The following is a 115343-nucleotide window of genomic DNA, read 5'->3' on the forward strand; positions in this document are numbered from 1 at the left end:
GGCCGCAGCCGTGGCGCGCTGCTTCTGGTGCCCTGACGGTGACGCTACTCCGCCGGCTGCAACACGGCTTTCGGCTTCGGCGGCGCGATCCAGAACGCGATCGGGCGCTCGAACAGGAAGCGTGCGCCGAGGCGCAGCGCGAGGCGCCAGATCGCGAGCGCGCCGAGCACGCCGGCGACGGTCACGAGCAGGGAGATCGTGCCGATGTCGGCGATGGCGCCCGTCTTCAGCAACAAGGTGCGCGTCGCCGCCATCGGCAGGAAGAAGGCGAGATAGATCACGATCGAATGCTCGCCGCAGAACCGCAATGCGTTGAGGAGCTGCGCGCGCGCCAGCAGCGTGCCGGCGATGATGATGGCGACGGCGCCGGCATAGCCGAGCATGAGGGAGACAGCCGGCCATTCGCTGACACCGAGGTTCACCAGCGACTGGTTGATCACCGCCCAGGCGAGCAGGCTGACGATGGCGAGCATCGGCTGCGCCCGCGCGCGATCCGACAGCGCGAAGATGGCAGGCGCGAACAGATAGCCCGAATAGATGTAGACGAAGCGGGCGCAGAATTCGTCGATCACGGTCCAGCCGGTGACGATGTGCGCCATTTCGAGGCCGGCCGCGACGCCCCAGATCACCGGCGCCGGCAGCTTTCGTGTCAGTTTGATGACGACGAAGAAGATCGGCAGCAGATAGATGAACCACAGCGTGCCGAACGGCTCGATGAAGGATTCCAGGTACAGGTAGCCGGCGTGCGGCCAGCCGGACGCGGCGGCGAAGCCGGGCGCCTTGAAGCCGAACTGGATGGTCACCCACAGCACGTAGAAGTAGGCGAAATGCACCACCTTGCGGTCGAGATAGGTACGCCAGTCCCGGTCGATCACCAGTGGCAGAAACAGGCCGGAAATCAGGAAGAAGTCGGGCATCCGGAACGGCTTGGCGAAGGCGACGACGGCGTGCATGAAGCCGGTCTCGCCGGCGGCGAGCTCGACGCCGAGCACCGAGTGCATCATCACCACCATGATGATGCAGATACCCTTGGCGTAGTCCACCCAGTCGATGCGCGTCTCGGTTCCGGCCGTTTTCGGCGTACCATTCGCGGTCATGCTGTCCCTCTTTGGCGCGGAGCTGCCGCATTGTCGGGCAGAGCCGTTAATACTCCTCCTTGTCATCCAAACGTCATGCCGTTTTCTAAATTCCCCTTGAACCGCAAATGGTTTAAGACGCGAAAGTATTAACCTTGAAGGATGGGTTTCGATGCGAATTGCGATGATCGGCACGGGCTATGTGGGTCTGGTGTCCGGTGCCTGCTTCGCCGATTTCGGTCACCAGGTGACCTGCGTGGACAAGGACGAGAGCAAGATCGCCGCGCTGCATCGCGGAGAAATCCCGATCTTCGAGCCCGGCCTGGATGCGCTGGTCGCGGCCAACGTCAAGGCCAAGCGGCTCGATTTCACCACGGACCTCAAGCAGCCGGTCGCGGAGGCCGACGCCGTTTTCATCGCGGTTGGTACGCCGTCGCGGCGCGGCGACGGACACGCCGACCTGACCTACGTCTATGCCGCCGCGCGCGAGATCGCGGCCTCGCTCACCGGCTTCACCGTGGTCGTGACGAAGTCGACGGTGCCGGTCGGCACCGGCGACGAGGTCGAGCGCATCATCCGCGAGACCAATCCGACGGCCGATGTCGTCGTCGCCTCCAATCCGGAATTTCTGCGCGAAGGTGCTGCGATCCGCGATTTCAAATGGCCGGATCGCATCGTCGTCGGCACCGCGGACGAGCGTGGCCGCAAGGTGCTCGGCGACATCTATCGCCCGCTGTCGTTGAACCAGGCGCCGATGATGTACACCGAGCGCCGCACCGCCGAGCTGATCAAATACGCCGCCAATGCGTTCCTCGCCACCAAGATCACCTTCATCAACGAGGTCGCCGATCTCGCCGAGAAGGTCGGCGCCGACGTGCAGGAGGTGGCGCGCGGCATCGGTCTCGACAACCGCATCGGCTCCAAATTCCTGCATGCCGGTCCGGGCTTCGGCGGTTCGTGCTTCCCGAAGGACACGCGTGCGCTGATCAAGATCGCGCAGGACTACGACACGCAGCTGCGCATCGTCGAATCGGTGCTGGCGGTGAACGACAACCGCAAGCGCGCGATGGCGCGCAAGGTGGCGCATGCCGTCGGCGGCAATCTGCGCGGCAAGACAGTCGCGGTGCTCGGCCTCACCTTCAAGCCGGAGACCGACGACATGCGCGAGGCACCGTCGATCCCGCTGGTGACCGGTCTGCTCGACATGGGCGCCAAGGTCCGCGCGCATGATCCCGTCGGCATCGAGCAGGCCAAGAAGGAGCTGCCGGAGATCGCCTACTACGACGATCCCTATGAGTGCGCGACCGGCGCCGATGCGATCGTGCTGGTCACCGAATGGGTGCAGTACCGCGCCATGGATCTCGATCGCCTCAAGGAGGTGATGGCGCATCCGGTCGTCGTCGATTTGCGCAATGTCTACCGCCCCGACGAGATGGCCGCCCACGGCTTCGTCTACGAGAGCATCGGCAGGCCATCGGTGAAGGGCGGTTGACATGGCATTGTCATACCCCGCGCAGGCGGGGTATCCAGTACGCCCGATCTTCGTGATCCGCGAGATTTGCGCTTACTGGATCACCCGCCTTCGCGGGTGATGACGGGTTGCTGCTATTGCCCCTTCGCTTCGACACACCGCTGCCCATCGATGCCGTGCTGGACGAACTGTCCGGCACGCTCGAACGCAGCAACACCGCCGTGCTGGTGGCGCCGCCCGGCGCCGGCAAGACCACGCGGGTGCCGCTGGCCTTGCGTGATGCAGTCTGGGTTGGGGACAAGAAGATCATCGTGCTGGAGCCGCGCCGGATCGCGGCCCGCGCCTCGGCCGAGCGCATGGCGAAGTCGCTCGGCGAGCGCGTAGGCGACACCGTCGGCTACCGCGTGCGCTTCGGCTCGAAGATCTCGCGCGCGACCCGCATCGAGGTCGTCACCGAGGGCATCTTCACCCGGCAGATCCTCGATGATCCCGAACTGACCGGCGTCGCTGCCGTGCTGTTCGACGAATTCCACGAGCGCTCGCTCGACGCCGATCTCGGCCTCGCATTGGCGCGCGATGCGCAGCAGGGGCTGCGCGAGGATCTCCGTATCCTCGTGATGTCGGCGACGCTCGACGGCGCCCGCGTCGCCAGACTGCTCGGCAATGCGCCGGTGGTCGAGAGCGAGGGCCGCGCCTATCCGGTCGAGACCCGTTATGTCGGCCGCAAGCCGGATGCGCCGGTCGAGCGCCAGATGGCCGAGACCATCGCCAGCGCGCTGCGCGCCGATGCCGGCTCCGTGCTGGCGTTCCTGCCGGGCGCGGCCGAGATCCGGCGTACCCAGACCATGCTCGCCGAGCGCGTTCATGATGCCAGCGTTGAGATCGTGCCGCTGTTCGGCGCACTCGATTCCGCCGTCCAGGACCGCGCGATCTCGCCCGCCCCGAAAGGGCAGCGCAAGGTGGTGCTGGCGACCTCGATTGCCGAGACCTCGCTGACCATCGAAGGCGTCCGCATCGTGGTCGATTCCGGTCTCGCCCGGGTGCCGCGCTACGAGCCGGACATCGGCCTCACCAGGCTGGAGACGGTGCGGGCTTCGCGCGCCGCTGTCGATCAGCGCCGCGGCCGCGCCGGCCGCACCGAGCCTGGCGTCTGCTACCGGCTATGGGACGAGCCGCAGACGGCCTCGCTGGCGGCCTATACGCAGCCGGAAATCCTCAGCGCCGACCTGTCCTCGCTGGTGCTCGATCTGGCGCAATGGGGTGTCAATGACCCCTCCGCGCTGAGCTTCCTCGATCCGCCGCCACAACCGGCTTGGAAGGAGGCAAGGGACCTGCTGCGCGAGCTCGATGCGCTCGATGCCGATGGCAGGCTGACCGACGAGGGCCGGCGGCTGCGGGCGCTGGCGCTGCCGCCGCGGCTGGCGCGGATGATCGTCGATGCCGCCGACCACGGCGCGGCGGCGCAGGCCGCCGACATCGCCGCCATCCTGACCGAGCGCGGGCTGGGCGGCGACAGCGTCGATCTCGAGGTGCGGCTCGATCAGTTCCGCCGCGACCGCTCGCCGCGCGCGCAAAGTGCCCGCGACCTTGCGCGGCGGTGGGCGCAGCAGGTGTCGTCCGCGTCCGCCCGCGCCGGAGACGCGGACATCTCCACCGGCCTGATGCTCGCCTTCGCCTTTCCCGACCGGGTCGCGCGCAATCGCGGCAATGGCAGCTTCGTGCTCGCCAATGGCCGCGGCGCCGCCGTCGACCCCGCCTCGTCGCTGGCGCGCGTGCCCTATATCGCGGTCGGTGAGCTGACGGGAACGGCGGCCAGCGGCCGCATCCTGCTGGCGGCGCCGCTGGCGATCGAGGATATCGAGCGGCATTTTGCTGCACATATCGAAGCGAGAGACGAGGTCAGCTTCGATCAAAACGCGATGGCGTTGCGGGCGCGCCGCCGGCGCAAGCTGTATGCGATCACCATGGCCGATGCGCCAGTCGCGCTGACGCCGTCGGAGGAGACCGCGCGCATCTTCGCGGAAGGGATCTGCGCGGCCGGGCTCGACCGGCTGCCCTGGTCGAAGGCCGCCAGGCAGTGGCGTGACCGCGTCACCTTCCTGCGCAAGGCGGAAGGCGACAGTTGGCCGGACCTGTCGGAGGCGGGCCTCGCCGAGCGGCGCGAGGACTGGCTGGTGCCGCTGCTCGCCGACAAGACCTCGCTCAAGGACATATCGCCCGGCGACGTCTCCGACGCCGTGATGGCGCTGCTGCCCTGGGATCTCCGCGCCCGGCTCGATCGGGAGGCGCCGACGCATTTCGAGGCGCCGACCGGCACCATGCTGGCGATCGACTACGAGGCCGAGCAGGGGCCCACCATCGCGGTGCGGCTGCAGGAGCTGTTCGGCCTGAACGTCCATCCCTCGATCGCGCGCGGCGCGGTGCCCCTGGTGCTGGAGCTGCTGTCGCCGGCGCAGCGGCCGGTGCAGGTGACGCGCGATCTGCCCGGCTTCTGGCGCGGCTCCTATGCCGCGGTCCGCACCGACCTGCGCGGCCGCTATCCGCGCCATCCTTGGCCCGACGATCCGGCCCATGCCGAGCCGACCCGGCGGGCCAAGCCGCGGGGGACGTAGCTCATGCAAATTGTACCGCCGCCGTCGTTGTCGTTAACGCTTCACTCATCGTTTTCGCCAAAATGGCGGCGGCAGCCGGTCGCTCGCAGTCGCCCGTCAGCGGCTTTGATGGTCAAATCGGTTGCGGGGTAAAGTCGGGCGTTTGCGTCATGCGTAACATAATGATCTTCGCGGCCGTTCTCGTCGGTCTCGGCACCTTCATGGCGCAACTGGCCGATCGCCTGACCCCCGCGTCGGCATCCGCGACGCCGTCCGCGCGGGTTGCCACGGCGGAACCGTCTGCTGCGGGCCAGCGCAGCCTGAGCATTCCGACCGACCGCCGCGGTCACTTCCGCGCCGACGGCCGCATCGACGGCCAGCGCATCAGCTTCATGGTCGATACCGGCGCCTCGATGGTCGCGCTGAACGAGAGCTCGGCCGCCCGTTTCGGCCTGCGTCCGGCGCGCGGCGACTACACCGCCACCGTGACCACGGCCAACGGCACCGTGAAGGCCGCCCGGGCCAGGCTTGCGATGGTCGAGCTCGGCGAGCTCACCGTGCGTGACGTCGATGCCCTGGTGCTGCCCGATACGGCGCTGTCGGAGAATCTGCTTGGCCTGTCCTTCCTGTCCAAGCTGAAGCGTTTCGCCTACGCCAACGGCCAGATGGTGCTGGAGCAGTAGGCTGCACCGAAGCGGAATGTTGTTTCGCGCGTCACCGGCCCCCACATACCGGCAGGCAGGCCTATCCCGAGTCGCAGTCATTGAAGAGTTCGTCTGGTGGCCTGCTCGAGCGGTCCTGCCCGATTGTTGCCTGTATTCCTCTGCCTTCTGACACTGTTGTCTGACGTCGTGCTAAGCACGAATGCCTTCTTCCATTGATGTGATATTGCCGAGGCCGTCTCCTGATGTTTCCGAAACCCAAGCCCGTCCTGGTTCCCAATACCTACGCCTTCGAATCCGAGCCGATGGTGAAGCCGACGGGCTTCCGCGAATATGACGCGCGCTGGCTGTTCAACAAGGAGATCAATCTGATGGGGGTGCAGGCGCTCGGCATGGGGCTGGGCGCGCTGATCGCCGAACGCGGCGTCAAGCAGGAGATCGTGACCGGGCACGATTTCCGCGGCTACTCCGCCTCGATCAAATACGCCCTGATCTCGGGCCTGATGGCCGCCGGCTGCAAGGTGCATGACATCGGCCTTGCCGTGACGCCGATGGCCTATTTCGCCCAGTTCGATCTCGACGTGCCCTGCGTCGCCATGGTGACCGCCTCGCACAACGACAACGGCTGGACCGGCGTGAAGATGGGGGCCAACCGCCCGCTCACCTTCGGCCCCGAAGAGATGACCCGGCTCAAGGAGATCGTGCTCGAGGCCGCGTTCAAGAATGGCAGCGGCGGCTCCTATCAGTTCCATGAGAATTATCCGGCGCGCTACATCGCCGACCTCACCAGCCGTCCCAAGCTGAAGCGCAGGCTGAAGGTGGTCGCGGCCTGCGGCAACGGCACCGCGGGCGCGTTCGCGCCGCAGGTGCTGGAGGCGATCGGCTGCGAGGTTGTCCCGCTCGACACCGAGCTCGATCACACCTTCCCGAAATACAATCCCAATCCCGAAGACATGGAGATGCTGCACGCCATCCGCGATGCCGTGCTCGCGCACGAGGCCGATGTCGGCCTCGGCTTCGATGGCGACGGCGATCGCTGCGGCGTGGTCGACAATACCGGCGAGGAGATCTTCGCCGACAAGGTCGGCGTGATGCTGGCGCGCGACATGTCGGCGATCCACAAGGACGCGCAGTTCGTCGTCGACGTGAAGTCAACCGGCCTGTTCATGACCGATCCGGTGCTGCAGGCGCAGGGCGCGAAGACCGCCTACTGGAAGACCGGCCATTCCTACATGAAGCGCCGCACCAACGAGCTCGGTGCGCTCGCCGGCTTCGAGAAGTCGGGCCACTTCTTCTTCAACCGCCCGTTCGGGCGAGGCTATGACGACGGTCTGGTCTCGGCGATCGCGATCTGCGAGATGCTCGACCGGGCGCCGGGCAAGTCGATGGCCGACCTGAAGAACGCGCTGCCAAAGACCTGGTCGTCGCCGACCATGTCGCCGCATTGTGGCGACGAGGTCAAATACGGCGTCGCCGACGCTGTCGTGAAGCACTTCCAGGCGCTGCAGCAGCAGGGCGGCAAGGTGGCGGGGCAGAAGATCCGCGATCTCGTCACCGTCAACGGCGTCCGCGTCACCGTCGAGGACGGCAGCTGGGGTCTGGTGCGAGCGTCATCCAACAAGCCCGAGCTCGTGGTGGTGGTCGAAAGCCCGGTGTCCGAGCAGCGCATGCACGACATGTTCGAGGCGGTCAACGAGGTGCTGCGGACGCATCCCGAAGTCGGCGCCTACAACCAGACGATCTGAGGCCGCGTCGATGATGTCGCGCTAGGGCGCTGATCCGATCCTACTCGATGGAATCAAGCGGCCCTCAGGGAGCTCAGGAACTGATCGACCTCGGATTTGAGCCGGGTCGATTGCGAGGTGAGTCCGGTCGCGGACTCCAGCAGGCGCGAGGCGGCGCTGCCGGTCTCGTCGGAGGCACGGGTCACGCTGCCCATGCTTTGGCTGACCAGCCGCGTGCCTTCGGCCGCCTGCTGCACGTTGCCGGAAATTTCTCCGGTGGCGAGGCCCTGCTGCTCGACCGCGGTGGCGATCTCCTTGGAGATGTCGTCGATCTCGGCAATCGTTCCCCCGATCGCCTGGATGGCGGAGACGGCGTCACCCGTTGCGCTCTGGATGCTCTGCACCTGGCTGGAAATTTCCTCGGTGGCCTTCGCGGTCTGGTTGGCGAGCGCCTTGACCTCGCTTGCCACGACGGCAAAGCCCTTGCCGTGCTCGCCGGCGCGCGCCGCCTCAATGGTGGCGTTCAGCGCCAGCAGGTTGGTCTGGCTGGCGATCGTCTGGATCAGCGTCACCACCTCGCCGATCTTCTGAGTGCCGGCAGCCAGGCTCGCGACCACCGTGTTGGTGCGGCGAGCTTCGTCCGCCGCTTTCGCGGCGATCTCCGCCGACCGCGTCACCTGCTGTGAGATACTGTTGATCGACGCAGTCAGCTCTTCCGTTGCGGCAGCGACCGTCTCGACATTGGTCGACGCCTGTTGCGAGGCGCCGGCCGCGGCCGACGTCTGGCGCGAGGACTCCGCGCTGCTCCGGCTCATCGACGAGGACAGGCTCTGCATCTCGTTGGCGGCGACGGCCACCGCCTCGACGATGCCGCCGATCTTGCGCTCGAAGCCTTCTGCGAGCTCGCGACGGGCAAGATCGGCCTGCTGCTTGACGCGTTGCTCGGCCTCGAACCGCTCGGCGGTGGCGCGCGCCTCGGCAGCGATCGCCGATTCGGCTTCTGCGGTCTTGCGCGCGCTGGTTTCGAACAACTGCGTCAGCTTGAGCGCAAGGGCGATGAGAACACCGGCCTCGATCAGCAGGATGACCGCATGCAGCACAACGCGGCCGAAATCAGCGCCGCCCGGGTAGATCGCTGCAGGAAAGACGAAGTTCAGGACCAGATGGTGAAGCGCGACGGCGACGGTGCCGGCCAGGATCGGCCGGTAGTCGCAATATGCGACCAGACAGGCGAGCGCGGCGAAGAAATACATGTGCATGTCGATCTGCCAGGCATGTCCGGACATCTGGTAGACAAGCACAGATACACCGCCCATGACGGCGACCGCGACCGTGAGCTGGGTCGACAAGGTGTCGCCGGCGCTGCGCCAGGAAAGGGTCGCCACCACCGCCATGACGACCATGAGCATGGTCGGCATCAGCCAGTCGCCGCGCGACAGCCCGATGATGAGGGAGAGCGGAACGTGAACCCAGAGTACCGCCAGCAGAAGCTTGCTGGTCGTGTGCCGGAGGGTTGCCAGATCGCTGGTCTCGACGTTCATTTCCGATTCCCCCAAAGAGATCATTTTGCAAGGCAGGCGGAGACCGCCTGCGGATCGATGATGAGCCAGGCTCCGGCCTCGCGCAGCCGCGCCGAGCCGTCGTGTTCGCCGGGACGAACGACCAGCAGCGATGAAATGGTCGTTGTGCGCACGAGCGCGGCGTCAGCCGAGGCCGCAGCGAGCATCGCGTGTTGCGCGCTCCACCAAGGTGGGAAAGCGACGGCCACGATTTCGCTCCCCGCGCGCACTTGGAGTGACAGCGCTGCTACCGCGACAAAGCTCGCGATCAGAAGCGCCGTGGCATTGAGCCACGGGCGCGAAGACTGAGGTATGGTTGCACCGGACGTCATCACATCCAAGAATAGAGGGATGGGAATAACTTCCGGTAAACGTTCGTTAGGGATGACGACTGGAGTTCGGGACGCCGGCGCTGCAACGTCCAAGCGGCCGGAATGCTCGGTTCAGACCGGCGGCACCGGCAGCGCCGTCACCGACTTGATCTTCTCCATGGCGAAGCGCGAGGTGACGTTCTTCAGGGGCACCGCGCTGATCAGCTTCTTGTAGAAGACATCGTAGCTCTGCATGTCCGCAACGACGACGCGCAGCATGTAGTCAACGTCGCCGGCCATCCGGTAGAACTCCATCACCTCCGGCATCGAGCTGACCGCCTCGGCGAATTTGCGCAGCCAGGCCTCGGAATGGTCGGCACTCTCCACCGACACGAACACGGAGATGCCGAGCCCGATCTTGTTCTGATCGACCAGGGCCACCCGGCGCAGGATCACGCCATCGGCCTCCAGCCGCTGGATGCGCTTCCAGCACGGTGTCGACGACAATCCGACCCGATCGCCGATCTCGGCGACGGAGAGCGATGCGTCCTCCTGCAGGACCATCAGAATCTTGCGGTCAATGGCATCGAGCCGGCGATTGGCCTCGGAGCCTTGGGCGGCGACATCGGTCATGGAGAAACTTGTTCCATAGGAAGGCTGTAAAACCCTCATATAGAGAAAATCGTTCCAAGGCAAGGATCGGCCGTTCAGCCCTTTGCGGCCGGGTCTGGCCGTTTCCGCAGAGGGCCGGGCTGGTTTCTTGTTACCGCTCGTCGTTCTCCTTCAGCCAGCGGCCGACCAGATGATGAGCAATGGCGAACGGATGCGGTCCCGCCAAGCCGTCCGGATGCTGCCGCAGCAGCATCTGCCGGGCCTCGTCGCGGCTGAACCAGCGCACGTCCTCGAGCTCGGTGCGGTCGATGACGATGTCTTCGTTGAGCGCTCGGGCGCTGCAACCGATCATCAACGACGACGGATAGGGCCAAGGCTGGGTCATGTAATAGGTCACGTCGGTACAGCGAATGCCCGATTCTTCGAACACCTCGCGCCGGACGGCGTCCTCGATCGTCTCAGCCGCCTCGACGAAGCCGGCGAGGCAGGAATACATGCCGGCCGGAAACTGCTTCTGCCGCCCGAGCAGGCACTTGTCGCCCGAGGCGACCAGCGAGATCACGACCGGATCGGTGCGCGGGAAATGCTCCGTCTTGCAGCTCGGGCATTCGCGCTTCCAGCCGCCCTCGCGCATCGCGGTCTTGGCGCCGCAATTTGCGCAGAAGCCGTGGCGCTGATGCCATGATACCAGGGACTTCGCCATCGCGATCGTCGCCAACTGGTCGACGGGGATCGCGCCCTGCATCGCCACCCCGCGCAGCTCGGTGACCGCCACATCGTCGCGCCCGGCGAGCTTCTCGACGGCCGCCGGCGAGATGCCCATGCCGAACACCGCCGCGCCGTCCTGCAGCCCGAGGAAGATCGTTCCCGGATTGGCACCGAATTTCAGCGCCTCGTCGATCGACAGCAGCGCGCGCAGCTTGTCGCCCTCGCGCTTCAGCACCAGCGAATCGCGATGCACGACATAGGCCCGCGTCGACGGCTTGCTCTCGAAGCCGAGCAGCCTCTCGTCATGGAAGCGCAGATGGGCGGCGCGATCGATCGGATGGCCGACGAAGGCCGGCTTGCCCAACGGAAACAAGTCGAATGGCGACATCTCTCACCCTAGCCAGATCTTGCGCCTGATAGCGCTGATGAACTGCTGCACCTCCTGCGCATCGTGGGGCACAGCGGGCGCGGCGCCCCACACCGGTCGCGGCCAGGCCACGTCACTTGTGCGTCGCGCGATGATGTGGACGTGCAACTGCGGCACCATGTTGCCGAGCGCGGCGACGTTGAGCTTGTCGCATTTGGTGATCTCTTTGAGCGCGCGTGACGCCCGCGTGATCTCGGTCATCAGCTGCGCCTGCGCGACCTCGTCGAGATCGATGATCTCGACCGCGCCCTCGCGCCGCGGCACCAGCAGCAGCCAAGGATAGTTCGCGTCCTTGATCACCAGCACGCGGGACAGCGGCAGGTCGCCAATGTCGATCGTATCCTTCGCAAGTTGCGGATGCAGCGACCAGGCTGATTCGGGCATGCGGCGGTTCCTGGCGGATGGTCAGGTGGGGAGCTCGCGGGCACCTAAAGCCTTTCCGAGCTGCGGCACAAGCCCGCGGGGCGGTAGACTAGGCCGGCGAAGCTCGCGCTTGCTTTCCGGACCATTTGGCCCCAAATAGGCAGCGGGAGATTGGCGGTGGACGAGCCACTCGCCAACCGGGTCAGGTCCGGAAGGAAGCAGCCCTAACGAGGTCCGGATCGGGTCGCTCGTCAGTCTCCTACCTGTTTTCTCGAGCGAATCGCGCAAAGATGGCGGGGACCCCGCGCAGGGCGGGCGCTCGACCGCGCTCCGGCTGATTGCGTCGACGATCGCGATCGATGCCGGCCTGGAATGCTCACTTGCGGATCGCTCGATGACCGACGCTGGCGCCCCACCTGTTCCGCCTGACAGCGCCGACGCTCCCGCCAAGCCCTACCGGGTGCTGGCGCGCAAATACCGCCCCTCCAGCTTCGCAGATCTGATCGGCCAGGAGGCCGTGGTGCGCACCGTCTCGAACGCGTTCGAGACCGGCCGGATTCCGCAAGCCTGGATTCTGACCGGCGTCCGCGGCGTCGGCAAGACGACCACCGCCCGCATTCTCGCCCGCGCATTGAATTACGAGCTGCCGGACGGCTCGGTGAAGGGGCCGACCATCCATATGCCGGTGCTCGGCACCCATTGCCAGGCGATCATGGAAAGCCGGCACATGGACATCCTCGAGATGGACGCGGCGTCCCACACCGGCGTCGATGACGTCCGCCAGATCAATGACAGCGTCCGCTATGCGCCGGCCAGCGCGCGCTACAAGGTCTACATCATCGACGAAGTCCACATGCTGTCGACAGCGGCGTTCAACGCCTTCCTGAAGACCTTGGAGGAGCCGCCGGAGCACGCCAAGTTCGTGTTTGCGACCACCGAGATCCGCAAAGTGCCGGTGACGGTGCTGTCGCGCTGCCAGCGCTTCGATCTGCGCCGCGTCGAGGCCGACGTGCTGATGAAGCATCTTTCGGGCATCGCGACCAAGGAAGGCGTGACGATCGAGCCCGAGGCGCTCGGCATCATCGCGCGCGCCGCCGAAGGCTCGGTGCGCGATTCGTTGTCGCTGCTCGATCAGGCGATCGCGCACAGCGCCGGCGAGGTCCGCGCCGATGATGTCCGTCAGATGCTGGGCCTCGCCGACCGCACCCGCGTGATCGACCTGTTCCACCATCTCGCCAGCGGCGACATCGCCGCCGCCTTCAAGGAATTCCGCGAGCAATATGACGTCGGCGCCGACCCCGTGGTCGTGCTGTCGGATCTGGCCGAGTTCGTGAACTTCGTCACCCGGGTGAAGGTCGTGCCGGCCACGGCCGACAACGTCGCCTTCAGCGAGACCGAGCGGCTGCGCGCGCGCGACTTCGCCACCAAGCTGTCGATGCGGGTGCTGTCGCGGATGTGGCAGATGCTGCTCAAGGGCATCGCCGAGACCCAAGGTGCGACGCGCCCGGCCGCCGCCGCGGAAATGGTGCTGGTACGGATTGCCTACGCGGCCGATCTGCCGACGCCCGACGAAGCCATTCGGATGATCGACCAGAACGCCGGCGGATCTCCCGTTGTCACGAACGGCGGCGGAGCGCGTGCTGCGCCGGCATCCACCATGAGCGCGGGAACGCCGCCTGTGATGACGTCGGCGCCGATGCAGGCGCCGCGCGCGCAAGGCCCGACGCTCGCCGCGGTCGGCGGTTCGATGCGCCCGCAGGCGATGTCGTCACAGCCGGCGCCGACAACACAGGACCAGCCCGCGCTACGCATCGCGAGCTTTCAGGAACTCGTCGCGCTGGCCGGCAAGAATCGTGATCTGATCACCAAGAGCGCGCTGGAGATGGACGTGCGGCTGGTCCGCTTCGAAGAGGGACGGCTGGAGATCGCGCTGGAACGGACGGCGCAGCGCTCGCTTGTCTCGGACCTCGGCCGCAAGCTGGAAGACTGGACCGGGCGGCGCTGGACGGTGATCGTTTCCAACGAGCCGGGTCAGGCGACCTTGCGCGAGCAGAATCTGCGCGCCAAGAGCGAGCGAGAGGCGGCGGCGGAGGCCGATCCGCGCGTACAGGAGATCCTGGCGCGGTTCCCGGGCACCAAGGTGGTCGAAGTGCGCCGGCTCGCCCCCGAGCCGCCCGAATCGGACGCCAGTGCTGTCGAGCCGCCCGACGAGTCCGACGATGATGATTTCTAGAGCATGATCCGGAAAAGTGGAAAACGGTTTTCCTCGCGACAAACGCCAAAGGCGTTTGCGCGGAGATCATGCTCAACCAGATGGCTGATGATGAGGTGCTCCGATGGCTGACTTTCTCGGCATGATGAAACAGGCGGCGCAGCTGCAGACGAAGATGCAGGAGATGCAGGAGGAACTCGGCAACGTCGAGGTCGAGGGCATCTCGGGCGGCGGTCTGGTTGCCGTGCGCATGACCGCCAAGATGGACGTGAAGAGCATCAAGATCGATCCGTCGCTGCTCAAGCCGGAGGAGGCCGAGATCCTGGAGGACCTGCTGGTGACCGCGCATGGCGATGCGCGGCGCAAGGCGGAAGCCGCGATGCAGGAGAAGATGCAGGCCATCACCGGCAAGCTCGGCCTGCCGCCCGGCTTCGGTTTTGGTTAGTTGACCTGATGACATTCGTGAACTGATGGCCGTCGCTGGTCCTGAGATCGAACGCCTGATCCAGCTGCTCGCGCGCCTGCCCGGCCTCGGGCCGCGTTCGGCGCGGCGCGCCGCCCTGCATCTGATCAAGAAGCGCGAGGCGCTGATGGTGCCGCTTGCCTCGGCGCTGCAGGTCGCGATCGATCGCATCCAGGTCTGCAAGACCTGCGGCAACATCGATACGCAGAATCCCTGCACGGTGTGCACCGATCCGCGGCGCGATCCCGCGATGATCGTCGTCGTCGCCGATGTCGCCGACCTCTGGGCGCTGGAGCGCGCCAAGGCCTCGAACGGCCGCTATCACGTGCTCGGCGGCACCTTGTCGCCGCTCGACGGAGTCGGTCCGCAGGATCTCACCATCGACGCGCTGGTGCAGCGCGCGCATGCGCCGGAGGTGCAGGAGATCATCCTCGCTCTGAACGCGACGGTCGACGGCCAGACGACGGCGCACTACATCACCGACCTCCTGCAGGAGGCGAACGTCAAGGTCACGCGGCTGGCGCATGGCGTGCCGGTCGGCGGCGAGCTCGACTATCTCGACGAAGGCACGCTCTCGGCCGCGATGCGGCAGCGGACCTTGTTCTAAGCACAGACGGAAGTGAATTGATGACGAAACGCGGATTCGGCAAACGGCTGGCTTTGGGCGCGATTCTGGCGGCACTCTCGGCGCCGTCGGTGCTGGCGCAGCAAAGCGAGGCACCGCAGAAGGCGGGGCGCCCGCTCAATGCCGGTGACGTGCTGTCGGGCGAGCTGACGGCGCTGAAGCTGAAAGGCGCCAAATCGGGCCAGCCCTCCGCCGCCTATCAGATCACCAGCGAGCCGCGCCGCCTGCCGCCGCCGAGCGGGCTGTGCAATCTCGAGACCGGACCGGAGACGTTCCAGCTCGTCACCGCGAACACGGCGCAGGCCTCGCAGCTCAAGGGCCTGCTCGGCAAGCAGATCGCGGTCAAGGTCGACGAGATCGCCTGCGCCCAGGATGCGGGGCAGATGAGCGAGGCGGTCGTGACCAAGTGGAGCTTGGTGAAGCGGTGACACTTGGGACGCTGCGAGCGCCGCCTCCTGACTTCTGCAGTCATCGCCCGGCTCGACCGGGCGATCCAGTACGCCGCGGCCCTCGGTTGATAGCTGACGTCTCTGGAATACTGGGTCATCCGCCTTCGCGAGTGACGACAGTTGACGGTGAGGCGGCAGCTACAACTTCACCGGCCCCAAATCATCGAAATGCCCACGCCGTTGCAGCCAAGCGAGCAGCACGAGGCTCGGGATCGCGACGAGCACGCAGATGACGAAGAATGCAGGCCAGCCGGTCGCTTTCGCCACATAGCCCGCGCCCGATGACAGATAGGTTCGTCCAACCGCGGCGAGCGCGGTGAGCAGCGCATATTGGGTCGCGGTGTGCAGCGGGTTCTGGCACAGCGCAGAGAGATAGGCGACAAAGATCACGGTGCCGATCGCGCTGGTGAGGTTCTCCGCAGAGATCGCCAGCGCCAGCGCCCACTGATTGACGCCGACGATGGCGAGCCATGAGAACGACAGGTTGGCCAGCGCCTGCACGATGCCGCCGATCCACAGGCTGATGGCGAGCGAATAGCGCCGCGCGACGAAGCCGCCGGCAAAGCCGCCGGCGAGCGTGGCGGCGAGGCCGACGCCTTTCACGATCGCGGCGTAGTCGACCTTGCTGAAACCGAGATCGATCACGAACGGCGCGGTCATCGTGCCGGAGAAGGCGTCAGTGAACTTGAACAGCACGACGAAGGCGAGCGCCGTGAGCGCATCACGTCGGCCGAGGAACTCGACGAAGGCTCCGGCAGCCGCATGCATCACGCGGGTGAGCGCGGTGTCCGCACCCATCGCGGCCTCCGCCTGCTGCGACTGGGCCGGCTCGGTCGCCGCGAGGGCCGTGATCGTGCCGATCAGCACCAATCCGGCCATCGCAACATAGCCCCACATCCAGGACGACGGACGCGTCAGCCCCGAGGTCTCGAATGCACTGACCACCACCAGTGCGCCGGCGGTCGAGACCAGCATGCCGATGCGGTAGGCGGCGACATACGCCGCCATGCCCGCGGCCTGCTCACTCTCCGGCAGGCTCTCGACGCGGAAGGCATCGACCACGATGTCCTGGGTCGCCGACATCGCGGCGACCAGCAGCGCGGCCAGCGCCACCATGAACGGCGCGTGCGCCGGGTCGGTCAACGCCAGCAGCAGGATGGCGGCGATCAGCAGCAGTTGCGCGAACACCAGCCAGCCGCGCCGCCGCCCGAAGGCGCGCGTCAGCAGCGGCACGTGCAGCGCGTCGACCAGCGGCGCCCAGAGGAATTTCAGCGTGTAGGGCGTGCCGACGAGCGCGAATAGCCCGATGGTCCCGAGGTCGACGCCGAGCTCGCGCATCCAGATCTGCAAGGTCGAGCCGGACAGCGCCAGCGGCAGCCCCGACGAAAATCCGAGGAACAGCACCACGAGCACGCGCGGCTGCAGATAGACGGCCATGCTCTCGCGCCAGGTGGGGGCTTTTGGCGCAGCCTCGGGCTTTGCGCCGGTCGCGGTGATGTCGGAAGAAGCCTCAGGTACGGTCATGGATGGGTGGTAGCAGATTGGCGCAAGAAACGCTCCCCATCTCAGCTGTCATCGTCCGCGAGCCGGGCGATGACAGTCTTGGCAAAATTCAAGCTGCGACAGGGGCGAGCTGCCCAATCACTCGCCCGCCTGCACGCGTCCCGCCAGCGGAAACAAATCCGGCGCGGTGCCCGTAGCCGGCGCGATGCGTGGCGACTCCACCGGCGTGTCCTGTTTGCTGAAGTCGAGCTCCTCGATGCGGGCGGCGCGCTTCTCGATCTTGTCGGCCGAGATGAGGATCTGGCGGATGTCCTCGCCGACATCGCCGAAATGCTTCTGCAGCTTGAGCACGCGCTCGCGCAGGCGGCCGAGATCGTCCCCGAGATGGATCACCTCGTTGCGGATCTGGTCGGCGGCGTCGCGGATGCGTGCGTCCTTCATGATCTGCTGCATGACCTGGATCGCGAGCATCAGCAGCGACGGCGACACCAGCACGACGCGCGCGCGATACGCTTTCTGGATGACGTCGTCGAAGCCATCATGGATCTCGGCATAGACCGATTCCGACGGCACGAACATCAGCGCGGTGTCCTGCGTCTCGCCGACCACCAGATATTTCTCCGCGATGTCGTTGACGTGACGCAGCACGTCGGTACGCAGGCGCTGTGCGGCGGTGCGCTTCTCCTCGTCCGTCTCCGCATCATGCAGCGCGGTCACGGCTTCCAACGGAAACTTGGCGTCGATGCACAGCGGTCGCGCGTCGGGCAGGAACACGACGCAGTCCGGCCGCTTGCCGCTGGCGAGCGTGTACTGGAACGCGTAACTGCCCTTCGGCAGTCCGTCCTGCACGATCGCCTCCATCCGCGCCTGGCCGAACGCGCCGCGCGACTGCTTGTTGGCGAGGACGTCGCGCAGGGTCGTGACCTGGGTCGTCAGCTCGCTGAGATCACGGTGGGCATTGTCGATGATGCCGAGCCGCTCGTGCAGCACGCGCAGACTATCCATGGTGTGGCGCGTACTCTGCTCCATCGACTGTCCGACGCGATGAGTCACCGCATCGAGCCGCTCGTTGACGCTGCGGGCAAGATCAACCTGCCGGCCGGCGAGCAGCTGCGCCATCGCGTCGACCCGGCCGGAGGCCTCGCTCTGGACGCGGATCATCTCGCTGAACCGATGTTCGATCTCATCGCTGCGCATCGCCTGCTGGGCCGCGAGCTCGGCGCCGCGCCGGCCGGAACGCACCACGGCCGCCACGATCATCACGAGCAGCAGCACCACCAGCACGCCAAATCCGATCAGCGCATCGCTGGCGCGGACCGGAAGGTCGCCGATCATGATGACGACAGGATTGAGGGACTGGCTGGCGGCGGTCATCACGCCCGTCTATCCGATTCGCACAAGCTCGCGAACGAAGAGAGAACATTTATGGTTAAGGCCGGGTTAAGAATCATGGTTAACGAGGCGTTGAAATTCATGGTTAGCGAAGTCTTAACTGCGAGCCATCACATTGACCGCGCCGGTTCCGCGGCTTAAATCGCGCGCCATGTCCCTAAGAGAAATCATCATTCTGCCGGACCGGCAGTTGCGGCTGGTGTCCAAGCCGGTCGAGAAGGTCACGCCGGAGATCCGGCAGCTGGTCGACGACATGTTTCAGACCATGTACGACGCGCCTGGCATCGGGCTCGCAGCGATTCAGGTCGCGCAGCCGCTGCGCGTCATCACCATGGATCTGGCCAAGCCCGACGCGAACGGGGAAGGCAAGCGCGAGCCGCGCGTCTTCATCAATCCGGAGATCGTTGCCAAGTCGGACGAGCTGTCGGTCTACGAGGAAGGCTGCCTGTCGATCCCCGAATATTACGAGGAGGTCGAGCGGCCGGCGCGGGTGCGCGTGCGCTTCACCGATCTCGACGGGCTGGTTCGCGAGGAGGATGCCGAGGGGCTCTACGCCACCTGCATCCAGCACGAGATCGACCATCTCAACGGCGTGCTGTTCATCGACTATCTGTCGAAGCTCAAGCGCGACCGCGTGATGAAGAAGTTCGCCAAGGCCGCCAAGCGCGCCAGCGAGTAACGATCAACTCTCTCCTCCGTCATGCCCGGGCTTGACCCGGGCATCTACGTCGCGCCGCGCGTTACAGGCAGCTCGACGTGGATGACCGGGACAAGCCCGGCCATGACGCGGAGGATTCGGCAATGCAGGATCTTCCACCAGATGCCGCTTCGCCTGATCTTCATGGGCACGCCGGATTTCGCCGTGCCGACCCTGCTCGAACTCGCCGGCCACGGCCACGAGATCGCGGCGGTCTATACGCGCGCGCCCAAACCCGGCGGCCGCCGCGGCCTGGCGCTGGTGCCGACGCCGATCGAGACCGAGGCGCGCCGGCTCGGCATTCCCGTGCTCACGCCGAAGACGCTGAAGACCGAGGACGCGCTGGCTGCGTTCCGCGCCCATGAGGCCGATGCCGCCGTTGTCGTCGCCTATGGCATGATCCTGCCGCAGGCGATTCTCGATGCACCGAAACTCGGCTGCTACAACCTCCACGCCTCGTTGCTGCCACGCTGGCGCGGCGCCGCGCCGATCAACCGTGCCATCATGGCAGGGGACGCTGAAAGCGGCGTGATGGTCATGAAGATGGATGTCGGTCTCGACACCGGCGACGTCGCGATGGCCGAGCGTCTGCCCATCACTGACGCGATGACGGCGTCCGATCTGCACGATCGCCTCTCGCGGATCGGTGCCGACCTGATGGTGCGCGCGATGGCGGCGCTGGAGCGCGGCGGGCTGACGTTGACGAAGCAGGCCGAGGAGGGCGTCACCTACGCCGCCAAGATCGAGAAGGCGGAGGCGCGGATCGATTGGACGAAGCCGGCGCATGCGGTGCTGCGGCACATCCACGGCCTGTCGCCATTTCCCGGCGCCTGGAGCGAGGTCACGCTCGATGGCGAGGCGGTGCGTTTGAAGTTCCTGCGCTGCGCGCTCGCCAGCGGCGCGGGCGAGCCGGGCGCCGTGCTCGACGAGCAGCTCACCATCGCCTGCGCCGACGGCGCGATCCGCATCACCGAGCTGCAGCGCGCCGGCAAGGGCCCGATGAAGGCCGCGGATTTCCTGCGCGGCACCCCATTGAATCGCGGTGCTCGTTTTTCGTAACGCTGTCATACCCCGCGAAAGCGGGGTATCCAGTACGCCGAGACGTGCATTGTCGCGCCGAGACGTCGGCGAATACTGGATCGTCCGCCTGCGCGGGCGATGACGGCAGCAATAGACCGAATGCCCCGCTACAAGCTCACCATCGAATATGACGGCGCGCCGTTCTGCGGCTGGCAGCTGCAGGAGACCTTGCCGTCGGTGCAGGGCGCGCTCGAAGCGGCGGTGCAGGCGACCTGCGGCGTGCCCACGCGTGTGCACGGCTCAGGCCGCACCGACGCCGGCGTCCACGCTACCGGCCAGGTTGCGCATTGCGACATCGCCAAGGAGTTCCGCCCGGACAAGCTGCGCGACGCGCTCAACGCGCATCTGCGGCCGAACCCGGTCGCGGTGCTCGCCGCCGAGATCATGCCCGACACCTTCGAAGCGCGGTTCTCCGCGCGCAGGCGGCACTACCGTTACCGGATCGTCAATCGCCGCTCCAACCTCGCGCTGGAGGTCGGCCGCGTCTGGCGGGTGCCGCAGCGGCTCGATTCCGATGCAATGCATGCAGCCGCGCAGCGGCTGATCGGCAAGCACGACTTCACGACGTTCCGCGATACCGAATGCCAGGCGAAATCGCCGGAGAAGACGCTGGATCAGCTCGACGTCGTGAGGGACGGCGATGCGATCACCATCCTCACCTCCGCCCGCTCCTATCTGCATAGCCAGGTCCGCTCGATGGTCGGCTCACTGGTGTGGGTCGGGCAGGGTCGCTGGACCGCCGATGATCTCGCCGCCGCGCTCGCCGCGCGCAACCGCGCCGCCTGCGGCGTCGTCGCGCCGCCGGAAGGGCTTTACCTCGTGAAGGTCGACTACTAATTGCGGCCGCTCCACTCGATATCGCTGCCGCGGAGACGTCCTGGATTCCTTCGCTGCGTTCGCAATGATGCGCAGAGAGGGGGTCACGCGAAGTAGCGATCGAGAATGCCGCGATAGATCTTCGTCAGGGTGGCGATGTCGGCGACCGAGGCGCGCTCGTCGATCTGGTGCATGGTCTGGCCGACCAGGCCGAACTCGATCACCGGGCAATAGCTCGAGATGAAGCGCGCGTCCGACGTGCCGCCGGTGGTCGAGAGCTCCGGCTTGCGGCCCGTCACGCTCTCGATCGCAGCAACCGCGAGGTCGGTGAACGGTCCGGGCTTGGTCAGGAACACGTTCGAGTTCGACGGCAGCCAGTCGATGCGGGCGCGGATGCGATTGCCGCAGGCCTTCGTCAGCCGCTCCTCGACCAGCGCGCGCAGCGTCTCCTGCGTATGGCAGTCATTGTAGCGGATGTTGAACTTCGCCCGCGCCAGTCCGGGAATGACGTTGCTGGCGGTGTTGCCGACATCGACGGTGGTGAATTCGAGATTCGACGGCTGGAACTGCGCGCTGCCGTTGTCGAGCGGTTCGTCCGACAAGGCCACGATCAGGCGCGAGATGTCCGGCACCGGGTTGGAGGCGCGGTGCGGGTAGGCGACGTGGCCCTGCTTGCCCTCGACGATCAAGGTGCCGGACTGCGAGCCGCGGCGGCCGATCTTGATGCAGTCGCCCATGACCTCTTGATTGGACGGCTCGCCGAGCACGCAATGGTCGAACCGCTCGCCGCGCTCGGCCGCCCACTTCAACAGCTTGATGGTGCCGTTGATCGAGACGTCCTCCTCGTCGCCGGTGATCAGGAACGAGATCGAGCCCTTCGGCTGTCCGCTGTGATCGCGCAGATAGTCGAGCGCAGCCGCGACGCTGCAGGCGATGCCGCCCTTCATGTCGACGGCGCCACGGCCATAGATGTAGCCGTCCTTCACCTCGCCCGAGAACGCCGGCAGGCTCCACGCCGCTTCATCGCCGGGCGGCACCACATCGGTGTGGCCGGCGAACGTGATGTGCGGCCCGTCGGTGCCGATGCGGGCATAGAGGTTGTCGATGTCGGCGGTGCCTGCTTCGGAGAACGTCACGCGATGCGTGGTAAAGCCCGCGTCCTTCAGCAGGGCCTCGAGCACGCCAAGCGCGCCGGCATCGGCCGGGGTCACGGAGGGGCAGCGGATCAGGTCGCGGGTGATGGCGAGGGCATCGGTCATGCCTTTCGCTTAACATGCTATTTTGCCGGCGGGCTAGTGCTGCCGATTGCCGCTTCCCCTCGCGGCGGGCTCGCAACGTGCGGGGTGAACTCCAGCTCCTTGTGCTGGTTCCAGGCGGGCGCGGGCGGTCTTGGCTGGCCGGAGCGTTCGCTGGATCGGACCTTCGGCAACGGGTTGGGCCCGAAGCGATTGGTCCAGGGATCGCCGGCAAGGCAGTACAATTCGATGAAGGCCCACAGCGAGAGCAGCGCACCAGCGCCGCCCACGATCGCTGGAATGACCGTCCCGGGAATGCGCTCCGCGTACTGGTTGACCAGCCCGGGCACGACGAAGAACGGAACCGTCCACCAGCCGCTCCTGTCGCGGTCATGCAGCCGCTTGATGGCGCCTGCGGCAAACACCCAGACGAACACGGGGGTGAGGATGACGTGGAAGGTGGCGGGGACGATATCGGCGCGGGTCAAGCCGCGAAAGGTGTCCGGGTCGAGGACCGCGAAGATGTCGGTCAGATTGAAGCTGAAGGCCGTCGGGCCGCCCAGCAGCCTGCTCGCGCCCGCCACCAGCGTGGCGGCAAAGACCATCCAGCAGAGCACCACCAGCAACGACAGCCAGAGCTTGGCGCGGTTGATCCGGCCGTGGAAGCGAAACAGAAACCAGGTCCAGTCCATGGACGTCCTCCGGACCGATGGCTTGGCCGGCCCGGAGATTCGTTGCTACGGCCGCAGCCGCGGTTCAATCAGTCGCGCAACAGCTCGTTGATCGAGGTCTTGGAGCGGGTGCGCTCGTCGACGCGCTTGACGATGACGGCGCAGGCGGTGGAGGGGCCGATCTGGCCGTTCTTCATCGGCTTGCCCGGCAGCGCGCCCGGCACCACGACGGCATATTCCGGCACCTCGCCGACGAAAACCTCGCCCGTCTCGCGGTCGACGATCTTGGTCGACGCGCCCAGGAAAACGCCCATCGACAGCACCGCCCCCTTGCGTACGACCACGCCCTCGGCAACCTCCGAGCGCGCGCCGATGAAGCAGTCATCCTCGATGATCACGGGGCCGGCCTGCAGCGGCTCAAGCACGCCGCCGATGCCGACGCCGCCGGAGATGTGCACGCGCTTGCCGATCTGGGCGCAGGAGCCGACCGTCGACCAGGTGTCGACCATGGTCGCCTCGTCGACATAGGCGCCGAGATTGACGAAGGACGGCATCAGCACGACGTTCCTGGCGATGTAGGCCGAGCGGCGCACGATCGCGCCGGGCACGGCGCGGAAGCCGGCGTCGCGAAAGCGGTTCTCGCCCCAGCCCTCGAACTTCGACGGCACCTTGTCCCACCACGACGCCTGGCCGGGGCCGCCGGGGATCACGCTCATGTCGTTGAGGCGGAACGACAGCAGCACGGCCTTCTTGAGCCACTGGTTGACGCTCCACTTGCCGTCAGTGCCGCGCTCAGCGACCCGGGCCTCGCCCTTGTCGAGCAGCTCGAGCGCGCTCTCCACGGCGTCGCGGACCTCGCCCTTGGTCGTGGTCGAGACGCCATCACGGGCATCGAAGGCGCTGTTGATGGTGGATTCCAGGGCGGACAGTGACATCGGTCGATCCTCGCTTGGTCCCTGGGCAGAAAGCCGGGGACGGCCGTGTACGAGCATGGTGGGCAGGGCGGCTTTTTCGGGATTTGGACCCGGAGAGTCAAGGACGCATCGGTGGCGGGGGCCGTCCGCGCGGGAGGTGCGGCTTATCATGCTCCGTCATTCCGGGTTCGATGCTTCGCATCGTCCCGGAATGACAGCTCAATGCGTGGCGGGTTTCACCCCACCAGCCGCTGCAAGAACCCGGTCAGATCGTCCGTGACATGATCGACATGCGGATCGTCGCGCCCCGCCAGCTCCCAGTCCTCGCGCACCACCTCCTTGGTGCCGTCGGGCACTACCAGCACGGTCGTCATGCCGAGGTCGTGCGGGACGACGAGATTGCGGGCGAGATCCTCGAACATCGTGGCCCTGGCAGGATCGACGTCATGGAGCTTGAGGAATTTGTCATAGGTCTCGCGCGCCGGCTTCGGCGTCAACTCGGCGGCGATGATGTCGAATACGCCGTGGAAATGCGCGGCAATGCCGAGCCGCGCCAGCACCGCGTCGACGTGGTCGACCGAGCCGTTGGTCAGGATCAGCTTGCGCCCCGGCAGCTTCTCGATCGCCGCGCCCATCGCCGGGTTCGGCTCCAGCGGCGAGTGGTCGATCTTGTGCACGTAGGCAAGGAAGTCGTCGGCGTGCACGCCGTGCTCGGTCATCATGCCGCGCATCGTGGTGCCGTAGCGGCGGTAGTAGTCCTTCTGGATGCGGCGCGCCTCCTCCGCATCGACCTTGAGCCAGTTGGAGACGAACTCGCCGATCCTGGCATCGACCTGCTGCCACAGATTGACGTGATGCGGATACAGCGTGTTGTCGAGGTCGAACACCCAGGTGTCGACGTGATCGAAGGCGCGAGGGGATTTTGTCATGTGGGCGTCGGTCCATCCTGCCTTCGGTCATCATGCCCGGCTAGGGCGGCATATTCCGCTGTCGTCCCGGCGAACGCCGGGACCCATACCGCGGAAGCTATCTTGCGGCATGATGGCTGATGCCGATGGCCCAAACCTCGGCCGGTGGTTATGGATCCCGGCGTTCGCCGGGATGACAGCTGTGGGTGTGGTGGCAACGTGGGCAACGTCGCTATGCCCATCACGGCAACGCGAAGCGCAGCGTCTTGCCGCCGCGGGTGATGTCGACGGCGGTGAATCCGGTGGCGGTGAAGCCGCGGCTCGGGCAGTCGCCCTGCTCTGATGTCTCGAACTTGTTCTCGCGGGTGCAGAGTTGCACCAGCCCGCCCCAGTTCAGCGGCTTGTTCTTCAGTTTGATGGTGCGGTTCTCATCGTCGACCGCCTCGGCGAAGCTGTAGACCTTCTTCGGCTGCCCGGCGATGTCGGGATGCAGGCATTTGCCGGCATCGATGCGGTACCAGCCGCGGCTGACCACGGTGCGGCCGTCGTCGGTGCCGACCGCCGCCATGACCTTGTGCGGGGTGTCGTTGCACCAGGTCAGCCCGGTGGGGGAGGGCGTCTGCACCGCGTCCACCATGGTCGCGAAGAAATTCGGCTGCGACACGACGTCGGATGACAGCCCGCGGCTTTTCAGGAACGCCGCGAGCGCGGCTTGCGTCTTCGGCCCGTCGACGCCGTCGATCGGCGAGGCGTCATAGCCGGCGATGCCGAGCAGCCGCTGGATGCCGGCGAGCCGCGCCTGCTCGTCGTCATATTCTGCGCTCTCGGCGAGATAGGCGATCAGGGTGCCGTCGTCGGCCTTGCTCGGCGTCACCTGCGTGAACGCCGCCGGCGTCTGACCGGTGCGGCACTGGCGGGCGGCGGCGATGACGAAATTGTCCGCCGCCACGCACAGCTGATCGTTGCCGTTCTCGGCGAGCGGCGACGCGCCGTAGAGGCTGAGCGCGCGTGCATGCAGGAGAATGCGGTCGGCGGTCATCGTCCCCTGCAGCACCACGCGGCAGGTCGCCGGATCGAGCCGGAACCATCCGCGTGTCGCGGTTGCCGCCTTCTCGTCGATGCCGATTGCGGCCTCGACGACGTAGCTCATTCGGTTGCAGAGCTTGAGGTCGGCGCGGGCGGGGGTGAGGGAGGCGAACAAGGCCAGAAGGATCACAGTGAGGCTGAGCGGAGCGCGAGTCCGGGAGGGTTTGATACGCCCCGCTCTCTCCCCATCGTCATGCCCGGGCTTGACCCGGGCATCCATGTTTCTCGCTCCGAACTCGCCGAACAACGTGGATGGCCGGGCTGTCTGCATTGCGAAGACGCGCTCCGCGCTTTCGCCCGGCCATGACGGAGAGAGTTGGCGGGAAGTGCTCACTTGTGGATCAGCGTGCCCGTGCCCTGGTTGGTGAACAGCTCGAGCAGCACGGCATGCTGCACCTTGCCGTCCAGGATGACGACGCCCTGCACGCCCTGCTCGAGTGCGTAGATGCAGGTCTCGACCTTCGGGATCATGCCGCCGGAGATGGTGCCGTCGGCGATCAGCTTGCGTGCGTCCTTCACCGACAATTCCGGAATCAGCTTCTTCGACTTGTCGAGCACGCCGGGCACGTCGGTGAGCAGCAGGAGGCGCTTGGCCTTCAGCGCACCGGCCACGGCCCCGGCGAACGTATCGGCGTTCACGTTGAAGGTCTGGCCTTCCTTCGAGGTCGCCAGCGGTGCGAGGATCGGGATCAGCTCGTAGCCGATCAGCTGATTCAGCAGCGTCAGATCGACCTTGTCCGGCTCGCCGACGAAGCCGAGATCGACCACCTTCTCGATGTGACTGTCAGGATCGACCATGGTGCGGGTCGCCTTGACCGCGCGCACCATGTTGCCGTCCTTGCCGCACAGCCCGACGGCCTTGCCGCCGGCCTCGTTGATGTAGCCGACCAGCTGCTTGTTGATCGAGCCGGCCAGCACCATCTCGACGATCTCGATCGTCGCCGCGTCCGTGATGCGCAGGCCGGCGGCGAATTCGGAGACGATGCCGAGGCGCTTGAGCATGGTCGCGATCTGCGGGCCGCCGCCATGCACCACCACCGGATTGATCGCGGTCTGCTCCAGCAGCACGATGTCGCGCGCGAACGCTTTTGCGGTGTCCTCGTCGCCCATGGCGTGGCCGCCATATTTGATGACGATGGTTTCGTCGTCGTACTCCTGCATGTGCGGGAGCGCTTCGGACAGGATGCGGGCCTGATCGAGCGGGCTGATGGTGGTCGCGTCGGTCATGTCTGGGAGGTCTCGGCTGTCGGGGGCGTCGCGCCGCGTTCTAGCCGATTGCCGCCCGCGGCGCAAAGCGCCGGATCACGCCCGCCGCGGCCACAGCGCGCAGACCGCGAGTGCGAGCCAGCTCGCGATCTGCAAGCTACCGCCGATCGGCGCCGCGAACGGAAACAGCCGGTCGCCGGTGAACTGCCGCATCAGGAGGTCGCTGGCGAACAGGGCCGGGCCGAGCACGAAGCCGATCGCCGTGACCAGGCCGATGCGCCGATGAACCACGCCGCGCTCTGCCAGCGCGATGGTGCCGAGCAGGGCGCAGGCGTGGAACAGCAGCATGGTGGAGGCGGTCGCGAGCCGCGCTGCGTCGGGCTCGTGCGCGGCCTTGGCCGCCAGCGCGACGCCGGCGGCGCCCATCAGCCCGGCCATTGCGACCAGGATTCGCCACGGCGTCATCATGTGCTGCGCTCTTCCAGCAGCCGCACCATGGCGGCACGCAGCTCCGGCATGCCGGTGCCGGATCGTGACGACGTCGCCAGCACGTGAGGAAACGCCGCCGGATGCTTGGCGAGCGCGGCCTCGGTCTCGGCGATCCGGCTTGCGAGCTCAGCCGGCTTGATCTGGTCGGCCTTGGTCAGGACGAGCTGATAGCTGACGGCGGACCGGTCCAGCGTCTTGAGGATCTCCTGATCGACTTCCTTCAGCCCATGACGGGCATCGATCAGCACATAGACGCGGGCGAGAGAGGCGCGGCCGAGCAGGAATTTGTGGATCAGCTCGGTCCAGGACGCGACCTTGGTCTTCGCCGCGGCGGCATATCCATAGCCGGGCATGTCGACCAGCCGCAGCGGCGCATGCTCGGGCCCCTCGAAGAAGATCAGCTCCTGGGTGCGGCCCGGCGTATGCGAGGTGCGCGCCAGCGCGTTCTGGCCGGTCAGCGCGTTGATCAGGCTGGACTTGCCGACATTGGAGCGGCCGGCGAAGGCGACCTCGATCGCCCCCATCGGCGGCAGGCTTTCGATCGAGGGAGATGCATGGGTGAAGCGCCACGATTGGGCGAACAGCTTGCGACCTTTTTCGATCAGGCGCTCGTCGGTGTCGTGGCTGGTGGTCATGACAAGGCCTCGCTCTTCGTCATGCCCGGGCTTGACCCGGGCATCCACGCCCATTGCGCGGGATATCAAAACGTGGATGGCCGGGACAAGCCCGGCCATGACGGTAGATGGTTGGTTGCTTCAGCGGCTCACGCCGCCTTACTCGTCACGCCGCTTTTTTTTTTGAACGTGCCGCGGATGTTGTCGAACAACTCCACCTTCACGCCATTGCGGCGCATGATGAAGCCCTGCTGCAGCACCGAAAGCGTGTTGTTCCAGGCCCAGTAGATCACGAGGCCGGCCGGGAAGCCCGCGAGCATGAAGGTGAAGATCAGCGGCATCCAGTTGAAGATCATCGCCTGGGTCGGATCGGGCGGCGTCGGGTTCAGCTTCATCTGGAACCACATCGTGATGCCCATGATGATCGGCCAGATACCGAGCGCGAGGTAATGGCCGAACAGCGGCAGCTGCGTCGGATCGAACGGGATCAGGCCGAACAGCGTGAACAGATTGGTCGGATCCGGAGCCGAGAGATCCTTGATCCAGCTGATGAACGGCGCGTGCCGCATCTCGATCGTGACGAAGAGAACCTTGTAGAGCGAGAAGAACACCGGGATCTGCAGCACGACCGGGAGACAGCCGGCGACCGGGTTGATCTTCTCCTTCTTGTAGATCTCCATCATCTCCTGCTGCTGCTTCATCCGGTCGTCCGGATAGCGCTCCTTGAGCGCCTGCAGCTGCGGCTGGATCGCCTTCATCTTGGCCATCGAGGCGTAGGACTTGTTGGCCAGCGGGAAGAACAAGGCCTTCACCAGCACCGTCACCAGCAGGATCGAGACGCCGAAATTGCCGAAGAAGCGGAAGAAGAAGTCGAGCGCCAGGAACATCGGCTTGGTCAGGAAGTAGAACCAGCCCCAGTCGATCAAGAGATCGAAATGGTTCAGCGCGAGCTTCTGATTGTAGCCGCCGAGGCCGCCGATCGGGAAGTTGATGCCGACCACGCCGGCCTCCTTGGCGCCGGCGAACAGCCGGGTGGAGACGCTGGCCGAGCCGCCGGCCGGCACCGTCTGCGGGGTCTCGACATAGTCGGTCTGGTAGCGATGCTGGTTGTCGACCAGCTTCGACGAATAGTTTGCCTGCAGCCGCGCATCGGTCATCGGCAACAGCGCCGCCGCCCAATATTTGTCGGTGATGCCGAGCCAGCCATTGGTGACGTCGAACTTCGCCGCCTTCTCGTCGTCCATCTTCTTGTAGGTGAACTCCTGCAGGCCCTTCTCGCCGAGATAGCCGATCAGGCCTTCGTGCAGGATGTAATAGCCCGACACGTGCGGCGTGCCGTGACGCGAGATCAGGCCGTAGGGATACAGCGTCACCGGTGCGTTGCCGGCGTTGGTGACGTCGTCCTTGATGGTGAAGAGATAGTGATCGTCGACGCTGATGGTGCGCTGGAAAGTCAGGCCGTCGCCGTTGGTGGTGGTCAGCTTCACCGGGGTCGACGGCGTCAGCGCATTCGAGCCGTCCTGCTGCCAGACGGTGTTCTGGTCGGGCACCTGCACCTTGGCGCCGGCGGCGTTCACCCAGCCGAACTCGGCATAATAGGGCTCGGCGGTGTTGGACGGGGAGAACAGCACGATCGCCGGCGATTTCGGATCGACCGTCTCGCGGTACTGCACGAAGGCCAGGTCGTCGATGCGTGCGCCCTTGAGTGAGATGCTGCCGGTCAGCCGCGGTGTGTCGATCTTGACGCGCGGCGTGGCGGCGATGGCGGTGTCGCGCGGCATCACGCCGGTGCTGGTCACGGCGCCGCCCGGCGCGCTCGGGCTGCCGGTCGCGGCCGCGCCCGGCTGCGGGGTGGCCGACGGCGCGGCGCTGTCGGGCTGCGTTGCCGGCGCCTGCTTCTTGGCGAGTTCGGCCTGCATCTGGGCCTGCGCGCGCTGCTTCTCCATCTGCGGTCCGTTGTAGAAGACCTGCCAAAGGATCAGCACGAGGCCGGACAGAATGACGGCGAGGATGGTGTTGCGATTGTCGGTCATCGTTTTCTTATCGTCTCGTCGTTCAATCCGGTTTGCGGGAATGCGCGTCCGGTGCGGGAGCGTTTGGCTTGTCCGCATCCGACGGCTTGCGCGGCTGCGGCTTGGCCTGCGGCCGGTCGAGGCGGCGGAGCGTCGCCTGGAGATCGGCGAGCATGGTCTGGAAGTCGCGTGACAGGGCATCCCGCCGGCCGACCAGCACGTAGTCAGTGTGCGGCCGCATCGACAGGGGATCGAGCCGTTTCACAAGCTCGCGCAGCCGCCGACGGATGCGATTACGCTCCGTGGCGGTGCCATTCTTCTTGGTGACGGTAAAGCCGATCCGGACCGGGCCCCGGTCCGGCCGTTCCCGGCGCTGGACGACGAAGGCAGGGCTGTTCGCCCGCACGCCATCGGCAACGGCGAGGAAGTCCGCCCGCTGCCGTAGCCGATCCATGATGGAAATCTCCGGGACAGACGCCCTGGCTTCAGGCGCTGAGACGCTTGCGGCCCCGGGCGCGACGCGCGGCAAGGACCTTGCGGCCGCCGGTGGTGGCGAGACGGGCGCGGAAGCCGTGACGGCGCTTGCGCACCAGTTTGCTGGGTTGATAAGTCCGCTTCACGGGTCGTTCTCCGCTGACGGGCAATTTGCCAGTTGACAACTTGCCTGCTTGAAATGTCGATTGATGTCCGGTGATGTTTACGGGCCCGAAATGGACCGCTGCCGGCCCTGAAATCGAGCCGCTCCCGGGCGAGCCGGGTCATCGCGGACGGTTGGCGCGGCTTATAAGGGAGCGTCCTGCCTTCGTCAATCGCGGCAAGACGTCATAGGCGGTGCAGGGATCGACGACGCCGAGATCTCGTCAAGACCTTCGTCACCAGCCGTGGGTCAGCGTCGCGAACGACACGAGGCAGGACGAGAACGCAAGTCCCTGCGCACAAGACCCTGCGCACATGACGAAGGCAAGAATGGCTTCGGCGCGGCGGGGTTGAAGACGTCAGAGATCGTGCAGTTTCGGGTTCCATTATGAACGATTTGGAAACCGGAACATGAGCGATCCGTAATTTGACCGGACTCCGGTGCAGTCCCATCTTGCGGTCCCGTAAGGGTGGGGTGTCTCTTACAAGGGCGATACGTGACCGAGAGCGACAACCAGCCAATCCTGGAGCGCCTGCGACCGAAACGGTCGCGGCGGCTCGGCTTGTCTGGAAAGCTGCTGCTGTTGACCATTCCGCTGGTGATGATCGCGGAGGTGCTGATCTACGTGCCGGCGATCGCCAATTTCTGGACCAACCGGCTCAACGACCGCCTGGCGGCCGCAAATACCGCTGCCCTGGTGCTCGACGCCGCACCGTCCGGCATGGTGCCGGATTCGCTGGCGCGGCAGATCCTCACCTCCATCAACGCGCGCGGCGTCGCCATCAAGATGGGCCAGCAGCGCCGTCTGCTCGCGAGCGCCGACCTGCCCGCCTCGATCGACCACGACTTCGACATGCGCGACATGACGGCGTGGTCGTCGATCGTGAACTCGCTGACGATGATGACGGAGACCGGCGACCACACCATGCGGGTGATCGGACCGGCGCCCGGCCGAGCCCAGTTCATCGAGGTCGTCACCGACGAGAAGCCGCTGCGCAAGGCGATGTACCGGTTCTCGCGCAACCTGCTCGGCGTTTCGCTGCTGCTGGCGGTGCTGACCGCGGCGCTGGTCTATCTCGCCCTGCATTTCCTGTTCGTGCGGCCGATGCGGCGTCTCACCGCGAGCCTCGTCGGCTTCCACGAAAATCCGGAGAGCGTGGCGCGAATCATCGTGCCGAGCCAGCGTTCCGACGAGATCGGCGTCGCCGAGCGCGAGCTCGCCGACATGCAGCGCGACCTCGTCTCGATGCTGCATCAGAAGAGCCGGCTCGCCGCGCTCGGCCTCGCCGTGTCCAAGATCAACCACGATCTGCGCAACCTCTTGGCCTCGTCGCAGCTGCTGTCGGACCAGCTCGCCAGCGTGCCGGATCCGCGAGTGCAGCGCTTCGCGCCGAAGCTGATGCGCTCGCTGGAGCGCGCCATCGCGTTCTGCCAGTCGACGCTGTCCTACGGCAAGGTCCAGGAGCCGGCGCCGGACCGCCGCATGGTGGTGGTCGAGCCCGTCGTCGCCGAGGTGCGAGAGACCGCCGGCCTGTCGCCGGATGCATCGATCACCTGGATCGCGGCGATCGAGCGCGGGCTGAAGATCGATGCCGACCCCGACCAGCTGTTCCGCGTGCTGCTCAACCTGGTGCGCAATGCCGCCCAGGCCCTGGACAGCCTCGCGGCGGACGCCGGCGTGCGCCAGATCCGCATCACCGGCCGCCGCGAAGGCGGGGTGGCGATCCTGGAGGTCTCGGACACGGGTCCCGGTGTCCCGGCGAAGGTGCGGGAGCACCTGTTCGAGGCCTTCCGCGGTGCCGGTCGTCCGGGCGGCTCGGGGCTGGGCCTTGCGATTGCGGCCGAATTGGTCCGGGCCCATGATGGCGACATCCAACTGGTCGAAGGGACCCTGGGGGCGACCTTCCGAATCACGATCCCTGACCGTCCTGTCGAGTTGCAGACCTTCTGGACCGAGCGCGCCAGCGCCTGAACCCGACCGGCCTCATCCGCCATTCCCCCGGGCGACGCCGCAGGCGTTGAGCCCGGAACTCCTGGCGTGTCGGAACGAAGCCCATCCGCTCCGGCCATGCCGAACCGCGCCGGCGCGTCTGCGGAAAAATGGTCGCAAAATGTCCCGCTCCAGCCTTGCCAAGCGGTCTCCGAGCCGTTAGTCAGGGGCCCTTCGCGAGGCCTGCCGGCGTTTGCCGCTCCGGCCTTCCGGGATCCGGCCCCTGGCCCGGAGCCTGCCAAATGCGAAAAACGCGCCCGTAGCTCAGCTGGATAGAGCATCAGACTACGAATCTGAGGGTCGGACGTTCGAATCGTTCCGGGCGCGCCATTTGCCGATGATCCACACCACGTTCAGTTCGCACGTCCATCGCTTCCGATCGATGCGTCGATCGGCGGATCTCGGGTGCGCAGGAGAACAATCTTGAGTCGCTTCTGGTCCGAGCTCGTTCATCGGCTGTCGCCCTATGTGCCCGGCGAGCAGCCGCAGATCCCGGGCCTGGTCAAGCTCAACACCAATGAGAGTCCGTTCGGGCCCTCGCCGAAGGCGATCGGGGCCATACGGGCCGCCGCGGCCGACACCTTGCGCCTCTATCCCGATCCCCAGGCAACGCGGCTGCGCGAGGCCCTCGCGGCCTATCACAAGGTCTCACCCGAGCAGGTGTTCGTCGGCAACGGTTCGGATGAGGTGCTGGCGCATGCCTTCGCGGCGCTCCTGAAGCAGCCGGCGCCGCTTCTGTTCCCTGACGTGACCTACAGCTTCTATCCGGTCTACTGCCGGCTGCTCGGAATCGACTACGCGACCGTTTCGCTCGATGCCGAGATGCGCGTGCGTATCGACGATTATGTCGGCCGTCCCGGCCCGGTGATCATCGCCAATCCGAACGCACCGACCGGAATTGCGCTGTCGCGTGCCGAGATCGCACTGCTGGTTGCTGCCCGCAGCGACGCGGCCGTCGTCATCGACGAGGCCTATGTCGATTTCGGCGCCGAGACCGCGATCCCCTTGATCTCCGAGCATCCCAACCTGCTGGTGGTGCAGACGATGTCGAAATCGCGCGCGCTCGCAGGACTCCGCGTCGGCTACGCGATCGGCGACGCCGCGCTGATCGAAGGCCTGACGCGGGTCAAGGACAGCTTCAACTCCTACCCGCTCGGCCGCCCCGCCCAGGCCGGCGCGATCGCCTCGATCGAGGACGACGCCCATTTCCAGCAGGCGCGCTCGGTCATCATGAAGAACCGCGCGGACCTCACCGCCGCGCTGGTTCGTCTCGGCTTCGAGGTGCTGCCGTCCAGCGCCAATTTCGTCTTCGCCCGGCATCCGGACCATTCCGGCCAGGCGCTGTCCGCAGCGTTGCGCCAGCGCGCCGTGCTCGTCCGCCATTTCACCGCCCCGCGGATCGCGGACTATCTGCGTATCACCATCGGCTCGGAGACGGAGCTCGCGCGGCTGACGGACGCGCTGCGCGAGATGTTGGCGCAGAATGGTTGAGGGCCGTGGCTGAGACGACGATCGGTCGGAGCCGATCCGCCACGGCCGGCACACTTTGCGACGTCTGGATGCCATTGCTCCAAGACATCAGGCCCGAATCGCGCGCGCAATCGCCAGTAGCCGCGGCACCTGCACCTCAATGTCCGCCGCCACGTCGCGGTCGAGCCTGTCGCGCCAGCGCGCAGGAATCGCCGCCAGCCCATAGGTGGCGCCGGCCAGCATGCCCGCGAGCGCACCCGTCGTGTCGGCATCGCCGCCCTGGTTGACGGTCTGCACAAGGCATTCGGTGAACGAGTTGGCGGCAAGATAGTGGTGCAGCACGGTCTGCATGGTGTCGACGACGAAGGCCGAGCTCCGCCCCGGATAGGGGACGAAGCTGAAGGCGCGGTGCTTGCCGATCAGAGCATCGGCTTCGCGGCGGACGGCGTCCTGGCCCTCCCCCAGCAGCAAGGCGTGAGTCATGCGCACCAGCGCGATGCAGGCGCCGTCCGACAGCGGATGATGGTGCGTGGCGCGTGCCTGCGCCAGCGTCCAGGTTTCGGCGTTGTCCGGTGCCTCGAGCGTCGCGAGCGCCACCGGCAGCACGCGCATCGCCGCGCCATTGCCGGCGTCGCCTTCGGCGTAGACGCCTTCGACCGTGCCGTGCATGACGTAGCGGCGGATGCCGCGGCGGCAGGTGTTGCCGACATCGGCCGGCCCGGTCCGGAGCCAGGCGGCAAACTCCTCGCAGACGTCGCGCGCGTCGAAGCCGCGCTTGCGGATCAGCGAGCGTCCCAGCGCCAGCGACATCTCGGTGTCGTCGGTGACCTCCCCCGGCCTGAGCTTGAGCCAGCCGCCGCCGATGATGTCGCGATGCACGCCGTATTGCGCGACGATCTCGCCTCGGGTCATGAACTCGACGGTGGCGCCGAGCGCGTCGCCGATGGCAAAGCCGAGATAGGCCGCGAGCGCGCGTTCCTCGACATCGGGTGCGGTCATGCTGCGATCCGCTCATACATAGTCGACGCTCACGCGGTAGTCGCCGCCGATCACGAGGTATTCGCCTTCGCCCTTCAGCGCATGTGACGACAGCAGGCCGTTGAAGAACACGATCTTGCTGACGGGAATCCGCGCGGTGAGGATCATGTCGCCGAAGCAGCCCGCAGTGTCGCGGTCGGAGGAGAACGAGACGAGGTTGTTGAGCCGGACCACCGCCTCGCGCCGCGTTGTTCGCGCCACGATCCAATGCTCGTCGAACGAATTGACGCCGCGATGCAGCGTCAGATGCGTCTCGCCTGGAAAGGCGAAGCGGCGGATCGCCCATTGGCAGAATTCGAACAGCAGATCGAGCTGCACCCAGATCGCATTGTTGTGGAAGCGGCTCGACATCTTCTCCTGGACATAGGTCGTCCAGGCCCGGCTTGCCACGCGTTCGATGATCTCCTTGTGGTAGGACGGACCGAGGCCGAACCGGCTCTCGACCCAGCCCTTGAGCACGGCGCCTTCCGGGCCGTTGCTGTCGAAGCCCCAGCCCTGGATCAGCCGCAGGAAGGACGAGCGGAAACGCCGCTGGCCGCCGGACGTCGCGGCGCGTTGCTCGGGATCGAGGCCGAACATCGCCATCATGTAGGCCGAGAAGGCCTGGCCGGCCTCGTTGAGATGCTCCGCCTGCGCGAGCATCGTGAACAGGCTGGGGTTCATCTCGGTGACGCCCCAGATGTGCAGCGGCGCCGCGCTGTCGTTGAAGGCGCAGCTCGCCAGCCATTCCGAGGGACGTCCCACGAGATTGGTCGAATGGCCGATGCCGCGCCGTGCTTCGTCGTTCATGACGCGCATGATGCCGCGTCGGATGCGAACAGGAAAGTCTACGGCGGTGACACCGGCGAAGAGCGATTGATTGTCAGCTGCAACCGCCGCAGCCGCCTCCACCACCACCTCCGCAACCGCCACCGCCGCAACCACCGCCACTGCTGCTCAGCGCCTTGGATGTTGCCAGCACCGAAGCGTAGGCGGTGCCGGACAGCACCGCCGCGCCGGTCAGTGCGACGGCCAGTAGCAATTCATGCTCGCGCGGGGCGCGGGCTGCGCGCGCATGCGTCGCCTGATAGCTCCGCAGCACCTCGTTGCCGGCGTATGTGCGGGAGGGCGCCTTTGCGATCATCGCCGCGCCCAGCGCCGTAAGACCGAGTAGTAGTATTAGAAAGCCTACGTCGTGTTGCCGCGAAGCGCCGACGAGGACCTTGATCAGTCCGAACAGGATGAGCGCGCCGACGAATGGCAATACGGCCTTGCGGAATGCCACCATCTGGCTGTCGGTCGGTGCATAGCCGAGAGCCTCCAGCCGCGCCTGAATGCGCGCCGTAAGTGGCGCAAGCGCCTGCTGGAATTCCTGCCGTGTCATCTCCGGGCGGAATGCAAGCCGCGGCGGACGGTCCATCAGCGCCGCCAGCGACGTCTGATCAGTCACTGTTATCTTGTGATCGCGGGCGGTGAAGGTTGCTGCGCCGTTCGCAGCGAAGCCGAGCAGCACGGTATCGCCGAAACGTGGCGCGCCGCCGGCGAGATAGGCCAGCTCGAGCTCGTTTAAAGGCGGCTGGGGCTTGGCCGCGGCCGGGCCGATCGTTCCGCGTAGGGCGAAGGCCTTGAGGAAAATGATGGCGCCGAGAACGATGTAGACGAGTAGGAATGGGCCGGCCGTCCAGTCGAACGGATTGAGCGCCATATTCATCTCCTGAACAGCCGCCGCAGCCATGCGCGTGGCCGGGGCAGAATGAGCCAATGGGTGAGGTCGGTGACGTGATAGCGCGGGCCGGCGAAACGGATGTGTGTCGCAGGCCACAGATCGGGGCTGGGCGGACCGAAGAAGCGTTCATGCAGTGCCAGCGTCTCGGCATATTGCCGGCGGTAGGTCATCTGCGCCTGCGGTCCGCCGGGCGTCGGATCATGATGCAGCGGGGCCTGGAGCCGTTCGCCGCACCAGATCACCCAATAGTCGCGCGAATAGATCAGATGCTGGTGCCAGACCTCGTCAACCACCTCGCTGGGCGTCACCGGCGTGGGCGAAACCATCGCGAGAAAGCAGAAGCGGCGATAGGCCTCGATCGCGGCCCGGGCCTCATCGAGGCTCCAGCCATGGTCGCGCGCCAACCGCTGGGTGAAGTTGAACGGCGTATCCGGCTCGAAATCATGCGCGGCAATGCGCTGCCATAAGTCCTGTCGCGCAGGTGCCCAGTCCGGCTCGTCGGCCTGGACATCGACCTTGACCTGCGCGCGTCGCACCGAAGGCTCCCGGAGATCGTGCACGGCAGCACCTTAGCATAGATGCGCGCCGAGTTCCACGGGGGCAGGCGTCGCCGGCAGGCATGCTGAATATCAGCCTCCAAGACGGACCCGGATCTGTGCCAATTTGCGCCACTCGGCATCGAGCCCGGCCGACAGGTTGGGCGCGGCATGCGGTGAGAGCAGTCGCTCGATGGCCGGAGCCTCGATCGCATCGACCGCGGGGAGCGTGGCATAGCCGAGATTGGCAAGGCTCGCACGGAGCGGCGGGTGGGTCGAGTTCGGGTCCTCCATGGACTCCTCCTCGATCGTCTTGGCCGCAGCAGCGGTGAGCGCATCATGGTCGCGGATGTCGACGAGATGGGTCGACATGCGCTGCAGCGGCGTCGCCGGCAGGCTGATGGCGCCGAGCATGTCGGTCTCCAAGGGAGAGAACACCAGCTCGCGCAGTCGCGCCACGCCACCGGCGATCAGCACGAGCGATCGCGCCATCTCGGATGGTCCCAAAAGCGCGGCCGCGCGCCGGTCGGCGGCCAGCTCATTCTGACGTGAGAGTGCGAGATACTCCCTGTTGACCCATCCAAGCACGGCACGCAGCAGCCGTGCTGCAATCCGGCCGGTGATGGTGCGATCGGGGTTCGCATAATGCAGAACGTTCTCGCAGGCGCGCAGAAAGTCGAACAGATTGCCGGCCCCGGTGATGTGACGCAGCTCGGCATGGGCAACCTCGTGGGCGATGGTGGCGCGGATGGCCCGCTCGTCGAGGATCATCAGCAGCGGCAGTCCGACGGTCATCGTGACGTGCTGGCGGAAGATGCCGGCATAGCCGCGCGCTTCGCTGATCGACGCATTGAACTCGGCGTCGAACCGCAGCGTGCGCGCCGGCTTGGCGAAGGCTGGATCGAGCTCCTGCCAGATCCGCCAGAGCGCGGGCGCCATTGCTTCGTCCAGGACGTTGCTCCGCTCGCGCCGGGCCGGCACGAAAAGAATTCCGAGCGCCAGCGCGACGGCGGCCGCGACCACGCAGAACATGATGGGGGCGGTGATGAGCGCAACTCTCGTGTAGTCGTCCAGCGCGATCAGCCAGATGAACAGCAATCCGGCGGCCAGCGCGACGACCGGCAGAACAGCGTAGCGCCCGAGCAGCAGGATGCATGACAGAACGAGACGCTTCATTCACACGCCCGGTACGCCGTCCTCGGGCCGCACCAGCTTGATGTCCTGTGCTGCGGCCCACGACCAGATGTCCTGGCGCTTCAGCGCGGTTGCCATCAACTCCGGAAACTGATGCGGCGTGCAGGCGAACACCGGACAGCCGAGCGCGGCCAGGATCGCGGCGTGCTTGGCGTCGTAGGCCGGGCGGCCATCGTCGTTGAGCGCGAGCAGCACGATCAGGTTGACGCCCGACGAGACCAGCGCCTTGGCGCGGGCCAGCATCTGCTCGGCGATGCCGCCCTCGATGAGGTCGCTGATCAGCACCATGTGCGTGCGCGCCGGCTCGCGCACCAGGCGCTCGCAATAGGCCAGCGCCTGGTTGATGTCGGTGCCGCCGCCGAGCTGCACCGAGAACAGCACCTCGACCGGATCGGCCAGCTCCTCGGTGAGGTCGATGATGTTGGTGTCGAACACCACGAGCTTCATCGCGATCGCCGGGATCGAGGCCAGCACCGCGGCGAAGATCGAGGAGTAGACGACGGAGGTGCCCATCGAGCCCGACTGGTCGACGCACAGGATCACCTCCTCCAGATTGGTCCGGCGCGCGGCGCGCGCGTGCCCGATCAACGTCTCCGGCACGATGGTGCGATGCTCGGCCTGCCAGTGGCGCAGGTTCTTGCCGATCGTGCGCGGCCAGTCGATGTCGCCGGCGCGCGGTCGGCGGGTGCGGCGGCGGCGGTCGACCGCACCGCGGATCGTCTCGGTGGTGCGGGCATCGAGCTTTTCCATCAGCTCCTTGACGACCTTGGCGACGACTTGGCGCGCCGTCGACTTGGTCTTCTCCGGCATCACCGAGCGCAGCGCCATGAGGTCGGCGACGAGATGCACGTCGGCTTCGAGGGCTGCGAGAAACTCAGGCTGCAGCAGCATCTCCTTCAGGCCGAGCCGCTCGAACGCGTCCTTCTGGATCACCTGCACGACCGGTGCCGGAAAGAACTCCCTGATGTCGCCGAGCCAGCTCGCGACGCGCGGCGCCGAGCCGCCGAGACCGCCGCGTCGGCCGCCGCCGCGCTTGCCGCCGGAGCCGGCGTCATAGAGTCCGGCCAGTGCCGCATCGAGGCGCCGATCGCGATCGGACAGGCCGGCCTGGTCGTCGCCGCCAAGCACGAGGCGCCAGCGGCGGTTGCGCTCGGCATCAGCGTCGTCGCTCATCGATTGGCCTCCTTGATCGGCCGGTCGGCGCCGAGGATGGTCAGCAGCAAGGGCAGGGCCGCGTCGAAGCCGGCGGCGGTGGCCGGCAGCGGCGCGGGCGGCAGCAGCGGGCTGGCGTCGGAGGTGGAGCCGACGGCCAGCGGCCGCTGCCTGGCCAGTTCGTCCAGCAGGCGCCGCCGCTCGTTGCGGTCGAAGCTCGCGAAGGCACGGCGCATCACCGGCAGCAGGTTGTTGAACGCCTCGTCGTCGATCGCAGCCAGCCAGCCGTCGATGATCCGGCGCAGCATCTGGTCGTGCAGCAGCACCTGGCCGCTCTGGCCGAGAAACCCGTCGAGCCAGTCGCCGGCCTCCAGCGTCGGCACGCTGTGGGACAGCGCGCGCGACAGTGCCAGCGCGGTCTGCTCCGGTGACACGATGCCCTGATCGTACAGCACGCGGTTCGCCAGGCCCTTCAACAGCGGATGCGCCGCCGCATCGGCGGCGACGTGCAACAGCGCGCGGCTCCAGCCGTCGCGCAGGCCGCGATCCTCGATCAGTCCGATCGCGACGTCGAGCCGCGCCAGCCTGCCGCGGAGATCGGCGGCGACGTCGGCCTGCAGGCTGCGGCAGGCATAGACGAGGCCGGCACAGATCGCCTCGACGAGGCTGGTCACCAGCAGGCGCAGCGCCTCGGTCGGCAGCGCCCGTGCGGTGCCGTAGCGCAGGATTTCGGCGAGCGGCGGCACGGCCTCGGTGAGATCGGCAACATCGCTTGTCGCGACCGAGCGCTGCTGCAGCAGCGCGATCGTCGTCTCGGCCGCCTCGCTCAGACCCGCTTCGAGACAGCCGCGCACGATGGCCGCGACGGTGTTCAACGAGGTCGCCGCCTGTGCGTTGGTGACGGCGGCATTGTCCGCAGCCTGCGCGACGGTGGTGCCGTGCACCAGCGCCTCGACGAGACGCACTGAGAATTCCGGCTCCCAGCGCAGGCGCCAGTTCTCGCGAAAGGTGCCGCGGCTCTGTCCCGATCCCTGCAACCGTCCCCACGGCACCTGGATCAGGCCCAGCCGGTGCAGGAGCTGCGACTTGGCAAGCCCGGCCTCGCTGCGCAGGTCGAGCGCGATGTCGGTGTCGAGCGCCTCGGGCTTCAGCTTCAGCTTGCGCTGCCAGCGCGCGAGATCGGCGGCGAGCGGCATCTGCGGCACGCTGTCGTCGATCTCGCCGACACGTTGCCCGATGATGAGCTGCTGCTCGATCAGGCGGAACGGCGCCGTCTCGCCCTCGCAGAGCGTCGCAAGGCTCGCCTCGCGCATCTCGGCCAATCCCGGCAAAGCGACGTCGCGCAACGCGGCCAGCGTGATCGCGAGCCGGGACGCCTCGATGACAGATGCCGTCGATGCCGGCCGCCCGTTCCGCCGCAGCAGCTCCGCGACACGGGCCTGCCAGCGGGTCGTGAAGCCGGTGGCGTCGAGCGCGGCGGCCTGGCCGTGCTGCAGTCCCTGCCACAGATGCGCGTACCAGCCCGGCGAAATTACGCCGGCGCCATAGCCGGACGCGGCGGCGAGGCGCGTCTCCGTCCACGGCACCCAGGTGGCGGTGACCTTGACCTGCGGCAGCCCCTTCAGCAGCGCGCGATCGTCCTTCAGCGCCACTTTCCGCCGCAGCGCCGGCACGTGCCAGGCGCCGCAGATGACGGCGACGGCCCCGTCCTGCTCGCCGAGCGCCGCCGCGATTTCCAAGCGCATATGCGCTTCGCGGCGCAGCTCGCGCCGGGCTTCATCGGCAGGCTGGTAGGGCAGCGGATCGATCTTCTCGCGCAACGCCGCGATCGCGGCTTCCAGCGCGGCAAAGATCTCCGGCCCATGCGCCCCCTGTTCGACGATCGCATTCCACCAGGACTCGCTGTCGTCATAGCCGGCAAGGGTGGCGAGATAGGCCAGCGGATCGCGCCGGATCTGCGCCAGCTCAGGATCGACCGTGTCCGGCTCATCTGGCGCAGGCGCATCGGCGTCCTCCGGCGCGGCCTCGCTTTCATTGCCCTCCGGCTGCTTCGGCTTGGCCCGTTCGGCGAGGCGGTAGGACGCCGGCAGGTCGATGAAGCGGACCGGCCGTCCCCTCGCCAGCGCCCAGCGGATCGCCTGCCATTCGGGCGAGAACAGCGCGAACGGAAAGAAGCTCGCATTGGCGGCATCGTCCTGGGCGTGGACCAGCAGCGCGATCGGCGGCGCCATCGCGGGCGAGGCGGCGAACGCGATCAGCTCATCGGCATCCGGCGGCCCTTCGATCAGCACCACGGCCGGATCGGCCGCGTCCAGCGCTGATAGCACGGCGCGCGCCGATCCCGGCCCGTGATGCCGGATGCCGAGCAGATGCAGGCGATCGTGCTGCGGCGCGGCCATGTCAGATCACGTCGCGGATCGCGCCGTACAGATCGGCCCACGGCTTGCGCTCGCGCACCACCGTTTCGAGATATTCCTGCAGCACGACCTTGTCCTGCACCGGATCCTTGACGATGGCGCCGACGAGGTTCGCCGCCATGCTCTGCGCATCGATCACGCCGGAGCCGAAATGGCCGGCTTCCGCCCAGGCGCCGATGGTCACCGCGATGGCCTCCGCCGTCGACAGCGAGCCCGACGGCGACTTCAGCTTGAGCCGGCCGTCGAGCGTCTGGCCGTCGCGCAGCTCGCGGAACACCGTGACGATGCGCATGATCTCCTGGTCGGCCGGCGCGATCTTCGGCAGCTCGAGGCCGCCGCCGATTTCGCCGACGCGCTTGGTGACGATCCTCACCTCCTCATCGAGGTCGGCCGGCAGCGGCAGCACCACGACGTTGAAGCGCCGCTTCAGCGCCGAGGACAATTCGTTGACGCCCTTGTCGCGCGCATTCGCCGTCGCGATCATGTTGAAGCCGCGCCGGGCGTGAACGGCGTCGTTGATCTCCGCGATCGGCATCAGCTTCTCCGACAGCACCGTGATCAGCGTGTCCTGCACGTCCGACGGCATGCGGGTCAGCTCCTCGAAGCGTACGATCCGCCCCGCTTCCATCGCGCGCATCAAGGGCGTCGCCACCATGGCCTCGCGCGAGGGGCCCTTGGCTAGTAGCAGCGCGTAGTTCCAGCCGTAGCGGATCTGGTTCTCGTCGGTGCCGGCCGTGCATTGCACGATCAGCTCGGACGAGCCGGAGATCGCGGCGGCGAGATGTTCGGAGACCCACGACTTCGCCGTGCCGGGCACGCCGAGGATCAACAGCGCGCGGTCGGTCGCGAGCGTCGCCACCGCGGTCTCGATCAGCCGGCGGTTGCCGATATATTTCGGCGTGATCTCGACGCCCGATTTGGTGCGGCCGCCCATCAGATAGGTCACGACCGCCTGTGGCGACAGCCGCCATTGCGCCGGCCGCGCCCGCGTGTCCTCCTGCGCCAACGCCTCGAGCTCGTGGGCATGCAATGCTTCCGCGGAGCGGCGCAGCTGGCCGTCGCTTGGGCTCGCATCAGCGTTTGTCATGGGCGTGCTCCGGACTGTTTGATGGTGCGTTACGTCGGCAACGCGAGAACGAGGTCGGTGAAATCCTTGGCCGCGCGCGCGGTCGCGGGGGACAGCGGGGTGAGCGTGGCGACGAAGGCGGGCATCGTCGCGCGCGGCATCAGCGCAGCCATGAGCACCAGCCGGCCGTCGTCCTTCTGCGCCGCCGGCGTCGTCGCGTCGGCGAGGTCCTGAATCGCCTTCTGCCAGGCCGGCGATGCGAGCACGCGTTCGGCGACCTGCGGCGCGAGCGGCTGGCGGGCCTTCGCCGCCAAGGACATCAGCGCATATCCGTGCAGTGCGTCACCGCCGCAGAGGCGCGCGCCGATGATGCGCAGCACGGTGTCGTCATCGCCCTCGGCCGCGGCGGCATCCATCAGGAGCGTGAGCACGCGGTGCTCGGACGGCGGCAGTGAAGCGATCAGCGCCTCGGGCGGCGCGCCGACCGCCGTGGCGAGCGCGGTGAGCCGCAGCCCGCCGAACAGCCGCTCGCGCAACGCCTCGGCCTCCTGCCATTTCAGGCCGTCGGCCGGCAGCTTGAAGGTCACTGTCGACGCCGCGCCGAGGCCGATCTTGGCCAGCAACGAGCCCGCGCGCTGGAAGCACCGCGCGGCCTCGGTCAGCCGGGCGCCGTGCTCGGTGCGTTCGGCGATCCGGGTCAGGAGCTGTGCGGCGAGCTGCTTGACGCTGTCGGCGCGATCGGCGCTCAGGCTCTCCAGAAACGGCCGATCATCGGGGCCGAGGCCGACCATCAGTGCATCGAGCAGCGCAGCGCGGACCGGCGCGGGCTCGCTCTTCCAGACCGATTCGATCAGCGCGCGGCCGTCGGCGGGATTGTTGCGGCGCTGCTCCGCCACGAAGGCGCGGCGCTGCGTCTTCGGGAAGGTGGTCCAGTTCTCCATGGTGATGCGTTCGAAGAACAGGCCCTTGGTGGCATCGTCATCGGCGTCGGAGGCGATCAGCGCCAGATAAGCGCGCTCGGCGAGGCCTTGGTCCTCGGCATTGGCTTTGATGTGCGGCACGAAATCCGGCAGATCGAATGGATGCAGCCGGCAGCCGGCGGCCTGGATACGGCGCAGCGCGAGCGGCAAGGCGCTCGACGCCAGCGACTTCTCGACGCTGCGCGCCAATGCCTTGAGCGCGCGCCGCGCCGCCTCGGGCAGGATGGGCCGCGCGTCCTGGTGCAGCCGCAGGGCGGCATCCGCCATGGGATCGGCGACAGGCGCCGTCGCGCCGGCGAAGCGCTGCCATTGCGCGGCCAGCGCAAGGAGTGGCAGCGCGGGCTCGCGTCCGTGTGGCAACAGTTCGGCCAGCGCCGGCGGCGTCGTCAAGGGCTGCCGCGCCAGGCCAAGCAGGAAGGATTGGCGCAGGCGGGCATGGCTCTGGGGATCGATCGCGCTCGCCATCGTCAGCCCTCGTGATGCCAGCGGCCGAGCGCCGTTTCGGCGGCCAGCACCTGCGCAATGCGGCCGTCCCACAGACACAGCAGCGACAGGTCGTCGAGGCCGAGCAGCGGCGTCAGTTGGTCGAACTGGCCGCGCTCCACCGCGATCGCAGCTCCGGCCTCGTCGGCGATGACGAGCGCACCCTTTCCCGCGGTGTGAAGCGTGACGCCCGCGAGCAGCAGCGGCCAGCGATCGAGCCACGGCAGCGCGGCGAGCCGCGCCGTGTAGTCCTGCAGCGCTGGGGCAAGCCCCGGCGATGGCCGCGGCCAGGTCGCGGTCGCCGCCGTCTTGCGGCTCGCCAGCAGCCCGCGCAACGGCGCGGCCGACGGATAGAACACGACCTCGCCGTCGATGATCTCCCCCGGCGCGAACGGAAATCCGGCGCCGCCGCCGGACACCGGCACGAAATCGATCAGCACCGCGGCGCGCGGCTGGCCGGGGTCATCGCCCGTGTTGACGAGCCACGTCTCCAGCCTGCGCAGCTTGTCCGGCTGCACTTCGGACAGGTTGGCGGCAACGATCCACACGCTGCTCGCGCGCGGGGCCGTGGCGTCCGCCAGCAGCTCCTCGCGGCGCAGCGACCAGCCGACCGCGCGTCGGACATCCTCGCGCAGCGGTGCCGGCAGCCGGTCCTGATGCCGGTAGGCCGAGGCGATCAGGGACATGGTGCCGAGCTGCTCGATGGCGAGATCGGCGCGGCGATCCTCTCCGACGCGAAACAGTTCGGATGAGAGCTGGTCGAGCCGCGCAGCGAGGCCGCCGGCCTTGGCGTCGACCAGTCGCGTCGACAGCGTGCGCGCGGCGGACGCGGCGCGGGCGGCGAAATCGGCAAGCCCCTGGTTGAGCTGATCCGCGATCCAGCGCTCCAGCTCGTCGAGTCCGGCGAGGATCGCCGCCTCGCGCTCGGCCCTGATCCGCTCGCGCTGCGCCTCGGCGCGCGCGGCAGCCTTTGGGTCGGCGGGAGCAATCGTCGCGGCCTCTGCCAGGGCAGCATCGAGCGACGGTGGCGCGCCCGCATCGTCGCCCTCCGGCTTGGGCTTGCCCGGCGCGCGGCCGCTCGAGCCGCGCCGCCGCGCGCTCCAATCCTCGACCCATTGCGGCGGGTTGGTGGTCTCGAACCGCTCGGGCTTGTCGACCCGCTGCCACAGCACCGCCAGCACGTGCTTGCAGGGAAACTTGCGGCTCGGGCAGGTGCATTTGTAGCCGCTGCCGTCGGCCGCGGCGACCACGCGATACGGCGTCGCGCCGGAGCCCTGGCATTCGCCCCACAGCACCTCGGCATCGCTGCTCGCGGCCAGCATTGGCCAGTTGGCAGGCTTCACGAGCTTCAGCGCTGCGGCGAGTGAGGCCTGATCAGGCGCGAGCCCTTCGATTCGTTCGCGTGTCAGAGACACCCACTCTCCCAACCGGCTGATCGCGCGATGCCGCACTCCCTAGCAGATGGCGGCGGAGCCGCACAACAATTCCAGCGCGATGCCTGCTGATTTCGCTTCGCGTCGCGGGGGAAAGAAACTGAGCGATCTGCGAAACGCTCGTCGCGTCGCGTCGCGCGCACGCCGGCGGAACTGCGGAGTTTCCTGGGCGGGCATGAGGCGGGTGCGATATCTCCGACGCCGCGGTGAGCGCGCGCACCGGAAGCTCTGAAATCGCCGCCGCTCATACGGAACTACATCGCCGTTGCGCGGTCGGAACGTGAAGCACATCAGCGCGCTGTCGGGCCCGTTGTCTTCGATCACATCGAACCCCGCCGCTCGCGCGCGCTGTGTTCAGCACGGAGGCCATCAGCATGGCCGCCCTTGGAATTCTTCCCGGCCATGCACTGGTGAGATGCCCGGATCATCCGCGTCGTACTGTAATCCTGCGGTAAGGCCGTGACGCTAGCTTCAACGCGTCCTTGATCGAGGTCACGTCGGTTTGCCATCGACAGCGTGTCATGATGAGCCATTGCTCGCCGTCTCTCGATGTGGCGTTCGATCGGAAGGACATTGGAGCGCAGCCGCAGACCCGAAAGCCCGGCCTGATCAGGTCGGCTCCGTCCCACCTGCGGCACCTTCCATCATGATCTGGCGCCGCATGGCTTCGAACGTCGTCGGAGTCCAGTGAGCAGGCCGTTCGGTTTGTGTCCCAGCCCCACACGTCCGAACGGCCTGCCATGATGGAGCTCGGGGCGGTGCTCGCGCTCACATGTTCGTTGTGCATCTGCCATCCGCCGTCTGTAATGATGCGGTAAGCCGCAGCCACGAGGCTCTCGCAGCGACGGCCGAGCCGATCGCAAGGAGAACCCAATGAAACGAATTTGCGCGCTTATGATCATGGCCTCGACCATCGCAGGCACGATCGCCACGCCGGCCAACGCTGGCGGGAATCGCGGAGCGGCGGTCGCCGCCGGCGTCGTCGGAGGTCTGGCGATCGGAGCCCTGATCGGTTCGGCGGCAACCGCCCGTTCCGCGCCCACCTATGTCTACAGCTACGACGACTATCCGCCGCCGCGGGTCGTCTATCGTCGTCACCGCGTCTATGAGTACGACGCGGAATACGGCAACTATGGCGACGGCTATTTGTCCGGCTACCGGGACGGCTATTCCGACGGATCCTGGGACAACGACTGAGACCGCCGCCCGAGGACAAGGTCCCGCCAATACGGGACCTTGTCCTTGGTCCGAATGTTCGGATCCGCTGACGAGGCTGCCGCGTCCGGCGTTGCCTCATTCCTATGGTTCCTTCGGCCGCGTCACCAGGAATGCCACCACCGTTCGTGTGCATCCTGTCCAGCCGAGCAGCCGCGCCTGCACCGCGAACTCGCGCTTGACGTAGGTGCCGGATCGGGCGGCCGCCGCTTCCGCGGCGCCGATGCAATCCGCCTGGTCGCGGAAGCACAGCGAAATCCAGCCTTCGCTGCCAGAGTCCGCACCGGTCTTGTGGATCGAGACGGGCAGACCGTAAGCGGGATGATCAGCGCTGTAGAAGGCAGTTGCGAGCGCGAGACTCTCGGTGCCGCCGACATGCTCGAGCGGCTTCCCCGTCAACTCCCTCCATTGGCGCGTCGCTTCCCGCGCGGTCTGCTGGTAGAAGGTACGGCCTTCCTCATAGCCGTGCCTGTTGCGGTAGAAGGCGTGGAGCGGCGCCGCGACGATCGCAGCCAGGACGGCGATCCCGGCCGTCAGCACCGCGATGTTGACGGTGTGGAAGCGCGCGATCGGATAGCCTGCGCCGCAGACAACCACCACGACGAACAGGAACAGTCCCTGCAGTGCCCATAGCGACGGCAGGTCGGTACCCATGATCAGCGCGTTGATGACGGGCAGACCGACCGTGCCGATGGCGATATAGGACAACAGCCGGAGGCCGCCGTTCAGCGCGGCCATCTCCGTGGTGAAAGACCTGATCCTGGCGCCGGCGACGATCAGCCAGGTCACGGCGGGCACGGCCATCGCGGCCGCGAGCCCCAAGAGGAAAAACAGGGCATCCCGCGACGACGTCGCCAGGGTGGAGCGCGCGTGCATCAGCGCGTGCTGGATGGGCGCTGCGTCGTGTCCGACGAGCCAGTCGAGATGCATCGACAGCGCGGCGAGGCCTGCGGCCGTGGAGATCCATGGCGACGCCGAGGTGAAATAGGCGCGTCGCTGCGGATGCGCCATGGCGGCGAATGCGAAGCTCATCACCAGAAAGATCGAGTAGTACTTGCCGAGCAGCGCGAGCGCGGCCGTCAGGCCGGCGGCCGCCGCCCAGGGCATCGTTCGCGTTTCGAACGCGCGCAGGAAGCAGTAGGTGGCGAGCGGCCACGTCGCCAATTGCACCGAGTTCGCGTTGAAGCGCTGCGCGTGAAACTGATAGGCCGGCGTCAGCATCAGCAGCAGCAGCACGATCACCCGCTTGTCCCCGACGACGAAGCGGCGCGAAATCAGGTCGACGAACCACAGCGCCAGCGCCGCATTGGTCATCGCCATCAGGTGGAACGACCAGTCGGAAAGAGGGAAGACGGCGGTCCAGGCGCCGGCGATCCAGCCCATCAGTGGCGGATGCTTGTCGTAGCCCCAGGCGAACTGCCGTCCGAATGTCCAGGTCTCGATCACGTCGGGATGCAGGCCGGCGCCGGCATAGGCGATCGAGAGATAGGCCGTCCACACGGCCACGAAGCACACCAGCAGCAGCGGCACGGCCCAGCCGGCCTCGATGCCGTCGAGCCAGCGCAGGAACGGACGGCGCCAGGCCGCCGGATGACAGTCCGACCGTTCGGCGACGGTCGAGAACGCAAAGCCATGGAACATGTCGGTGTTGATCAATGATGAGGCGACGGATGTGACGCGCGATCGGCAGCCGCGGCCGACAAAGAATGGCGGATCGCCCGGTATGTCCGGTCGATCATGCGGCAGGCTTCATGCGGGCGAATCCTCGGCGCGTATTTGAATGCCAGTCTAGGCCGAGACGATTACGAAAGGCTGACGTCGAAAATCGTATCATCGCGGCATGGCACGTCATACCACCGCAATCGCGCCGGCCGAGAAGTCGTTCGGCTTGCAACTGAGATATCGCGATGGAGGCTCGATCAGCCCTGGCAGATCGGGTCGACTTCGATTGAGCGCTGAAAAAAACAACGGTATCAAAATGCCGCCGACGTAATCCTATTGTAATCCGTCTGTAATGATAGGAACAGCCGATTGTCGATGTTGCGGGAGGATGGCGTGCGCGTTCTGGTCGTTGAGGACGATCCCCAGCTCGGGCTCTGGCTGCGGGATGCACTCGCGACGGCGTTCGGCTCGTCGGACATCGTCACGACGCTCGACGAGGCGCGGGCGGCGATCGCGGTGCGCAATTTCGAGCTCGTGGTGATTGACCGCGGACTACCGGACGGCGACGGGCTGGCGCTATTGCCGGACCTGCGGCAGCAGAAGCCGAGCCCCGCGACCGTGGTGCTGACGGCGCTCGACGATCCCGCCGACATCGCGCGTGCGCTCGACGAGGGCGCGGACGACTACGTCGCCAAGCCGTTCGAGCCGATCGAGCTGGTGGCACGAGCGAGGGCGGTGCTGCGCCGGCTGTTTCTCGACCGCGGCGCGATGGTCTCGATCGCCAATCTGGGCTTCGACATCGTCAATCGCGCGGTCTGCGTCGACCAGGCGCCGATCGTGGTGCCCAGGCGCGAACTGGCGATCCTCGAGGCGCTGGTTCGCCGCAGCGGGCGGGTGGTGCTGCGCGAGACGTTGGAGACCGCGGCCTACGGCTTCGAGGACGAGATCCAGTCGAACGCGATCGAGGCCCATGTGTCGCGGCTGCGCCGCCGCCTGCGCGAAGCCAATTGCAGGGCGACGATCAGGCCGGTGCGCGGCCTCGGCTATCTCCTGAGCGGCGAGTGACGCAGGTGAGGTGGCAGAAGCTCAGCCGTATCCGCCGCTCCATCACGCTGCTCTCCGCGACGCTGATTGCGGTCGTTACCACCATCATGCTGATCTGCGCCGCTGCCTTGCTGATCCGCTTCGGCGGCGACGATGACGGCACGTGGGGTGCGGCCGACGTTGCCGACGCGCTGAAGGAGGCCGTGGCTCGGGATGCTGGCGGCCAATTGCTCGTGAAGCAGACGCCCCGCCTCGACACGATCATGCAGGACTTCCCGACGTTCTGGTACGTCGTCTCCGACAAGAGCGGCGAGGTGAGCTACGGGCCGATTCCGAAATGGCGGCCGCACAAGGGTCCGTCGTCGCAGAACGGCACCAGCTTCCTGGCCTATGCGATCGACGGCGAGACCCGGCGCCTGAAACGGATGATGGCGGTCCGCAATACGCCGGTCGGCGAGGTCTTGATCGAGACCGGCGGCGTCGCCTACACGTCGACGCAGCTGATGACGGGCACCTTGACCGACGCGACCATCGTCGCGCTTCCGATCATCCTGGTCCTGGTCGCGACGGTGCTGGCGGCGCTGTTGTTCGTGCCGACGCTGATCGCCCGCCCGGTGCGTGCGGTCGCACGCGCGGCCGAGATGATCGACGGCGTGCCCGACGGCCGAAGGCTGCCCGAGCGGGACGCGCCGGCCGAATTGCTGCCGCTGGTCACCGCCTTCAACCGCGCCTTGTCGCGCATCGACCACGCCGCCGAGGCGCAGCGCAACTTCCTGTCCAATGCCGCCCACGAGCTGCGGACCCCGCTGACCAACGCCCGCACCATGCTGGAGGCGGTGCCGGATGCCGGCCTGCGCGCCAAACTGGTCGGCGAGAACCAGAAGCTGTCGTCGATCGTCACCATGCTGCTGCAACTGGCGCGGATTTCGCTGGAGCCGGACGAGCTGGGCGAGATCGACCTGGTCGCGTTGGCGCGGCGCGTCACCGCCGAGCATGTGCCGATGGCGCTGCACTCCGGGCTCGAGATCGGCTTCGCCGGCTGCGATGCGCCGGTCCGGATCCGCGGCTCGGAGCCGGCGATCGCGGTCGCGCTCTCCAACCTGATCAGGAATGCGGTCGCGCATGCCGGCGCGGGCGGTCCGATCCTCGTCGAGGTCGACGCCGCGGCGCGCCTGCGCGTGATCGATTCGGGGCCCGGCCTGCAATCCGATCAGCCCGAACGCCTGCTGCAGCCGTTCGAGCGCGGCCACGCCCGCGGCGAAGGCATGGGGCTCGGGCTTTCGATCGTGTCGCAGGTCATGGCGACGCATCAGGGCCGCGTCGCGCTGCGCGAGACGCCGGGCGGCGGCACCACGGTCGAGCTCAGCTTCGCGCGCGCCGCGCCTTCGCAAGGCGACGCTGCGGATGCGACATTGCCGGCCGTCCGGCGCACGGCCGAGCAGGCGGGATCGCCGCCGCGCGCTTGATGCCGGGACGTCGTTTCCGGCGGCCCGCGCTCAGCGCGGCTCCCTGCTCCGCTGCCACTTCAGGAAGTCGCTGTAGAGTCGCGCGGCCTCGTCCGGCGACATCCTCGCCTGCGCCTTGCGCTCGTCGAGAAACTTGCGGAATTCGGCCGGGTTGGCATCCTGGCCCGGCGACTGCATGGCGCGAGCGCCATCGAGCCATTCCTGCGCCGCCTTGAAGCGGACCAGGCCCTGCACCGGCGCCGACAGCACGGTATCGCGCCATTTCGGATGCCGCGGCGGCGATTGCAGCACCTGGATCTTGCCGAACAGCGCGTCGACGAACCGCGCCGTACGGCGATAGCGCTCGCTGTTCTCCGGCCAATTGTAGACCATCAGCACGGTCGAGGCGGCGACGGTCTCGACCTTGGTGCCCGGCGGCACCAGGTTCGGATATTCCTCGGACGAGAACGACGACGGCAGATAGATGTCCTGCAGCGCGTGGTCATAGGGGACCGTCAAGAGGTGCAGCCGGCCGCCCTCGTTCTTGATGCCCTTGATGATCGGCGCGTCCTTCGACACCGATGCGATCCAGGCATCGCCCTGGCCGTCGATCAGCTTCTGCAGCCCGCCGGTCGGATCGGTCTGGGAGTCGATGTCGGCGCGAATGCCGAGCCGGCGGAAGATCGTGCGCGCCGCCGGCAGGCCGATCGAGCGCTCGGCGAACACCCGCCGTCCATTGAGATCCTCCAGCGAGCGGATCTCGCGCCGCGCGACGATGTGGACGTCGTTGTGGAAGAGCTGCGCGATGTAGCGCACGCGCTGGGCGATGTCTGGAATGTTGTATTCCGTCTTCACGAATTCCAGCGCGTCGGTGGTGACGAAGCCCATGTCGATGTTCTTCAACATGATGATGTCGATGAGGTTCTGCGCCGAGCCCCTGCCGAGGATCGGCAGCACGCGCAGGCTCTCGCCCTCGTCGAGCACCGCGGCCATGTCGGAGCCCATGACCGACATCGGCCCGCCGATCGGCGCGGTGATCACGGTGACGGTGCCGGAGTTCAGCGCCTCGCGGTCCGGCAGCGTACCGACGGCGCCGCCGGTGGGCGGGCGCTGCGGCAATTGCTGCGCTCGGGCGCTGCCAGACAGCGCCACGAGGGATGACAGAACACATGCAAATAGGAATGCGCCAACAGTTACGCGCGCGACACGATTCACCGAACGCTTCCTCGATACATTCTAAATGGACAGTGGACTTAGCAGTTCGATCCCGGCCGAAGTTTGGCCGTGAGGTGGCGATCCGCGAGATGCTGCAAAGTCGCCCGGCCCGCTTCACCGCTGTGCTGAAAATGCGGTGCAGGAGCGTGATCGAGTGTTGCGATCGGGGACCGGCGCTGAGCGCGCCGAATCCTCGATCACAGGCCGTGTTCGGTGGAGAACGACCGTCCTGCGTGCGTGTCGAAACGTCGCACGCCTGGCGCTGAATGGTGGCGCCGCGCGCCGGCGCTCACGCGCTCGCCGCGTCGAGCCGCGCGACCTGGTCCGCGGTCAGCGCGAGCTCCGTCGCCGCCACCAGCGTGTCGACGTGCTCGGGCCTGGTGGCGCTGGCGATCGGCGCCGTCACCGAGGGCTTGGCCAGCAGCCACGCCAGCGCGATCGAGGCCTGCTGCGCTCCGGTCTCCCTTGCGACCGCGTCCAGCGCGGCGAGGATGCGCATGCCGCGCTCGTTCATGTATTTCGGGATGCCGCGCTGTCCGCGCGGGCTCTTGCCGAAATCGGCCTCCGAGCGATACTTGCCGGTGAGGAAGCCGGCGGCCAGCGAGAAGAAGGTGATGACGCCGACGCCGTAGTTCTCGCAGACGCGTTGCAGCGCGCCTTCGTAGGATGCGCGCTCGGCGAGGCTGTATTCCGGCTGCAGGCTCTCATAGCGCGGCAAGCCGCTCTTCGCCGACAGCTCGAGCGCGGCCTGCAGCCGCTCCGCCGAGAAGTTCGAGGCGCCGATGACCCGCACCTTGCCGGCCTTGATCAGCCTGTCATAGGCCGCCAGCGTCTCCTCCTGCGGCGTCGTCTCGTCGTCCTTGTGCGATTGATAGAGATCGATCACGTCGGTCTGCAGCCGGCGCAGGCTGTCCTCCACCGCGCGCGCGATGTAGTCGGCCTTCAGCCCGACCTTGCCGTCGCCCATGTCCATGCCGACCTTGGTGGCGAGGATGACACGATCGCGATTGCCGCGCAGCTTCATCCATTTGCCGATGATGGTCTCGGACTCGCCGCCGCTGTGGCCGGGCACCCAGCGCGAATAGACGTCCGCCGTGTCGAGGAAGTTGATCCCGGACTCCAGCACCTTGTCGAGCAGGCGGAACGAGGCCGCCTCGTCCACCGTCCAGCCGAACACGTTGCAGCCGAAGCAGAGGGGCGGAACGTTGAGGCCGGAACGGCCGAGCGGGCGCATCTTCATGGGAGGCTCTCGATCTGAATGATGTTGGCTGCATCCGTCGCGGACGCCTGCCGCAGATTGCCGTCATTCGTCGCGCGAGACCAGCGCGGCAGGAGCATGGCGGGCCCGCCCGGCCGCATCCAAACCGTGGCACGGCTGCCCCGAAGTGGGTCCGGCAGCGTCAGACTTTTCACTCACTTGCCGATGATGGTCGCAGCCTGCGAACGCCTCGCAGCTGGAGACGCGGGGGGCCATGATCAAGGAGTCCGTCTGATGAACACGCTGACCCATGACCAGCTCGGGCTGAGCTCAGATGGCCTCATGATGCCCGATCCGGCCGCGGCGGCGAAGAACACGACGACCAATATGGCTGCGGCTGCCTCGCATGTCGTGCTGCCGCCCGGCGCGGTGTCGGATCCGCTGGTGCACGCCGATGGCTCCGAGACCGTCTCGGTTCACACCGGCGGTCTCACCTTCAACCTCACCTTCGATGCCGCCGCTGCGGCCGCGCCTGAAAGCTTCCGCGCCGGCGTCGAGCAGGCGGCGGCGATCCTGTCCTCGGCGATCACCGATCAGGCCACGGTCAACCTCGCGATCGATTTCGCCGGCACCGGCGGCGGTGCCGGCGCCAATGTCTCCAATGGCGTGTTCGCCAGCTACGCGCAGCTCCGAACCGATCTGCAGGACCACGCGGCGGCCGGCGACACGGTGTTCGACAACCTGCCGACGGGGCGGGCAGTGCAGGGCCATTCCCAGGTGTTCGTCGCCAACGCCCAGGCCAAGGTGCTCGGGCTCATCGATCCAAACAGCACGACGACGGAGGACGGCTTCGCCGTCTTCAACACCGACATCCCGACGCAGTCGCTGGTCGGCGTCGCGCTGCACGAACTGTCGCATGCGCTGGGACGGGTGCCGTCGCCGGGCAATCTCGACATCTTCGACCTGTTCGACTTCACCAAGCCGGGGCAGCATCTGATCAACAACAGCATCAGCTCGGCGCCTCCCGCGTATTTCTCGCTCGACGGCGGGCTCACCAAGATCGCCGATTACGGTCAGATGTCGGACCCGGCCGACTTCCTCAACACCGGCATCCAGGGCGCCCGCGATCCCTTGAACGAATTCTACAATCCGACCACGTCGCAGACGCTGTCGCCGATCGATCTCGTGGTGCTGGAGACGCTCGGCTACAATATCTCGACTCCCGACACGCAGGCCCTGCTCGCCCAGATCCCGCACGCCGCCGGGGTCGCCGCACCGGTGCAGACTCCGCAGCAGGCCGTCGCGATCGCCTCCGCGGTGGCCGCCGAGACGGCCGCCAGCCTCACCAAGCTGGGTGATGCCGCCGGCGCCGCGCAGGTGCTGGCGAATGCCCAGGCCGACGCTGCTGCGCTGAATGGCGCCGATGCCGGCGCGAACCATGACCACGCAACGGCCTATGCGTCCTATTCCGCCGAGCCGCACCACGATCCGATGATGCTCGCGATGCATCTGCACGCGATCAGTGCGAACTGAGGCGGTCGCTACCAGCAGAGGATTGATTGGGCGCGAGAAGGCCATCGCGTAGTCGATCTAAGTCATGCCCGCCATTTCATCGTCGTCATGGCCGGGCTTGCCCCGGCCATCTCCGTCGCACTCGCCTGAACTGAAAGGCGTGATGTAGCCAGGCGATCGGGCGGATCGGAGGTGCGGTCTGCTCACGATCGATCGCCATGTGTCCGACGCGACAGGTCAGGATCGCTCGCGGCCGCGTTGTCGGTCGAGCTTGCGCAGATAGCTGAGGCCGCAGACGGTCAGCCGGCCGGGATCATGCACGCCTTGTTCGGCCAGTCCGCGGATATGCCGCGCCAGGGCGCGCCGCGCTCCCTGGTCCAGATCGTGTCTGGCTACGCGACGATAGATCTGCATCGCTCGAACGAGCGGCTTTGCGAGTTCGATCTCAGGCATCCGGGCCAACGGGCGGCGACGGCGATGGTTCCGACGCATCAGGGCGCAGACGCCGGCTTGGCCGGGCGCAGCGTGACGACGACGGGAATGGCGATCGCGTAGATGGCGACGACCGACAGCCAGATCGCTCCGGGCCATTCGTCCCTGACGGCGAAGTACAGGCTCGAGAAGCCGAGCGGCGCAACGATCGAGGCGAGGCTGACCGTGGCGGCGAGCACGCCCTGGAACTGGCCCTGCAAATGTGCGTCGACCTGACGGGTGGCGATCGACTGCAGGGCCGGCATGCCCATGCCGCCGAGCGCGAACAGCGGCATCGCGCCAAACACCATCCAGCTCTGGTTGGCGAACGCCATGGCGGTGAGGGCCGTGCAGACACAGGTCACTCCGGTCAGGATGGCGCCGCGCTCGGTCAGCAATCTCACGGCCGGACCGGGAAGGAATATTTGGGCCAGCATCTGGCACACCCCGAAGGTGCCGAGCGACAGGCCGATCCAAAGACCGCTCCAGTGGAAGGTGTCGCCGCCCCACAGCGCCCAGCAGACGCCATAGGCCTCGCCGGTCGCGCTGAACAGGAAGAAGAGGAGAACGACCGGCAGCAGGCTCTTGACGGCGAACACCCAGCGCAGTGGCCGCAGCGGGTTCAGAACTGCGATCTCGATCTTGCCTGGGTCCGGTGGTCGCGATTCCGGCAGCATCAGCAACGCCAGCAGGACGTTGCATCCGTTCAATGCCGCCGCCACGACGAACGGCAGCCGCAGCCAATGGTCGCCGAGCGCGCCGCCGAGCACGGGCCCGATGATGAATCCCATGCCGAACATCGCATTGAGGAGGCCGAAGCGGCGGGCCCGCTGGTCCTCGCGCGAGACGTCGGTGATGTAGGCCGTGGCCACCGAGACGTTGGCGCTGGTGACGCCGGCGATGGCGCGGCCGAGCAGGAGCATCCAGAGATCGGGCGCAGCGGCCAGGAACAGGTAGTTGACGATGGCGCCGGCCAGCGAGACCAGCAGCAGCGGGCGCCGGCCGAGCCGATCGCTCAGCGAGCCCAGCACCGGGGCGCAGATGAACTGCATCGCGGCGTAGAGCGCCGTCATGACGCCGAGAAGGAACGCCACGTCGCCGGTGTGGGTCACGTCGTGCAGCAGCGCCGGCAGGATCGGAAAGATCAGCCCGATGCCGGCGGCATCGAGCACGATGGTGAGATAGATGACGGCAACAGCCCTGGTCATGGCGCGCTCCGGTCCACGCGAGCCGATGGCGCAAACACGCGCAACCGCTCGCTGGAGCCTGACGATCCGTCAGGCGATTGATGTGTGGGAGACGCTGGGCCGCTCCATGCCAGAAAGGCAGATGGACGGCTTGTACTCGGCCGCAGGCAACGGCCGCTTTTCGCGACAGGCGCCGTCTATACGTGACGAGCGGCCGGCGCAAGCCGCTTTTTCCGAACGACGATCGGCGCATTCAATGCATATTCATCGATCCATCGCCGGAGCTCCGCCTCAATCTGCAGACCGACTACGACGTCCGCGAGGCGCGATCTCGGCAAGATTCTCGATCGCATCGAGCCGGTGAACAAGCCGCGGGCGGTTTTGAGCGGACAGGTCGGGCGATGGCAGGCGGACGTGGATGGGCTGCGCGGGACGTCTCGTGATCCGCCCCCGGCAATGCGCCGTATCTTCACTGCACTCCTGGCCGGTCATCGAGAGTCCCCGTCCTGCCACCGTGCGGCTGCGCGTCGTCACGCGTCCTCGGCTGGACGTCGCGTTGGATCAACGGGGTGAGCAGGTGCTCGGCGAGGTAGAGGGACGCAAGCGGTCGCAGGTGCGCATTATCGAAGCTCACGAGACCCTCGCGCCGGTTGCGATCGAGATAGATGAGGCAGCCTTCTCGATTGCAGAAGAAGTCATGAAGGCTCTGGTACTCGAACGGTTCGTTGGCCTGGAGCTCGTCTCGAAATGCCTTGTCGATGCCAAGCGCATGCTGGTCGAGGTGCGTCGAGATTCGTGCCGGTGTGAACTGCCAATAGTGCTGCATGACCACCTTGAAGAGGAACGGTTCCCAATGAGGCGCCAGTCCGAGCACGATCACCCGTTTCACACCGATCCGTTTGATGTCCCGAGACACCTCGCGCAGGTACTCCGTATCGAAGGAATTGTTGAATGAGATGACCACGACATCAGGAACGACCTCTTTGATTGTCGACAGCGCAAAGGAGTTGGACATCTCGCAGTAGTCGGTCGTCAGTCTGGTCAGATCGATCGGGTGTGGACGGCACCCCGACGCATAAACGAGCAGCAGGGACGTATCGGACGGAAGCGTCTTCCGTAAGCCATGGAAGAGATGCGCCGAATGAGAGTCGCCCCAGAGCAGCACCGCTCTGCGAGAGTGGCTGGTGTAGCAGTCCGGGCTGATGCCGTCCCGAGGGACGCGCGTGGGAAGCGCACTCTCGAAGTTGTAGAAGTTGCATTGGTTCTGGTTGATTTCCACCAGCTCTTCCCGAGCCGGCGACACGCCCGTGCGGAATGAATCGAAATAGGCCGCGTAGCTGTTCAGATCGCCCGGCTTGAAGGTCCAGCCGTAGGTCATGGTCAGGGCGCCGATTCCTGCGAGCGCCGCCGAGGCACCGCAGAGCAGTTGGACCGACCGCAAGGGCGATTGCCCAAACCGGATCGGACGTTCCAGAAATCGATAGGTGATCCAGGCCAAACCGGCGCTCAGCGCGATGACGCCGGATCGAAGCGGTGCGGAGCCTGCCTCGCCCATCCAGGCGCGAGTCAGGACGAGCAGAGGCCAATGCCAGAGATAGAGCGGGTAGCTGATCAGCCCGATTCCAACCAGGAAAGGATGCGAGAGAATGCGTCGAGCGACCCAGCTATACGGCCCGGCGCCGACGAGCATGCAGGTCGCTGCGACAGGCAGCAGTGCTGCCCACCCGGGAAATGGCGTATTTCTCGAAATCAGGATCAGGCTCGCCGCCAACAGGACTATTCCCGACGCCGCGAGCCGATCGGAAATGGGTGATCGATTCCCCGCGTCAGGGACAGCGCCGAAGAGCGGCCTGGTGTATGGGGACGACGCGATCGCCAGCAGGCCGCCTGCAAACAGCTCCCATGCGCGCGTGAGCGGGGAGTAGAAGGCCTCGGTCGGGCTGGTGCCCATGGCTTTGATATTCAGCAGAAATGACCCGACGAGCAGCAGCCCCACGAGGTACGGCAGGGCGCGCTTCCTCGTCCGCCAGCACAGCCACAGCAGCAGCGGCCAGAGGATGTAATATTGCTCTTCGATGCCCAGCGACCAGAGGTGAAGCAGCGGCTTCGTTTCCGCGGCCAGGTCGAAATAGTTGGCCTCCTTCCAGAACAGCAGGTTCGCGGCAAATCCGGAGCTCGCCGCAACTTGCTTGCCGAGCTCCTTGTATTCGTCGGTGTACAGAAGAAAGCATCCGAGTAGGAGGGCGGCGAAAAGAACCACGATGAGGGCAGGGAAGATGCGCTTGACGCGACGAGCGTAGAAGGTCCGAACACGAAATGATCCGTTCGCCAGATCCGCAACGATGATCGAGGTGATCAAGAATCCGGATATGACGAAGAAGATGTCGACTCCTATGAAGCCGCCGCGAAGCACATGCGGAAAGGCGTGGAACACGACGACGGACATGACTGCGACAGCTCTCAGTCCGTCGATATCCGGCCTGTAGGCCGTGCCGACCACGGGAACCGGTTTCGAGCCGGCCACTGGCGCGTGCATGTGCGCTCTCTCCCCAAAAGAACGTTCGGCTTCCAATCGTCCTGGCTGCAATCAAACTCGCGAAAATGTCTGTTGTACAATTATGGCGGACAGTGCGGGGCAAACGCAATCATGAATGAGCGTCGTAAGGAGGTGGTCGCCATCGGTGGCGAACGTCGGCCCGTCCGTGCTCATCAGTTCTCTGTCGGCCCGACGGGCAATTCCCGCATCCCCGTCATGCGCAGATTGCCCGTCGAGCCAGTTTGTCGCAGGCTGTTCGGCTTGCATCGTCGGGCAAATCAGAACGATGTTTCCGGCCATCCCGCTCGCGATGAAGAGGGACGTTTCGGCCGATCGTCACGGAGCGTAGCAGCGGGGAGCGGTGGACGTGTCGGGCTCGGGGCTTTCGCGCAAGCGGGCCGACGAATAAGCCTGGTGCGTACGGTCAAGTCGCGTGGTCCTGGCCTCCCGATGCTGAGGTCAAGCCGGTCGATGATGCGTCAGACGCGTCTCGCCGGTGATGGGGGCAAGACAGCCCGGTCCCCAGGGAGATCGCGAAGCAGCCGTTAAAACCAGCGCGCGGGGAAGGCCGGGTCGTCCGGCTGGACTCGTGGTACCTGCCGCCTGCATTTTTTTCTGCAGGCGGGCCACGGGCCTCAGTCGAGGTCCGGTCTTCCCCGCGCCCTCTCGTTTGTCGAGGGCTTTGTCGGCAGCATGACCTGGGCGCGAATGGCGTCGCGGGGCTGCGGTGGGCTGTTTGGGAAGATCGTGGAGTGGACGGAGGCGGAGGTGCACGCATTAAGCGATGCGCATCACGCCTGTGAGTTGGAACGGCCTCACGACAAACTCGATGTCGTCCCGGCCCTGAGCCGGGACCCATAACCACCGGCGGAGGTGTGAGGCAGGCAAGTGGCTCAGGGCGCGCCCAACACGTCTCCCTGTGGTTATGGGTCCCGGGTCAAGCCCGGGACGACAGCGGAGAGGATGTTAGGGCGGGACTCCATGACAAGGCCGCGACCTACCAACTACTTCATGATCTTCACGCCCTTGGTCGTGAACCGCTGCGGTCGCTGCTCCCGGCGCACCGGCCGCCGTGTCGTTGCGGCCTTGCCGGTGCCCGGCGGCTGATGCGCCGGCACCAGTTGCTCGGGGCGCGAGCCGATCAGGTCGGCGCGGCCCATCGCGCGCAGCGCGTCGCGCAGCACCGGCCAGTTGTCCGGATCGTGATAGCGCAGGAATGCCTTGTGCAGCCTTCGCTGCCGCAGGCCCTTGATGGCTTCGACCTTGTCACTGCCGCCGTGACGCACGCCGCGCAACGGATTGACACCAGTGTGATACATCGCCGTTGCGGTCGCCATCGGCGACGGCAGGAAGGTCTGGACCTGATCGGCGCGGTAGCGGTTCTTCTTCAGCCACAGCGCGAGGTTCATCATGTCCTCGTCGCTGGTGCCCGGATGAGCCGCGATGAAATACGGGATCAGATAGTACTTCTTGCCGGCCTCCTTGGCGGCGGCGTCGAACATCTGCTTGAAGCGGTCATAGCTGCCGATGCCCGGCTTCATCATCTTGTCGAGCGGGCCGCGCTCGGTATGCTCCGGCGCGATCTTCAGATAGCCGCCGACGTGATGCGTGACCAGCTCCTTGATGTAGGCCGGGCTCTCGACCGCGAGGTCGTAGCGCACGCCGGAGGCGACCATCACGCGCTTGACGCCCTTGACCTCGCGCACCTTGCGATAGAGCCGGATGAGGTCGTCATGCGAGGTGTTGAGGTTCGGGCAGATCTCCGGAAACACGCAGCTTGGCCGGCGGCACGCAGCCTCGACCTTCGGATCCTTGCAGGCCATCCGGTACATGTTGGCGGTCGGGCCGCCGATGTCGGAGATCACGCCGGTGAAGCCCGGCGTCTTGTCGCGGATGCGCTCGATCTCCTGCAAAATCGAGCCTTCCGAGCGGCTCTGGATGATGCGGCCCTCATGCTCGGTGATCGAGCAGAAGGTGCAGCCGCCGAAGCAGCCGCGCATGATCGTCACCGAGAACTTGATCATGTCCCAGGCCGGGATCTTGGCGTCGCCATAGGACGGATGCGGCGCGCGGGCATAGGGCAGATCGTAGACGCTATCCATCTCCGCCATGGTCAGCGGGATCGGCGGCGGGTTGAGCCAGAGGTCGCGGTCGCCATGACGCTGCACCAGGGGACGCGCATTGCCCGGATTGCTCTCCCGGTGCAGCACGCGCGAGGCGCGGGCATAGGCTTCCTTGTCGGCCTCGACCTGCTCGCAGGACGGCAGCCGGATAACCACGTCGCCCTTCTCGCGCGCAGCGCCTTCGTCGGCGGAGTCGAGATCGTCGGCGTGAAGCTCGACGTAGCCCTCAGGGACTTTGCGGAACAGCGCGGTGCCGCGCACCGACTGGATGTCCTTCGGCGCTTCGCCGCCGGCGATGCGGTGCGCGACCTCGATCACGGCGCGCTCGGCATTGCCGTAGATCAGGATGTCGGCCTTGGCGTCGGCCAGCACCGAGCGGCGAACCTTGTCGGACCAGTAGTCGTAATGCGCGATCCGGCGCAGCGAGGCCTCGATGCCGCCGAGCACGACGGGCACGTCCTTGAATGCCTCGCGGCAGCGCTGCGCATAGACCAGCGTGCAGCGGTCCGGCCGCCTGCCGCCTTCGCCATTGGGCGTATAGGCGTCGTCGCTGCGGATGCGGCGATCGGCCGTGTAGCGGTTGACCATGGAATCCATGTTGCCGCCGGTGACGCCGAAGAACACGCGCGGCCTACCGAGCGCCTTGAACGGCTCGGCGGAGTGCCAGTCGGGCTGCGAGATGATGCCGACGCGAAAGCCCTGGGCCTCGAGCAGCCGGCCGATGATCGCCATGCCGAAGGAAGGATGGTCGACATAGGCGTCGCCGGTCACCAGCACGATGTCGCAGGCGTCCCAGCCGAGCGCATCCATCTCCTTGCGGCTCATCGGCAGGAACGGCGCAGGCTTGAGGTCCGCGCGGTGGCGCGGCCAGGAACTCAGCGGTGGGGCGGTGAGGGCGATGTTCATCGCCCACGCATAGAGCCGCGGCGCTGCGAGTTCAACCGAAGCCCCGGTCGCAGGCGAGGGCAGGTGGTCAATTTGTCCGGAATGGTTCCCGCGGCGTTGCGCGGCCGACCTGACGTCGCAGTTCCTGCCGTCTCAGTTGAGGTGATGCGAGGCGCCGTTGCGGCGCTTGAGCCAGCCATGGCCGAAATAGGCCAGCAGCGCGGCTGCAGCGAGCATGATCCACATCGAGGGCATCTTCGAGCGCGGGCTGCCGCCGGCCTCGCCGACCGTGACGGGCGCCATGCCGGGCTCGGTCATCGACACCAGCCGCAGGCCGGCGGCGTCGGTCGCGCGCCGCATGTCGGCGATGGCGGAGTGGGGCAGCGGGTCGGCGGCGAACAGCCGACCTGTCGCCGGCGCGTCGGACGCGGCGAGGTCGCTCGGCGGCGGCTCCATCGAAGACTGCGCGGCCTGGGTGCCGGAGGGCAGCTGCGCAAAGGAGTTCAGGTTCGCCGGCCGATGCGGCTTCGGCCCATGCTGCGCCATCCGGTCCGGCTTCTCGGCCTTGTCCATCTTCTTCGGCGTCATGCTCTGCGGCACCGCGACCCGCACCTGCGGCCGCGAATAGGACGCGGGCTGGGTGACGGCCAGCATGCGGTCGGACCAGGCCATATAGGCCTTGCAGAGATCGTTGCAGTACTGGCCGTTGACCATGTCGCCGTTGGCGGGGCCGGCCTGCGCGGCGCCGGGCGCGGCAATGCAGATGACGGAGACCAGCGCGGCGGCCGCTCCGAGCCTCGACGATGTCAAAACAGGCAATGCGCTCAACTGGCCGATCATCGCAATTTCCCCCGTCGCGGTTTCACGCCGTTTGAGGAATAACGACAGCTGGTCTGGTCGAGAGTTGGATCAGATCGCGTCAACATCCGGATGAGTTGAGGTCAATTTGCTGATGCGAGGCGTTATCAATAAGGGGCGGGCTTTGCTGTTCGACATCGACGGCACGCTCGCTGATACCGATGCGCTGCATCTGCAGGCCTTCAACGCGGTGTTCGGGCCATATGGTCATGTGTTCGACCGCGCGCGGGCGGCACGCGAACTGCTCGGCCGATCCAATTTGTCGATCTCCGCCCAATTTCTGCCCGATCAGCCGCCCGAGCGGCGCGCGGCGGTCATGGCGCAGAAGGAGGAGGTGTTTCGCAGCCTCGCCGCCGGCGCGGTGCAGCCGCTGCCGGGCCTGATGGCGCTGCTCGATCGGGCCGCGGCGGCGGCGATTCCAGTGGTGGCCGTGACCAACGCGCCGCGGGCCAATGCCGAGCTGATCCTGCACGGGCTCGGCCTGATGGACCGGTTTCGCGCCGTGGTCATCGGCGACGAGCTGCCGCACGGCAAGCCGCACCCGCTGCCCTATCTGGAAGGCCTGCGCGCGATCGATGCCGTGCCGGAACGGTCGGTCGCCTTCGAGGATTCCCGCGCCGGCATCGCGGCGGCGACGGCGGCCGGCATCGCCACCGTCGGCATGCGCACCAATCTCGGTCACGACGAGCTGATCGCGGCCGGCGCGGCGCTGACCGCGGCGGCGTTCGACGACGCCGGCGTGCTGGATCTGGTGATGGCGCGGCTGGGAGGGAGACTGTGAGCGACGCGTCGCCATCCGGCGACAATACCGCCCGCGGCCGAGCTGACATGTCGCTGACATCCGGCAACAGCTTGCGGTCACCGCGCTTGCGCCATGGTGTCGATGAACGCGGCCGCCGGGTTGGCCGTGACGAGATCAAGGTGAGACGCATGCGCAAGTTGTTGATCGCGGCCGGCCCCTCGGAACAGCCGTTCCGGCTGATGTTGCAGGTCGATGACGAGGGATCAGCATCCAATCAGCGCGGCCGTCGCGCCAGCGGAGCCGGGCGAGCCAAGCGCGCCGATGGCCGCGCCAAGCGTTCGGCCCGGCCGTTTCGCTGGGCGCGGCCGTCGCGCGCAATGGCCGCCATCCTTCGCGGCTTGCGGGCGACGCTGCTGGCGCTCTCTCCCGTGGAGATCCGGAGTGATGTGAGCGTACGGCAGGAGGCCTTGCGGGACATGTCGCCGGTTGTGCCGCGGCTCCGCGCCGTCAGCGGCTGCGGAGGAGCGCGCGAGGTCGCCGCCGTGCCGGCCGGCGCGCTCAATGCGATGGTCTGCACTGCGGCCACGCCGCGCCATCACGTCCGGTCGATGGAGACGCCGCGTGCCCAGCGCCGGCGGTTGCGCGCCTGCTGATCGCATCACCGCATGGGTGCCCTGCATGCACCGTCCGTCGCACCTTGCTTGTCCGCAGCCCGATGCCGTGATTGAAACGGACGGTGCGCGCCAGGCTCGCTGTGCTCGCCTCGCAGGAGGACGGATCGATCATGTTCGTGGCGCGTTTCCTGCCGATGGCCGCCGCCTTTCTCTGCGCGACCGCCGCCCTCGCGGCCGACAAGCCCGGCGACACCAGGGGTACGGTGCTGGAGCCGTCGCCGGCCAATCTTGCGCTGACCTGGAGCCGGGCCAACCTGGTGTTGCCGGCGACACTCGCCGGCGGACGGCGCTGGGAGGGCCGTGCGGAGGACGCGCCCGACGTGATCGGGATCGCGCCGCTCGTGATCGTGATGCACGGGTCGAGCGGCGTCGCGCCGGCGGTGAAGGAGTTCCAGGCCTGGCTCGCCGACGAGCTCGGAGTGGCATCGGTGGCGCCCGACAGCCTCGCGATTCCCGACCGGCTGACCTACACCTCGCCGGTCGACGTCGCGACCTATGAGCACGTCCACGCCTTGCGGCTGGCCGAGCTGGAGAACGCGCTGAAGGCGTCGCGCGACTGGAGCTGGGTCGACCGGCTGCGGATCGTGCTGGCGGGCACCAGCGAGGGCGCGGTGGCGGTCGGCCGCTACGCCGGCAAGGACGTGGCGGCGCGGCTGATCTATTCGTGGTCGTGCGAGGACAACTACTTCGTCACCGCGCCCGGGCTCGGCATCGGCCCGACCGAGCCGGTGCTGAACGCGATTTCGGCGCGCGATCCCTATTTCTCGGCCGCCAATCCCTGGAACAAGGACCGCGCCGTCACCGGCTCCTGCGCCGCCGCGCTCAAGGACGATGCGAAGGCGGAGGTGATGGTGATCGATGCCGACGTCCATACGATCCTGAACCGGCCGGAGGTGCACGAGCGGAGCGCGCGATTCCTGCGCGGCGTGTTGGATCCGTGATCGGGCGGGCGGAGGTTTGACGAGTGCTGAGACTGCTCGTGCTCGAAGGCAACTCGCTGGACGGCCGGCGCCGCTGGGCCGAGGTCGCAGGCGCCACGCCGTCGGAGAGCTACGCGGCCGTGCTGCGCGCACTCGCGCCGGACGCGGCGATCGACATCGCCACGCCCGCCGATGCCGATGCGCGCCTGCCGCAGCCGGTCGAGGCCTATCAGGGCATCGTCATCACGGGATCGGCGCTCAATATCTATCAGCGCGAGCCGGAATCCCTGCGTCAGATCGAGCTGGTGCGCGCGATCTTCACGCAGGGCGTGCCGATGTTCGGCTCATGCTGGGGGCTTCAGCTCGCCTGCGTCGCGGCCGGCGGCGAGGTGTCACTCAATCCGGCCGGCCGCGAGGTCGGCTTCGCGCGCAAGATCGCGCTGACGGAGGCGGGCCGCGATCATCCGATGCATGCGGCGCGGGGCGCCGTGTTCGATGCCCCGGCGATCCATAGCGACATCGTCACCCGGCTGCCGCCGGATGCGACGGTCACCGCACGCAACGCGATGAGCGAGGTGCAGGCCGCGGAGATCCGCAGCGGCCGCGGCCGGTTCTGGGGCGTGCAGTATCATCCCGAATTCAGCCTGCAGGACGTCGCCTGGGTGCTCCGCCGCATCGGCCAGCCGCTGGTCGAGGAGGGCTTCTTCGCCGCTCCGGCGGAGCTCGAGCGCTACGCCGCCGATCTCGCGATCCTGCACCACGACCGTGCCCGGCGCGACATTCTGTGGCGGCTGGGGCTCGACCAGGACGTGGCGAATGACGGGATGCGGCAGACAGAGATCAGCAACTGGATCGCCTCGCTCGCACGGGGCTGAGCGCGCTACCGCATGAACTGAATGATGAGCGGCGCCAGCGCCACGTTCATCAGCCCGACCAGCACCATCACGAGGCCGGCGACCGCGCCCTCCTCGCGACCGATCTGGTTGGCGCGCGCGGTGCCCGCGCCGTGCGCGCCGACTCCGAACAGCGCGCCCTTGGCCAGCGTCGAGCGCAGCGGCAGCCGCGCGAGCACGAGGTCACCGACGGCGGCTCCGATGATGCCGGTGAGCACGACGAACACGGCGGTGAGATCGGGGATGCCGCCGATCTCGCCGGAGACTTCCATCGCGAACGGCGTGCTGATCGAGCGCGGCAACAGGCTCAGACGCAGCTCGCCATCGATGCCGAGGACATAGGCGAGTGCCCAACTGGTCGCCACCGCGGTGAGGCTCCCCGCGACCATGCCGGCCAGCAGCAGCGGCCAGCGGCGGCGGATCAGCGCCCGCTGCTCGTAGATCGGCACGGCGAAGGCGACGGTGGCCGGGCCGAGCAGCGCCACCAGCCAATGCGTGCCGCGGATGTAGTCGCGATAGGAGACGTTGAGCGCGAGCGCTGCGATCATCAGCAGTGCTGGCGCCACCGCGAGCGGCATCAGCCACCAGCGCGGCCAGCGCCGGTGCATGCGCTTGGCGAGCACATAGAGCAGGATCGTCGCGAGCGACCAGACAGCTGCCTGGATCAGCGGCTCACGCCACAGCGCGGCGAGGGTCATGACGCTCGGTCCAACGGTAGCAGAGGTCGATCGTGAGCGCGGTCACGCACATCACGGCGGTGGTGCTGACGACGATCAAGGCAAAGATCTTCAGGCCAAGCAGGCCGAACAGTTCGCGATGGTCGAGCAGCGCCAGCACCGCCGGCACGAAGAACAGCAGCATCTCGGCGAGCATCCAGTTCGCGCCGCGCTTCATGCTGGCGACCTTCAGCCCGCCGGCCAGGAACAGGGCGAGCGCGAGTGCCATTCCGATGATGCCGCCGGGCAATGGCAGGCCGGTCGTCCGGGCCAGCGCCTCGCCGACAGCCCAGAACAGGCCGAGCAGGCCGATCTGCACCAGTCGGTTGCGGCGGAGCAGGCGATGGACCCCAATGGAAATGTTGCGATGCATCATGCGACGCGTCCGAGAAGTGATTGCGCCTTCAAGGTATGTCGCATCGCAGCATGTAGAAAGCGAATTGATTGAATGATAATAAGTCCAAAATGGAATACTAAGGGGCGATTATGGAACTCCGTACCCTCAGGACCTTCGTCGAGGTCGTCCGGCAAGGCGGCTTCTCCCAGGCCGCCAAGGTGGTGTTTGCGACCCAGTCGACCGTGAGCAAGGCCGTCAAGCAGCTTGAGGACGAGCTCGGATTGCCGCTCTTGGACCGGCTCGGCCACAAGAGCCGCATGACAGCGGCTGGCGAGATCGTCTATCGCCGTGCGATCCGGCTGCTGACGGAGCGCGATGATCTGCAGGCGGAGCTCGCCGAGCTGCGCGGCCTGAAGCGCGGCGTGCTGCGCCTCGGCCTGCCGCCGATCGGATCGAGCACGCTGTTCGCGCCATTGTTCGCGCTCTACCGCCAGCTTCATCCGGAGATCGAGATCCGGCTGGTGGAGCACGGCAGCGACCGGCTCAGCGAATTGCTGGCTGCAGGCGACATCGATTTTGCCGGCCTGCTGCCGCCGATCGCCGATGAGTTCGCCGCGCAGATCGTGCGCCGCGAGCCGCTGATGGCGCTCGTTTCCGTCGAGCATCCGCTGGCCCGCCGCGAGACGATCATGCTCGCCGAGCTGCGCGACACGCCGTTCGTGCTGTTCGAGGCCGGCTTCGCGCTCAACCGTATCCTCCGCGAGGCCTGCCGCCGCAACGGCTTCGAGCCGGTCGTGGCCGCGCGCAGCACGCAGATCGATTTCATCGCCGAACTCGCCGGTGCCGGTCTCGGGGTTGCCTTTCTGCCGCGCATGATCGCGACCCAGCGCACGCAGGTGCCGATCAGTCTCGTCCTGCTCGACGAGCCCGGCACCGAATGGACGCTGGCGATGGCCTGGCGTCGTGGCGCCTATCTCTCGCCGGCCGCGGCGGCGTGGCTCCGGCTGGTGCGCGAGCGCGGCGAGGCGTGAACATGAGTGCGACGATGTCGCTTCATCTGTGAGGAACGTGCAGCGAGACGGTCGGTGTCGCCATGGCGATTGGCGAGGACCTGAGCTCTACGCACAACGCGCAACGATCGAACACCTGTCGCAACGCCGCGAAAGCGCGAGCCAGTAGAGGCGACCCTCGGACGTGCGGATGGGAACGGCAGGAGCTGACGAAGGTTGCCTCTGCGCGCTGACTCGTTGATCTGCGCTCCCACAGGCCGACGTCCCGTGCGTAACTGAGTGCGCGGGAACCAGTGGTGCTTTGACGCGTTTCCGCCTGCTCCGAAAGAACGTGACACGCGCAGGCGTGCCGCGAGCCCATTGATTGAACCGGAGGGGCAGGATGTGCCGCTGGATCGCGTACCGCGGTGAGACGACCGCCTTCGAGCACTATGTGACCGAGCCGGAACATTCCCTGGTGACGCAGAGCATCCGCGCGCTGGAATCCACCGCAGGCACAAATGGCGATGGCTTCGGTCTGGGTTGGTATGGGGATCATCCTGAGCCCGGCCTGTATCGCGAGACGCGCCCGGCGTGGTCCGATGAGAACCTCCGCTATCTCTGCCGACACCTGCGTTCACATCTGTTCTTCGCGCATGTGCGCGCCGCGACCGGCACGGCCGTGACCCGTCAGAACTGCCATCCGTTTGCCTGCGGCCGCTGGCTATTCATGCACAACGGCTTCGTCGGTAGCTGGAACAGGCTTCGCCGCAAGGTCGAGGCAATGATCCCGGACGCGCTGTATCCGTCGCGGCTCGGCACCACCGATTCGGAAGCCGTGTTCCTCGCCATCGTCGGCGCCGGCATCGATCAGGACCCGATCGGTGCGACATCGAACGTGCTGCGCGCGCTCCGCCAGTTGGTCAACGAGGACGGTCTGCGTGAGCACCTGCGCTTCACGTCCGCCCTGTCGAACGGCCACGATCTCTACGCATTTCGCTTCGCTGCGAATGATCGCGCCAACTCGCTTTACTACCGGGAAGATGGGGATCAGGTGATCGCCGTCTCCGAGCCTTTTGACAAGGAGCCGGACTGGATCGAGGTTCCGCCCGATCACGTGCTGGTCGCGCGCGCGTCCAGACGCGCTGAAATCGTTCCGCTATTTGACGCAGACTCTGCCGGTTTCGCCGCGGAACACAAACGAAGACAGAGGGTTGTCGGCGGCACCTAAGAACAACAGGAACTGGATGATCCGCGATGTGCGGCATTTGTGGTGAAGTCAGGATTTCCGGACAGCCCGCGCTCGCGGCGCTCGGCCGCGTCAACGATGCGATGCAGGCGCGCGGTCCCGACGCCGCTGGCCTCTACGTGCAGGGCGGAATCGCGCTGGGCCACCGTCGTCTCAGCATTCTCGATCTATCAGCCGCCGCGCAGCAGCCGATGATCGATGCCGCGCTCGGCCTCGGCATCGTGTTCAATGGGTGCATCTATAATTTCCGCGAGCTGCGCGCCGAGCTGCAGGCGAAGGGCTATCGCTTCTTCTCCGACGGCGATACCGAGGTGATCCTCAAGGCCTATCATGCCTGGGGCAAGACCTGCGTTCAGCGCTTCAAGGGCATGTTCGCCTTCGCGCTGTGGGAGCGCGACAGCGGACGCGTCGTGATCGCGCGCGACCGTCTCGGCATCAAGCCGCTGTACTACACCGAGGGGCCGGGCTTCCTCCGCTTTGCCTCGTCCCTGCCGGCGCTGCTCGCCGGTGGTGATGTCGACACCTCGATCGACCGAACGGCGCTGCATCATTTCTTCAGTTTTCACGCCGCCGTTCCGGCGCCGCGTACGATCCTCAATGGCGTGAAGAAGCTCGAGCCGGCGACGTTGCTGACGATCGAGCCCGATGGAACGCAGCGCCGCGAAAGGTACTGGCAGTTCAGCGTCGGCGCGTCGCGCTCCACCGATCGTGCCATGAGTCAGGAAGAATGGTCGGATGCATTGCTGGACGCGATGACATCGGCGGTGGACCGTCGCCGCGTCGCCGACGTGCCCGTCGGTGTGCTGTTGTCGGGCGGGCTGGATTCGTCGCTGCTGGTCGCGCTGCTGTCCAAGCTGGGACACGAGGACATCCGCACCTTCTCGATCGGCTTTGACGCTGTGGGCAAGCACGCCGGCGACGAATTCCACTACTCCGACATCATTGCACGGACGTTCGGCACCAACCACGAGCAGATCAGGATAGGCGGCAACCGCGCGCTCGACGCCTTGCCCCACGCCATCGCAGCCATGTCCGAGCCGATGGTCAGCCACGACGCGGTCGCATTCTATCTCCTGTCGTCCGAGGTCGCCAAGCGTGTCAAGGTGGTGCAGAGTGGGCAGGGTGCGGACGAGGTGTTCGGCGGGTACAGCTGGTATCCGGGCTTTCTCTCGGCCAACGATCCCGTTCAGCAATATCAAAATGCCTATTTCGACTGGACGCATTCGGATCTGCAGCGGCTGCTGGCGCCGGAGTTGCTCGGCGAAGACGACGAGAGCCTGGCATTCGTGGAGCGCTTCTTCGCAGCTCACGCTGGCGCCTCGGCGGTGGACAAGGTGCTGCAGATCGACACCGAGATCATGCTGGTCGACGACCCGGTGAAGCGGGTCGACAACATGACGATGGCGTTCGGGCTGGAGGCCCGCGTGCCGTTCCTCGATCACGACGTGGTGGAGCTCGCCGCGCGCATGCCCGCCGAGCTGAAGGTGAAGAACGGCGGCAAGCACATTCTCAAGGAGGCGGCCCGCCGCTGCGTGCCGGCGGAGGTGATCGACCGTCCCAAGGGATACTTTCCGGTGCCGTCGCTGCGCTATCTGCGCGGCCCGTTTCTCGACTATGTCCGCGACGTGCTCAACGACGAGAAGGCGCGCGCACGCGGTCTCTACCAGCGCGACCTTATCGACCACATGTTGCAAAACCCCGAAACCGAGATGAGCCCCAAGGGACATTCGCGGCTGTGGCAGGCGGCCCTGCTCGAGGCATGGCTTCAGACTCACGGCATTTGACGTCTGACAGGATTGATCACATGGGATTGGATCCACGCATCTTGGAGAAGCTGCGGCTCGGCCTGAGCGATGACGAGCGTCGTCTGGTGATCCGCTCGGCCACCGGCAGCGAGGAAGTCACGGAATATTCGTTCGGCATCGAGGAGGAGTACTTTCTCGTCGATGCGCAGACGCGCGATGTCGCGATCCGCACGCCGGACGATCTGTTCGAGGCCGCCAACTGGTCGACCGGCGGGCAGGCCATGCGCGAGATGCTGCAGGCGCAGCTCGAGGTCGCCACCAACGTGCATGTCGATGTCGGCGATGCGCGCGAGGAGCTGAAATTCCTGCGGCGTGAGGTTGCCAGCGTGGCGAGTCAGTATGGCCTGACCATCCTGGCCTGCTCCACGCATCCGACCGCGACGTGGCGCAGCTCACAGCCGAGCCCCAAGCCGCGCTACGCGGAGATGATGGAGGACCTCCGCATCGTCGGCCAGCGCAACATGCTGTGCGGCATGCACGTGCATGTCCAGTTGCCGGACCCGGACCTGCGCTTCGCGGTGATGCGGGCGATGCTCCCTCACATCCCGGTGTTCGTCGCGCTGTCTGCGTCCTCGCCGTTCTGGAATTCCCGCGAGACCGGCCTGAAGGGCTATCGGCTCGCCGCCTATGACGAGCTGCCGCGCAGCGGCCTGCCCGAGCTTTTCACCTCGAAGCAGCAATATGATCGCTATGTCGCGGCGCTGACGAAGTCCGGCGTGATGCCGGACGAGAGTCATGTCTGGTGGGCGATGCGGCCGTCGCTGCGGCATCCGACCTTGGAGTTGCGTGCGCCCGACGTCTGCACGTCGGTGGATGACGCCGTGGCGATTGCCTCGCTCTATCGTGCTTTGGCACGCTACCTCTATCTCAATCCCGATCTTGCGGAGAGCGTCGGCAATGTCGAGCGCGCGATCGCGGTCGAGAACAAGTGGCGGGCGCAGCGCTATGGCACCGACTGTCTGTTCGTGACCGAGGACGGTCCCGTGACGGGCCAGGAGATCCTCAACCGCATGATCGCGGATGTCGCACCGCATGCGGAGGCTCTGGGATGTCTCGCCGAGGTCGAGCACTGCCGCATCATCATGCAGTTCGGCAGCTCGGCCGACTATCAGCTGCAGGCCTATCGCGAGTCCGGCGGACAGTTGTCGGCCGTGACGCGCTGGATCGAGGCCGCGACGGTGTCGCGCGCCGAGCCGCCGCGCTCACAAGCACCGGTCGAGCCGGCACAATGACGCGGGCCTAGGTCGGCTGCCTGATCACACGGCCGTCGCGCGCGATGAGGCGGCCGTCCTTGTAGACTGAGCGGCCCTTTGGCACGGCGACGACGGCCTCCGGCACGTGCTCGGCATCGAGGGTGACGAAGTCGGCCCGCGCGCCGACGCGCAGGCCGTAGTCCGCAAGCCTCAAGGCCTTGGCGCCGGCTTCGGTGACGAGGTCAAAGGCCATCCGCAACTCGTCATCGACATAGAAGCCGGAGCGATAGCCGACCATCATGGCGCGGTTCAACAGATCGCCGTCGCCATAGGGCCACCAGGAATCGCGGATGTTGTCGTTGCCGCTGAACACGGTGACCCCCGCCGCGCGCAGCACCGCCACCGGCGGGAAGGGCCGCGCGCCCGGAGCGTTGGTCATGATGGCGACGCCAGACGCCGCCAGGACGTCGGCAATCTTCTTCAGCGGGTCAGCAGGCAGGTCGCCGAGCGCGTAGGCGTGGCTGACCGCGACGCGGCCTTGCATGCCGAGGGCGCGCGTGCGCGCCGCGATCTGCTCCAGCTCGAACAGGCCGAGCATGCCCGGATCGTGCAGATGGATATCGACATCGACGCCGTGCTTGTGGGCTGTGCCGAACACGACGTCGAGATGCCTTTCGACGTCGCGGTCGAAGCTCGCGGGATCGAGCCCGCCGACGAGGTTGGCGCCGAGCCTGATGGCCTCGTCGAGCAGCTCGGGCGTGCCCGGGCTCTTGAGGATGCCGCTCTGCGGAAAGGCGACGAGCTGGATCTCGATCAGCTCGCGATACTCGTCGCGGACGCGCAGGATCGTTTCCAGCGATGTGAGGCCGACGGAGCCGTCGACCATCACATGGCTGCGCATCCGCGTGGTGCCGTGGCCGATGCAGAGATCGAGCTGGTTGCGGGCGCGCACGTCCATCGGTGCCGCCGCGGCCATGTTCTGCGCCTGGAACGTGACGCGCTCATGCACGTCGAAGCCGTTGGTGCACGGCTTGTGCGGCTTCCAGGCATCGCCGTAGAAGCTGGTGTCGAGATGGATGTGGCCCTCGACGAAGCCGGGCACGACCAGCGCGCCGCCGAGATCGATCACCTCGCGCGCCTCGGGGCGCTCGGTCTCAGCGAGAACACCGCTGATGCGGCCGCCGTCGACCGTGATCGCATGGCGCGCGCCGCGGTCGAGCCGCGCATTGATGAACAGCTTGTCGACGGCCATGCACGATCCTTCCCATCCATCCGCCAGCATCGGAGCCGCCGGAGGGGCGGTCCGATGCTGGTGCCGATGAGACCACATTCTTGGCCAGGAGCCGCGACAGCCGCAAGCGTCTTCAGGCGGCGATCGCCTGCGGCAGTCCGGCGAGCCAGTCGCGCGCCAGCGTCACATCCGCCTGCGACAATTGGTGCCCCGCCGGAAGCGTCGTGTGGGTCACGTCGGCGCCGGCCTCGGTGAGCTGCGTGCACAGCTTCGCCGAATTGCTGGCGGGCACGATCGGATCGGCGAGCCCCGACAGCATCAGCACCGGCCGGCGCGCGAGCGTGGCGGCCGGAGGATGCGCCAGCGGCACCATGGCGCGGAACAGCACTGCACCGGTCAGCGCTTCCGGCTGCAGCAGCAGCAGCGCGGCGGCGATGTTGGCGCCGTTGGAATAGCCGACCGCGACCGGCGCTCCGATCCCGTAGTGCTGACGCGCCTCGCCGATGAAGGCGCCGAGCTCCAGCGCGCGTCGGCGGACGTCGTCCTCGTCGAACACGCCCTCGGCAAGCCGGCGGAAGAAGCGCGGCATGCCATGCTCGAGCACCTGGCCGCGCGGCGACAGCAGGGCGGCGCCGGGCGACAGCGTGGCGCCGAGCGGCAGCAGATCGTTCTCGTCGCCGCCGGTGCCGTGCAGGAGCAGCAGTGGGGCTGCTCCCGGTGTGCGTCCCGGCTGGAAGCGGTGGGTGAAGGACAATGCCACGGTCATGATGCGGCCTCTTCGAGGTTGGGCAGCACGCCTTCGATCTGCTTGCGGTGCGATTCGAGGAAGGCGGGCAGCTTCAGGTTTCGTCCGAGCTCGGCGACCGGCTCGTCGACCGCGAAGCCCGGGATATCGGTCGCGATCTCGAACAGCACCCCGCCAGGCTCACGGAAGTAGATCGAGCGGAAGTAGTTGCGGTCCTTCTGCTCGGTCGGATGCAGGCCGTGGCGATCGACCAGCCGCTGCGCCATCACGCCCTGTGCGGCGTCATCGGCGGCGCGGAAGGCGATGTGATGCACCGACCCGGCGCCCTGCGCGCCGCGCAGGAAGCCCTTGGCCTCGTAGATGTCGACCACGCTGCCCTGCGCGTCGCCCGGCGCCTTGAAGCGGATGACCGAGCCTTCGCGGCCTTGCTCTGCAAAGCCGAACACATCGGTGAGGACGGCGGCGGTCTTCTCGGCGGAGTCGAGCAGCAGGGTCACGCCGTGGAAGCCGCGGATCGCGTGCTCGGCCGGAATGTCGCCATTGCTGTAGCCGGGCTCATTCTCCGCGCCGGGGACGCCGACCAGCGCGAGCGCCATGCCGTCCGGATCGGCGAACGGCAGCACGGATTCACCGAAGCGCTTCTCCAGCGCCTCATAGGCGATGCCCTTCTCGGTCAGGCGCTGCGTCCAGTAGCCAAGGGAGCGCTGCGGCACCCGGAACGCGGTCTGGTGGGTCTCGCCGACGCCGCGGCGGCCCGGCCGCACGCCGGCCCAGGGGAAGAAGGTCAGGATGGTGCCGGGGCGGCCGGTCTCATCGCCGTAGTAGAAATGATAGGTGCCGGGATCGTCGAAATTGACCGTCTTCTTGACGAAGCGCAGCCCGAGGTCGCGGGTGTAGAAGCCGAAATTGCGGATCGGATCGCCGGCAATCGCTGTCACGTGGTGCAGTCCGGGCATGTGGGTCTCCTGTCGATGGGCGGCCGAAACGGCCGTTGAATTCCTGAGCGCAATATTGGCCGGCTTTGATTTGGAGACAATCCGTGCTCTTGTGACGTCTCTGTCTACGATTTGGCGACAATGGCGGGCCTATGGACAAGCTGAGCAGCCTGCGGGCCTTCGTGAAGGTGGTCGAGAGCGGCAGCTTCGCCGAGGCCGGCCGGCAGTTGCGGCTGTCGCGCTCGGCGATCTCGAAATATATCGGCGAGCTGGAGGCGAGCCTCGGCGTCCAGCTGATCGTCCGTACCACCCGCCATGCCAGCCCGACCGAGACCGGACAGCTCTATTTCGAGCGCGCAGTCTCGATTCTCGCCGAGCTCGACGCCGCCGATCAGGCCGTCAGCCAGTCGCAGGCCGCGCCGCGCGGGCTCTTGCGCGTCAACGCGCCGATGTCGTTCGGCACCATGCGGCTCGGTCCCGTCGTCGCCGATTTCATGGCCCGCTATCCCGAGCTGCAGTTGCAGATCGTGCTGAGCGACGACCTGCTCGATCCGGTCCAGGACGGTTTCGATGTGACCTTGCGGATCGCCGAGCTGGAATCGTCGAGCCTGGTGGCGCGGCGGATCATGCCGGTGGAGCGCGTGATCTGCGCCGCGCCGGCCTATCTCGCGCGGCACGGCACGCCTGGCAGCCCGGAGGAGCTGCGTCGTCACACCTCTCTCACCTACGGTTTCCTGCTGACCGGCAATCAGTGGAAGCTCACCGGCCGCGACGGCGACCACTGGGTCCAGCCGGCGTGGTCGTTGTGCGTCAACAATGCCGAGGTGCTGCGCGACGTCGCCATCAGGGGACAGGGCATTGCGCTGATCCCGCGCTTCATTGCGGCGGACGCGCTCGAGAGCGGCGCGCTGACCGCGATCCTCGCCGATTACGCCGCGCCGCCGCTCGCGCTGTATGCGATCTATCCGCCGACGCGGCACCTCTCGGTGAAGGTGCGGCTGTTCATCGACTTCCTGGTCGAGCGCTTCGGCAAGGAGCGCGACGTGACCAGCCCGTAGGCTGAGACTGAACTGCAAATCGCCTCGAACCTTTAACCTGGCGCTGATAGTGTTCCGAACCGGCAGCAGAGGGAACGATGCATGGGGCGGCTGAGCACGCATATTCTGGATACGGTCAGGGGCAAGCCCGCGGCCGGCGTCGCGATCGATCTCGATGTCCTCGAGCCGGACGGCTCCTGGCGCCGCGTCAAGCAGGTCCGGAGCAATGCCGACGGGCGCACCGACCAGCCGGTGCTGGCGGCCGATGACTTCACCACCGGCACCTACATGCTGACCTTCCATATGGGAGCTTATTTCAAGGCCCATGGCCTCGCCTCTGAAGACCCGCTGTTTCTGGACTTGATCCCGCTCCGCTTTTCCGTCGCCGACGCCGGCGCGCACTATCATGTGCCGCTGCTCGCGACGCCCTGGAGCTACCAGACCTATCGCGGGAGCTGATCCGGATGAGTGCTGACGTCTATCCGCGCGACATGGTCGGCTACGGCCGCACGCCGCCGCATCCGCGCTGGCCCGGCGATGCCCGCATCGCGGTGCAGTTCGTGATCAACTACGAGGAGGGCGGCGAGAACAACATCCTGCACGGTGACGCTGCCTCCGAAGCCTTCCTCTCCGAGATCGTGGGCGCCCAGCCGTGGCCGGGCCAGCGCCACATGAACATGGAATCGATCTACGAGTTCGGCTCGCGCGCCGGCTTCTGGCGGCTGTGGCGGATGTTCACCGCGCGCAAGCTGCCGGTGACGGTGTTCGCCATCGCGAGCGCGATGGCGCGCAATCCGGATGCTGTTGCTGCGATGAAGGAAGCCGGCTGGGAGATCGCCTCCCACGGCCTGAAATGGATCGACTACCGCGATGTCCCCGAGGTCGACGAGCGCGCCGATATCGAGGAGGCTATCCGGCTCCATACCGAGCTGACGGGCGAGCGGCCGCTCGGCTTCTACCAGGGCCGCACGTCGGAGCGCACGCTCGACATCGTGTTGAACGAGCAGGGCTTCGTCTACAGCGCCGATTCTTATGCGGACGAATTGCCGTACTGGATCGCAGGGCCGCACGGCCCGCAACTGATCGTGCCCTATACGCTCGATGCCAACGACATGCGCTTCGCCACCCCGCAGGGCTTCAATTCCGGCGACCAGTTCTTCGCCTATCTGAAGGACAGTTTTGATACGCTCTACGCGGAGGGCGCGGAGAACCCGCGCATGATGTCGGTCGGGTTGCACTGCCGGCTGGTCGGCCGCCCCGGGCGCGCGGCCGCGCTGGCGCGCTTCCTCGACTACATCACGGGTCATGACAAGGTCTGGGTCGCGACCCGGCTCGACATCGCGCGGCACTGGATCCGGACGCATCCGCCGGCCGGCGCGTGGCGGCCCTCGCAGATGTCGCGCGTGCTGTTCGTGGAGCGCTATGGCGACATCTTCGAGCACTCCCCGGAGATTGCCGACCGCGCCTATCGCGCCGGCCTGTCCGCATTCGACGACGCCGCGGATGCGCTGCATACGACGCTCATGAACGTCGTCCGCGCCATGAGCCGCGACGAGAAGCTGAAGCTGATCCGCGCCCATCCGGAGCTCGCCGGCCGCGAGGCACTGGCGGGTGAGATGACGAACGACTCGATCGGCGAGCAGGGTCGGCTCGGCTTCACCTCGCTGTCGCGCGCCGAGTTCGAGCGCGTCGCCGACATCAACCGCCGCTATCGCGACAAGTTCGGCATGCCGCTGATCGTCGCTCTGGCGCTGCACGCCGACCGCCCCTCGGTCATCGCCGAGATGGAGCGTCGCATCGGCAACGACCCGGACAGCGAGATCGCCAACGCCATCGACCAGATCGGCCACATCACCCGGGCCCGGCTGGCGAAGAAGTTCGATCAGGACTGAGCAAGGATCCGCTCGGCGTCGGCAGCGACATCGAGCAGCAGGCGGTCGTGGCCGCGGGCCGCGATGAGTTGCAGACCGAATGGCAGCCCGTGAACGTTGGCGCCGCAGGGGATCGAGATCGCCGGCACGCCGGCGTGATTGGCGTAAGGCGTGAACACCGCATGCGCGCGCGGGCTCGCCGGCTTGCCGCCGATCTCGGACGGGCCGAGCTGCGTGAACGGCCAGGCGACGCAGGGCACGGTCGGCGCCAGCAGCACGTCGGCCTGTGTGAAGAAGCTTGCGAAGGCCCGCGCGATCTGCGCGCTTGCCTCGAGCGCACGCGCGACGTCGGCGCCGCTCAGGCCGAGCCCGCGCTCGATCTACTTGGCGATATCTGGATCGAATTGCGCCGGATCATTGTGGAAGGCATCGCCGTAGAGCGCGGCCAGCCCGGCATGCTGGAGCGGCATCACCGCGTCCTCGGCAAGGCCGGCCGGCCAGACGGGATCCTTGTCGACGATCGGCATGCCGCCGGCGCGGAGGCGGTCGACCGCCCGCCGCAGGCCAGCGCTGATGTCGTCATCGACCGCGACGTCCAGCCCGAGCCGCGGCGAGAACGCCACGCGCGGCGGCGTTGCATGATCCGCCGCGGCCACATCGAACGTATCAGGATCGCGCGGGTCGGCGCCGGCCATGATCTCGAACGCAAGCCTGGCATCGCCGACATCGGCCGCGATCGGCGCAATCACCGAGATGCGCCAGAATGGCTCGGGGAATCCCGGGCCGTAGGGAATGGCGCCGAACGACGGCTTGAAGCCGACCACGCCGACATGGGCCGGCGGCCGGCGGCTCGAGCCCCCGGCATCGGTGCCGATCGCGAGCGGCACGAGCCCAGCCGCCACCGCAACGGCGGGACCGCCCGACGAGCCGCCGGGCGTGAGCTGCCGGTCCTGCGGATGAACGGTCGGTCCGAACAGCCGCGAGGTCGTCACGCCCTTGCAGGCGAACTCGGAAGTTGCGCCGATGCCAACGATCACGGCGCCAGCGCGGCGCAACCGCGCAATCGCGATCGCATCCTCGGGCGCGATGAAATCAGCAAACAGCCGCGAGCCCTGCGTGATGCGCCAGCCCTCGACCCAGATGTTGTCCTTGACCACGATCGGCACGCCGGCGAGCCGCATTGCTTCGCCGGCGGCCACGCGCGCATCGACGGCAACGGCCTCGGCGCTCGTTCGCGCCGGATCTGTGGTGACGACGGCGTTGAGGTCATGGGCCGCCGCGATCCGCGCCAGCGCCTGCTCGGCCATCTCTCTGGCGGTGCTTTGCCGCGCCATGACAGCGCGTGCGATGTCACTTGCGCGCATGGGATCGCTCCATCAGCAGTACGGCTGTGCCTGCGGCCGCCGTCAATCCGAGTGCGACGAAGCTGCCGCCGAGTCCCACGCGGGGAGTCAGCAGCGCGACGAGCAGCGGTGCGGCGACAAGGCCCAGGAACGAGGCGGTGAGCACTGCGCCTGTCGCCTCGGCGACGCGTCCGGGCTTGGCGAGATTGGCGATCTCGGCGATGAACACGCCGTTCCAGCCGCTCGCCGTCAGCCCGAACACGATCGTGAGCAGGATCAGGATCGATCGGCTCAGCAGTGGCCCGCAGAGACCGAGCAGCATCGCGCAGACGGCCATGCCCACGCCCGCCATCACCAGCACGGCGCGCGCCGAGCGCAGGCGCGTCGCGACCACGCCCCAGCCCAGCCGTCCCATCAGGCCGGCGCCTTGCGCCGACGCCAGCACCCAGCCGGCCTCGACATGGCTCAGCGCGAGCTCTGACGTGCCGAAGCTGACGAAGCAGGTATTGAGGATGACCTGCATGCCACTGAACGGAATCGAGGCGACGGCGAGCGCGGCCATGCGGCGGTCGGCGCTGATCAGTCGCAATCGATCGAACAGGCCGAGCCGCGGCATGGTTGGCGGCGTCATGGCATAGGCCGGTCTGAGACGCTCGAAGCCGGCGACGGCGATGGCGGCGCAGACGATCACGGCGGCATAGGCGGAGCTCGGCGCCAGCAGCACGGCGATCGGCGGCAGCAGCAGCGAGCCGACGACGGCGCCGATCTGGTTGCCGGTCTGCCGGATCGAAAACACCATCGCGCGCTTCTCGGCCGGCACGAGCCGTCCGAGAAGCGCCGAGCTTGCCGGTGTCTCCGGTCCGACCGCAAGGCCGAGCATCAGCCCGGCCCCGAGCAGCGCCCATCCGCTCTCCAACAGCGCCAGCGACATGCCAGCGCAGACGGCGACCGCGCACAGGGCCGCCACGCGCAGCGAGCCGACGCGCTGGACCAGCGTGCCGCCCCAGAACGAGGAGACGAGGCTGATGGTGAAGGCTGTGGTGGAGAACAGCGACAGTTGCTCGATGCTCAGTCCAGCGCGCGGCGCCACGACGCCCGGCGCGAACAGCGCCAGCGACACCAGGGCCTGCAGCGCGGTCATCGCAGCGACTGCAGGCCACAGCGGCGGCGCTGGCGTTGATGCTTGCTTCGCGGCTATCATGCCGCGACAACCTGATGGCGGAGCACGAAATGGCCGGTGGAATCTCGGTTCATGCGGTTGATGTGGCGAACGGGCGCCCCGCGCGTGGCCTGCGCGTCGCGATCTGGCGCGTGACGCCCGATCGCACGCTGCTCGCGGAGGGACAGCTCGGCGCCGATGGCACTCTGCAGGCGCCGGTCGTCGAGGGCCACGGCGTGACCGCCGGCGAGTATGAGGTGCTGTTTCATGTCGGCGAGTTCTTCGGGACTGGCGCTCAGACGAAATTCCTCACCACAGTGCCGTTTCGCTTCGCGATCGACAAGGTCGAGGAGCACTTTCATCTGCCGCTCAAATTCACTCCCTGGGGCTATTCGATCTTCCGTGGGGCCTGAGGTACAGCTCGCGCCGTCGTACGCTGATGGTTGGACGATCCTGCCTGCCAAGGAAATACTCGTCATGCCCGTGTCCCGGGCATCCACGTCCATCCACGATCGCCGGCCGACGTGGATGGCCGGGACAAGCCCGGCCATGACGGCTTGGAGTTGGACGGGCACGAACTCCCAATTTCAGGAACGGGCACTCAGCCTCAACCCGTCAGCCGCTTCGACAGTCCGGTGGTGCGCTCCATGATCGTCATCAGCGCGATCGTGGCAATGATCAGCACGCTCGACAGCGCGGCGATGGTGACGTCGAGCTTGCCTTCGAGGTCCTGCCACATGCGGATCGGGAGCATGTCGGTGGCGGCGTCGCGCAGGAACAGCGACACCGGCACGTTGTCGAACGATGACATGAAGGCGATGAAGGCACCGGAGATGATGCCGGGGCGGATCAGCGGCAAGACGATGCGGCGGAACGTGTAGAGCCTGGAGGCGCCGAGGATCGCCGAGCTTTCCAGCAGGGTCGGCTCGAGCTGGGCCAGTGCCGCGACGGTGTTGCGGACGACATAGGGCACGCAGACGATGGTGTGGCCGATCACCAGGGTCAGCAGCGACACCGGTAGGCCGATCAGCGAGAAGAACATCAGCGCCGCCAAGCCGAAGGCGAGTGCCGGCAGTACCAGCGGCGACATGAACAACGAGTCCAGGAGCTTCGCCGTGAGCGTCTTCGAGCGCGAGATCGCCAGCGCCGCGGCGACGCCGAGCATGATCGACAGACCCGTCGACCATAGCGCGACGACGACGCTGTTGCGTGCGGCGAACTGCAGCTGCCAGGCGTTCCACAATTCGACGTACCAGCGGGTCGAATAGCCCGGCGGCGGGAATTTCAGCGAGAAGCCGGACGTGAAGGAGACGATCACCACGACCAGCGACGGCGACACGATCAGGATCAGCGCCAGCACGGCAACCACCGTCATCACGATCTGGAAGCTCAGCGCTTCCCAGTTGCGCTGGCGCTGGCTCATCTGGCGTCTCCATAGCCGCGCGCACGCCGCCCGAGTGTCGAGAACAGCGCGACGATGGCGAGCACTGCGAACAGGAAGATGATCGAGATCGCCGCCGCGAACGGCCAGTTCTGCAAGGTCGAGGCCTGCTGATACAGATACATCGGCATGAACAGCATCTGACCGCCGCCGACCAGCGACTGCGTGATGAAAGCGGTGATCGCAGCCGCATAGGTCAGGGTGCAGCCCGCGATGATGCCTGGCATCGACAGCGGCAGCATCACCTTGACGAAGGTGCGCCAGCTTCCGGCGCCCAGCGAGGCCGAGGCGTCGGAGAGATTGGGATCGATGCGGCCGATCGCGGTGATCAGGGGAAGCACCATCAGCGGCATCTGTACCTGCGCGAGCGCCGCGACCAGTCCGCCTTGCGTGTAGATCATGCGCAGCGGCGTGCCGATCAGCCCGAGCGATTGCAGCACGGAGTTGATGATGCCCTGCCGGCCCAGGATCACGATCCAGGCGAAGGTGCGGACGACGACGCTGGTGAGCAGCGGCAGCAGCACGATCATGATGATCAGGGTCTGCACCCGGCTGCCGGAGCGCTGGTACAGCCAGGCGATGGGATAGCCGAGCACGAGACAGGCGAGCGTCACCTCGGCGCCGAGCAGAAGCGTCGAGCCGAGCACGGCGAGGCTGAAGGGGTCGGTCAGGAATTTGACGTACTGGCCGAGCCCCCACACCGTCGCCGCGGTGTCGTTGTGCAGCGAGAGAAAAAGAAGTTGCGCCAGCGGCAGCACGAAGAAGATCGCGAACACCAGGCCCAAGGGCAGAGCAAGCCCTAGGCTGAAGCTGGTCACGTCTCCAGGTGCGGTCGTGGCGCTCTTCATCGCGTCAGATCTTGATGTCGCGGTTGAACTTCTCGATCCAGGACGCGCGCTGCTCGTTGATCTTCTTCCAATCCTGGAACACGAACTTCTTCTTCAGCTCCGCGGTGTCCTTGGCCAGCACCTTTGCGATCTCGCCGGACATCGCGACCTTGGTGTTGGTCGGCACGATCAGATACGGTGAGTTCATCAGCGTGGTCTGCACCTCCGGTGACAGCGCCGCCTCGATCAGCTTGAAGGCAAGCTCCTTGTTCGGTGAGTTCTTGACGATGTGGATCGTGGTCTTGAAGGCGATCGCGCCTTCCTTGGGCGCCACGAACTCGACGGGCACGCCGCGCGCTTTCAGGATCTGGATGGCGTTGAAGTTGCCGGGCGAGATGTCGATCTGGCCCTGCTGGAACAGGGTCGCCAGCGCGCCGGGATTGGCGGCGACGGCGGCGAGGTTCGGCTTCAGCTCCTCCAGCGCCTTGAAGCCTTCGTCGACATTGGCTTCCGAGCCGCCGCGCATGCGCGCGATCTCGACCAGCCAGCCGGTGCCGAGCGTGGAGTTCAGATTGGTGATGCCGACCTTGCCCTTGAACTCGGGCTTCCACAGATCGGCCCACGAGGTCGGCGGCGTCTTCACCGTCTCTGGATTGTAGGTGAGGCCGACGACCTGGAAGAACGGCGCCGGGCCCATCGCGTCCTGCGCTTCCGGAATCAGGTCCTTGAAATAGGTGCTCTTGTCGGCTGGGTAGGGCTCGACGAGATCCTGGCCGATCGCGACCAGCGCCGGACCCGGGTCGTGCAGCATGACGTCGATCGGCGGATTGGCCTTGGCGGCGTTGACCTTGGCGATCTGGTCGACCGACAGCATCGGATCGAGCACGATCGCCGCATCGGCGTTGGCCTTGCGGAAGGCAGGGACGAGCACGGCTTTATGTGCTTCTTCCCAGCTGCCGGTGAAGGTCGCGAACACCAGCGGCCGCGCCTGCGCGAGGCTCAAGCCCGGGAAGGCGTGCATGGCTCCCAGCGTCAAGGCGCTGGTCAGGAGCCGGCGGCGATCAAGCATCATGTTCCACTCCGATGTGTCTGTTGGTCTATTGCGGGAAGACGGTGGCGAGGCCGGGTGCGATCGGTGCGACCCGCACCGGGGCGCCGGCCTCGCGCAGCGGCGTGCCGCCGGTGCGGGCCTGCGAGATCTTGATGCTGGATCCGTCCTTGGCCTTGATCTCGTGGACGACGGTGGCGCCGAGCGGCAACGCCATGCCGATCTCGCCCGCAAAGCCGGTGTCGTCGCTGACGAAGGTGAGGTGCTCGGGACGCAGGCAGACGGTGACCTTGTCTGAGGCACTGACCGGATGCGGTGCGCGCGCGATGATCTCGCCGCCGGCCTCCAGACCAACCTTGACACTGCCCGCGTCGGTCGCGATCACGGTCCCCTTCATCTTGTTCGCCGTGCCGACGAAGCTGTTCACGAACAGCGTCTGCGGTTGGTCGTAGATCTCGGACGGCGTGCCGAACTGCTCGAGATGACCATGGCTCAGCACGGCGACGCGGTCGGCCATCGACAGCGCCTCCTCCTGGTCGTGCGTCACGATCAAGGTTGTGGTGCCCGCCATGCGCTGCAGCCGCTTGACCTCGATCTGCATGTCGAGCCGCAAATTCTTGTCGAGCGCCGCGAACGGCTCGTCGAGCAGCAGGATCGACGGCTTGATCGCCAGTGCGCGCGCCAGCGCCACGCGCTGCTGCTGTCCGCCGGACAACTGCCGCGGCAGCCGCTCGCCGAACGGGCCGAGCTGCACCATGTCGAGCAGCCGCTGCGCTTCCTTGTTGCGCGTCGCCTTGTCGACGCCGCGCGCGGCGAGGCCGTAGCCGACATTCTCGGTGATCGAGAGATGCGGAAACAGGGCGTAGTTCTGGAACACGATTCCGACGGCGCGGCGGTTGGGCGGCAGCGCGTCGACGACGTCGTTGCCGATGATGACGCGCCCCTCGCTCTGGCCGATGAAGCCGGCGATGATGCGCAAAAGCGTGGTCTTGCCGCAGCCCGAGGGCCCAAGCAGGGCGATGATCTCGCCGCCTTTCACGTCGAGATTGATGTCGGAGACGGCCATCGTGCCGCTGGCGAAGCGGTGCGTGATCCGATCCAGAACGAGCGACTTGGCTTCCGATACGCTGGCCATGGGCTTCCTGCTCTATTCGTTTGAAAAAGCAAGAAGCGTGCCGCCTTTTCAGGCAGTGGCGGCTGCTTGTGTACAAAAGAGGATATGACAGGTACGCCAGTATTAAGATGCCATTCCAGCTAGGAGGCACGGGCGTGCGCCGACGGCGATGCGCTCCCTCGCCCCGCTTGCGGGGAGAGGCACGGATCGAGCAAGCCCACTAACAGTGCCGTCCAGCTAACCGTCGCGATGCTCCAGCCGTGCGGCCAGCGCCTCGGGCAAGCCTGTCGTCGGCTTCGCGGCGGGGCGGCGGAAGGTGCCGGCGGTGGCTTTGCGCATCTTCAAGGCGAGCAGTGCTTCGGCCTGCTTCACCGCGGCGATCACCTGATCGACCACGGGGACGGGAATGCGATGCGCGACCCGAGCGGCGAGCCCCGACAGTGGCGCGCCGGCGAAGATCAGGACATCGGCGTCATTCTCCTCGACCGCGCGCAGCGCCAGCTCGACCAGCAGCTCCTCCTTTTCATGCTGCACGTCGGAGATCTGCTTGAAGCTGCCGTCGAGCATGCGGATGCCGGCGCAGCGCTCCATCAGCCCGTGCATGCGCACGCACTCCTCGTACCAGGGGCCGAGCGCCTGCGCGAAGGTGACGATCGCGAAGCGCCGTCCGGCCATGCAGGCCGTCAGCATTGCGGCCTCCGCAAGCCCGATCACCGGCACGTCGAACAGCTCGCGCGCCGCGAACAGGCCGGGATCGCCGAACGCGGCGATGATCGCAGCGTCGAAGGTGCCGTGACGCTCCGCCAGCATCTCCAGTGCGACGGCGCCGCCGATCTGCGCCTCGGCGCGGGTGGCGATGTAGGGCACGCCGCGCGGCGCGGTGCAGGGGATCAGGGTGGTGCCGGGCGCAGCAGCCTCCCGGCCGACCTGCAGCATCAGGTCGGTGATGTCGGTGCGGATGTTGGGATTGAGCAGCAGGATGTTCATGGCGCCTCGCGAGTGGATATGCGAGCTTGCCCGAGGGATTGCCGCATTGTCCACAACGGTGGCCGTCAGAGCGCGCCCTTGACCACGATGCCTATCAGCGTGGCGAGCAGAGACAGTATTGCACCAAGGCTGAGCAGCCGCCGCAGCTTCAGGAACCAGGCCTGTCGATCGTCGCCGCCGAAGCTGAACTCATCGTAGACCAACGCGGTCAGCAGCGCGGCTGCGAGCAGCACCAACGCGGGCAGCGCCGGCAGCAACAGCGCGACCCAGCCGAGCAGGGACGGCATCACCCCCCAGCTCATGCGCGGCCAGCCTGCCAGCGCCGGCGTCTGCACGGCGACGCCCCAATGGATCGCGCCGAGAAAGCTCACGATGACCGCGCCATAGCCGATCTGCGCGCGCAGCGCGGCCAGCCGGATCGGATCGTCACCTGCGATCGCCAAGACCGCGAGGCCCGCGAACGGAATCAGCCCGGCGAGGCCGAGAATGCGCATCGGAGCGGGGACGCCGGACATCATGACGCTAGCCTCCGCGGCTCCTGGCGATCGCAGTGGGCGTCCGGCCGCGGTCGGATCGGCAGCGGTCCGAGCAGTATCTCACCTCGTTCCAGTCGCGTGCCCATTTGCGCCGCCACGCAAACGGGCGGCCGCACGCAGCGCATATCCTGGTCGGCAAGTCGGCCTTGCGCCGCATCTTCGGCATGGCGTCACCACGCGACCCAGATGCCGCGCCGGGGCAGGGCGGCATCTGCCGCCTCCCTGCCGGAACGCGTCGCAATCCGCTCGTCCGTCACGTTCGCCCTCGCCGATCAGTGCGACGCGCCGGCTCCGGCCGGCACCGTCCACGCTGAACAACGATCGATGAGCGCCGCCGGATCAGTGGCCCGCGGGGCGCTCGTGGTTGCGGCTCAGGCTTTGGTCACGTGGACGGCGGGCGTGGTACCGCCGTTCCACTTGCCCTCGATCGCGCGCTCGATCTGGGCGGCCAACTGCAGCAGCAGGCCGTCGTCGGCCTGCTTGCCGATCGCCTGGATGCCGAGCGGCAGGCCGTGCTCGTTGGTCGCGAGCGGCAGCGAGATCGCCGGAACGCCGCAGAGGTTGGCGAGCGGCGTGAACGCGAAGTTGCGCCAGAGATTCTCGAACCAGTCGAGCACGTCCGGATTGTCGCTGATCGTCAGATATTCGGTGGTGCCGATCTTCGGGGTCGGCAGCGCGGTGATCGGGGTCAGGATGATATCCCAGTCCTCGAAGAAGGCGCCGAAGGCGCGCGAGGTGGTGTTGAACACCGCCTGCATCGCCGCGCGCTCGGCGAAGCTGGTATCGCGGCCGGCCTCCCAGATCCGGATGTTGATCGGCTCGATCAGCTCGGCCGGCGGCCGCTCGAGCTTGCGCGACGCGAGCAGGTTGTTGATGACGATCGCGAAGTTGGAGATGTAGCAGGTGGTCTGCGCCGCGAATGCGGCGCGATAATCCACGTCGGGCAGCGCGTAGCCGACGTGGTGGCCGAGGCCCTCGAGGAACTTGCCGACACGCGCCAGCTCTGAAGCGATGTGCGGCGTGGCGCGATAGTCGCCCCATTGATGCGACAGCGCGATCCTGAGCTTGCCGGGATCGCGCTTGATCAGCTCGACGTAAGGCTCCGGCGTGGTCCAGTACGGCATGAACTCGCCCGGCGCGCCGCCGCGGCAATGGTCGACGAACGCCGCGGTGTCGCGCACGCTGCGCGACTGGCAGCCCTGGATCGAGACGAGGCCGGAGAGATCCGACAGATGCGGCGCGATCGAGAACACGCCGCGCGAGACCTTCAGCCCGATATTGCCATTGACGCCTGCGGGAATCCGGATCGAGCCGCCGCCATCGGTGGCATGCGCGATCGGCACCACGCCGGCGGCGACCATCGCGGCACTGCCGGCCGACGAGCCGCAGGTCGTGTAGTCGGTATTCCACGGATTGCGCGTGACGTAGACGGCCGGGTTCTCGGCCGAGCTGCAGACGCCGAACTCCGGCGTGGTGGTGCGACCCATCAGGTTGAGGCCGGCCTTGCGCATCTTCGCCGTCAGGTGCGTGTCGGCGGCGGGACGGTTGCCGCGCATGAACAGCGAGCCCTGCTCCTGTAGGCGTCCGGCCATGGTCGGTCCGAGATCCTTCATCAGGAACGGCAGGCCGGCGAAGGCGCCGTCGGCATTGGCGCCCGCCTTGATGGGATCTTCGACGGCGTCGGCGAAGACTTCGACCACGCCCGATAGCGCGGGATCCACCTGGGCAATGCCTTCAGCCGCCTGCCGCGCCAGCTCCGCCGCCGTCAGCTCGCCGCTGCGAACGCGCGCCGCCAGCGCCATGCCATCATGCCGGGCCCACTCGTCCCAGCTCATCGCCAACGTCATCTGTCTTCCGATCCTTGCGCGCCGACCATCGATGCTACGCGTCCGAACGGTGCGATGATCAGGCGCTGTTCCACTTCCGGCGCCGCGAACCTTAGTTTGCACGAGAGCCAAGTCAATCAATCGCCCTGCATGCTGCCATACGATCCTATCATGCGGCGCGGCCGACCATCGTGCGCAATGAAGCCGACATACGAGCCGTTCCGGAAAACGGGACTGCGGCCCGCGGCGCCGGACGTTGACGCTCGTCAAGGCCGGCGCATGGCGCGCGTGCTTGATGCGGTCATGGATATCCTGACCTTCGGCGCGGCGGGCGCCGCGCTGCTCGTCACGCCCGGCCCAACCAACACGCTGCTCGCCACTGCCGGTGCGAGTCGTGGCGTGCGCGCCTCCGTTCATCTGCTGCTCGCCGAGCTTGCCGGCTATCTGCTCGCGATCGCGACGCTGCGCATCACGCTCGGTCCGCTCGTTGCGACCGCGCCGCTGGTCGGACATGCTCTCCGTGTCGTGGTCGTGCTCTATCTGCTGCACCTCGCGGCCGCGCTCTGGCGCCATGGCAGCAGCAGCGGCGCAAGCGATGCGGCGCCGGTCACCCTGCGCGGCGTGTTCATCACGACGCTGTTCAATCCAAAGGCCATCATCTTCGCCTTCACCTTGCTGCCGCCGGAAGGCGATGCGGCGAGCCTATGGCCGTTCCTGGTCGTGCTCGGGCTCTCGACCGCGACGATCGGAGGAGCCTGGATCGTGCTCGGCGCGACGCTGCGCTGCGGTCTCGGACATGTCGTGCCGGCGTGGCTCGGCTATCGCTGCAGCGCTGCGGCCCTGGCGCTGCTCGCCTGCGTGATCCTGGCGCCCGCCCTTGGCGCGCCATGAGCGGTTCCGCTTGTTACATTGTTGCTGATCGACAACCGCGCCGGCCACGTGCTATCCGCTCGCCGAACAGGGGGCGCGGTGCGCAGCATTGGCAAACGAGACATCACGAGCCGTTCGCGCATGCTGCGCCGGATCGTGGCTGCCTGCCTGATGCTCGCCTATGTCCTCGCGGGCGCGCTGCACGGCGCTTGTGACATCGACGTCGCCCATCCCTCCGCGGGCAAGCCGGAGATCGCGTCGCTGCTCGACCGAGCGGGCCACACCGATCAGCGCGGCATCGCCGACCATCATTGCCATGGCTGCTTCTCGGTGGCCGTGCCGCAGCCGCAGTTCGCCGCCGTCCCGGCCGAGGTCGTGGCCGCAACCGGCTGGGCCGTTCCCCTGCTCAGTGCAGGCGTCCTCCCCGAGTCCGAGTCTCCGCCGCCAAAACGCCTGAGCTGACGCAACGTGCCGGACGGCCGATGCCGTCCATCCTTGCCCGTCCAGACAGGTTCATCTCATGCCATTCCCCGGGATGGCTGCGCGTGCCATCGGCGCCGCAGCCCTGCTCGCTCTGTCCGTGCACGCCTCCGCGGCGCAGACGCTGACCCTCCGCGCGGCGCTGTCGCGCGCCCTCGCCGCCAATCCACGGCTATCCGCCGCCGACCGCGACATCGGCATCGCCTCCGGCCAGCGGCTCCAGGCCGGCGCGCTGCTCAATCCCGAGCTGTCCTACGAGCAGGACAATTCATTCGGCTCGGGTCAATATCGCGGCACGCGATCGGCCGAGACGACCTTGCAGATCAGCCAGGCGTTCGAATGGTTCGGCAAGCGCGACGCCCGCATCGCCGCCGGCCAGGCCGGCGTGCGCGCCGCCGAGATCCAGCGCCAGGCGGTACGGCTGGAGATTTTGTCGGAGACCGCGATCGCCTTCGTGACGGTGCTCGCCACGCAGCGGCGCATCCAGATCCTCGACGATCAGGTCGCAGCGCTCGATCGCCTGACGCCGCTGCTGCGCCGTCGCGTCGAGGCGGGCGCGTCGTCGCCGGCGGAGACCGGCCGCGCCGAGGTCGCCTCGGCGCTGGTGCGAGCCGATCGCGAGCGCGTCAAGGCGACGCTTTCGAGCGCACGCCGCGAGCTCGCCGTGCTGATCGGCGACAGCTCGGCGAAGCTCTCGGCCGTCACCGGGCGGTTCGATGCGACCGGCCAGCCGCCGGCGTTCCAGACCGTGATCGCGGCGATCGATGCCAATCCGCAGCTCGTCCGCTGGACCGCGGTCTACGCGCAGCGCAATGCCGAGCTGCTGCTGGCGCGGCTGAAGCCGTACCCCGACGTCCGCATCGGTGCCGGCTGGCGGCATTTCAACGACACGCAGGACGACGCCGTCAGGCTCAGCGTCTCCGTGCCGATCCCGGTGTTCGACCAGAACCAGGGCAACATCCTCTCGGCGCAGGAAAGCCTCGCCAAGACCGAAGCCGAGCGCAAGGCCAACCGCAACGCGCTGCTGGTGATCGCCGGCCGCGCCTACGACTCGCTGCAGGGCTCGCTGCGGGAATTGTCCGTGCTGCGCGAGATCGCAATTCCGAAGGCGCAGGAGGCGGCCGACGAGATCGCGCAGGGCTACAGCGCCGGCCGCTTCTCGTTGCTCGAGGTGCTGGACGCACAGGCGAGCGTGGCGCAGGCGCGGCTGCGCGAGCAGGAGGCGCTGCAGAACATCCATGTCGCCGTGGCGACGATCGAAGGCCTGGTCGGCCGTCCCTTCACCCTGGAACGGGAGACTGCGCGATGAGACCATCCACCGTCATCCTCATTGTCATCCTGGCGGCCGCCGCCGGCGCCGGCGCATCGCGCCTGCTGGTCGAGGCGGAGCCGCAGGCCCAGGCAACCGTCGGCCATGCCGATCATGCCGAGAAGGCACCGAAGGACCATGTCGAGCAGGACGAGCATGGCGCCGACCGCATCCGCATCAGCGACGTGAAGCTCGCCGCGGCCGGCGTCGCGCTCGCCGAAGCCGGCCCTGCGACCTTGTCGGATACGCTGGCGTTCAACGGCGTGCTGCGCGCCAATCAGGAAGCGCTGGTGCAGGTGACGCCGCGCTTTCCGGGCATCGTCCGTGCCATCAAAAAGCGCATCGGCGACACCGTCGCCAAGGACGAGCTGCTCGCCGCGATCGAGAGCAATCAGAGCCTGACCTCGTATGATCTCAAGGCGCCGATCGGCGGCACCATCATCGACCGCCAGATCTCGCTCGGCGAATACGCCTCCGAGCAGAAGCCGGCCTTCGTGGTCGCGGATCTCTCCACGATCTGGGTCGACCTGTCGATTTATCGCCAGGATCTCCGGCGCGTCCGCCTCGACGACGAGGTGCTGATCGATCCAGATGACGGACGCGGCGCGATCCGCGGCCACGTGTCCTACATCGCCCCCGTCGGCGCCAGCGAGACGCAGACCGCGCTTGCCCGCGTCGTGCTGGCCAATCCCGACGGCCGGCTGCGCCCGGGCCTGTTCGTCACCGCGCGGCTGGTTCTCGCCAAGCGCAGCGTCGCCGCGGCGGTCCGCGCGAGCGCGATCCAGACCCTGGAGAACAAGACCGTCGTGTTCGTGCGCGAGGAGGGCGACAAGATCGAGGCGCGCCCCGTGGTCACCGGCGAGTCCGACCCGACCTATGTCGAAATCCGCGATGGCCTCGCCGCCGGCGAACACTACGTCGCCGAGAACAGCTTTGTGGTGAAGGCGGAGATGGGCAAGGGGGAGGCCGAGCATGATTGACGCGGTCCTCGCGTTCGCCGTGCGCCAGCGCTGGCTGGTGCTGATCGCTGCGCTCGCCGCCGCCGGCTTCGGCGCCTGGAATTTCACCCGGCTGCCGATCGACGCCGTGCCCGACATCACCAACGTGCAGGTGCAGATCAACACCAAGGCGCCCGGCTACTCGCCGCTCGAGACCGAACAGCGCATCACCTTCCCGGTCGAGACCGCGATGGGCGGCCTGCCGAAGCTGGACTACACGCGCTCGCTGTCGCGCTATGGGTTGAGCCAGGTCACCGTCGTGTTCCTGGACGGCACCGACATCTATTTCGCGCGCCAGCTCGTCAACGAGCGCATCCAGCAGATCAAGGATCAGCTGCCCCCGGGCGTCGAGGTCGCGATGGGACCGCTCTCGACCGGGCTCGGCGAGATCTTCATGTATGCGGTCGAAGCCAAGCCCGGCGCCAAGACGCCTGATGGCACCGACTACTCGCCGACCGATCTGCGCACCATCCAGGACTGGATCATCCGACCGCAACTGCGCGGCGTGCCGGGCGTGATCGAGGTGAACACGATCGGCGGCTTCGAGCGCCAATTCCACGTGCTGCCCGATCCCGGCCGTCTGATGGCCTACAAGATCAGCTTCCGTGACGTGATCGCGGCGCTGGCGTCCAACAATGCCAATGTCGGCGCCGGCTATATCGAGCGCAATGGCGAGCAATATCTGGTGCGCGCGCCCGGCCAGGTCGGCAGCGCCGCCGAGCTGAAGGACATCGTGATCGGCGCCCGCGGCGGCACGCCGGTGCGCATCGGAGACGTCGCCGAGGTGACCGAAGGGCGCGACCTGCGCACGGGGGCGGCGACGCTCAACGGCGAGGAGGCGATCCTGGGCACGGCGATGCTCCTGATCGGCGAGAACAGTCGCGCCGTTGCGCGCCGCGTCGCCGCCCGGCTCGACGACATCGCGAAGTCGCTGCCCGAGGGCGTGGTCACGCGCACGCTCTATGACCGCACCCATCTGGTCGAAGCGACGATCCGCACCGTGGAGAAGAACCTGCTCGAAGGCGCCGCGCTGGTCGTCGTCGTGCTGTTCCTCCTGCTCGGCAACATCCGGGCCGCACTGGTCACAGCCTGCATCATCCCGCTGTCGATGGCGATGACCATCACCGGCATGGTCGAGAGCAGGGTGAGCGCCAACCTGATGAGCCTCGGCGCGATCGATTTCGGCATCATCGTCGACGGCGCCGTCATCATCGTCGAGAACTGCCTGCGGCTGCTGGCCCAGGCGCAGCATCGCAAGGGCGGACTGCTCACGACCGCCGAGCGGTTGCAGACCATCATCAGCGGCGCGCGCGAGGTGATCGGGCCGAGCCTGTTCGGCACCGGCATCATCGCCGTGGTCTATCTTCCGGTGCTGACGCTGACCGGCGTCGAGGGCAAGATGTTCACGCCGATGGCGCTGACGGTGCTGATGGCGCTCGGTGCCGCCGTGCTGTTCTCGATCACCTTCGTGCCGGCAGCGGTCGCGATCTTCGTCACCGGCAAGGTATCCGAGCGGGAGAACCTCATCATGCGCGGCGCGCGGCGGGTCTACGCGCCGCTGCTGCGCGGCGTGATCGCGCACCGCCTGATGGTCGTAGCCCTGGCCGTGGTGATCGTCGCGGCGAGCGGCTTTGCCGCGACGCGCATGGGCGGCGAGTTCATTCCGAGCCTTGACGAGGGCGACGTCGCGCTCGCGGCCCTGCGCATCCCCGGAACGAGCCTCACCCTCTCGGTCGACCTGCAGAAGGCGCTGGACGCGCGGCTGCGACGCATCCCGGAGGTGAAGGACGTGTTCACCCGCATCGGCACGGCCGAGGTCGCGACCGATCCGATGGCGCCGTCGCAGGGTGACGGCTACATCATGCTGAAGCCGCGCCAGGCGTGGCCCGACCCGGCGAAGCCGAAGGCGCAGCTCGTCGCCGAGATCGAGGCGGCGGCCGACGAGATCCCCGGCAGCAACTACGAGATCTCGCAGCCGATCCAGTTGCGCTTCAACGAGCTGATCTCCGGCGTGCGCAGCGACGTCGGTATCAAGATCTTTGGCGACGATCTCGATATCCTGCAGGGCGCGGCGCGCCAGGTCGAAGCCGCGATCCGCGGCGTCAATGGCGCGACCGACGTCAAGACCGAGCAGGTCGCGGGGCTGCCGATCCTGACGGTCAGGATCGACCGCCAGGCGCTGTCGCGCTACGGCCTCAGCGTGGCCGAGGTGCAGAGCGTGGTCGAAATCGCGATCGGCGGCAAGGCGGCCGGAAAGCTGTTCGACGGCGACCGCCGCTTCGACATCGTCGTCCGCCTCCCCGAGCGTCTGCGCGGCAATCTCGATGCGATCCGCGCGATCCCGATTCCACTGCCGGCGGGTGAGGAGGCGAATGCCGCGCCGCTGCGCACCGCCTTCTCCTCGGCCGCACAGCCGCGCTACGTGCCGCTGTCGTCGGTCGCGGCCGTGGCTTCGGCGCCGGGGCCGAACCAGGTCAGCCGCGAGAACGGCAAGCGGCGGATCGTCGTGTCAGCCAATGTTCGCGCCCGCGACCTCGGCTCGTTCGTGACCGAGGCGCAGGCCGCCGTCGCGGAGAAGGTCAAGCTGCCGCCAGGCTATTGGATCGGCTGGGGCGGACAGTTCGAGCAACTGGTGTCGGCGACCAAGCGTCTCACGATCGTGGTGCCGATCGCGCTCGCGCTGGTGTTCCTGCTGCTGTTCATGAGCATGGGTTCGTTCGCCGATGCCGCGCTGGTGTTCTCCGGCGTGCCATTGGCGCTGACCGGCGGCATCGCGGCGCTGCTGCTGCGCGGCCTGCCGCTGTCGATCTCGGCCGGCGTCGGCTTCATCGCGCTGTCAGGCGTCGCCGTGCTCAACGGCCTGGTCATCATCGCTTTCATCGAACGGCTACGCCGGGAGGGACGCTCGGTGCGGGCCGCGGTGGAGGAGGGCGCGCTGGCGCGATTGCGGCCGGTGCTGATGACGGCGCTGGTCGCCTCGCTCGGCTTCGTGCCGATGGCGATCGCGACCGGCGCCGGCGCCGAGGTCCAGCGCCCGCTCGCCACCGTCGTCATCGGCGGCATCATCTCGTCGACGATGCTGACGCTGCTGGTGCTGCCGGCGCTCTACGTGCTGTTCAGACGCGAGGCGCGGTCCGCGTCGGCATAAGCGGCATGCAGTTCCCGACTTGATAGCTGCATGCCGCCCGCCCGCGACGGCGTCGGGACCTAGTTGAAGGCCATCGGCGCCGCGCTGGCCATCCAGCCGTCGGAGCGTGCATTGCGGGCGAACCGCTGATATCTCGGCGCACGGGCCTCGCGCGTGACACGAGCCGCTGCGCCGAACATCGTGGAACCGCCGTTCGGGTTCACGATCGCGTAGCCGGCGATCGACCGCGGATGCTCGCGGGTGACGTGACCGCCGGAATTGCCGTCATGCACATACCAGACATTGCCGGCGACCTGCTGCTGCAGGATCATGACGTGGCCGGAGCGGACCGCCGCCATGCCCGGTGCGGGAGCCGCGCGTGGAAAGCGACGCCAGTTGGATGCGAGATTCAACTCGGGAATGACCCGGCCGAACGTGTAGAGCGACGCTTCGCAGCCGCAGAAGGCATGCGGGCATCCCGACGGCCGGCCACCGACGACGCGGCCCTCGCCGGGGATCGAGGCCATGGCGTTCATGAAGGAGTGATGGTGACGGTACGAGTAGTGATGATGATGGTGACGAGGACGGGCCTCGGCTTGAACGGAGAGAGCCAGCAATGCGGCGACGACAATTACAACGCGGTACATTCGGAGGACTCCTGTACACTGTGAAATCCCCCTGCCGCGCGCCAATCAACGTCCAAACATGTCCTCAAAGTGACCGAATCACCCCCGAGCCATGCAAATGCGGGACGGCGCTGCCCGCTCGGGCTGGTTCCAAATCATTCGAAGTGATTGACTCTCGACGTCGAGAATGACTCACAACAAATGGATGTTCCGCCTTGGGAAGATCAGACTACCTACTAACAGCGCGGCGACCGCGGCCGGCCTTCAGTCGTCCTAATAGCCACAAAGATGTAATGAGGATAAATAACATCCTCCACGCGTGCCGCGCTCTTGGGCATTCCGTTCCAGACCACGACAGGAGATCGTCATGACCACGTTCCGCGGCAGTTGCCTCTGCGGCCGGGTCGGCTTCGAGGTCGATGGGCCGTTCGACAACTTCCTCAATTGCCATTGCTCGCGCTGTCGCAAGGCCAGCGGCACGGCGCACTCCTGTGAGGTCATCGTCAAGGCGTCGGCGCTGCGCTGGATGCGGGGCAAGGCGAACGTCACACGGTTCGACCTGCCGCAGGCGCGCAGCTTCGCCACCGCCTTCTGCAGCACTTGCGGCAGCCCGATGCCGCATCTGACGCGCAGCGGCCGCGAGGCGATCATTCCCGCCGGGAGTTTCGACGAGCCGCTCGGCGCCGTTCCCGATCGCCATGTGCATTGGGCGTCACGTGCCGACTGGTACGTCGATGGTGACGGGCTGCGCGTCGAGGACTGACGCAATCAGAATGCCGCTCGTCGGGCGACTCATGCCCCTCACGCCGAGATCGGACAAGCCTGTCGAGGCTTCATATCCGCCCGATCGCCGCTGCGTCCGGAATCCGATTTCACGAGCAAGTTCAGGCTGATTTGGGCTGTCCAGTCCCGGCAGGAAAAATATCCTGCTTGGCAATTTCGGAAAATCGTGATTGTTTGTCGCTGTCCCGCCTCATCGACGAGGGGCGCTGCGCGGTCGTCACGAAGCGTGGAGGTGGGATGTGATGGGCGGGCCGGTTTGCAGCGTGGTCATTCGCGCGGACGAACAACATCGGCTCGCACGGTCAAGTCGCGTGGTCCTGATACTCCGATGCCAGTATCAAGCCTGCGCTGGCGCCAATGGCGCCGCGTGGGTGACGGTGACCCAAAAGCCCGGCGCACCGGGGAGAACGCGAAGCAGCCGTAGCGCCATCGCGCAGGGAGGGCCGGATCATCCGGCTGGACCTGTGGTACCTGCCGCCTGCATTTTTTGAGCAGGCGGGCCACGGGCCTCAGTCGAGGTCCGGCCTTCCCTGCACCCTCTCGTTTGAAGAGGGTGAGACCACTGTATCACTCGGACGCCCGGGGCGCCGCGAGGCTACGGACGCACATCCCCATATGCACATCCCATATGCCTCAAAATTGTTGATCACGACGGCGCCAATGGCTCGGTGCCCACCCTCCCCTGGAGGGGGAGGGTCGGTCGCCCGCGAAGCGGGCGAGCGGGGTGGGGTGATCTCTCCGCGAGCGCTTGTGCACGTGGAGAGATCACCCCACCCCGGCTCACGTTTCGCTTCGCTCACCACGAGGCGACCCTCCCCCCTCCAGGGGAGGGCGGGCACCGAGCTCGCGGCTTAGCTTTGGAGAGCGACTGATGCGGATCCATAGGGCCCGTTTTGAGGTGTCGGCTATGTTTCCGAACACCTTCACGGCAGTTGTCCGGGCCATGCCCTGCACGGCGACGAGGGCGGAGAGGCGATGCAGGAGCCGTCTCCCGTTCACCATTGACCGCCCCATCGATTGGCCTATCTCTTCAACACCGCAAAGAAACGGAACTGGATCCCCTGATGACCGCACATCCGCGCAACTTCGATGCCGCCATCGATCCCGTCAAGCTCGACCGCCTGGCCGAGGTGGCGGTGAAGGTGGGCCTGCAATTGCAGCCGGGTCAGGATCTGCTGCTGACCGCGCCGTCGGTGGCGCTGCCGCTGGCGCGCAAGGTCGCCGAGCACGCCTACAAGGCCGGCGCTGGGATCGTCACCTCGTTCTTCTCCGACGAGGAACTGACGCTGGCGCGCTACCGTTTTGGCCGTGACAACAGCTTCGATCGCGCCGCCGACTGGCTCTATCAGGGCATGGCCAAGGCGTTCTCGGAGAACACCGCGCGGCTCGCCATCGTCGGCGACAATCCGATGCTGCTGTCCGGCCAGGATCCGGCCAAGGTGGCGCGCGCCAGCAAGGCCAACTCCAAGGCCTATCAGCCGGCGCTGGAAAAGATCACCAATTTCGAGACCAACTGGAACATCATTGCCTATCCGAGCCCGTCCTGGGCCAAGCTGGTTTTCCCGGACGTGCCGGAGGAGGTCGCGGTGGCGAAGCTCGCGGACGCGATCTTCGCAGCGTCGCGTGTCGACCGCGAGGATGCCGTGTCTGCCTGGGAGCGCCACAACGCGGTGCTGCGCGAGCGCACCGAGTGGCTCAACGGCCAGCGCTTCAGCGCCCTGCATTACACCGGACCCGGCATGGACCTGACGATCGGTCTCGCCGACGGCCATGAATGGGAGGGCGGCGCCTCGACTGCCAAGAACGGCATCACCTGCAACGCCAACATTCCGACCGAGGAAGTGTTCACGACGCCGCATTGCCGCCGTGTGTCGGGTCACGTCGTCAGCTCCAAGCCGCTGTCCTATCAGGGCACGCTGATCGACAACATCCAGGTCAGGTTCGAGGAGGGCCGCATCGTCGAGGCGAGGGCTTCGAAGGGCGAGGAGGTGCTGAACAAGGTGCTCGACACCGACGAGGGCGCGCGCCGGCTCGGCGAAGTCGCGCTGGTGCCGCACTCCTCGCCGATCTCCAAGAGCGGCCTGTTGTTCTACAACACGCTGTTCGACGAGAACGCGGCCTCGCACATCGCGCTCGGCCAGTGCTACTCCAAATGCTTCGTCAACGGCACGTCGCTGTCGCCGCAGCAGATCGCAGCCCAGGGCGGCAACCAAAGCCTGATCCACATCGACTGGATGATCGGCGCGGCCGACACCGACATCGACGGCCTCCATGAAGATGGCCGCCGCGTCCCGGTGTTCCGCAAGGGCGAGTGGGCCTGACGCATGACGGGCCGGCGCCACGCGTGCACCGGCCCGAAGCGAGCCGCGAGCGATGCTCGCGGCGGTGTCGTCGTCGATCGAACCTGCCTACTGCTTGGCGCTGCCGGTGGTGGCCTGCACGTCGATCGTGATCCGCTCCGACATCACCGGCTTGTTGTGGGGGATGTGGCTCCAGTCGCCGAGCACGAGCTGCAAGGTGTGCTTGCCCGGCGTCAGATTGACCGAGGCTTCAGTCTGGCCCTTGCCGAAATGCACGTGGCCGGCATCGACCGGGATCGCCTCGTTGAGTGCGTCGCCCTCGAGCGCGGGCGCGTCGATCAGCAGGTGGTGGTGCCCGGTGTTGGGAGCCTCGGTGCCGGACGGCGCGACGCCCATGCCGGACAGGCCGAAGCGGATCAGGACCGGCGAGGAGACGGTGTCGCCGTCCTTCAGGTTGATGAAGTAGGCCTTGGCGTTTTCGGGGGCGGGCGTTTCGCCCGCCATGACGAGACTGCTGGTTGCAAGGGCGGCGGCGGACAGCGTGAGGGCGAGTGCGAGGCTCAGTCGGCGCATCCTGGGAAATCCTTATCTCTGCGAAGGCGGCAAATCTTTAAAGGTGACGGCACGGCGCAGGATGGGCAGGGCGACCGGAGGGGCGCCTGTCCGCATCTTGCAGTGCGAGCAAACAGTAGATCAGCAGGTTTGGCGAGGCCGCGAACAAATTGCGGCGTTCGCGTGAAGTTTATAGCGCTTGCGTGTTTGTGATGCGACGGCTGGTCGCGGTGGTCTGTTCAAATCTTAACGATCGCGGAAAGCAGCCATTAGGTGCAATCGGCTACGGTCGCAGGCTCATGCCGGCGTTCGCCCGGTCATTTCAGTCCCATGCATTTGAGGTCCAAGATGTCTCCGTCCTTGATCGAAACCGCCAATCTCGCCGTCGACCTGGCGCCCGCTCCGATCGAGCCGTCCTGGATCATCGAGGGCAATCCGACCGCGACCTCCTGCACCATCGCGCGCAGCAGCGACGGGCTGGGCTCGACCATCGTCTGGCATTGCACCGAGGGCAAGTTCAACTGGTACTACGATTTCGACGAGACCATCCTGATCCTCGAAGGCGCGATCACGCTGGAGAGCGAGGGCATGCCGGCGAAACGCTACGGGCCGGGCGACGTGATCTTCTTCCGCGATGGCGCACATGCCAAGTGGCATGTCGAAGGCCACGTCAAGAAGCTCGCTTTCTGCCTGAAGACGCAGCCCTACGTGCTCGGCCTCGCGGTGCGGATCATCAACAAGCTCAAGCGCATGTTCCTGACGCCGGAAGGCCGCCGCGGCACCAGCCTTGCGGGCGCCTAGACGCCGTCGAGGATGATCACGGTCGGGACCTGTGGCAGCAGCTCGCGCGACATCTTCAAGGTGCGCTCGGCGCGGCGGTCGATCTCGAACTGCTGGCCGATCTTGCGCATGAACTCGTCGAGCGGAGTCGCGAAGCGGTGCATCGGCAGCACCACCGAGGCGCGCAGACGCTTGGTGATCTCCGAGATGCCGTCGAGCGACATCGTGTAGGTGCCGTCGATCGGCACCATCACCACGTCGAGCCGGCCGATTGCGGCGAAATGAGTCTCGTCGAGCTTGACGTGCAGGTGGCCGAGATGGCCGATGCACAGGCCGGCGACCTCGAAGATGAAGATCGAGTTGCCGTCCTTGATCATGTCGACGCCGATGGAATCTCCGAAATAGCGGCGGATGTCGGTGGTGATGTTGCGGATCAGCACGTCGCCGATTCGCTCGAAGATCTGGGCCGGCTTGCCGTCGTCGCCCCAGCCGCGCAGCACATGCGGGATGCGCGGATCGGGGGCCAGCGTGTAGTGCGTCGAATGCGCGCGGTTCATGGTGATCACGTCGGGCAGCCGTCCGACCTGATAGGCGCCGCTGTAGTCGGTCGCGATGCGGATGCCCATCGGCGTGTCGATGAAGTAGGTCGAGTGGCCGGCATAGGTGATCGTCACCTCGTTGCCGGCAGCCGCCGTCCGGCGCAGGCTGACCGGCATCGCGCGCGGTTGGTTGCCGGCCATCGCCAGGCACTCGCTGGTGCGCGGCCCCGATTGCGCCAGAGCGGGCGATGCGAACGCGACAAGCACGGCAAGCAGCGAGACCAGCGAGCGCAGCATGGCAGTTCCCCTTCGACAGCGCGTGTGAGTGTAGCGGGGAATCCGGATCAGAACTATCCTCGGCGCAACGCCCGGCTCGAGAGCGCGGCGCGACGACGTGGAGAGATGGCATGACGGATCGGGTGTTGCAGCCGTTGCGGGAGATCGACGCAGGCGTGCTCCGCATTGCCTATGTCGAGAGCGGTCCGGCCGATGGCCCCGTCGTCATCCTGCTGCACGGCTATCCCTACGATATCCACTCCTATGTCGAGGTCGCGCCGCGTCTCGCCGCGCAGGGCTGCCGCGTCATCGTGCCCTATCTGCGCGGCTATGGACCCACCCGTTTCCGCGACGCATCGACGCCGCGCTCGGGCCAGCAGGCCGCGGTCGGCGCCGATCTGGTCGCGCTGATGGATGCGCTGGCGATCCCGCGCGCCGTGTTCGCCGGCTATGATTGGGGTGGCAGGGCCGCCTGCGTCGGCGCGGCGCTGTGGCCCGAGCGCTGCGCGGGCCTGGTCTCCGTGAACGGCTATCTGATCCAGGACATCGCGCGGGCATTGGAGCCGGCGCCGGTGCCGCGCGAGTTCGCGTTCTGGTATCAGTGGTACTTCCAGACCGAGCGCGGCCGCGCCGGGCTCGCCGCCCACCGCGCCGAAATCGCACGGCTGCTGTGGCGGCAATGGTCGCCGCACTGGCGCTTCGACGATGCGACCTTCGCGCGCGCGGCGGAGGCGTTCGACAATCCCGATCACGTCGATGTCGTGATCCACAGCTATCGGCATCGCTACGGGCTGGCCGATGGGGATCCGCGCTATCAGGAGCTGGAGCGGCGATTGGCGACCCTGCCCGTCATCATCGTGCCCACGATCACGCTCGATGGCGACGCCGACGGCGTGATCCCGGCAACGGACGGCCAGGCGCATGCTGCGAAGTTCAGCAACCGGATCGGCCATCGCGTGATCGCGCGGGCCGGCCACAATTTGCCGCAGGAAGAGCCGGCGGCGTTCGCCGCCGCCGTGACGGAGCTGCTGCGCTGAACGCTTCAGGTCCGCGCCGGGCTCAGCTTCCAGGCCGCGAGCAACAGGCCCGCGGTCATCAGGCCGCAGACGATGGCGGCCTCGGGCAGCGCGAGCGCCAGCGCCGCGGTCGCCGCCCAGCCGATCGAGGAGAACGCCTCGGCAAAGGTCGCCAGCCGCGACGAGGTCTGGCGGCGGCGAAACTGGCTGCGACGCGCCTGGATCCGGAACCAGAGCTGGATGGCCGTCGAGGAGACGGTCGCGACCAGAACGGCAACGGCCGTGACCACCGCCTGCGCCGGTGCGACCCAACCGAGCGCAAGCACGAGCGGAGTGAAGATCATCGCGATCGTGATCAGCACGACCTCGACCTTGGCGCGCACGATGCGCGTCGCCGGCAGCGGCGCCGTCGCCACCAGCTCGGGCGCGTCCTCGCCGGAGATGGTGAGCCAGGCGAGGCCGCCCGCGAGCTGGCCCGCCGCCATCACGACGACCGGCGTGATCAGGAACACCGCCTGCGAGCTGTCGGAGTAGCTGCGCCACAGCAGCAGCGCCGGAGGCACCAGATAGAGCAATTGCATCAGCGTCTGCGAGATCAGCCAGGGATCGCGCCGCAGCAGCATGAACTCCTTGCGCCGCAGCGACTGCTGCCGCGAGCCGCCCCGAAACGACCTGAGGCGTGCGCCGGCGCGGCTGGAGATGCCCTGGGCCGCGGCGCTGATCGCGGTGTCGGCGAAGCGCGGCGAGAACACCATCATGACGACGCCGAGCAACAACAGTCCGGCTGCCAGCAGAATCAGCAGCGCCTGGCCGTCGCCGAGCGCCGCTCGAGCCGGCAGCCAAACAAGACTGTCGGGATCGGGCGCGATGGCGGCCGCGGCATCCGAGGTGAGGATGGCGAAGCGCGACAGCGTGCCATAGGACACGATCGCCGCGATCTGCAGCACGATGACGAAGCCGGCGCCGATCACGGCCGCCAGGATCTGGGCGACCAGCCGCGTTCGCGCCGGACCAATGAGGCGGAACAGGACGATCGTGATGGCAATGGCGACCGCGGCCGCCGACAGGCCGACGGCCGCGACCACGACGAACGCCGCGAGCCAGCGCGTGCCACCCTCGATCAGCAGCACGTCGACGAAGGGGGTCGCGAGCAGCAGCGCCATGCTGGTCACGGAGAGCGCGATCGCCGCGATCCGGACGGAGAAGATCTCGGCCAGCCGCACCGGCGACGACATGATGAGATCGAGGTCGGCACGGGCGTAGAACACGCGTGTGACGGATTCGATCGCCTGCGACAGCATCAGCGCCCAGGACAGCATGATGGTCGCGGTGATGACGATCAGCGCGGTCTTGTCGAGCGGCAGCTCGAGATCGGCGTAGCGACCGACCACGACCCAGGCCGGCAGATGCATGAGGGCGCCGAACAGCACGAGACCGATGATGGCGGCCCGCGTGCGGCGGCGCCTGCCGGCCGTGATCATGCCGAGCCATTCCCGCCAGGCGAGCCGGAGCTCGTGACGGGCGAACCAGGCGAGCGTCGCCGCCCGCGTCATGCCGCGGACTCGACGTCGACCAGTGCGATGAACAACTCCTCCAGGCTGGTGTCGGTGCGTCCGTTCTGCTGGCGCAGCTCGGCCAGAGTGCCTTCGGCGACGACGCGCCCGGCGGCGATCACGCCGATCCGGTCGGCCATGCGCTCGGCGACTTCGAGAATGTGCGTGGTCATGATCACCGTGCCGCCGCGGCGGACGCGCTCGGCGAGCAGGCCCTTGACGTGCCGCGCCGACACCGCGTCCAGGCCCGTCAGCGGCTCGTCCAGGATGATCAGCCGCGGGTCGTGGATCAGCGCGCCGGCGAGCGCGACCTTCTGGCGCATGCCCTTGGAAAAGCCTTCGCAGCGCTCGTGCAGATGCGGCTCCAGCCCGAGCGAGACCAGAAGTTCGGTTGCCGCGTTACTCGAGGCCGCCGGATCGATGCCCCACAGTCCGGCGACGAACTCGAGATATTCGAGCGGCGTGAGCTTGTCGTAGATCATGGGCTCGTCGGAGACCCAGGCCATCACCTGCTTGGCGGCGATCGGGTCGCGCAGTGCATCGATGCCGAAGATCTCGATCCGCCCGGCATCCGGCCGCAGCAGGCCCGCGACCATGCGCAGCGTCGTCGTCTTGCCGGCGCCGTTCGGGCCGACCAGTGCATAGAATTCACCCGAGCGCACCACGAGGTCGAGCGCATCGACCGCCGGCCGCTCGAAACATTTCGTCAGTCCTCGCACGGCGAGGGCGGGGCTGCCTGGGGTCATGACGGCACTATCGCCTCGTTCGGTTCGCGTCTGCAATGTGGATGCAACTCGTTGCGGCGCGGTGAACGAGCCGCCGCATCGTGTCCTTCGGTGCCGGCCGGTTCCGTCGGCGCACTGGCCGCATTCCTGCCGTCCTCGTCCCGTGAACTCCCGGCCACGTCTCAAGTTGTGGGCACGCGGCAACGATGCGCGATCGTCAATAGTTCACGGAAGCCGTCCCCTCAGGCGACAGCGCCCGGACCTCCGCCATCAGGGGCAAGGCCTGATACCGGGAGATGCCGGTCTCGTCGATCACGAACAACGGCCGCACCTGCCGCGCATCGCTGTCCTGGATCATCGCCATCCGCTGATTGTCGAGCATCAGCCAATGCCCGTCGAGGCGCGCCGCCGCGACGGCGTGATCCTCGTCCCGGACGACATCGTGCAGGATCACGATCCGCAGATCGTCGATGGCAACGCCGGCCATCCGAAGCGCGACGAGCTTGGCGATCGCGTAGTCCTCACAATCGCCGGCACGGCGTTCGAAGGTAGCGAGAGGGGAGGCCCACACGTCCACCTGGCCATATTGAGCGAGATCACTGGCCGGCCGGATGGCCAGATTGACCGCCCGATTGATCTCGCCGAGCCTTGCCCGTCCCGCCCGGAGACGGCCCTGATCGATGATCGCCAGCAGGCTGAGGGCGGCAGGGGAGACGCAGCGCTCGCGGTCGCCATCGCACAGCGCAAGCTGCACGCGCTCGTCTTCGAGCTTGCGCGCGAGCGCCAACCATTTGTCGCGCAACGGGCCTGCTTCCAGGCCGACCCGCGGCAGGCCGAATGGCTCGGCCGTATCCTCGATGGCGGTTGCGAACCCCAATGGCTGCGCGACAGGACCGGCGCCCGCTGGGCTGCCGATCCATATGGCGGCGCTGGCGGCCGCGACCGCCAGCGATGCGCGCATCAGCGCGAGAAAATTCATGTGACGCCCCGTGCCCGGATCTCGGCCGGCGCGACGCAGCGCCTGACGGAACCGGATGCTTGTTGGGGGTCAGCATGGGTGCGAAGGCTTGGCCTCTGCTTAAAACCGGCAATCCGGCGACCAAATCGCAGGATTTACGCTGAACGTTGTGTTGCTCCGATGCGACAAATCCTAGCGAAAGCTGAACGATGGTCGCGAAGGTCTGGAGGGTTCGCGGTGAAGTTGTGCTTCGAACCCATCCGCAGCTCCTGCCAAATTGATGCAATTCGTCGATTCTTGTTCTCCCACCCGCAGTCCTCCACTTGAAATCCGTTGTCAGGGGTAAGCCGGTGCGGATGTTGATGTCGGCAAAGGTATTGGATGGCCTATGAATACTTGGAATTACTTTGATTTTCTGAAGCGACGTGAATTTTGACTTGGCAGGTCTCGGCCGGGGTCAGCTTTAAAGAGGGCAGAAACTCGACAACATCGTAGCGATCCCGCGGAAGCCGCCGTTTTTGGCCACCTGAAGCACAAGCTGAAGGTGGTTCCGCCAGACACTTGCCAGTGATATGCACGCCTTGAACACTCATTCTTATGTATTCATTAACCATAGTCGGTGGCCCCTTGAATTACGCTGGCAATTTTGACGCCGCGCTTTTCTCCGAAGGCCGGGGCGCCTCTTCGCACGGTCACGTGCGGCTGGAGACGCCGCATGCCCATGCGCCGACCGACGCGATCGTCGTTCCGGACGCGCATTTTCTGTTCAATGCCGATTTCAAGCGGTCTGGTCTCGACCTGATCCTGTCGTCCGACGGACGCGAGATGGTGCTGCCGGACTATTTCAAGGGCGAGAAACGCGCGCCGCTGGCCTCGCCGGACGGCGCGCATCTGAACGGCGACCTCGTCAACGCGCTCTCCGGCGCGGTGCAGGTCAGCCAGGCCGGGGCGGCCGCGAGCGTGAGCAAGGTCATCGGCCATGTGACCAAGCTGCAGGGCACCGCGACGGTCATCCGCAACGGCGTTTCGATCCTCCTTCACAACGGCGACAACGTCGAGAAGGGCGACGTCGTCCAGTCCGGCTCGGATTCGACGCTCGGCATCACCTTCATCGACGGCACCGTGTTCGGCCTGTCGTCGAATGCGCGGATGGTGCTGAATGAAATGGTGTACGACCCCAACGGGTCGAACAATTCCTCGCTGATCAGCCTCGTCGCCGGCACGATCTCGTTCGTGGCCGGCGAGACCGCCAAGCATGGCGACATGAAGGTCGACACGCCCGTGGCGACCATGGGCATTCGCGGCACGGCCGTGCTGGTCGAGATCGACTTCACGGTGCCGGGGCAGGGCAGTCTGCCCGATGCCAAGTTCCAGGTGCTGGTCGAGCCCGATGGCCACACCGGCTCCTACGTTCTGTTCGACAAGACGACGCTGCAGCCGATCGCTGTGGTGAATCAGGCCGGACAGCAGATCCAGATCAGCAACGGAATCGTGAATCAGAGCGCTGTCCCGCTCACGCCGGACATCCAGAAGCTCATCAATGACGTCTTCACGCTGAAGTTCACCGACAACAGCAATCCGAAGTCGACGACCCATTTCACCGACATCGGGGTGCCGCAGACGCTGACGCCGCTGACCTTGCCCAATGGCACCAGCGCGACGCCGATCATCCGCGTGGTCGACGACACCGGCGCGACGACCGGGACTGGCCAGACCGGCGAGCAGCTGTCGCACATCCCGGGTCCGCCGGAAGTCAGGATTCTCGATACCGGCGGCCGGCTGACGACGGCTTTCGGAATTATGGAGCGCGCCGGTCAGACCGGGAACGGCGCCGATCTCGACGCCGTGCTCAGTCGCGTCAATTTCGTCGACGTCAATGGCATCGACCGGCCGACGGTGTCCGTCAGTTTCAGTTCCTACGCCTATAAGAGCGCGCAGCAGGCCGACGTCACGGCCTCGTTGAATGCCCTACAATTGCAGGACGTCCTGGCGACCGCGGTGAAGATCACGGTCACGCCCGATCCGAACAACAAGAATTTCGGCACGGCGACGCTGACCTACAGCGTTCCCGACAAGTATTTCGATTTTTTGGCGGCAGGTGAAACGCTGACGCTGACTTACATCGTCCGCGTCGACAACAACTTTGCGCCGTCCAACGAATTCGCTCTGGTCCCGATCACGATCACCGTGACGGGGACCAACGACAAGCCCGAGATCGTCGCGAGCGTCCAGACCATCGCGTTCGAGGGCGGCACCAGCGTGCCCGGCGGCCCGCTGACATCGGACGATCCGACCTCAGGCACGCTGACCTTCACGGACGTTGATCTCACGGACAGCCATACCGTCTCGGCGAAGCTGACCAGCGCGGTTTTGGAGGGCGGCGGCAGCATTCCGCCGGCCCCGTTCGCGCTGTTCGAACAGGCCCTGACTGCGTCTCTGGCCTCCGACAGCACCGGAAGCGGCACCGGCAAGATCAATTGGAGCTTCGCCAACCTGCCGGTCTATGTCGCGGATTTCATTCCCGCAGGCCAGACGCTGACGCTCACCTACACCGTGACCGTGACGGACTCGCAAGGCGCGACATCGACGCAGACGGTCACGGTGACGATCACCGGCACCGACGATCCGGCGGTGGTCTGGATCGCCACGACGCAGCCTGGCGAGAGCAGCGGGGGGCAGGTTCATCTGTGGAGCGACGGCGCGAACTGGGCAACCGGTCTGGCTCCGACCGCCGATGATGACGTCATCATCATCACCGATCAGCTGCACGGCCTGACGCCGGCCTTTCCGGTGACGATCGATGACGACGCCTACGCCTATGCCAAATCGGTCACGCTGAATGATTTCGGCGGCGGCGCCGTTCCGGAGCTCGACAATAACGGCACGCTGACGATCAGCGGCGCGCTGACGGCCAAGGCCGACTCGCTCATCTACAACTTCTCGGGTGCGACGATCACCGTCGGCGGCTCGGTGCAGATCCTCGAGCAAAGCGAGTTTCACAATGCCGGCACCGTGCTGCTGGCTGGTGGCGGCGTGTTCGGGGCGAGCGCCGGCATCTTCAACACCGGAACGATCGAGCTGTCCGGCGGTACGCTGACCGTGCACGGCGACGTCACCAACGGCGGTGAGGACTCCTCCGGCCTCATCCAGGTCGACCAGGGCGCGACGCTGACCCTGGAGGGTGGCAGCATCGATGGCGGCACCATTCTGATCCAGGGAATGCCGATCGTTCAGAATTTTGGCACGCTGGAGAACGACGGGCAAACGCCGCCGCAAGCCAACGGTCTGCTCGTCCTGAAAGGCGGAGCCGACATCAGCAATGGCCAGCTGACCAATTTCGGCGCGGTCGATGTGTCTGGCGCCGGAAATGCCATCTCGAACGAGATCGTCACGAACGTCGGCCTGATCGACATCAAGGCGGGTGGCGCGCTCGCGCTCGCCAACGACACCAGCATCGACAATACCGATGGTACGATCACGGTCGAAGACGCCGGAACGCTGACCCTGTCACAGGCGCGCGTCAGCGGCGGCACGCTGATCAACGAGTCCGGCGGAGCGGTGGCCCTGATCGGCCACGCCGCGCTGATCGGCGGGACGCTCGACAATTTCGACACGATCGCCGTGTCCGGCAGCGGCAATGCGTTCGAGGACGAGACGATCACCAATGCGAACGCCGCCGCGATCACCATTGCGCTGGCTGGTGCTCTCTCTCTGAGCGGCACGAGCATCGCCGGCGGCGCTATCACCAGCCATGGGACGATCTCCGTCGACGGCGACAGCACGATCGACGGCAGCGCCGTCGCTGGCGGAGAACTGCTGATCGGCGAGACCGGTCCGCTTGCGGAAATGACGGCGATCCTGACCGTTCAGGGCGGCGCGTCGTTGACCGACGTCGGCATCACGATCGGCGACGGCTCGACGCTCGAGGTCGCTGCAGACGAGACCGCGACCCTGGCCGGTGTCACCGTCGACAATTCCGGCACAGTCCAGGTGGACGACGGCGCGGTGCTAGTGATCGAGAGCAGCACGATCACCGGCGGCGATCTCGTCAACCACGGCATCGTGCATGTCGAGACTGCGGTGGCGACCACGTTCGACAATGTCACCATCGATAACACGGACGGTCAGATCATCATCGATGAGGATGGTGAGATGCCGGTCCCGTCGACGCTGGTGCTCGACGGGAGCACGACGCTCACGGGCGGCACCTTGAAGATCCAGATCGCGGGCACGCTGGAGATCGCCGGTCACGTGACGCTGAGCGGGGTAGACGTCGAGAATCTCCACGTCTTCACCGTCGATCTCGGCGCTTACCTCGATCTCGCCGACACCAAGGTGAGCGGCGATGGTGAGCTGCATGTCCATGGCACGATCACGGCGAGCGGCACGAGCGGCCTCAGTGGAACGATCTACAACGACGGCACGATCGAGATCACGGGCGGTACGTTCGAGATCACTGGCGATGTCCAAGGCTCCGGCCAGATCAAGGTCGATGCCGACGCCATCCTGAAGATCGACGGCCATATCGAACAGACGATCGACTTCAGCAGCAAGGGAAGCAGCGAGATCGTCATCGACGACGCCAGCTTCTCCGCCAAACTCGCCGGCCTCGGAGTAGGCGACAAGATCGATCTACAGACGATCAAATGGACGGAGGCCACGACGGCGTCTTACGATGCGGACACGGGCGTACTTACCGTCGTCGATGGCCAAGGGCACAGCATCGCCCTCACACTTGTCGGCGATTTCAGCGACTTGCATTTCGCCGGTAGCAAAGACGCGAATGGTGGCACTCTGATCACCCTGATCGCTGATGACACTGCGCCGGTGATCACAGATGCCGGCCGGCCGGGTGCGATCACGGAAGCGGCAGCGCAGACGGGCGCGTCCGATCCGCAGAGAGCCAGCGGAAGCATTCATTTCGCCGATGTCGACCTGACCGATCGGCCGACCGCATCGATCGGTACGCAAAGCGTGACCTGGACTGCGTCTGACCAGCAGACCGATCTGTCGAATCAGCTGAACTCGGATCAGATCGCTGCGCTCGAACACGCCCTGCGGCTCAGCCAGGGCGGCAACGCCAACAATGGCAAGATCGACTGGACCTATGCCATTGCGGACGGGAAGCTGGATTTTCTCGGCGCCGGCCAGACCGTTATGGTGACCACCACGGTTCAGGTCGATGATCACCAGGGCCGTATGGTGGCCTCGGACATTGTGATCACCATCACTGGCACCAACGATCTGCCGGTCGTGACGAGCGATGCGCAGGCGGCCGACGTCGCCGAGCGTGCGGCCAAGTCCGGCTCGGATCTGCCCGACACCGCGAGCGGCACCATCACCTTCACGGACGCGGATGTCACCGACACGCATGTCCTGAAGGTGATCGGCGACGTCGCGACCTCGGGCAACGACGGCGGCTTGCCGTCGGACATGACCGTGCTCAAGAGCTGGCTGTCACTCGGTGCGCTCACCGAGTCCGGCAACGGTGCGGGATCGCAGGCCTGGAGCTTCGCTGCCAGCGACAAGGCGTTCGACTATCTCGGAGCCGGCCAGCACGTGACGCTGACCTACACAATCGAGATCGCCGACGGCCACGGCGGCGTTCAGAACGTGCCCGTGACCATCACGGTCAATGGCGCCGAGGACGCGCCCGTCATCGCCGGCGAGACCGATCCGACCGTGCAGACCGTCGTCCTGGCCGAGCGGGCGACCGTGCTGGCGAGCACCGCCAAGACCAATGCCGAGGGCATGCCGACCGAGACGTTCGATCGCGTGTCGGAGGGCTCGATCTCCGACAACGGGCGCGGTCACGGCAGCTTCTACAGCGAGGCGCTGCACGCAACCTTCACGGCCAGCGGCAATGCGGGAATCGTGCACGGCTCCTCCCCGGTGTCGGCGGCGCCCTACATGGCCGACGGCGCCGACAAGACCAACTATCTCAGCGTCGGCAGCCACGCCCAGGAGACCATCACCTTCGACAGCGTCAAGAACAGCTTCGGGCTGTATTGGGGCTCGGTCGACAGCTACAACAGCATCTCCTTCTACAACGGCAACAAGCTGGTGGCGTCCTACACGGGCAGCGACGTCGCGCCGCTGCTCGCCAATGGCGGGCAGGCGTCGCTGGCCTCGAACGGCTATGTCGAGTTTCTCGGCCTGTCGCCGTTCAACAAGGTGGTGCTCGCCAGCAGCCAGAATGCGTTCGAGCTCGACAGTGTTTCGGCCGGCTTCATCGCCGATCAGCCGGTGAAATTGACGAGCGGCATGTCCGGCACCTTGACGGTGCTCGACAGGGATGTCGGCGACACGCTGACCGCTTCGGTGGTCCAGAACGGCGTGATCAAATACAATGGCTTGCCGAGCCTGCCCTCGAACGCGCATGTCCAGGCGCTGGCCGATGCCCACGCGATCACCTTCGACAGCGCGATATCCGATGGCGGCTCCGAGGTGCTGCACTGGACATATCATCCGGCCGATGTGAACCTGGATTTTCTCAATCCCGGTGACACGCTGACCGTGACCTATCAGGCGGACGTCAGCGACGGCCGAGGCGGAACTGCGACCAAGGCGCTGACCGTCACGTTGGCCGGCAACGGCGCATCGACGATCAACGGCACGGACCAGAACGACAATTTCGTCAATGTCGGCGGCGGCGTGACGATCTTCGGCAAGGACGGCAACGACACCTTCGTCTTCAACCCGCATTTCGGCAGCGCCACGATCGGCGATTTCGATCTCAACAAGGACATCGTCGAGCTCGATCATTCGCTGTTTGCCAGCGTCGAAGCGATGGTCGCTGCCGCGCAGTCGGCCAATGGCGGCCACGACACCGTCATCACCGATGCGGTGCATGATACGCTCACGCTCAAGGGGGTGACGTTGGATCAATTCAAGGCGCATCACGACGGTTTCCACCTCGTCTGAGCCCGCACGTCCGTCTGCGATGCGGGCGCCGGCGTTGCCAAGCCGAGCGCTCTTTGGAGACGATCAGACGCCTCGGATCGCCCGCCTCGGCGTGATATCGGATGCTGCATGAAGCGATTGAGAGCAGTTCCTCGATGGTTCGCACGCAAGTTCGGCTTTGCGCGCCTGATGTGCCTGGTGCTGCTGGTCGCCTTCGCGGCGCTGCGCGCTGCCGATCCCGCGCCGATGCAGGAGCTACGCCTCCGCGCCTTCGACAACTTCCAGGCGTTCAGCCCCCGGGTCAAGACGATGCGCCCGGTCACCATCGTCGACATCGATGAGAAGAGTGTCGCCGACCCCAAGCTCGGTCAGTGGCCATGGCCGCGGACGCGGATCGCCGAGATCGTCGACAAACTGACGCAGCTCGGCGCGCTTGTCATCGCCTTCGACGTCGTGTTCGCCGAGCCGGACCGGCTGAATCCCGCGATTGCAGCTGAGACCTTTCCCAGCCTCGACGAAGCGACGCGCGAAAAGCTGAGGGCGCTGCCGTCGAACGATCAGGTGCTCGCCGATTCCCTGCGCCGGTCGCGCGTCGTCCTCGGCGAGACGGCGAGCCGCGACGTGCGGGCCGAACCCGACAAGACGCTGCCGGAGACCGGATTTGCGATGGTAGGGGAGCCCATCCCCTTCATGGAGCCGTTCCCGGGGCTGTTGCGCAACGTGCCGCTGATCGAGCATGCGGCGGCCGGCCGGGGCCTGTTCACGATCGAGCCGGAGCGTGACGGCATCGTCCGCCGGGTGCCCATGGTCATGCGAGCCCAGGACATCAAGATGCTGGCGCTGAGCTTCGAAATGCTGCGGGTCCTGACCGGGTCCGGCACTGTTCTGGTCAAGGCCGATCCAGGCGGTATCACCAGCATCGGGCTGGGCAGCGTTCACATTCCGACTGACGGCAACGGCAAGATCTGGGTCCATTACGCCAATCATGACCCATCCATCTATGTCTCCGCCATCGACGTGCTCGAGGGCCGCGTACCACCGGAGAAGATCGCGAGGAAGCTGATCCTGATCGGGCCATCCGCGATTGGCCTGAATGACATCAAGACAACACCTGTCTATTCGGCGATGCCGGGCGTCGAGGTGCACGCCCAGGTGCTGGAGTCGGTGCTCACCGGGTCGATCCTGGCGCGGCCTTATTGGGGCGTCGTGGTCGAGTTCTTTGGCGCGCTCCTGCTAGGGCTGCTCGTCATCGTCTTCGCTCCGCAGCTCGGCGCCATTACGCTGGTGATCGTGGGAGCGGTGTTCGCGAGCGCGCTGCTTGGCCTGTCTTGGTACTTCTACACCCAGCACCGGCTCCTGATCGACTTCACCTATCCGATGCTGTCGACGACGGCGATCTATCTGACGCTGATCTTCGCCAATTTCGTCCGCGAGCAGAATCAGCGCCGGCAGATGCGCTCGGTGTTCGGGCAATATCTGTCGCCGGTGCTGGTCGAGCAGCTTGCCCAATCGCCGCCGACGCTGGGCGGCGAGGAGCGCGAGATCACGGTGATGTTCTCGGACGTGCGCGGCTTCACCACGATCTCGGAGAGCTACAAGCACGATCCGCAGGGCTTGACGCAGCTGATGAACCGCTTCCTCACGCCGCTGACCAACGCCATCATCGCCCGCAAGGGCTATGTCGACAAATACATGGGCGACGCCATCATGGCGTTCTGGAACGCGCCGCTCGCCGACAAGGATCATCAGATCAATGCCTGCGAGGCGGCGCTCGACATGCTCGAGCGGATCGATCAGGTGAACGGCGAACGCGAGCAGGAGGCCGAGCATGGCGGCCACGTCTACATTCCGCTCAAGGTCGGCATCGGCCTCAACACCGGCATCGGCGTGGTCGGCAACATGGGCTCCGACCTGAAGTTCAACTATTCGGCGCTTGGCGACAGCGTCAACCTCGCGTCGCGCCTGGAGGGCCAGACCAAGGAGTACGGCTTTCCGATCATCGTCGGCTCGGCGACTGCGATGGCCGTGAAGGACCGGCTCGCGATTCTCGAGCTCGACTTCATCATGGTCAAGGGTAAGACCGAACCGGAGGTGATCTACGCCATCGCCGGCCGCGAGGACGTGATGTACTCCGAGCGCTTCCAGTTGCTCCGCAACCTCACCATCGAGATGCTGGCGAGCTATCGCAGCCGCGATTGGGAAGGGGCGCTGGCCGCGATCGAGCGCGGCCGCAAGAGCGACCAGGGACAAGACTTGGCCAAGCTTTATGATCTCTATGACGCACGCATCCGCAACTACCAGGTCAATCCGCCGCCCGAGGATTGGAACGGGGCGTACGCACTGCTGACGAAGTAGCCGGTGGTCCGTTCCCGAGTTCGCATCATGTCGCGGCGGCCTCGTTGGCCTGGTCCGGTGCCCGCGCGATGAGTATGCTCATCATTTGCAGACCACATAAGCCGAATAGGGCGGGCAACGCTTGCTGCGCTCATCCGTGCCGGGGACGGGGCGGGTGGAATGCCGTGGCGGGAGACTTCGCTTGGCACGCGGCAGCTTGCCCGCATCCTGCTTCGATGACGATGGGACGAAGGGGTTTACAGGCCCA

98 protein-coding genes, 1 tRNA gene, 1 other RNA gene and 1 pseudogene (1 of these 101 only partly in view) are annotated in these 115343 nt (G+C 66.7%); 43 read left to right on the plus strand and 58 right to left on the minus strand.

Annotation, left to right across the window (positions count from 1 at the left end; all coding sequences use genetic code 11):
- Positions 1–36, plus strand: the 3' end of a protein-coding gene (locus QX048_RS00235; protein WP_316192248.1) for a quinone oxidoreductase. The gene continues 933 nt to the left of window position 1, outside the view; the window shows 36 of its 969 coding nt (coding positions 934–969); its start codon lies beyond the left edge, outside the window; its stop codon occupies positions 34–36.
- An 8-nt stretch (positions 37–44) separates the two neighbouring features.
- Here the strand turns inward: QX048_RS00235 and QX048_RS00240 are convergent, their stop codons facing one another.
- Entirely contained in the window at positions 45–1097 is a 1053-nt protein-coding gene (locus tag QX048_RS00240) for an acyltransferase family protein (protein WP_316192250.1), read from the minus strand.
- Between the two features lie 151 nt (positions 1098–1248).
- Between QX048_RS00240 and QX048_RS00245 the strand changes: the two genes are divergently transcribed.
- From QX048_RS00245 to QX048_RS00260, 4 genes are all read left to right on the plus strand, one after another.
- Positions 1249–2568 carry a UDP-glucose/GDP-mannose dehydrogenase family protein gene (locus QX048_RS00245; protein ID WP_315715339.1) on the plus strand — a complete coding sequence of 440 codons (1320 nt, stop codon included), beginning with the start codon at positions 1249–1251 and terminating at the stop codon, positions 2566–2568.
- A 116-nt stretch (positions 2569–2684) separates the two neighbouring features.
- Positions 2685–5159 carry an ATP-dependent helicase HrpB gene (gene hrpB / locus QX048_RS00250; RefSeq protein ID WP_316200375.1) on the plus strand — a complete coding sequence of 825 codons (2475 nt, stop codon included), beginning with the start codon at positions 2685–2687 and terminating at the stop codon, positions 5157–5159.
- A 161-nt stretch (positions 5160–5320) separates the two neighbouring features.
- Positions 5321–5821, plus strand: coding sequence for a TIGR02281 family clan AA aspartic protease (locus QX048_RS00255; RefSeq protein ID WP_315799204.1), 501 nt, complete (start codon positions 5321–5323; stop codon positions 5819–5821).
- Positions 5822–6045: 224 nt separating this feature from the next.
- Positions 6046–7545: a phosphomannomutase/phosphoglucomutase gene (locus QX048_RS00260; RefSeq protein WP_315825862.1), complete on the plus strand. Its 1500-nt coding sequence runs from the start codon at positions 6046–6048 to the stop codon at positions 7543–7545.
- A gap of 53 nt (positions 7546–7598) precedes the next feature.
- Here the strand turns inward: QX048_RS00260 and QX048_RS00265 are convergent, their stop codons facing one another.
- The 5 genes from QX048_RS00265 to QX048_RS00285 all read right to left on the minus strand — a co-directional run bounded on the left by QX048_RS00265 (position 7599) and on the right by QX048_RS00285 (position 11525).
- The gene (locus QX048_RS00265; protein WP_316167266.1) at positions 7599–9065 is read right to left on the minus strand and encodes a methyl-accepting chemotaxis protein; all 1467 of its coding nucleotides are present in this window, start codon (positions 9063–9065) and stop codon (positions 7599–7601) included.
- A 20-nt stretch (positions 9066–9085) separates the two neighbouring features.
- Positions 9086–9415, minus strand: coding sequence for a hypothetical protein (locus tag QX048_RS00270; protein WP_315752316.1), 330 nt, complete (start codon positions 9413–9415; stop codon positions 9086–9088).
- A 111-nt stretch (positions 9416–9526) separates the two neighbouring features.
- Positions 9527–10027, minus strand: coding sequence for an Lrp/AsnC family transcriptional regulator (locus tag QX048_RS00275; protein WP_315715344.1), 501 nt, complete (start codon positions 10025–10027; stop codon positions 9527–9529).
- A gap of 130 nt (positions 10028–10157) precedes the next feature.
- The gene (nudC, locus tag QX048_RS00280; RefSeq protein WP_315752214.1) at positions 10158–11102 is read right to left on the minus strand and encodes an NAD(+) diphosphatase; all 945 of its coding nucleotides are present in this window, start codon (positions 11100–11102) and stop codon (positions 10158–10160) included.
- A 3-nt stretch (positions 11103–11105) separates the two neighbouring features.
- Entirely contained in the window at positions 11106–11525 is a 420-nt protein-coding gene (locus QX048_RS00285) for an HIT family protein (protein WP_315752213.1), read from the minus strand.
- A gap of 145 nt (positions 11526–11670) precedes the next feature.
- On the opposite strand from QX048_RS00285, the gene ffs reads away from it, so the two are divergent.
- The 5 genes from ffs to QX048_RS00310 all read left to right on the plus strand — a co-directional run bounded on the left by ffs (position 11671) and on the right by QX048_RS00310 (position 15232).
- Positions 11671–11767: signal recognition particle sRNA small type (ffs, locus tag QX048_RS00290), an RNA gene on the plus strand.
- A gap of 131 nt (positions 11768–11898) precedes the next feature.
- Positions 11899–13737: a DNA polymerase III subunit gamma/tau gene (locus QX048_RS00295; protein WP_315825864.1), complete on the plus strand. Its 1839-nt coding sequence runs from the start codon at positions 11899–11901 to the stop codon at positions 13735–13737.
- 103 nt (positions 13738–13840) lie between these two features.
- Positions 13841–14161: a YbaB/EbfC family nucleoid-associated protein gene (locus QX048_RS00300; protein WP_315715348.1), complete on the plus strand. Its 321-nt coding sequence runs from the start codon at positions 13841–13843 to the stop codon at positions 14159–14161.
- Between the two features lie 25 nt (positions 14162–14186).
- The gene (gene recR / locus QX048_RS00305; protein ID WP_315715349.1) at positions 14187–14786 is read left to right on the plus strand and encodes a recombination mediator RecR; all 600 of its coding nucleotides are present in this window, start codon (positions 14187–14189) and stop codon (positions 14784–14786) included.
- A 20-nt stretch (positions 14787–14806) separates the two neighbouring features.
- Positions 14807–15232, plus strand: a complete 426-nt coding sequence (locus QX048_RS00310; protein ID WP_315715350.1) for a hypothetical protein — start codon at positions 14807–14809, stop codon at positions 15230–15232.
- Between the two features lie 159 nt (positions 15233–15391).
- On the opposite strand, the gene QX048_RS00315 is transcribed toward QX048_RS00310, so the two are convergent.
- A complete protein-coding gene (locus QX048_RS00315) occupies positions 15392–16777 on the minus strand; it encodes an AmpG family muropeptide MFS transporter (protein WP_315825865.1) in 1386 nt (461 codons plus the stop codon).
- A gap of 117 nt (positions 16778–16894) precedes the next feature.
- Positions 16895–18130 carry a DNA recombination protein RmuC gene (locus tag QX048_RS00320; protein WP_315752210.1) on the minus strand — a complete coding sequence of 412 codons (1236 nt, stop codon included), beginning with the start codon at positions 18128–18130 and terminating at the stop codon, positions 16895–16897.
- A gap of 169 nt (positions 18131–18299) precedes the next feature.
- Here QX048_RS00320 and def point away from each other — a divergent pair, with 169 nt between their 5' ends.
- The 3 genes from def (at position 18300) to truA (ending at position 20762) form a co-directional block, all read left to right on the plus strand.
- A complete protein-coding gene (gene def / locus QX048_RS00325; protein ID WP_315715353.1) occupies positions 18300–18827 on the plus strand; it encodes a peptide deformylase in 528 nt (175 codons plus the stop codon).
- 141 nt (positions 18828–18968) lie between these two features.
- Positions 18969–19904 carry a methionyl-tRNA formyltransferase gene (fmt, locus tag QX048_RS00330; RefSeq protein ID WP_315752209.1) on the plus strand — a complete coding sequence of 312 codons (936 nt, stop codon included), beginning with the start codon at positions 18969–18971 and terminating at the stop codon, positions 19902–19904.
- Positions 19905–20024: 120 nt separating this feature from the next.
- A complete protein-coding gene (truA, locus tag QX048_RS00335; protein WP_315752208.1) occupies positions 20025–20762 on the plus strand; it encodes a tRNA pseudouridine(38-40) synthase TruA in 738 nt (245 codons plus the stop codon).
- Positions 20763–20845: 83 nt separating this feature from the next.
- On the opposite strand, the gene dapE is transcribed toward truA, so the two are convergent.
- The 11 genes from dapE to rpmH form a co-directional block, all read right to left on the minus strand.
- A complete protein-coding gene (gene dapE, locus QX048_RS00340) occupies positions 20846–22000 on the minus strand; it encodes a succinyl-diaminopimelate desuccinylase (protein WP_315825868.1) in 1155 nt (384 codons plus the stop codon).
- Positions 22001–22017: 17 nt separating this feature from the next.
- Positions 22018–22668 (minus strand): DUF805 domain-containing protein, encoded by a 651-nt coding sequence (locus QX048_RS00345; RefSeq protein WP_316186628.1) that lies wholly within the window; start codon positions 22666–22668, stop codon positions 22018–22020.
- Positions 22669–22736: 68 nt separating this feature from the next.
- Positions 22737–23582 carry a 2,3,4,5-tetrahydropyridine-2,6-dicarboxylate N-succinyltransferase gene (gene dapD / locus QX048_RS00350; protein ID WP_316186629.1) on the minus strand — a complete coding sequence of 282 codons (846 nt, stop codon included), beginning with the start codon at positions 23580–23582 and terminating at the stop codon, positions 22737–22739.
- Positions 23583–23797: 215 nt separating this feature from the next.
- Complete coding sequence (locus tag QX048_RS00355; protein WP_315752205.1) at positions 23798–24490, minus strand: pyrimidine 5'-nucleotidase; 693 nt, start codon at positions 24488–24490, stop codon at positions 23798–23800.
- A 220-nt stretch (positions 24491–24710) separates the two neighbouring features.
- Entirely contained in the window at positions 24711–25775 is a 1065-nt protein-coding gene (locus tag QX048_RS00360) for a DUF1036 domain-containing protein (protein ID WP_316200362.1), read from the minus strand.
- Between the two features lie 110 nt (positions 25776–25885).
- Positions 25886–26782: an acetylglutamate kinase gene (gene argB, locus QX048_RS00365; RefSeq protein WP_012047096.1), complete on the minus strand. Its 897-nt coding sequence runs from the start codon at positions 26780–26782 to the stop codon at positions 25886–25888.
- A 75-nt stretch (positions 26783–26857) separates the two neighbouring features.
- Positions 26858–27229, minus strand: coding sequence for a DUF423 domain-containing protein (locus tag QX048_RS00370; RefSeq protein ID WP_315752203.1), 372 nt, complete (start codon positions 27227–27229; stop codon positions 26858–26860).
- A complete protein-coding gene (yihA, locus tag QX048_RS00375; protein ID WP_315715361.1) occupies positions 27226–27885 on the minus strand; it encodes a ribosome biogenesis GTP-binding protein YihA/YsxC in 660 nt (219 codons plus the stop codon). Before yihA ends, QX048_RS00370 begins: the two co-directional genes overlap by 4 nt.
- 128 nt (positions 27886–28013) lie before the next feature.
- Positions 28014–29897, minus strand: a complete 1884-nt coding sequence (gene yidC / locus QX048_RS00380) for a membrane protein insertase YidC (RefSeq protein WP_316200361.1) — start codon at positions 29895–29897, stop codon at positions 28014–28016.
- Positions 29898–29919: 22 nt separating this feature from the next.
- Positions 29920–30330: a ribonuclease P protein component gene (rnpA, locus tag QX048_RS00385; protein WP_315715363.1), complete on the minus strand. Its 411-nt coding sequence runs from the start codon at positions 30328–30330 to the stop codon at positions 29920–29922.
- A 31-nt stretch (positions 30331–30361) separates the two neighbouring features.
- The gene (rpmH, locus tag QX048_RS00390; protein ID WP_006609582.1) at positions 30362–30496 is read right to left on the minus strand and encodes a 50S ribosomal protein L34; all 135 of its coding nucleotides are present in this window, start codon (positions 30494–30496) and stop codon (positions 30362–30364) included.
- A 513-nt stretch (positions 30497–31009) separates the two neighbouring features.
- Between rpmH and QX048_RS00395 the strand changes: the two genes are divergently transcribed.
- From QX048_RS00395 to hisC, 3 genes are all read left to right on the plus strand, one after another.
- Positions 31010–32485: a HAMP domain-containing sensor histidine kinase gene (locus QX048_RS00395; protein ID WP_315715364.1), complete on the plus strand. Its 1476-nt coding sequence runs from the start codon at positions 31010–31012 to the stop codon at positions 32483–32485.
- Between the two features lie 271 nt (positions 32486–32756).
- A tRNA-Arg gene (locus tag QX048_RS00400) sits at positions 32757–32833 on the plus strand.
- Positions 32834–32926: 93 nt separating this feature from the next.
- Positions 32927–33994: a histidinol-phosphate transaminase gene (hisC, locus tag QX048_RS00405; RefSeq protein WP_316193321.1), complete on the plus strand. Its 1068-nt coding sequence runs from the start codon at positions 32927–32929 to the stop codon at positions 33992–33994.
- An 87-nt stretch (positions 33995–34081) separates the two neighbouring features.
- On the opposite strand, the gene draG is transcribed toward hisC, so the two are convergent.
- From draG to QX048_RS00455, 10 genes are all read right to left on the minus strand, one after another.
- Positions 34082–34972, minus strand: coding sequence for an ADP-ribosyl-[dinitrogen reductase] hydrolase (gene draG / locus QX048_RS00410; protein ID WP_316193322.1), 891 nt, complete (start codon positions 34970–34972; stop codon positions 34082–34084).
- A gap of 12 nt (positions 34973–34984) precedes the next feature.
- Positions 34985–35809, minus strand: a complete 825-nt coding sequence (locus QX048_RS00415) for an NAD(+)--dinitrogen-reductase ADP-D-ribosyltransferase (RefSeq protein WP_316172746.1) — start codon at positions 35807–35809, stop codon at positions 34985–34987.
- 64 nt (positions 35810–35873) lie between these two features.
- The gene (locus QX048_RS00420; protein WP_316172745.1) at positions 35874–36695 is read right to left on the minus strand and encodes a TIGR04222 domain-containing membrane protein; all 822 of its coding nucleotides are present in this window, start codon (positions 36693–36695) and stop codon (positions 35874–35876) included.
- A gap of 2 nt (positions 36696–36697) precedes the next feature.
- Positions 36698–37252: a hypothetical protein gene (locus QX048_RS00425; RefSeq protein ID WP_315752198.1), complete on the minus strand. Its 555-nt coding sequence runs from the start codon at positions 37250–37252 to the stop codon at positions 36698–36700.
- Between the two features lie 93 nt (positions 37253–37345).
- Positions 37346–38428, minus strand: a complete 1083-nt coding sequence (locus tag QX048_RS00430) for a M48 family metallopeptidase (protein ID WP_316172744.1) — start codon at positions 38426–38428, stop codon at positions 37346–37348.
- Positions 38429–39619 (minus strand): vWA domain-containing protein, encoded by a 1191-nt coding sequence (locus QX048_RS00435; RefSeq protein ID WP_315752196.1) that lies wholly within the window; start codon positions 39617–39619, stop codon positions 38429–38431.
- Entirely contained in the window at positions 39616–41997 is a 2382-nt protein-coding gene (locus QX048_RS00440; RefSeq protein WP_316200360.1) for a DUF5682 family protein, read from the minus strand. Before QX048_RS00440 ends, QX048_RS00435 begins: the two co-directional genes overlap by 4 nt.
- Before the next feature lies 1 nt (position 41998).
- Positions 41999–43102 (minus strand): AAA family ATPase, encoded by a 1104-nt coding sequence (locus QX048_RS00445; RefSeq protein WP_315825874.1) that lies wholly within the window; start codon positions 43100–43102, stop codon positions 41999–42001.
- Between the two features lie 29 nt (positions 43103–43131).
- Positions 43132–44526, minus strand: coding sequence for a DUF5691 domain-containing protein (locus QX048_RS00450; protein WP_316200359.1), 1395 nt, complete (start codon positions 44524–44526; stop codon positions 43132–43134).
- Positions 44527–44528: 2 nt separating this feature from the next.
- Entirely contained in the window at positions 44529–45959 is a 1431-nt protein-coding gene (locus tag QX048_RS00455; RefSeq protein WP_316200358.1) for an SWIM zinc finger family protein, read from the minus strand.
- An 891-nt stretch (positions 45960–46850) separates the two neighbouring features.
- Here QX048_RS00455 and QX048_RS00460 point away from each other — a divergent pair.
- Positions 46851–47174, plus strand: a complete 324-nt coding sequence (locus QX048_RS00460) for a hypothetical protein (RefSeq protein WP_315715405.1) — start codon at positions 46851–46853, stop codon at positions 47172–47174.
- Between the two features lie 102 nt (positions 47175–47276).
- Here QX048_RS00460 and QX048_RS00465 read toward each other — a convergent pair whose 3' ends face one another.
- Positions 47277–48833: a glycosyltransferase family 39 protein gene (locus QX048_RS00465; protein WP_316200357.1), complete on the minus strand. Its 1557-nt coding sequence runs from the start codon at positions 48831–48833 to the stop codon at positions 47277–47279.
- 414 nt (positions 48834–49247) lie between these two features.
- Here QX048_RS00465 and QX048_RS00470 point away from each other — a divergent pair, with 414 nt between their 5' ends.
- Together QX048_RS00470 and QX048_RS00475 are read left to right on the plus strand one after the other, a co-directional pair.
- On the plus strand, positions 49248–49919 hold the full coding sequence (locus QX048_RS00470; RefSeq protein ID WP_315715407.1) for a response regulator transcription factor: 672 nt from the start codon (positions 49248–49250) through the stop codon (positions 49917–49919).
- Positions 49916–51364 carry a HAMP domain-containing sensor histidine kinase gene (locus QX048_RS00475; RefSeq protein ID WP_316167289.1) on the plus strand — a complete coding sequence of 483 codons (1449 nt, stop codon included), beginning with the start codon at positions 49916–49918 and terminating at the stop codon, positions 51362–51364. The genes QX048_RS00470 and QX048_RS00475 overlap by 4 nt, the downstream gene beginning before the upstream one ends.
- A 30-nt stretch (positions 51365–51394) precedes the next feature.
- On the opposite strand, the gene QX048_RS00480 is transcribed toward QX048_RS00475, so the two are convergent.
- Both QX048_RS00480 and QX048_RS00485 read right to left on the minus strand, forming a co-directional pair.
- Positions 51395–52507 (minus strand): TAXI family TRAP transporter solute-binding subunit, encoded by a 1113-nt coding sequence (locus QX048_RS00480; RefSeq protein ID WP_409998662.1) that lies wholly within the window; start codon positions 52505–52507, stop codon positions 51395–51397.
- Between the two features lie 340 nt (positions 52508–52847).
- Positions 52848–53798, minus strand: a complete 951-nt coding sequence (locus tag QX048_RS00485; RefSeq protein WP_315715410.1) for an aldo/keto reductase — start codon at positions 53796–53798, stop codon at positions 52848–52850.
- 252 nt (positions 53799–54050) lie between these two features.
- On the opposite strand from QX048_RS00485, the gene QX048_RS00490 reads away from it, so the two are divergent.
- Complete coding sequence (locus QX048_RS00490) at positions 54051–55289, plus strand: NF038122 family metalloprotease (RefSeq protein ID WP_316169588.1); 1239 nt, start codon at positions 54051–54053, stop codon at positions 55287–55289.
- Positions 55290–55505: 216 nt separating this feature from the next.
- Here the strand turns inward: QX048_RS00490 and QX048_RS00495 are convergent, their stop codons facing one another.
- The 5 genes from QX048_RS00495 to QX048_RS00515 form a co-directional block, all read right to left on the minus strand.
- Positions 55506–55721: a hypothetical protein gene (locus QX048_RS00495; RefSeq protein WP_316200356.1), complete on the minus strand. Its 216-nt coding sequence runs from the start codon at positions 55719–55721 to the stop codon at positions 55506–55508.
- Between the two features lie 38 nt (positions 55722–55759).
- Positions 55760–56947 (minus strand): TCR/Tet family MFS transporter, encoded by a 1188-nt coding sequence (locus QX048_RS00500; RefSeq protein WP_316200355.1) that lies wholly within the window; start codon positions 56945–56947, stop codon positions 55760–55762.
- Between the two features lie 448 nt (positions 56948–57395).
- Positions 57396–59462: an acyltransferase family protein gene (locus QX048_RS00505; RefSeq protein WP_316169585.1), complete on the minus strand. Its 2067-nt coding sequence runs from the start codon at positions 59460–59462 to the stop codon at positions 57396–57398.
- 1004 nt (positions 59463–60466) lie between these two features.
- On the minus strand, positions 60467–62491 hold the full coding sequence (locus tag QX048_RS00510; protein WP_316169584.1) for a YgiQ family radical SAM protein: 2025 nt from the start codon (positions 62489–62491) through the stop codon (positions 60467–60469).
- Positions 62492–62623: 132 nt separating this feature from the next.
- Positions 62624–63310: a hypothetical protein gene (locus QX048_RS00515; RefSeq protein ID WP_316169583.1), complete on the minus strand. Its 687-nt coding sequence runs from the start codon at positions 63308–63310 to the stop codon at positions 62624–62626.
- A 106-nt stretch (positions 63311–63416) separates the two neighbouring features.
- Here QX048_RS00515 and QX048_RS00520 point away from each other — a divergent pair, with 106 nt between their 5' ends.
- The 4 genes from QX048_RS00520 (at position 63417) to QX048_RS00535 (ending at position 66539) form a co-directional block, all read left to right on the plus strand.
- Positions 63417–64109, plus strand: coding sequence for an HAD-IA family hydrolase (locus QX048_RS00520; protein WP_316167295.1), 693 nt, complete (start codon positions 63417–63419; stop codon positions 64107–64109).
- 149 nt (positions 64110–64258) lie between these two features.
- Positions 64259–64723 (plus strand): hypothetical protein, encoded by a 465-nt coding sequence (locus QX048_RS00525; RefSeq protein WP_316169582.1) that lies wholly within the window; start codon positions 64259–64261, stop codon positions 64721–64723.
- A 131-nt stretch (positions 64724–64854) separates the two neighbouring features.
- A complete protein-coding gene (locus QX048_RS00530) occupies positions 64855–65685 on the plus strand; it encodes a hypothetical protein (protein WP_316200374.1) in 831 nt (276 codons plus the stop codon).
- A 23-nt stretch (positions 65686–65708) separates the two neighbouring features.
- Entirely contained in the window at positions 65709–66539 is an 831-nt protein-coding gene (locus QX048_RS00535) for a type 1 glutamine amidotransferase (protein ID WP_316200354.1), read from the plus strand.
- 5 nt (positions 66540–66544) lie between these two features.
- Here QX048_RS00535 and QX048_RS00540 read toward each other — a convergent pair whose 3' ends face one another.
- Both QX048_RS00540 and QX048_RS00545 read right to left on the minus strand, forming a co-directional pair.
- A complete protein-coding gene (locus QX048_RS00540) occupies positions 66545–67255 on the minus strand; it encodes an LrgB family protein (RefSeq protein WP_315825887.1) in 711 nt (236 codons plus the stop codon).
- Complete coding sequence (locus QX048_RS00545; RefSeq protein WP_316172726.1) at positions 67230–67649, minus strand: CidA/LrgA family protein; 420 nt, start codon at positions 67647–67649, stop codon at positions 67230–67232. Before QX048_RS00545 ends, QX048_RS00540 begins: the two co-directional genes overlap by 26 nt.
- Positions 67650–67759: 110 nt before the next feature.
- On the opposite strand from QX048_RS00545, the gene QX048_RS00550 reads away from it, so the two are divergent.
- The 4 genes from QX048_RS00550 (at position 67760) to QX048_RS00565 (ending at position 72885) form a co-directional block, all read left to right on the plus strand.
- Positions 67760–68641: a LysR family transcriptional regulator gene (locus QX048_RS00550; protein WP_316172725.1), complete on the plus strand. Its 882-nt coding sequence runs from the start codon at positions 67760–67762 to the stop codon at positions 68639–68641.
- Positions 68642–69002: 361 nt separating this feature from the next.
- The gene (locus QX048_RS00555; RefSeq protein ID WP_316169580.1) at positions 69003–69830 is read left to right on the plus strand and encodes a class II glutamine amidotransferase; all 828 of its coding nucleotides are present in this window, start codon (positions 69003–69005) and stop codon (positions 69828–69830) included.
- Positions 69831–69856: 26 nt separating this feature from the next.
- Positions 69857–71632, plus strand: coding sequence for an N-acetylglutaminylglutamine amidotransferase (locus QX048_RS00560; RefSeq protein ID WP_316200353.1), 1776 nt, complete (start codon positions 69857–69859; stop codon positions 71630–71632).
- 20 nt (positions 71633–71652) lie between these two features.
- Complete coding sequence (locus QX048_RS00565) at positions 71653–72885, plus strand: carboxylate-amine ligase (protein ID WP_316200352.1); 1233 nt, start codon at positions 71653–71655, stop codon at positions 72883–72885.
- Positions 72886–72892: 7 nt separating this feature from the next.
- On the opposite strand, the gene QX048_RS00570 is transcribed toward QX048_RS00565, so the two are convergent.
- The 3 genes from QX048_RS00570 to QX048_RS00580 all read right to left on the minus strand — a co-directional run bounded on the left by QX048_RS00570 (position 72893) and on the right by QX048_RS00580 (position 75778).
- Entirely contained in the window at positions 72893–74098 is a 1206-nt protein-coding gene (locus tag QX048_RS00570) for an amidohydrolase family protein (RefSeq protein ID WP_316200351.1), read from the minus strand.
- Positions 74099–74210: 112 nt separating this feature from the next.
- A complete protein-coding gene (locus QX048_RS00575; protein WP_316172721.1) occupies positions 74211–74843 on the minus strand; it encodes an alpha/beta hydrolase in 633 nt (210 codons plus the stop codon).
- Positions 74840–75778, minus strand: a complete 939-nt coding sequence (locus QX048_RS00580) for a ring-cleaving dioxygenase (RefSeq protein WP_316167301.1) — start codon at positions 75776–75778, stop codon at positions 74840–74842. Before QX048_RS00580 ends, QX048_RS00575 begins: the two co-directional genes overlap by 4 nt.
- A gap of 131 nt (positions 75779–75909) precedes the next feature.
- Here QX048_RS00580 and QX048_RS00585 point away from each other — a divergent pair, with 131 nt between their 5' ends.
- From QX048_RS00585 to puuE, 3 genes are all read left to right on the plus strand, one after another.
- The gene (locus tag QX048_RS00585) at positions 75910–76815 is read left to right on the plus strand and encodes a LysR family transcriptional regulator (RefSeq protein WP_315713679.1); all 906 of its coding nucleotides are present in this window, start codon (positions 75910–75912) and stop codon (positions 76813–76815) included.
- 81 nt (positions 76816–76896) lie between these two features.
- Positions 76897–77253: a hydroxyisourate hydrolase gene (gene uraH, locus QX048_RS00590; RefSeq protein WP_315713680.1), complete on the plus strand. Its 357-nt coding sequence runs from the start codon at positions 76897–76899 to the stop codon at positions 77251–77253.
- Between the two features lie 5 nt (positions 77254–77258).
- On the plus strand, positions 77259–78686 hold the full coding sequence (puuE, locus tag QX048_RS00595; protein WP_316200350.1) for an allantoinase PuuE: 1428 nt from the start codon (positions 77259–77261) through the stop codon (positions 78684–78686).
- Here puuE and QX048_RS00600 read toward each other — a convergent pair.
- Positions 78677–80029: pseudogene (locus tag QX048_RS00600) on the minus strand (amidase). The gene puuE and the pseudogene QX048_RS00600 sit on opposite strands and share 10 nt — an antisense overlap.
- Positions 80016–81209 carry an MFS transporter gene (locus tag QX048_RS00605; protein ID WP_316200349.1) on the minus strand — a complete coding sequence of 398 codons (1194 nt, stop codon included), beginning with the start codon at positions 81207–81209 and terminating at the stop codon, positions 80016–80018. The pseudogene QX048_RS00600 and the gene QX048_RS00605 overlap by 14 nt, the downstream one beginning before the upstream one ends.
- 29 nt (positions 81210–81238) lie before the next feature.
- On the opposite strand from QX048_RS00605, the gene uraH (QX048_RS00610) reads away from it, so the two are divergent.
- Positions 81239–81580 (plus strand): hydroxyisourate hydrolase, encoded by a 342-nt coding sequence (gene uraH / locus QX048_RS00610; protein WP_316200373.1) that lies wholly within the window; start codon positions 81239–81241, stop codon positions 81578–81580.
- A 194-nt stretch (positions 81581–81774) separates the two neighbouring features.
- Here the strand turns inward: uraH (QX048_RS00610) and QX048_RS00615 are convergent, their stop codons facing one another.
- The 8 genes from QX048_RS00615 to QX048_RS00650 all read right to left on the minus strand — a co-directional run bounded on the left by QX048_RS00615 (position 81775) and on the right by QX048_RS00650 (position 88967).
- Complete coding sequence (locus QX048_RS00615; RefSeq protein ID WP_315713685.1) at positions 81775–82590, minus strand: ABC transporter permease; 816 nt, start codon at positions 82588–82590, stop codon at positions 81775–81777.
- Positions 82587–83456: an ABC transporter permease gene (locus tag QX048_RS00620; protein WP_315713686.1), complete on the minus strand. Its 870-nt coding sequence runs from the start codon at positions 83454–83456 to the stop codon at positions 82587–82589. The genes QX048_RS00615 and QX048_RS00620 overlap by 4 nt, the downstream gene beginning before the upstream one ends.
- Positions 83457–83460: 4 nt before the next feature.
- Positions 83461–84507: an ABC transporter substrate-binding protein gene (locus QX048_RS00625; RefSeq protein WP_006615317.1), complete on the minus strand. Its 1047-nt coding sequence runs from the start codon at positions 84505–84507 to the stop codon at positions 83461–83463.
- A 25-nt stretch (positions 84508–84532) separates the two neighbouring features.
- Positions 84533–85618, minus strand: a complete 1086-nt coding sequence (locus tag QX048_RS00630) for an ABC transporter ATP-binding protein (protein WP_315825895.1) — start codon at positions 85616–85618, stop codon at positions 84533–84535.
- Positions 85619–85834: 216 nt separating this feature from the next.
- Positions 85835–86584 (minus strand): aspartate/glutamate racemase family protein, encoded by a 750-nt coding sequence (locus QX048_RS00635; RefSeq protein WP_315825896.1) that lies wholly within the window; start codon positions 86582–86584, stop codon positions 85835–85837.
- Positions 86585–86649: 65 nt separating this feature from the next.
- Positions 86650–87102 (minus strand): DUF3429 domain-containing protein, encoded by a 453-nt coding sequence (locus tag QX048_RS00640; protein WP_315825897.1) that lies wholly within the window; start codon positions 87100–87102, stop codon positions 86650–86652.
- 4 nt (positions 87103–87106) lie between these two features.
- Complete coding sequence (locus QX048_RS00645) at positions 87107–87286, minus strand: DUF2256 domain-containing protein (protein ID WP_315713691.1); 180 nt, start codon at positions 87284–87286, stop codon at positions 87107–87109.
- A gap of 205 nt (positions 87287–87491) precedes the next feature.
- Positions 87492–88967 (minus strand): amidase, encoded by a 1476-nt coding sequence (locus QX048_RS00650; protein WP_316200348.1) that lies wholly within the window; start codon positions 88965–88967, stop codon positions 87492–87494.
- Between the two features lie 282 nt (positions 88968–89249).
- Between QX048_RS00650 and QX048_RS00655 the strand changes: the two genes are divergently transcribed.
- From QX048_RS00655 to QX048_RS00675, 5 genes are read left to right on the plus strand one after another with little or no spacing between them, the layout of a single operon-like run.
- Positions 89250–89837, plus strand: a complete 588-nt coding sequence (locus QX048_RS00655; protein ID WP_316167309.1) for a LysE family transporter — start codon at positions 89250–89252, stop codon at positions 89835–89837.
- Between the two features lie 21 nt (positions 89838–89858).
- Positions 89859–90278 (plus strand): hypothetical protein, encoded by a 420-nt coding sequence (locus tag QX048_RS00660; protein WP_315752156.1) that lies wholly within the window; start codon positions 89859–89861, stop codon positions 90276–90278.
- 58 nt (positions 90279–90336) lie between these two features.
- Positions 90337–91605, plus strand: coding sequence for a divalent metal ion exporter subunit IhpA (gene ihpA / locus QX048_RS00665; RefSeq protein ID WP_316167311.1), 1269 nt, complete (start codon positions 90337–90339; stop codon positions 91603–91605).
- Positions 91602–92585 carry a divalent metal ion exporter adaptor subunit IhpB gene (ihpB, locus tag QX048_RS00670; protein ID WP_316200347.1) on the plus strand — a complete coding sequence of 328 codons (984 nt, stop codon included), beginning with the start codon at positions 91602–91604 and terminating at the stop codon, positions 92583–92585. The genes ihpA and ihpB overlap by 4 nt, the downstream gene beginning before the upstream one ends.
- On the plus strand, positions 92578–95751 hold the full coding sequence (locus tag QX048_RS00675) for a CusA/CzcA family heavy metal efflux RND transporter (RefSeq protein WP_316172714.1): 3174 nt from the start codon (positions 92578–92580) through the stop codon (positions 95749–95751). Before ihpB ends, QX048_RS00675 begins: the two co-directional genes overlap by 8 nt.
- Positions 95752–95810: 59 nt before the next feature.
- Here the strand turns inward: QX048_RS00675 and QX048_RS00680 are convergent, their stop codons facing one another.
- On the minus strand, positions 95811–96377 hold the full coding sequence (locus tag QX048_RS00680; protein ID WP_315825903.1) for a hypothetical protein: 567 nt from the start codon (positions 96375–96377) through the stop codon (positions 95811–95813).
- Between the two features lie 346 nt (positions 96378–96723).
- Here QX048_RS00680 and QX048_RS00685 point away from each other — a divergent pair, with 346 nt between their 5' ends.
- Entirely contained in the window at positions 96724–97119 is a 396-nt protein-coding gene (locus tag QX048_RS00685) for a GFA family protein (RefSeq protein ID WP_316172713.1), read from the plus strand.
- Positions 97120–98203: 1084 nt separating this feature from the next.
- A complete protein-coding gene (locus QX048_RS00690) occupies positions 98204–99460 on the plus strand; it encodes an aminopeptidase (RefSeq protein ID WP_316172712.1) in 1257 nt (418 codons plus the stop codon).
- Positions 99461–99547: 87 nt separating this feature from the next.
- Here QX048_RS00690 and QX048_RS00695 read toward each other — a convergent pair whose 3' ends face one another.
- A complete protein-coding gene (locus QX048_RS00695) occupies positions 99548–100012 on the minus strand; it encodes a DUF4399 domain-containing protein (RefSeq protein ID WP_315754975.1) in 465 nt (154 codons plus the stop codon).
- Positions 100013–100339: 327 nt separating this feature from the next.
- Between QX048_RS00695 and QX048_RS00700 the strand changes: the two genes are divergently transcribed.
- On the plus strand, positions 100340–100792 hold the full coding sequence (locus QX048_RS00700; RefSeq protein WP_316172711.1) for a cupin domain-containing protein: 453 nt from the start codon (positions 100340–100342) through the stop codon (positions 100790–100792).
- Here QX048_RS00700 and QX048_RS00705 read toward each other — a convergent pair.
- Positions 100789–101607 (minus strand): MBL fold metallo-hydrolase, encoded by an 819-nt coding sequence (locus QX048_RS00705; RefSeq protein ID WP_315825907.1) that lies wholly within the window; start codon positions 101605–101607, stop codon positions 100789–100791. The genes QX048_RS00700 and QX048_RS00705 overlap by 4 nt on opposite strands.
- 110 nt (positions 101608–101717) lie before the next feature.
- On the opposite strand from QX048_RS00705, the gene QX048_RS00710 reads away from it, so the two are divergent.
- Positions 101718–102623, plus strand: coding sequence for an alpha/beta hydrolase (locus QX048_RS00710; RefSeq protein ID WP_315825908.1), 906 nt, complete (start codon positions 101718–101720; stop codon positions 102621–102623).
- Between the two features lie 5 nt (positions 102624–102628).
- Here QX048_RS00710 and QX048_RS00715 read toward each other — a convergent pair whose 3' ends face one another.
- The 3 genes from QX048_RS00715 to QX048_RS00725 form a co-directional block, all read right to left on the minus strand.
- Positions 102629–104155 (minus strand): permease, encoded by a 1527-nt coding sequence (locus tag QX048_RS00715; RefSeq protein WP_316200346.1) that lies wholly within the window; start codon positions 104153–104155, stop codon positions 102629–102631.
- Positions 104152–104901, minus strand: a complete 750-nt coding sequence (locus QX048_RS00720; RefSeq protein WP_315825910.1) for an ABC transporter ATP-binding protein — start codon at positions 104899–104901, stop codon at positions 104152–104154. The genes QX048_RS00715 and QX048_RS00720 overlap by 4 nt, the downstream gene beginning before the upstream one ends.
- Before the next feature lie 196 nt (positions 104902–105097).
- Positions 105098–105859, minus strand: coding sequence for a transglutaminase-like cysteine peptidase (locus QX048_RS00725; protein WP_315825911.1), 762 nt, complete (start codon positions 105857–105859; stop codon positions 105098–105100).
- A 606-nt stretch (positions 105860–106465) separates the two neighbouring features.
- Between QX048_RS00725 and QX048_RS00730 the strand changes: the two genes are divergently transcribed.
- Together QX048_RS00730 and QX048_RS00735 are read left to right on the plus strand one after the other, a co-directional pair.
- Positions 106466–112762, plus strand: a complete 6297-nt coding sequence (locus tag QX048_RS00730; RefSeq protein ID WP_316169571.1) for a VCBS domain-containing protein — start codon at positions 106466–106468, stop codon at positions 112760–112762.
- A gap of 108 nt (positions 112763–112870) precedes the next feature.
- Complete coding sequence (locus QX048_RS00735; protein WP_316169570.1) at positions 112871–115096, plus strand: adenylate/guanylate cyclase domain-containing protein; 2226 nt, start codon at positions 112871–112873, stop codon at positions 115094–115096.
- Positions 115097–115343 lie beyond the last annotated feature (247 nt).

This window comes from Bradyrhizobium sp. SZCCHNS30572 (assembly GCF_032484415.1).
GTDB lineage: Bacteria > Pseudomonadota > Alphaproteobacteria > Rhizobiales > Xanthobacteraceae > Bradyrhizobium.

Coding starts and splice junctions, on each gene's coding strand:
- QX048_RS00240 (WP_316192250.1), bottom strand. CDS start 1,097: ATGACCGCGAATGGTACGCCGAAAACGGCCGGAACCGAGACGCGCATC.
- QX048_RS00245 (WP_315715339.1), top strand. CDS start 1,249: ATGCGAATTGCGATGATCGGCACGGGCTATGTGGGTCTGGTGTCCGGT.
- QX048_RS00255 (WP_315799204.1), top strand. CDS start 5,321: ATGATCTTCGCGGCCGTTCTCGTCGGTCTCGGCACCTTCATGGCGCAA.
- QX048_RS00260 (WP_315825862.1), top strand. CDS start 6,046: ATGTTTCCGAAACCCAAGCCCGTCCTGGTTCCCAATACCTACGCCTTC.
- QX048_RS00265 (WP_316167266.1), bottom strand. CDS start 9,065: ATGAACGTCGAGACCAGCGATCTGGCAACCCTCCGGCACACGACCAGC.
- QX048_RS00270 (WP_315752316.1), bottom strand. CDS start 9,415: ATGACGTCCGGTGCAACCATACCTCAGTCTTCGCGCCCGTGGCTCAAT.
- QX048_RS00275 (WP_315715344.1), bottom strand. CDS start 10,027: ATGACCGATGTCGCCGCCCAAGGCTCCGAGGCCAATCGCCGGCTCGAT.
- nudC (WP_315752214.1), bottom strand. CDS start 11,102: ATGTCGCCATTCGACTTGTTTCCGTTGGGCAAGCCGGCCTTCGTCGGC.
- QX048_RS00285 (WP_315752213.1), bottom strand. CDS start 11,525: ATGCCCGAATCAGCCTGGTCGCTGCATCCGCAACTTGCGAAGGATACG.
- QX048_RS00295 (WP_315825864.1), top strand. CDS start 11,899: ATGACCGACGCTGGCGCCCCACCTGTTCCGCCTGACAGCGCCGACGCT.
- QX048_RS00300 (WP_315715348.1), top strand. CDS start 13,841: ATGGCTGACTTTCTCGGCATGATGAAACAGGCGGCGCAGCTGCAGACG.
- recR (WP_315715349.1), top strand. CDS start 14,187: ATGGCCGTCGCTGGTCCTGAGATCGAACGCCTGATCCAGCTGCTCGCG.
- QX048_RS00310 (WP_315715350.1), top strand. CDS start 14,807: ATGACGAAACGCGGATTCGGCAAACGGCTGGCTTTGGGCGCGATTCTG.
- QX048_RS00315 (WP_315825865.1), bottom strand. CDS start 16,777: ATGACCGTACCTGAGGCTTCTTCCGACATCACCGCGACCGGCGCAAAG.
- QX048_RS00320 (WP_315752210.1), bottom strand. CDS start 18,130: ATGACCGCCGCCAGCCAGTCCCTCAATCCTGTCGTCATCATGATCGGC.
- def (WP_315715353.1), top strand. CDS start 18,300: ATGTCCCTAAGAGAAATCATCATTCTGCCGGACCGGCAGTTGCGGCTG.
- fmt (WP_315752209.1), top strand. CDS start 18,969: ATGCCGCTTCGCCTGATCTTCATGGGCACGCCGGATTTCGCCGTGCCG.
- truA (WP_315752208.1), top strand. CDS start 20,025: ATGCCCCGCTACAAGCTCACCATCGAATATGACGGCGCGCCGTTCTGC.
- dapE (WP_315825868.1), bottom strand. CDS start 22,000: ATGACCGATGCCCTCGCCATCACCCGCGACCTGATCCGCTGCCCCTCC.
- QX048_RS00345 (WP_316186628.1), bottom strand. CDS start 22,668: ATGGACTGGACCTGGTTTCTGTTTCGCTTCCACGGCCGGATCAACCGC.
- dapD (WP_316186629.1), bottom strand. CDS start 23,582: ATGTCACTGTCCGCCCTGGAATCCACCATCAACAGCGCCTTCGATGCC.
- QX048_RS00355 (WP_315752205.1), bottom strand. CDS start 24,490: ATGACAAAATCCCCTCGCGCCTTCGATCACGTCGACACCTGGGTGTTC.
- QX048_RS00360 (WP_316200362.1), bottom strand. CDS start 25,775: ATGGATGCCCGGGTCAAGCCCGGGCATGACGATGGGGAGAGAGCGGGG.
- argB (WP_012047096.1), bottom strand. CDS start 26,782: ATGACCGACGCGACCACCATCAGCCCGCTCGATCAGGCCCGCATCCTG.
- QX048_RS00370 (WP_315752203.1), bottom strand. CDS start 27,229: ATGATGACGCCGTGGCGAATCCTGGTCGCAATGGCCGGGCTGATGGGC.
- yihA (WP_315715361.1), bottom strand. CDS start 27,885: ATGACCACCAGCCACGACACCGACGAGCGCCTGATCGAAAAAGGTCGC.
- yidC (WP_316200361.1), bottom strand. CDS start 29,897: ATGACCGACAATCGCAACACCATCCTCGCCGTCATTCTGTCCGGCCTC.
- rnpA (WP_315715363.1), bottom strand. CDS start 30,330: ATGGATCGGCTACGGCAGCGGGCGGACTTCCTCGCCGTTGCCGATGGC.
- draG (WP_316193322.1), bottom strand. CDS start 34,972: ATGACCGCACCCGATGTCGAGGAACGCGCGCTCGCGGCCTATCTCGGC.
- QX048_RS00415 (WP_316172746.1), bottom strand. CDS start 35,809: ATGCGCGTCATGAACGACGAAGCACGGCGCGGCATCGGCCATTCGACC.
- QX048_RS00420 (WP_316172745.1), bottom strand. CDS start 36,695: ATGGCGCTCAATCCGTTCGACTGGACGGCCGGCCCATTCCTACTCGTC.
- QX048_RS00430 (WP_316172744.1), bottom strand. CDS start 38,428: ATGAAGCGTCTCGTTCTGTCATGCATCCTGCTGCTCGGGCGCTACGCT.
- QX048_RS00435 (WP_315752196.1), bottom strand. CDS start 39,619: ATGAGCGACGACGCTGATGCCGAGCGCAACCGCCGCTGGCGCCTCGTG.
- QX048_RS00440 (WP_316200360.1), bottom strand. CDS start 41,997: ATGGCCGCGCCGCAGCACGATCGCCTGCATCTGCTCGGCATCCGGCAT.
- QX048_RS00445 (WP_315825874.1), bottom strand. CDS start 43,102: ATGACAAACGCTGATGCGAGCCCAAGCGACGGCCAGCTGCGCCGCTCC.
- QX048_RS00450 (WP_316200359.1), bottom strand. CDS start 44,526: ATGGCGAGCGCGATCGATCCCCAGAGCCATGCCCGCCTGCGCCAATCC.
- QX048_RS00460 (WP_315715405.1), top strand. CDS start 46,851: ATGAAACGAATTTGCGCGCTTATGATCATGGCCTCGACCATCGCAGGC.
- QX048_RS00465 (WP_316200357.1), bottom strand. CDS start 48,833: ATGTTCCATGGCTTTGCGTTCTCGACCGTCGCCGAACGGTCGGACTGT.
- QX048_RS00485 (WP_315715410.1), bottom strand. CDS start 53,798: ATGAAGATGCGCCCGCTCGGCCGTTCCGGCCTCAACGTTCCGCCCCTC.
- QX048_RS00490 (WP_316169588.1), top strand. CDS start 54,051: ATGAACACGCTGACCCATGACCAGCTCGGGCTGAGCTCAGATGGCCTC.
- QX048_RS00495 (WP_316200356.1), bottom strand. CDS start 55,721: ATGCCTGAGATCGAACTCGCAAAGCCGCTCGTTCGAGCGATGCAGATC.
- QX048_RS00500 (WP_316200355.1), bottom strand. CDS start 56,947: ATGACCAGGGCTGTTGCCGTCATCTATCTCACCATCGTGCTCGATGCC.
- QX048_RS00505 (WP_316169585.1), bottom strand. CDS start 59,462: ATGCACGCGCCAGTGGCCGGCTCGAAACCGGTTCCCGTGGTCGGCACG.
- QX048_RS00510 (WP_316169584.1), bottom strand. CDS start 62,491: ATGAACATCGCCCTCACCGCCCCACCGCTGAGTTCCTGGCCGCGCCAC.
- QX048_RS00515 (WP_316169583.1), bottom strand. CDS start 63,310: ATGATCGGCCAGTTGAGCGCATTGCCTGTTTTGACATCGTCGAGGCTC.
- QX048_RS00525 (WP_316169582.1), top strand. CDS start 64,259: ATGCGCAAGTTGTTGATCGCGGCCGGCCCCTCGGAACAGCCGTTCCGG.
- QX048_RS00530 (WP_316200374.1), top strand. CDS start 64,855: ATGTTCGTGGCGCGTTTCCTGCCGATGGCCGCCGCCTTTCTCTGCGCG.
- QX048_RS00540 (WP_315825887.1), bottom strand. CDS start 67,255: ATGACCCTCGCCGCGCTGTGGCGTGAGCCGCTGATCCAGGCAGCTGTC.
- QX048_RS00545 (WP_316172726.1), bottom strand. CDS start 67,649: ATGATGCATCGCAACATTTCCATTGGGGTCCATCGCCTGCTCCGCCGC.
- QX048_RS00550 (WP_316172725.1), top strand. CDS start 67,760: ATGGAACTCCGTACCCTCAGGACCTTCGTCGAGGTCGTCCGGCAAGGC.
- QX048_RS00555 (WP_316169580.1), top strand. CDS start 69,003: ATGTGCCGCTGGATCGCGTACCGCGGTGAGACGACCGCCTTCGAGCAC.
- QX048_RS00560 (WP_316200353.1), top strand. CDS start 69,857: ATGTGCGGCATTTGTGGTGAAGTCAGGATTTCCGGACAGCCCGCGCTC.
- QX048_RS00565 (WP_316200352.1), top strand. CDS start 71,653: ATGGGATTGGATCCACGCATCTTGGAGAAGCTGCGGCTCGGCCTGAGC.
- QX048_RS00570 (WP_316200351.1), bottom strand. CDS start 74,098: ATGGCCGTCGACAAGCTGTTCATCAATGCGCGGCTCGACCGCGGCGCG.
- QX048_RS00575 (WP_316172721.1), bottom strand. CDS start 74,843: ATGACCGTGGCATTGTCCTTCACCCACCGCTTCCAGCCGGGACGCACA.
- QX048_RS00580 (WP_316167301.1), bottom strand. CDS start 75,778: ATGCCCGGACTGCACCACGTGACAGCGATTGCCGGCGATCCGATCCGC.
- QX048_RS00585 (WP_315713679.1), top strand. CDS start 75,910: ATGGACAAGCTGAGCAGCCTGCGGGCCTTCGTGAAGGTGGTCGAGAGC.
- uraH (WP_315713680.1), top strand. CDS start 76,897: ATGGGGCGGCTGAGCACGCATATTCTGGATACGGTCAGGGGCAAGCCC.
- puuE (WP_316200350.1), top strand. CDS start 77,259: ATGAGTGCTGACGTCTATCCGCGCGACATGGTCGGCTACGGCCGCACG.
- QX048_RS00605 (WP_316200349.1), bottom strand. CDS start 81,209: ATGATAGCCGCGAAGCAAGCATCAACGCCAGCGCCGCCGCTGTGGCCT.
- uraH (WP_316200373.1), top strand. CDS start 81,239: ATGGCCGGTGGAATCTCGGTTCATGCGGTTGATGTGGCGAACGGGCGC.
- QX048_RS00615 (WP_315713685.1), bottom strand. CDS start 82,590: ATGAGCCAGCGCCAGCGCAACTGGGAAGCGCTGAGCTTCCAGATCGTG.
- QX048_RS00620 (WP_315713686.1), bottom strand. CDS start 83,456: ATGAAGAGCGCCACGACCGCACCTGGAGACGTGACCAGCTTCAGCCTA.
- QX048_RS00625 (WP_006615317.1), bottom strand. CDS start 84,507: ATGATGCTTGATCGCCGCCGGCTCCTGACCAGCGCCTTGACGCTGGGA.
- QX048_RS00630 (WP_315825895.1), bottom strand. CDS start 85,618: ATGGCCAGCGTATCGGAAGCCAAGTCGCTCGTTCTGGATCGGATCACG.
- QX048_RS00635 (WP_315825896.1), bottom strand. CDS start 86,584: ATGAACATCCTGCTGCTCAATCCCAACATCCGCACCGACATCACCGAC.
- QX048_RS00640 (WP_315825897.1), bottom strand. CDS start 87,102: ATGATGTCCGGCGTCCCCGCTCCGATGCGCATTCTCGGCCTCGCCGGG.
- QX048_RS00645 (WP_315713691.1), bottom strand. CDS start 87,286: ATGCCGAAGATGCGGCGCAAGGCCGACTTGCCGACCAGGATATGCGCT.
- QX048_RS00650 (WP_316200348.1), bottom strand. CDS start 88,967: ATGACGTTGGCGATGAGCTGGGACGAGTGGGCCCGGCATGATGGCATG.
- QX048_RS00655 (WP_316167309.1), top strand. CDS start 89,250: ATGGATATCCTGACCTTCGGCGCGGCGGGCGCCGCGCTGCTCGTCACG.
- ihpA (WP_316167311.1), top strand. CDS start 90,337: ATGCCATTCCCCGGGATGGCTGCGCGTGCCATCGGCGCCGCAGCCCTG.
- ihpB (WP_316200347.1), top strand. CDS start 91,602: ATGAGACCATCCACCGTCATCCTCATTGTCATCCTGGCGGCCGCCGCC.
- QX048_RS00675 (WP_316172714.1), top strand. CDS start 92,578: ATGATTGACGCGGTCCTCGCGTTCGCCGTGCGCCAGCGCTGGCTGGTG.
- QX048_RS00680 (WP_315825903.1), bottom strand. CDS start 96,377: ATGTACCGCGTTGTAATTGTCGTCGCCGCATTGCTGGCTCTCTCCGTT.
- QX048_RS00685 (WP_316172713.1), top strand. CDS start 96,724: ATGACCACGTTCCGCGGCAGTTGCCTCTGCGGCCGGGTCGGCTTCGAG.
- QX048_RS00690 (WP_316172712.1), top strand. CDS start 98,204: ATGACCGCACATCCGCGCAACTTCGATGCCGCCATCGATCCCGTCAAG.
- QX048_RS00695 (WP_315754975.1), bottom strand. CDS start 100,012: ATGCGCCGACTGAGCCTCGCACTCGCCCTCACGCTGTCCGCCGCCGCC.
- QX048_RS00700 (WP_316172711.1), top strand. CDS start 100,340: ATGTCTCCGTCCTTGATCGAAACCGCCAATCTCGCCGTCGACCTGGCG.
- QX048_RS00705 (WP_315825907.1), bottom strand. CDS start 101,607: ATGCTGCGCTCGCTGGTCTCGCTGCTTGCCGTGCTTGTCGCGTTCGCA.
- QX048_RS00710 (WP_315825908.1), top strand. CDS start 101,718: ATGACGGATCGGGTGTTGCAGCCGTTGCGGGAGATCGACGCAGGCGTG.
- QX048_RS00715 (WP_316200346.1), bottom strand. CDS start 104,155: ATGACGCGGGCGGCGACGCTCGCCTGGTTCGCCCGTCACGAGCTCCGG.
- QX048_RS00720 (WP_315825910.1), bottom strand. CDS start 104,901: ATGACCCCAGGCAGCCCCGCCCTCGCCGTGCGAGGACTGACGAAATGT.
- QX048_RS00725 (WP_315825911.1), bottom strand. CDS start 105,859: ATGAATTTTCTCGCGCTGATGCGCGCATCGCTGGCGGTCGCGGCCGCC.
- QX048_RS00735 (WP_316169570.1), top strand. CDS start 112,871: ATGAAGCGATTGAGAGCAGTTCCTCGATGGTTCGCACGCAAGTTCGGC.